Below are 114351 nucleotides of genomic sequence, written 5' to 3' on the forward strand. Positions count from 1 at the left end.
TGGCCACCACCACGTTGAACTTGTTGCTGTCCAGCAGCGCGGCCGCGTCCGCGATAGTGCGGTGCGTGACAGAGCGCAGGGCCCGGTCTCCCTGGGCGGCGTCCGCTCCGGGCGCACTGGTGACGTCCTGCGCCAGCCGCCAGGCACGGGCCAGGAATTTCGCGGAGCCCGACGGCGAAACATCCGCCCAGTCGACGTCGTCCTCCGGCGGGGAAGCGAAGATCATGGTCAGGCGCACGGCATCAACACCGAACTTGTCCAGCTGTTCGCCGAGGTCAACACCGTTGCCCAGCGACTTGCTCATGGCCTTGCCGCCGTTGAGGACCTGGCCCTGGTTGAGCAGGGCGCTGAACGGCTCGTCGGCGTCTATCATGCCGAGGTCGTGGATGACTTTGGTGAAGAACCGCGCGTACAGCAGGTGCAGGATGGCGTGCTCCACGCCGCCCACGTACTGCCCCACAGGCATCCAGTCGTTGATCTTCTCCGGGTCGAACGGGCCGCCGGTGTACTGCGGCGAGACGAAGCGCAGGAAATACCAGGACGAGTCAACGAAGGTGTCCATGGTATCGGTGTCGCGCTTGGCCGGGCCGTGGCAGTTGGGGCACTCGACATTGACCCACGCCTCCGCGGCGGCCAGCGGCGAGGTGCCCTTCGGGGACAGGTCTTCGCCGCGCAGGTCAGCCGGCAGGGTGACTGGCAGCTGCTCGTCCGGGACAGGAACCTCACCGCAGGCAGGGCAGTGGATGATGGGGATCGGGGTGCCCCAGAACCGCTGGCGGCTGAGCAACCAGTCGCGGAGCCGGAAGTTGACGAACTTTTCGCCCGTGCCCTGCTTCTCCAGCATGTCGATCGCGGCCGGGATGGCTTCAGCCTTGGGCAGCCCGTCGAGCACACCCGAATTGATCAGGGTGCCCTCTCCGGCCGTGGCCGTGCCGGTGACAGCGGGGTCCTCTTCTCCGGTGTCCAGCACTGCGCGGACGGGCAGGTCGAAGGTCTTGGCGAAGTCGAGGTCGCGCTGGTCGTGGGCCGGGACGGCCATGATGGCGCCCGTGCCGTAGTCCGCCAGCACGTAATCCGCGGCCCAGACCGGCAGCTTCTCGCCGTTGAGGGGGTTGACGGCGTACCGGCCGGTGAAGACGCCGGTCTTTTCACGCTCAGTGGACTGGCGTTCGATTTCCGTGAGGGCCTTGACCTGCTCGCGGTAGGCGTCCAGGGCCTGGGCGTGCTCGTCCGTGACCAGTTCGACGGCGAGCGGAGCGTCTGCGGCGACGACGAAGAACGTCGCGCCGTAGAGGGTGTCCGGGCGGGTGGTGAAGACAGTGACGTCCTTGGCGGGCTTGCCGGCGTCGGCCTCGATCACGAAGTTGACGTGGGCGCCTTCGGACCGGCCGATCCAGTTCTTCTGCATGGCCAGGACGCGCTCGGGCCAGTGCCCGCGCAGTTCGTCCATGTCATCGAGCAGCCGGTCAGCGTATTCGGTGATCTTGAAGTACCACTGGTTCAGCGACTTCTTGGTGACGGCGGTACCGCAGCGTTCACAGGCGCCGTTGACCACCTGTTCGTTGGCCAGCACCGTCTGGTCCTTGGGGCACCAGTTGACCGGGGAATCCTTGCGGTACGCGAGGCCGCGCTCGTAGAAGCGCTTGAACAGCCACTGGGTCCAGCGGTAGTACTCCGGGTCCGAGGTGTGCAGGCGCCGTGACCAGTCCGCCGAGATGGCGTAGCGCTTGAAGGACGCGGCCTGCGTGTCGATGTTGGCGTAGGTCCACTCGCTGGGGTGCGCATTGCGCTTGATCGCGGCGTTCTCCGCAGGCAGGCCAAAGGAGTCCCAGCCGATCGGGTGCAGGACGTCGTAACCCTTCTGGCGCAGGTAACGCGCCACGACGTCACCCATGGCGAACGCTTCGGCGTGGCCCATGTGCAGGTCGCCGGAGGGGTAGGGGAACATGTCGAGGACGTAGCGGCGCTCGCGCGAGCCGTCATCGACAGGGGTAAACACCTTGAGGTCTTCCCACACCTGCGGCCATTTGGCCTCCATCGCGGCGAAGCTGTAGGTGCCCTCCTCAGGGCCGTCCGTCGCGACTCTTGCTGTTCCGGTCTCTGTCTCCGGCTGAACGCTCACTGCTGCCCTCTTCTGTTCTGTACCGCTTTTCGTACGGCCCCGGCGTCCTGCCCGCCCCGGCCTCCTGATCCCCTGCTTGCGGCCGGGGAAGAACCCCAGACACACAAAAGCCCCTCGACATGGAGGGGCGGCCGCTCGGCAATCCGTATTTGGTCGGGATACCGGGCGGCTAGCTAAGCAGAAGGATCGCACGCATAGAACTACTTTAGCGCACCTCCACCTCACGCTAAACGCAAGTCGCTACGAGCGGCTGAATTCGACCGGCTCGGAAATGCCGAGCTGTTAAGGGGGCCCGGGAGCGGCATCGGGCGTCCGCGATGGGCCCACTGCTGCGAGGGCCCCGACGCGAGCTTGCGAGCGTCGGGAGCAGCAGGGGACGGGCGGGGCCCCCTTAACAGCGAAGGCATAGGCTCGCCGGGTCTACTTCACGTCCTCGTCGACCCAGTCCATGGACTTCGTGACTGCCTTCCGCCAGAGACGCATCTGGCGGTCCTGCTCCGCCTGGTCCAGCTTGGGCTCCCAGCGCTTGTCCTCGGACCAGTTGGCCGAGCACTCCCCCAGGTCCTTCCAGAACCCGACGGCCAGGCCTGCGGCGTAGGCGGCACCGAGGGCGGTTGTCTCCACCACCTTGGGCCGGATCACCGGGACGCCCAGGATGTCCGCCTGGAACTGCATCAGCGCATCGTTGGCAACCATGCCGCCGTCGACCTTCAACTCCGTGAGCGGAACACCGGAGTCCGCGTTGACGGCGTCCAGCACCTCACGGGTCTGGAACGCGGTGGCCTCCAGCGCCGCGCGGGCGATGTGGTTCTTGTTCACGAACCGGGTCAGGCCCACGATGGCGCCGCGGGCGTCGGAACGCCAATACGGTGCGAACAGTCCGGAGAACGCCGGCACGATGTAGACGCCGCCGTTGTCCTTGACCGAGGCGGCGAGCGTCTCCACCTCCGGGGCACTGCTGATCATGCCGAGGTTGTCGCGCAGCCACTGGATGAGGGATCCCGTCACGGCGATGGAGCCCTCCAGCGCATAGTGCGGCGCGGCATCCCCCAGCTTGTAGCCCACCGTGGTGAGGAGCCCGTTCTTGGAGTGGACAATTTCCTCCCCGGTGTTGAAGATCAGGAAGCAGCCCGTTCCGTACGTGTTCTTTGCCTCGCCGGCCTCAAACGCGGCCTGGCCGAACGTTGCCGCCTGCTGATCGCCGAGGATGCCGGATACCGGCACTTCGCGCAGCAGCTGGGAGGTGTGGACGTTGCCGTAGACCTCGGAGGAGGACTTGATGGCGGGCATCATGGAAGCCGGAACGCCGAAGGCGTCGAGAATCTCCTGGTCCCACGAGAGCGTTTCGAGGTCCATGAACATGGTCCGTGAGGCGTTGGTGACATCGGTGACGTGCACGCCGCCGTCGACGCCGCCGGTGAGGTTCCACAGCACCCAGCAGTCAGTGTTGCCGAACACCAGGTCGCCCGCCTCGGCCTTCTCCCGGGCGCCTTCCACGTTGTCCAGGATCCACTTGATCTTGGTGCCGGAGAAGTACGTGGCCAGCGGCAGGCCCACCTTCTGCTTGAAACGCTCCGGCCCGCCGTCCCTGGCCAGTTCATCGACGATGCCCTGGGTGCGGGTGTCCTGCCAGACGATGGCGTTGTAGATGGCCTTGCCTGTGGTCTTGTCCCACACCACGGCTGTTTCGCGCTGGTTGGTGATGCCGACGGCGGCGATGTCGTGCCGGGTCAGGTTCGCCTTGGACAGGGCCGACCCGATGACCTCGCGGGTGTTGTCCCAGATTTCGGCGGGGTCATGCTCCACCCAGCCGGCCTGCGGGAAGATCTGCTCGTGTTCCATCTGGCCGGAAGAGACAATGCTGCCGCTGTGGTCGAAGACGATGGCGCGCGTGCTGGTGGTGCCCTGGTCGATGGCGATTACGTACTGGTTCATGTTGACGTCCTTGTCTGTTGTCTGAAGGGCTTGGTCTGTGTGTGGTGGTCTGCAGGGGTGATCAGGCGGCGGCCGTGACGATGATGGGGACTATTGCCGCGACGACGCCGGCGAGGGTACCGCCGACGAGAGGTCCGACAACCGGGATCCAGGAGTAGCTCCAGTCGCTGGAACCCTTGCCCTTGATGGGGAGCAGTGCGTGCGCAACGCGGGGGCCAAGGTCACGGGCGGGGTTGATGGCGTAGCCGGTGGGCCCGCCAAGGGAGACGCCGATGCCAACAACCAGCAGGGCCACTGCGAGCGGGCCGAGGCCGGAAGGCGTCCCGCCGAACGTCAGGATGACGAAGACGAGTACGAACGTGCCGATGATCTCGGTGACCAGGTTCCAGGGGGTGGAACGGATGGCCGGCCCGGTGGAGAAGACGGCGAGCTTGCTGGCGGGTTCCGGTTCGGCGTCAAAGTGCTGCTTGTGGGCGAGCCACATGACGACTGCACCCAGGAACGCGCCCAGGAATTCACCGCCGAAGTAGGTCAGCGTGGAAGCGAAGTCGACACTGACGCCGGGAGCATACTCCGCTTTTCCGTTGATCAGCAGGCCCAGGGTAACGGCAGGGTTCAGGTGCGCGCCGGACCGTGCGGCGACATAGACGCCGGCGAAGACTGCGATGCCCCACCCCCATGTGACCATTAGGAATCCGCCGTTGTTGCCCTTGGTGCCTTTGAGCGCGACGTTTGCCACAACCCCGCAACCCAGCAGGGTCAGCATTGCGGTTCCGAATACTTCGGAAAGGAAAACAATTCCAAGAGACATCTTTGACTCCTCTATTTTCTGTTGTCAGCCCTTCGCGAGTTTGAAGGGCTGTTGGGCCGGCAATGTTGTTGCGATGCCGGCCGGCTGCTGCGCCGGCTGCTGCTCCAGCGGAACCGCGCAGCCCTTGCGCCCGGGCATTCCTGCCCGGGCACGCAAGCCTGTTAGGCGACCAGGCTGTGGACCTGGACGCGGTGGAAGCGTTCAAGCACCTCCTGGGCGTGGTCGATTTCGGCGGCCCGGGTTGCGGCGTCCCATCCCAGCGGAACCGCGAGGACCTCGGCCGCCTCGTTGAGGAGTTCGCCCGTCACCAGGCCGCGGAAGGCCAGGGAAGTGCGCCGGATCAGGACGTCCACGAGGTGTCCCACCTGTTCGTTGCGGGCCATGAATTCCAGTTCGCGGACGCTGAGTTCCCGGGTGGAGTGCAGGAGCCGGTCCGGACCGGCATCGAGGAAGTCCATGACTTCCTCGGCGCGGGTTCCGTAGCGGGTCAGCAGCCCGGAAACCCGGTCGGCGTCGCGGTCCGCGGACATGTGGGCCTTGATCCAGCGCTGGACTCCGGCCTGGCTATCCGGGAACCCGGCGCCGCCGCCGATGGCGAGTTTCGCCGTCGAAATTTTCCGTTCCAGGCCCAGTTCCCGGAGGACGTCATTCGTCAGGTGTTCGGCCAGCGCCCGGAACGTGGTCCATTTGCCGCCCACAAGGCTGAGGACGACGGCGCCGCTGCCGCCGGCGTCCGCTCCCTGCCCGCCGCCGGCTTCCGACCGGCCGGTCCGGGAGGGGCGGCGTTCGATCCGGTAGTCCCTGCTGACAAAGCCCGGCTGCGTGGCATCATGCTTGGGCAGCGGGCGGACACCGGAAAAGGTGTAGACAATCTGGTCCCTGCTGACGGCGATATCCGGGAACACATGGCCGATCAGGTCGAAGAAGTAGTCGATCTCGGCGTCGGTGCACACGGCGTCCTCGGCCATGTCGGCATCGACGTCCGTTGTTCCCACCAGGACGCGGTCGCCCATCGGGTAGATGAGGACGATCCGCCCGTCGGTGTGTTCGAAGAAGATCTCGCGGCCGTTGCAGGCTTCGAGGAGGCCGGGGTGGTCCAGCACGACGTGCGAGCCCTTGGTGCCGCCCATGAACATGGACGCGGCACCCATGGCCTCGTTGGTCAGGTCCACCCAAGCGCCCGTGGTGTTGACGATGACGTCAGCGGTGAAGTCGAAAACCTCGCCGGTGAGTTCATCACGCAGCTGGACCGTGCTGCCGCCGGTGGAGCCGGTCCGCGTCCCGGCGGCTCCGCCCATGGAGACAAGCGAAAGGTAGTTGCTGGCGCGCGCATCGCTGGGGCCGGCCGTGCCCGCCTTCTCGCCGTCCTGGAGCACATCCAGGGTGAGCCGCTCCGGGTTGTGGACCGAGGCGTCGAAGTAGGTGGCAGTGTATTTGATGCCGGGATGCAGCCGCGGCAGCTCCGCCAGGGCGCGCTTCCTGCCGCGGAACTGGTGGCGGGGAACGGTGCCGCCGTCGCGGGAGAAGAAGTCGTACATGCTCAGGCCGAGCTTGATAAGGAACGCCCCGCGTTCCTTCGGCTTGCCCTGCTGCTTGTGGGTCAGGAACCGCAGCGGCGCCGACAACACGCCGGAGAAGGTGCTGAAGATCGGGATGGTGGTCTGGAGTGGCTTGACGTAGTGGGGAGCGATGCGAAGGAGCCTGTTGCGTTCGACCACGGACTCCTGGACCAGCCGGAACTCACCGTTTTCCAAATACCGGATTCCGCCGTGGATCATGTGCGACGATGCACCGCTGGCACCCTGGCAGTAGTCGCCCCGTTCGACGAGCGCAACGTCCACTCCCTGCAGGGCCAGATCGCGGAAGGTACCTACTCCGTTGATCCCGCCGCCGATGATCAGGACTTGGGCCCGGGGGCGCCGGCGCAGGCTTTGCACCGATGCGCGCTGGCGGCTGAAGGCCGAATGGCCGGATGAATCCTTGGTTCCCAAAACTGCTCCTTTGGGGTTTGGTCCTGTGCGGCGCGCTTCAGTGCGCGGCGCCGTTCTCCACTATTGTTTGGAGTAATGGAAAATGGAGTCAAGGACTATGCACAAACGTGCAGAACGGAACCGGGATGCCGCGCTCACGCCACTCAGAAGCCCTCAGAGCTGCACAACTGTATTACCTCCAGGACCTCACGATGGACGCCATAGCCAGGGAGCTGAGGACCTCCAGATCCACGGTTTCACGGCTACTTTCCGCTGCCCGGGAGACCGGACTTGTCCAGATCCAGATCCGCAATCCGCTCGACACCGGCCCCGAACTGGAGCACATGATCCGTGCCCAATACGGGGTGGATGTCCACGTCGTTCCGGTCGTGGAGACCTTGAATGAGGCGGAGACCCTTGACAGAGTGGCCATGCAGGCTGCAAGGACCATCGGCCCGCTGGTCGACTCCAACGCCATCATTGGCGTCGCCTGGGGATCCACGCTCAGCGCCGTCAGCCGGCACCTTACGCGCAAGATCACCCATGACAGTGTGATTGTCCAGCTCAACGGTGCCGGCAACATGCAAACCACCGGCATCACGTATGCGAGTGACATCATGCGCAGGTTCGGCAGCGCGTACGGTGCGCGGGTGGAGCAGTTTCCGGTTCCGGCTTTTTTCGACCACGCCGCCACCAAGACAGCCATGTGGAATGAGCGCAGCGTCCAGCGCATCCTTGAACTCCAGTCGCGCATGAGCATCGCCATCTTCGGCGTGGGCTCCGTGGACGCCGACTACCCCAGCCACGTCTATGCCGGCGGCTACCTCGACGAGAACGACCTGAACATCCTGGCCAACTCCGACGTGGTGGGTGACGTGGCCACCGTGTTTTTCCGGGGTGACGGGTCCTCTGACGGCATCACGCTCAACGAAAGGTCCACCGGTCCGGCCCTGACACAGTTGCGGCAGGTCCGGCGCAGGATCTGCGTCGTCTCGGGCGCCTCAAAAATCAACGGCCTGCGCGGCGCACTCGCCGCCGGGCTGGCCACGGACCTGATCCTCGATGAAGCCATGGCGCGGCGGCTCGTCAGTTTTGACGGGCCGTCCTGACGTCTCCGCTGACCGCCCGACGGCCTGTCCCCGGGAGGCCGCGGCGCCGAGTCGGTAGAGTCAGTGCTATGAAAAACTCGCCCCGACTGAGCCTTAACAACGGTGTGCTGATCGACCAACTGGGCTTCGGTCTCTACAAGGTTCCTCCGGCCGACGCGGCGGGCCTCGTGACCATGGCCCTCGAAGCCGGTTACCGGCACTTCGACACCGCGTCCATGTACGGCAATGAAACCGGGGTGGGCAAGGCCATCGGAGCGCTGTCCGGTTTCGGGGGCAGCGCAGCCGGCGGAGGCTCCGGCGAGGCGTCCCCGGCACTCTCCCGCGAGGACCTGTTCGTCACCACGAAGGTGTGGAACGACGACCATGGCTACGACGCCACGATGCGCGCCTTTGACGCGTCCATGTCGAATCTGGGCATGGAGTATGTGGACCTGTACCTCATCCACTGGCCATGTGCCCGCCGCGGGCTCTTCACCGAAAGCTACCGGGCCATGGAAACCCTGTACCGCGAGGGCAGGATCCGGGCGATCGGAGTGTCCAACTTCCAGCCCGCACATCTGGAGCACCTGCTCGAGCGCGCGGAGGTGGTTCCCGCCGTGAACCAGATCGAACTTCACCCGTGGCTCCAGCAGGACGAACTCCGCCGGCTGCACGACAGGCTGGGTATCCGCACCGTGGCGTGGAGCCCGCTGGGCCGGGGCCAGGTGCTTGCGGATCCGGTGGTCCTGGAACTCGCAGCGGCGCATCGCCGGACCGCCGCCCAGATCATCCTGAGGTGGCACCTTCAGCTGGGCAACGTGGTGATCCCGAAAGCCAGCTCCTACGCCAGGATCCGCGAGAACATGGACGTCTTCGGGTTCACCCTGGACGCCGCAGGGATGGCTGCCCTGGCCGGCCTGGAACGAGGCCACCGCACAGGCTCCCACCCGGACAACGTCAACTAGGATTCAAAACCATGGAACAAGTGGACACGGGACAGGCACAGGCCCCGCCCCTCTTCAGCGGGCAACTCGACGCCAGAACCCGGGCCGCCAACGTGGACCTGCAGGGCTGCAACATCGACTACTGGGTGTACGAGCCTGTGCGCGTGACGCCGGAAACCAGGACCATCCTGGTGATCCACGGCTTCCGCGGCGACCACCACGGCCTGCTCAGGATCGCGGACCAGCTGCCCGAAATGCGCCTCATCATGCCTGACCTTCCGGGCTTTGGCAGCTCGGATGCGTTTACCGACGGCGTGCACAGCGTCAGGCGGTACGGACAGTTCATCGGTGACTTCATGGCCGCCCTGGGCCTCGGGCCGGAAACCGTGCTCCTGGGACACTCCTTCGGATCGATCATCGCCAGCCATTTCGTGGCGGCCAATCCCCATGCTGTCTTCCCGCTGATCCTCATCAACCCGATTGCGGCACCGGCCTTGGAAGGGCCCAAGGGCGTCATGACCAAACTGGCGGTCCTCTACTACGAGGCCTCCGCCAGGCTCCCCCGCGCACTGGGGCTTTACCTGCTCCGCAGCCGGCTCATCGTCAGGGTCATGAGCGTGGCCATGGCAAAGACGCGGGACAAGCAGCTCCTGAGGTTCATCCACGGGCAGCACAACGCCTATTTCTCCGCCTTCGCCAACCGGGACAGCCTGCTGGAATCCTTCAAGGCATCCGTGGGCAGCAACGTCTCCGAAGTAGCCCGGAACCTCACCCTGCCGGTACTCCTGGTTGCGGGGGAAAAGGATGAGATAGCGATGCTCCCGGACCAGCACAAACTGGCGGCGCTCCTTCCGGACGGCGCCCTCCACGTCATTCCCGGCGTCGGGCACCTGATCCACTACGAAACCCCCGAACCGGCCGCCGGCTTCATCAGACGCTTCCTGAAGGACCATCCCGCGTGAAAATCATTATCGACGCCCGCTTCACCCGGCTGGACCACCACGACGGCATCAGCAGGTATGGCGCCAGCCTGATCGCGGCCACCGCCAAAATAGCGGACGTCTCAATGCTCATCAGCGACCCCCGGCAGCTCGCGCTGCTGCCGGACGTGCCCTACACGCTGATCAACAGCCCGCTCTCCCCTGCCGAACTCTTTGTGGCTGCCAAGGTCAACAAGCTGGGTGCCGACGTGGTGGTGTGCCCGATGCAGACGATGGGGACGTTTGGCCGGAAATACGGCCTGGTGCTGACCCTGCACGACCTGATCTACTATGAACACCCTGCCCCGCCGGGGTTCCTGCCGGCGCCCGTTCGGCTGCTCTGGCGTCTGTATCACAAGGCCTATTGGCCGCAGCGACTGCTCCTGAACCGGGCCGACGTCGTGGCAACCATCAGCCACACCACCGAGGCTTTGATCGCAAAACACAGCCTCACCAAGCGGCCGGTCCGGATTGTGGGAAACGCGCCCCAGCACGGCCACACTCCGCGCGATCCCGGTGCGGGCGCGGACAAGACGCTGCTCTACATGGGTTCCTTCATGCCGTACAAGAACGTGGAGACCATGGTCCGGGGAATGGCCGGACTGCCCGACATGACCCTTCACCTCCTGAGCCGCATTACGCCGCAGCGCAAGGCGGAACTCGAGGCCCTGGTGCCGGAGGGTGCCAATGTCGTCTTCCACAACGGCGTGACGGACGCGAAGTATGAGGCGCTGCTGGCCCGGACCACAGCCCTGATCAGCCTCTCCCGGGCAGAAGGCTACGGCCTTCCCCTGGTGGAGGCGATGTCCCACGGCACACCCGTCATCGCCAGCGACATTCCCATTTTCCGCGAAGTGGGCCATAACGCCGTCAGCTATGTCCATCCGGATTCGCCGTCGGAGTTCGCCGAGGCCGTCCGGCGGCTGGAGCAGCCGGAGGTGTGGAAGGCGCAGTCACAACGTTCCGTGGAACGTGCAGCGGAATTCAGCTGGGCGCACTCCGCCCGGCAATTGGTCCGGCTGGCCGAAGAGGCGGCCCGGATCAACAGGCGCTGAGGCACAGCCCCGCAGGGGCTGGCTGGGGCATATCGGCTGATATGAGTTGAGTTAGTCCTTCACAAACACCTCCGGAGCTGTCAGTACGGGATGTATCAGATTCGTTAGAGGATCTGGCGTTGATCCGTGGGGTCCTCCCGTCGTCTTCCGGAGGTGGAGGTTATGTCAGTTGATGATGCCGTGGTCGGGATCTTGGCTGTTGTTGCTGTCGATGTTGGCAAATTGAGGGCAGAGTTGTCGGTCACCGGCGGCGACCGTAAGCGTTTGCTTGGACCAGTGGGTTTTGAAATGACCGGACCTGGACTGGAATCGGTCCTGGCGCGGGTCTGCCGGGTGCTGCCCGGAGGCGGGGCTCTGGTGAAGGTGGGAATCGAGGCTGCCGGACATTACCACCTTCCTCTGTTGGCACCGTCCGTGTGGCCTTCCGGGTGGGAAGTCCTGGAGCTTAACCCGGCGCACGTAGCCGAGCAGCGGCGCGTCCAGGGCAGGCGCAGGGTCAAGACCGATGCGATCGATCTGGAAGCAATCACTGAGTTGGTGCTCGCCGACCGCGGGACCCCGGTGCGGGCCCGGGAGTTGGTGATCGGTGACCTGGTTGCCTGGTCGGCGCACCGGACCCGCAGGGTCCAGAGCCGGACGGCGACGAAGAATCAGCTGCTGGGCCAGCTGGACCGGTGTTTCCCGGGGCTGGGCCTGGTCCTGCCCGATGTGTTGGGCACACTGGTCGGACGGCTCCTCGCCGAGCACTTCGGCGACCCCCACAGGCTCGCGGCCCTGGGCGCTGGGCGGTTCATCCGCTTCGCGGGTGTCCGGGGGCTTCAGGTGCGCCGGCCGATGGCCGAGCGGTTGGTCACCGCGGCACGGAATGCGCTGCCCATGCCCGATGCGGCCGTCGCCAGAGACGTGTTGGCCGCAGATCTGGTCCTTCTGGCGGATCTGGACGCGCAGATCGAGGCGGCCGAGGCCGAGTTCGCACGGCTACTGCCGCTGAGCCCGTTCGCGACCCTGACCAGTACACCGGGTTGGGGTGTGGTGCGCGCAGGCAATTATGGCGCTGCCGTGGGTGACCCGCATCGGTGGCCGGGGCCGTCCCAGATATACCGGGCCTCCGGACTCTCGCCGGCGCAGTACGAATCCGCAGGCAAGCGCCGTGATGGTTCCATCAGCCGCGAAGGCAGCGTCACCCTGCGCAGGGCCCTGATCGATCTGGGCGTGGGCCTGCGGCTGAGCGACGAACCCGGCCGGGCCTACGCCGCCGCACTGAAGGAGCGAGGCAAGGACGGTGGAGTCATCGCCTGTGCGATGGCCCACCGCGCCAACCGGATAGCCTACGCCCTCGTGCGTGACCAGGCAGCCTACGATCCCGCCCGCTGGGCCTGAGCAACCAGGGCTTCCGGCTACCTGCCGCCCGCGCTGCCGGCCGGGGAGCAGTCAAAGTGGAGCGCCCGCAGCGCAGCGAGGACGAACGACCTTGACAGCGAACACGCCGCAGCGCACCATCGGGCTGGCCCGGAATCCGCCCCCAAACTCGAGGAGGTGCCCTGTTATCCTCCTTCACAACAAGGCCCGGCGGTGAGACGCTGGAACCGACGAAGGGCCGGAACAGACGCCGTCTCGGCTATGGCGGACGCTTCCGCGTTACGCCGCTTCTAGCTTGGCGCCCGGCCCTTCGCCCCGGCCGCAGCCCGAACGACGCCAGATGACCCGGCAATCTGCCCCGAGGTCGCATAAGTCAGCGTGGGCGCCCCCCGGAACCACCCCGGTGCAGCCCCCGAACCGCCAGCCGCAACACAAACGCTCGACCCACGCCGGCTCACCCCGGAACGCAATCCCGCACGGTCACGCCGGCCGTTGACAGGACCTATAGCCAGCTAGAGCACGTCAACGCCGTCGAGCCGTAGCTGCACCGGATCATCGCTGCGCCTGGCCGCCGCGGCGGCCTTGACCGCCCTCATCACCCGGGTGGCCTCGGCCGCGCGGGAATAAGGGATGAACAGCAGGGTGCGCACATCCTCCCCGGCTTCCCGCTGGCCGGCGCGGGCGTCGGACAGCAGCAGCGGCGCCGGACCGGCCGTGCGCAGGGAAATGTCCTGCCGTGCCAGCTGCTTTTCAATTGCCTCAGTGAAGTGCCCGACGGCGGTGCGACCGCCGGTTACGGAGGCAATCCGGACTGCCGGAGGCAAGTGGAGCTCCTGACGCAGTGCGAGTTCGCGCCGGGCATATCCCCCGGCGTCCCAGCGCAGCAGCGCACCTACCCCGGCCGTGTCATCGGCGGTAATGACAACTAGGCCGCCCTCGCGGGCGGGCTTTACCAGCGCTGCGGCGTTGAACCAGCGCCGGACGGCGTCCTCCCCCGCGCGGAGGTTCTCGCGGCGCAGCAACGAATCCCCGTCCAGCAGCAGTGCGGCCGCATAACCGCCGGCTGCCACAGGTTCGGCCCCCACGGTGGCCACGACCAAGGCTTTTGTGTCCGGGACAGCGGGCTTGACGTGGTCCCCGGACGAGGTGATGACAGGCTTGCCGGGGAAGGCACGGCCCAGTTCCTCTGCGGTCCGCAGGACGCCCGTGGCGGAGCGGCGCAGCCTCGAGCTGGTGCAGTGGCTGCAGCGCCAGGCCGGCGCGGGAGCGGAACACCAGCGGCATTGGGGCACGGCTGAACTGCCGGCGGCGCCGGCCACTGCAAGCGGTCCGCTGCAGGCCGTGCAGCGCGCGGGTTCCCGACAGGAGTCGCAGACCAGCGACGGGGCGTAACCGGAACGGGCCACCTGGACCAGGACAGGGCCGCGCTCCAGCCCTTCCTTGGCCGCGCGCCAGGCCGCGCCGGGCAGCCGGGCGATCCGGGCAAGGGGGTCGCGTTCCTGTTCAAAGCTGTCCGCCGTGTTCAGGACACGGGGCACCGTCCGGCGGACCTCCGGCCGGTCGGCCTCAACGGCCCTGGCCCAGCCGGCGTCCACCAGCCTTTGGAGTTCAGTGCTGCGCGTATGTGCTGCCATGAGGCAGGCAGCACCCTCCTGCTCCGCCCGAAGGAGGAGGACTTCCCGGCTGTGTGCGTAGGGGGACCGCTGCTCGATGTGGAGGTCGTCGCCGTCGTCCCAGCACACCACGAGGCCCAGATTGTGCACGGGGGCATACGCTGCCGAGCGGGTGCCCACGGCAACCCCGGCGTTGCCGGCGAGGATCCGAAGGTAGCTGCGGTAGCGGGGGGTCGGGCCGTCGTCGGCGGTGAGCCGGGCAATGTCCTCGCGGGGCAGGAGGGCGGCCAGGGCCTCCTCGACCCGGTCCAGGTCGCGGTAGTCCGGCACCACCACCACAGCGCCGCGGCCCGAGGCGCGGACGGCCGCCACGGCTTCGGCAATGAGTGCTGGCCAGCCGGCCGGGCCGAAGCCCTGGAGTGCGCTGAGGACCGCACGCGGCGACTCCCCAGCCCTCAGGTGCTGAAGGAAGGCAGCACCGTTGAGGTAACGCGACCACGGCTCCGCTGTGGCGGAAACGCGGACGTCAGCCGGTTCCCGTGCCTCAGCTGCAACTTCCCCAGCGGGGCCTGCTTCGGCGACGGGCGGGCCGGCGGAGAGTGTGCCTTCCGCGGCCAGTTCCTTCTCCAGTCTGGCCACCCGCGGCGGAATGGCCACCCGCAGCACGTCGCTCAGGGTGCCGGCATAGCGGGCGGCGACTTTGCCTGCGAGTTCGGCAAGCTCAGGCGTGAGCACCTGAACGGTCGACACCACCTTGTGGAGCGGTACGAGAGTGTGCCCGGCGTCGGATTCAGCGAGCCGGTCCAGGATGAAGCCGCTGAGTTCCTGTCCGTTGAACTTGACCTTGACGCGGACGCCAGGCTGCGCGGCGCCGTCCAGCGACGCCGGCACGCTGTAATCGAACGGCCTGTCCAGGTGGGGCAGCGAGGACTCGATGAGCACCCGGGCAACGGGCAGCCGGGTTGCGAGGGCGGGTCCGCCGGGAGACTGCGGACGGCCCGCCGGGAACCCCTGGAGCAGTGACAGCTGGAGCGGTTCCTCGGCGGCGGATCCGTCGCCCGAAAAGGAAGCCACGGGACCAACCTCCATTCAGCATGCTGCCAGCACTGGGGCCGGCGGTTAGGGGCAGCAGACCTCAGCGCCGTCAGCGGGAAAGCACTGTAGCAGGGCCGCCCGGACGGGGGCCCTGCTACAGCCAAACACACGGCACCGACAATTATTCCGGGGCGTGTGCTTACGCCGCGGCTCATCACAGTTCAGTTGGTGCGCGGGCGGTGGTTCCTAGGCGTTGAAGAACGCCTTGAGCTCGTCCACCCGGTCCAGCCGCTCCCAGGTGAAGTCGGGATCATCGCGGCCGAAGTGCCCGTGAGCCGCGGTCTTGGCGTAGATAGGTCGTTTGAGGTCCAGCGCGTCGATGATGGCACGGGGACGGAGATCGAAGATCTCTGCAATCGCCTGGCTGATGCGCTCCGGATCCACGGTTTCCGTGCCGAAGGTCTCAACGTAGGTGCCCACGGGCCGTGCCTGGCCGATGGCGTAGGCGATCTGGATCTCGGCCCGCTTGGCGAGTCCCGCGGCAACCACGTTCTTCGCTACCCACCGCATCGCGTAAGCCGCTGAGCGGTCAACCTTGGACGGGTCCTTGCCGGAGAACGCACCGCCGCCGTGGCGGGCCATGCCGCCGTAGGTGTCCACGATGATCTTGCGGCCGGTCAGTCCGGCGTCGCCAACAGGGCCGCCGATCACGAATGCACCGGCAGGGTTGAGGATGTTGCGGGTCCGGGAGATGTCCAGGTTGGCTGCCGCCAGCACGGGATCGATCACGTGCGCGGCGAGGTCAGCGCGCAGCTGCTCGAGGCTGGCGCCTTCCGCGTGCTGGCTGGAGATCACGACGGTTTCAACGGAAACAGGGCGGTCGCGGTCGTAGCCGATGGTGGCCTGGGTCTTGCCGTCCGGGCGGAGGTACGGAAGCTCGCCGTTCTTGCGCACCTCGGTGAGCCGCTCCGAGAGGCGGTGCGCAATCCAGATCGGGACGGGCATGTAGGACGGCGTCTCGTCGCTGGCATAGCCGAACATGAGGCCCTGGTCGCCGGCTCCCTGGAGGTCGTAGTCGTCTTCCTGGCGGCCTTCGCGGGCCTCCAGGGAATTGAATACGCCGCCGGCGATGTCGTTGGACTGCTGGCCGATGGACACGGAAACACCGCAGCGGGCACCGTCGAAACCGTTGGCCGAGGAGTCGTAGCCGATTCCAAGGATGGTCTCGCGAACGATCTGCGGGATCTCTACGTAGGCGTCTGTAGTGACTTCGCCCGCAACGTGCACCAGCCCGGTGGTGGCCAGGGTTTCGACCGCCACGCGGGACTCGGGGTCCTTCGCCAGCAGGGCATCCAGGATCGCATCACTGATCTGGTCGCAGATCTTGTCCGGATGTCCTTCCGTCACTGACTCTGACGTGAAGAGACGCAGGGATGGCGGCGTTGCGCCGTGGGATGCGGGAATGTGCAGCGGTAAAGTCACTCAACTACCTTACTGGTTAGGATTCGGTCAGGCCTCGGCATGTGTCCCCCTGCTAAGGAGGCCTTGCACACGCCGGGCTCTCAGGCTCTTGGGATACCGCATCGCGAAAATCAGGATCGTGGAAAAACGCGGCTCAGCTCAGAACTGATGCGGTCAATCACGGCGGCCGCAACGTCATCCTTTGAACCGGCCGCCGCTTGTGGTTCGGAGCCGGAGCGGGAAAGGATGACCACGGAGTTATGGTCCTGTCCGAACACCAGGCCCTCCCCCACGTGGTTCACCACCAGCAGGTCGCAGCCCTTCCGCCGCAGCTTGGCCTCGGCATACGCGAGCACATCCCCGTGGGCGTCGCCGGTTTCGGCTGCGAAGCCCACAATCAGCTGGCCCGGCTTGTTTGCTGCCCGGACCTCCACGAGCTCCTGCAGGATATCCGGGTTGCGGAGCAGGCTGATGACCGGATCGGCGGTGTCGTCCCGCTTCTTGATCTTGGTGTCCGAAACCTCAGCGGGCCGGAAGTCCGCCACGGCGGCGGCCATCACCACGACGTCGGAGTCGGCTGCTGCGCGCAGCGCCGCCTCCCGAAGCTGCACCGCTGTCTCCACCCGCACCACCTCGACGCCGGCGGGCACCGCGACTTCCATGTGGGCGGCGATCAGCCGGACGTTGGCTCCGGCGTTGCGGGCGGCCACCGCCAGGGCAACGCCCTGTTTCCCGGAGGAGCGGTTGCCGAGGAACCGGACCGGGTCCAGCGGTTCACGCGTGCCGCCTGCGCTGATGGTGACGGTCCGGCCTGCCAGCGGCAGTTGCGCGGGAACCCCGCCGTCCTGCATCAGGGCGAGGGCGGCCTCGAAAATGGCCTCCGGCTCGGGCAGCCGGCCGGGACCTGAATCCGAACCGGTGAGCCGCCCGCTGGCGGGTTCGAGGACCGTCACGCCACGCTGCCGCAGCGTCTCCACATTGGCCTGCGTCGCAGCGTGCAGCCACATTTCGGTGTGCATGGCCGGGGCCATCAGCACGGGACCGCTAGCCATCAGGAGCGTATTCGTCAGGAGGTCGTCGGCGTGGCCGCCGGCGGCACGGGCCAGGAGATCCGCGGTGGCCGGAGCCACGACGATGAGGTCCGCCTCATGTCCCAGGCGTACATGGTTGACCGAGGGGACGTCGTCGAAGACGCTGTTGCTGACGGGGTTGCCGGACAGGGCTTCCCAGGTGGCAACCCCAACGAAGCGGTTAGCCGCCTCTGTTGGGATCACCGTGACGTTATGGCCGGCTTCAGTAAAAAGCCGGAGGAGCGATGCCACCTTGTAGGCGGCAATCCCTCCCCCGACTCCGAGGACTATGCGCACGTGACCTCCGTCAACAGGCAGTCTGTAGTCTGATGAGATCTGGGCTGAAGAGTTCTACTCTGCAGGTTCGATCGGCGTGGAAACGAGCTTGCCTTCGTTGATCTCGCGCAGGGCGATGGAAAGCGACTTCTCGTTCAGCTTGGTGTCGACCAGCGGACCCACGTATTCGAACAGGCCCTCGTGCAGCTGGGCGTAGTATGCGTTGATCTGACGTGCACGCTTGGCACCGAAGATCACCAGGCCGTACTTGGAATCAGCTGCCTTCAGCAGTTCGTCGATCGGCGGGTTGATGATGCCTTCAAGGTTCGTGGACACGAATTCTCCAAATTCTAGCGGGCCGATCCGACCCAGCTGCTAGTGCGGGTGCGGGGTCAGCCCCATGAGTGAAACAAGCTCGTCCGCTGCGCGTCGAACGTCGTCATTGATGACGGTGTGATCGAACTCCGGCTCAGCGGCAAGTTCTAGTTTAGCGGTTTCCAGTCTTTGCTGCTGTTCCTCGGCAGTTTCAGTGCCGCGGCCCACCAGGCGGCGGACCATTTCCTCCCAGCTGGGCGGGGCGAGGAAGACGAACTGCGCCTCCGGGACGGCCTGCTTGACCTGGCGTGCGCCCTGCAGATCAATCTCCAGCAGCACTGAACGGCCATCGGCAATGGCGGCATCCACGGTGCTGCGGAGCGTGCCGTAGCGGTTGCGGCCGTGGACCACCGCCCATTCCAGCAGCTCTCCGCCGGCTACGAGGGAGTCGAACTCCTCGGCTGATTTGAAGAAGTAATGAACACCGTCCTGCTCCCCCGGGCGCGGGGCACGCGTGGTGGCTGAGACGGAAAGCCAGACTTCGGGGTAGTTGTCCCGGATGTAGGTGGACACGGTGCCTTTGCCAACAGCCGTCGGGCCGGCGAGGACTGTCAGTCCCGGTTTCTTGCTCACATATTCCTTTGGGCGTTATTCGGATGGACCTGTTTCTCGTTCATAAAATCTACCAGCGCCCGGCGCTGGTGAATGCCGAGCCCCCGCAGCCTGCGGGAGGCGGCAATGCCCAGCTCATCCATAATGGCCGCCGCCCTGACACGGCCAATGCCGGGCAGGGCCTCAAGCATCTCCGAAACCTTCATCCGCGCCAGGGCGGAATCGCCGTCCTGCGAACTGATGAGATCAGCCACGGAGAGCGTTCCCGACTTCAGCTGTTCCTTGGCTTCAGCCCGGGCTGCCCGTGCCGCTGCCGCCTTGCCCAAGGCTTCCGCGCGTTCCTGCTCCGTCAAGGGCCGTAGGCTCACTTCCGTCACCCCCGAATCGTCAGTCGGATCCAAGGCGTCAGCCGTTGGAGTCCTCCTGAACCTACCCTTTGCCCGGCGCAGAAATCAATGGACGCCGACATCAGCGGATCAGCTGGTCAGCAGCGGTTCCAAGGTACGCTGCGCGGCCTCGCGGAGCGCGCCGACAGCTGGCCCCGCGGAGAGGATGTCCCTGCTGGACGTACCAAGAACCTGCGAATAGGCAGCACCGAACGTTGCCCGCAGATCCGCGGCCGTGGCGCCCTGCGCACCCAGCCCGGGTGCCAGGATGATCCCGCGCACAGCTTCCAGGTCCAACTGCAGGTCCTGCAGGGCTCCACCCACAGTGGCGCCAACCACCAGGCCGACAGAGCCGAAGGTTCCTGCGTACCGGCGGTTCTCAGCTGCCGCCGCCTCGGTAATCCGGCGTGCCACTGAATCCGAACCGCCCACGTGCTGGACGGAGGCGCCTTCCGGGTTGGACGTCAGGGCCAGGACAAAGACGCCGCGGCCGTATTCCGCCGAGAGGTCCAGTGCCGGGCGCAGGGACTCGAAGCCCAGGAACGGGCTTAAGGTCACCGAATCCGCGGCAAGGGATGAGCCGTCCCGGAGCCAGGCGTCGGCGTAGGCGGCCATGGTGGAGCCGATGTCCCCGCGCTTGGCGTCCGCGATGGTCAGCACACCGGCATCGGCCGCCGCAGCGAGGGTGCGTTCCAGCACCGCCATTCCCGCAGAGCCGTGCCGTTCGTACAGGGCCACCTGCGGCTTCACGGCGGCAGCGAGCGAACCCACTGCCTCCACAACGGTGAGCGAGAAGCGCTCGAGGCCCTCGGCGTCGTCGTTCAGTCCCCAGGCCTTCAGGAGCGCAGGGTGCGGATCGATCCCGACGCACAGCGGACCGCGGTCCGCCATGGCCTGCCCGAGCCGGGAGCCGAAGGACTCCCGGCCGGACGTAGCTGCTGCCGACTCAGGCATTCTGTGCTGCCGGGGTGTGGACTGCCGCTTCCTGGGATGCCCTGTCCTGCGAGGCCGCCAGGGCAGCGGAGTGCTCCTGCAGGCTGGTCACCGACCATTCGTACGTTCGCAAGGCCTCGATGGCCTGGACCGCGGCGTTGAACTCGGCCACGGTGGTGATGCACGGGATGCCGATGGAGGTTGCCGCGGCACGCAGTTCGTAGCCGTCGATCCGGGCTTCTCCGCCGGAGGGCGTGTTGAAGACCATGTCGATCTCGCCGGCGATGATGAGGTCGGCGATGGTTCCTTCGCCTTCGGCGCTGCTGCCCTCGGCGACCTTCCGGACCGGGGTGGCCTGGATGCCGTTGCGGCGCAGGACGTCGGCGGTGCCGCCGGTGGAGACGATCTCGAAGCCGAGGTCGGAGAGCCGCTTCACGCCCATGATCACCGAGCGCTTGTCCCGGTTGGCCACGGAGACGAAGATCTTCCCTTCGGTGGGCAGCGCGTTGTTGGCGGCCGCCTGGCTCTTGGCGAAGGCCGTGTCGAAGTGCTTGTCGATGCCCATGACCTCGCCGGTGGAGCGCATTTCCGGGCCGAGGAGGGAGTCCACAACCTTGCCCTCCGGTGTGCGGAAGCGGCTGAACGGCAGCACGGCTTCCTTGACCGAGACGGGTGCATCGAACGGCAGGGTGGAGCCGTCACCGGTTTCCGGCAGCATCTTGTAGGCGCTGCGGAGCTGGTTGATGGTCACGCCGGTGCCGATGAGGGCAGCAGCCTTGGCCATCTGGACACCCGTGGCCTTGGAAACGAAGGGCACGGTACGGGAGGCCCGCGGGTTGGCTTCGAGGACGTAGAGGACGTCGGAGGCCAGGGCGAACTGGATGTTGATGAGGCCCCGGACGCCCACGCCCTCGGCGATGGCCAGGGTGGCGGTCCGTACGCGCTCGATCACGTTGTTGCCCAAGGTGATCGGAGGCAGCACGCAGGCGGAGTCGCCGGAGTGGATGCCGGCCTCTTCGATGTGCTCCATGATGCCCCCGAGGTACATTTCGGTTCCGTCGTAGAGGGCGTCGACGTCGATTTCGACGGCGTCCTCCAGGAACCGGTCGATCAGCACCGGGTGTTCAGTGGTGATTTCCGTGGCGTTGGCGATGTAGCGGGAGAGGTTGGGCTCGTCGTAGACGATCTCCATGCCGCGTCCGCCCAGCACGTAGGACGGCCGGACCAGCACCGGGTAGCCGATTTCGTCGGCGATCTTCTTGGCGTCCTCGAAGGAGACGGCGGTGCCGTTCTTGGGCGAGATCAGCCCCGCCTCGTCCAGCACGCGGGAAAACGCGCCGCGGTGCTCGGCGAGGTCGATCGCTTCAGGTGACGTGCCCAGGATCGGCACGCCGGCGTCCGCCAGCTGCTGCGCGAGCTTGAGCGGGGTCTGGCCGCCGAGCTGGACGAACACGCCCATGACGCCGCCGGTGCGTTCCTCCGCCGCGATGACCTCAAGGACGTCCTCGAGGGTCAGCGGCTCGAAGTAGAGGCGCGTGGAAACGTCGTAGTCGGTGGAGACGGTTTCCGGGTTGCAGTTGACCATGACGGTCTCGTAGCCGGCCTTGCGGAGGGCCATCGAGGCGTGGACACAGGAGTAGTCGAACTCGATGCCCTGGCCGATGCGGTTCGGGCCGGAACCCAGGATGATGATGGACGGCTTGGCGTGCAGCGCCACCTCGTCCTCCTCGTCATAGGACGAGTAGTGGTACGGGGTGTAGGCGGCGAACTCGGCCGCGCAGGTGTCCACGGTCTTGTAGACCGGGCGGATGCCGAGGGCCTGCCGGACGCCGCGGACCACGGCTTCCTGGTTGTTGGTGAGCGCGCCGATCTGCTCGTCGGAGAAGCCGTGGCGCTTGGCGCGCTGCAGCATTTCCTGGGTCAGTGCGGTGGACTTGCGGATCTCCCGGGAGATCTCGTTGAGCAGCTGGAGCTGGTCCAGGTACCAAGGGTCGATCTTGGTGGCCTCGAAGAGCTGCTCCACCGTGGCGCCGCCGAGCAGCGCGCGCTGCACCTGGTGCAGGCGTTCGGTGGTGGGCCGCTTGGCTTTTTCGATCAGCTCGGCCACTTCGTATTCCGGGACGTGGCTGAAGTCCAGCTGCGAGCCCTTCTGCTCGAGGGAGCGCAAAGCCTTCTGCAGTGCCTCGGTGAAGTTGCGGCCCATGGCCATGGCCTCGCCCACCGACTTCATAGTGGTGGTCAGGGTGGGGTCCGCCGCGGGGAACTTCTCGAAGGCAAAGCGCGGAACCTTGACCACGACGTAGTCGAGCGTGGGCTCGAAGGACGCCGGGGTCTTCTGGGTGATGTCGTTGGGGATCTCGTCCAGGGTGTAGCCCAGCGAAAGCTTGGTGGCGATCTTGGCGATGGCGAAGCCGGTGGCCTTGGAGGCCAGCGCCGAGGACCGGGAGACGCGCGGGTTCATTTCGATGACGACGACGCGTCCGGTGTCCGGCTCGACGGCGAACTGGATGTTGCAGCCGCCGGTGTCCACGCCCACTTCGCGGATGACCGCGATGGAGATGTCGCGCAGGCGCTGGTATTCGCGGTCCGTCAGGGTCAGTGCGGGAGCCACCGTGATGGAGTCACCGGTGTGCACGCCTACAGGATCGAAGTTCTCGATGGAACAGACAACAACCACGTTGTCGTTCTTGTCCCGCATCATCTCGAGCTCGTACTCCTTCCAGCCGAGGATGCTCTCTTCGAGCAGCACCTCGCTGGTGGGGCTGTACTGCAGGCCCTGGCCCACGATCCGGCGCAGGTCGTCTTCCGTGTAGGCGAGGCCCGACCCGAGGCCGCCCATGGTGAAGGACGGCCGGACCACCATGGGGTAGCCGAGGTCTTCGGCGGCCTTGATGGCTTCGTCCATGCTGTGGATGATGTGGCTGCGGGCGGACTCAGCGCCGCAGCGCTCCACGACACCCTTGAACTTCTCGCGGTCTTCGCCGAGTTCGATCGCCGCGATGTTCGCGCCGATCAGTTCCACGTTGTACTTTTCCAGCACGCCGTTCTTGTCCAGCGCGATGGCGGTGTTGAGCGCGGTCTGGCCGCCCAGGGTGGGCAGGATCGCGTCGGGACGTTCCTTGGCAATGATCTTCTCCACCACCTCGGGGGTGATGGGCTCCACGTACGTGGCATCGGCGAACTCGGGGTCCGTCATGATGGTGGCCGGGTTGGAGTTGACCAGGATAACGCGCAGGCCTTCCTCCTTGAGGACGCGGAGAGCCTGGGTGCCGGAGTAATCGAACTCGGCAGCCTGGCCGATCACGATGGGGCCGGAACCGATGACCAGGACGCTCTTAAGGTCAGTTCTCTTGGGCATTACTTCTTGTCCTCAGTCTTGGAATCGGTGGAAGGCTTGTCAGCCGTAGGAGTAGCAGTGGCCTTGGAGGAACCCGCGGCTGCCTTCTTCGTGTCCGCCATCAGCTCAATGAAGCGGTCAAAAAGGTAGGCGGCGTCATGGGGTCCGGAGGCGGCTTCCGGGTGGTACTGCACCGAGAAGGCCGGGATGTCGAGGCAGGAGAGGCCTTCCACGACGTCGTCGTTCAGGCTGACGTGACTGACTTCGACGCGGCCGTAGCGCTCCTCGGGAGCTTGGGTGGCGCCGTCGAGCGGTGCGTCCACGGCGAAGCCGTGGTTCTGCGAGGTGATCTCCACCTTGCCCGTGCGGCGGTCCATCACGGGCTGGTTGATGCCGCGGTGACCGTAGCGGAGCTTGTAGGTGCCGAAGCCCAGGGCGCGGCCCAGGATCTGGTTACCGAAGCAGATGCCGAAGTACGGCAGCTTCTCGTCCAGCACGGAGCGGAGCAGCTTGACCTGGTTGTCGGCGGTGGCGGGGTCGCCCGGGCCGTTGGACATGAAGAAGCCGTCCGGATTGACTGCCTGGACGTCAGCCAGCGTAGCCGTGGCGGGCAGGACGTGGACGCGGATGCCCCGTTCGGCGAAGCGGATGGGCGTCATCCGTTTGATGCCCAGGTCGATCGCGGCGATGCTGAACAGCGGTTCGCCGTCCCAGCCCCAGTCCTTGGGCTCTACGATGTAGGACTCGTCCACGCTGACTTCCTCGGCCAGGCGGGCGCCTTCCATCGGGGCGCTGGCCAGGACCGTGTCCACCAGCTCCTTGTCGGTGGCACGGGCAGCCTCGCCCGAGAAGATACCGGCGCGCATGGTCTTGTGTTCGCGCAGGTGGCGGGTGATGGCCCGGGTGTCCACGCCCTGGATGCCGACGATGCCCTGTTCCACGAGTTCGGAGTCCAGGGACCGTTCAGAACGCCAGTTGGAAGGCCGGCGTGCCGCGTCGCGGACAATGTAGCCGGCCACCCAGATGCGGCGGGACTCGGCGTCGTCGGCGTTCACTCCGGTGTTGCCGATGTGCGGTGCCGTCTGGACCACCAGCTGCCGCGCGTAGGAGGGGTCGGTGATGGTCTCCTGGTAGCCGGTCATGCCGGTGGCGAAGACTGCCTCGCCCAGGGCTGTCCCGGTGGCGCCGTAGCTGCGGCCGCGGAAGATACGGCCGTCCTCGAGCACCAGCACTGCGGGCGAGGAGCTTTCCGTTTCAGGTGCGGTACCTGCGTTTGCTGTCACTTCTGTCTCTGTCACGTTGTTACTTTCCACTATCGGCATCTGCCTGAGGGGCTGCGGAGATCAATTCTTGAAAGGCTTCGAGGAGGACCGGCTTGTCGTCGGCGCGCCGGGACCGGAAGCCGGTGTCCAGCTCACGGCTTCCCAGCGTCCACCTGACCACCAGGAGTCCGTCCTTTTCGACGAATTTCCCGGCCATGCCGCTCTCCTGGCGGACTCCGGTGAGCCTCGCTGCCGGGATGAAAACGGGCGCTGCTCCGGAACGTTCGAACAGCACACCTTCCGGGTGGACGGTGAGCTCGGCGTTGGTGCGAATTCCAAGGCCATGGACGGCAATGCGGTCCAGCCAGTCACCGGCCGTAGTGGTGGCAACATACTGGCCCACCGCCGTGGCCAGCGGCAGGCTCAGTTCCGCGGGAACGGCCGGCAGCTGTTCGACGTCGGACTGGCGCCGCAGCCGGTTCCGCCAGCCGACGCCGATCAGGACCAGCGCGAGGGCGATAAGCGGCAGCGTGGTCACCAGCGAGAGGAGCTTGGTGTCCATCAGTACCCGCCGGCCGGGGCGGTGGCGGGCGCATCGGCCGGATACCGGTACGGGGTGTTGAGGTGTCCGTCCAGGACGGTGGGATGGCCCTTGAAGAACGTCGCCACGACCTTGCCGGGAAGTTCCCTGCCGGCGAACGGAGAGTTACGGCCCATGGTTGCCATCTTAGAAGGGTCCACGGTCCAGCGCGCAGCCGGATCCACCAGTGTGACGTTGGCGGGTTCGCCGGCCTCCAGGGGACGCCCCTGGTCCGCCACCCGGCCGATTGCGGCGGGAACAGTGGACGTGACGCGGGCGAAGTCCGCCCAGCCCATCAGTCCGGTTTCGATCATGGTGTCCTGGACGACGGACAGGGCTGTTTCGAGCCCGGTCATGCCCATGGCCGCCTGCGCCCATTCGCATTCCTTGTGTTCGCTGGGGTGCGGGGCATGGTCCGTGCCGACGACGTCGATGGTGCCGTCGGCCAGGGCGGCGCGCAGCGCCTGGACGTCGGAGTCGGTGCGCAGGGGCGGGTTGACCTTGTAGACGGGGTCGTAGCTGCGGACCAGTTCGTCGGTGAGCAGCAGGTGGTGCGGCGTCACTTCGGCGGTGACGTTGATCCCCCGGGCTTTGGCCCAGCGGATGATTTCCACTGATCCGGCCGTGGAGACGTGGCAAACGTGGAGCCTGGAGCCGACGTGCTGGGCGAGGAGGACGTCGCGGGCAATGATGCTTTCCTCTGCCACGGCGGGCCAGCCTGTCAGGCCCAGCACAGCCGAAACGTCGCCTTCGTTCATCTGGGCGCCGGCCGTGAGCCGGGGTTCCTGCGCGTGCTGGGCAACGACGCCGTCGAACGCCTTGACGTATTCGAGGGCGCGGCGCATGAGCACGGGATCGTGGACGCAGATGCCGTCATCTGAGAAGACCCGCACCTGTGCGCGTGAGTCGGCCATGGCGCCGAGCTCGGCCAGCTGCTCGCCCGCGAGGCCCACGGTCACGGCGCCGACAGGGCGGACGTCCACCCAGCCCGCGGTGCGGCCCAGGCTGTGGACCTGTTCCACGACGCCCGCGGTGTCGGCAACAGGGTTGCTGTTGGCCATGGCGTGCACGGCGGTGTAGCCGCCGAGGGCAGCGGCGCGGGTGCCGGTCTCCACCGTTTCGGCGTCTTCCCGTCCGGGTTCGCGGAGGTGCGTGTGGATGTCCACCATGCCGGGAAGCGCCACCAGGCCGGCTGCTTCAATGACGGTGGCGCCGTCCGCTGCGAGGTCCCGCCCCCGTTCGGCGATGATGCCGTCGCGGATCAGGAGGTCTTCGGCCGCGCCGCCGAGGATCGCCGCACCGCGGATAAGGTAGGCGCCGGTGTTGGCTGCATCCTGCTGTTCGTGTGCCATCAGTGGCTCTCCTTGGTGGAATAGGCAGCCATGGAATAGGCGGCGTTGGGGGTGGCGGCCGGTTCGCGGGTGTCACCGGAAAGCAGCAGGTACAGGGCGGCCATCCGGACGGACACGCCGTTCCGGACCTGTGCCAGGACTGTGGACCGGGGTGAGTCCGCGGCCGCGGCGGAAATTTCAAGTCCGCGGTTCATGGGACCGGGATGCATGATGATGGTGTCCTTCAGGCCCAGCTTGTCCAGGGCCCGGAGGCGGTTGTCGTCAAAGCCCCAGCGGCGGGAGTATTCGCGCGTCGTGGGGAAGAAGGATGCATTCATCCGTTCACCCTGGACGCGCAGCATCATCACCGCGTCGACGCCCTTCGCCAGGGTTTCGTCCATGTTGTAGCTGACGCTGCAGGGCCACTGTCCGACGCCGATGGGCAGCAGCGTGGGCGGCGCCACCAGGGTGACCTCCGCACCGAGGGTGCGGAGCAGCCAGACGTTCGAGCGGGCCACGCGGGAGTGCAGCACATCGCCGGCGATGGCGACGCGCATGCCTTTCAGGTCCGCACCGGCGGACGGCGTCCCGTTGAGCCGGGCCCAGTGGCGGCGCATGGTGAAGGCGTCCAGCAACGCCTGGGTGGGGTGTTCGTGGGTGCCGTCCCCGGCGTTGATGACGGCGGCGTCGATCCAGTCCGTGGCGGCCAGCCGGTGCGGCGCACCGGAGGCCCAGTGGCGGATGACGACGGCGTCTGCCCCCATGGCGGCCAGCGTCTGGGCCGTGTCCTTGAGGGATTCACCCTTGGAGACGGAGGATCCCTTGGCGGCGAAGTTGATGACATCAGCGGACAGCCGCTTCGCTGCCGCTTCAAAGGAGATGCGGGTGCGGGTGGAATCCTCAAAGAATAGGTTCACTACCGTGCGTCCGCGCAGCGCGGGCAGCTTTTTGACTTCCCGATCCCCCACTGCCGCCATTTCCTCGGCGGTGTCGAGGATGCGGATGGCGTTGCCCAGGCTGAGGTCTTCGGTGGAAAGCAGGTGCTTCATGCGCCTGCCTCAATGACCACTTCGTTGACCGGGGTGCCGTCAACGGAATCGGTCTCTTCCAGCCGGACCCGGACCTTTTCGGAGGAGGAGGTGGGGAGGTTCTTGCCGACGTGGTCGGCGCGGATGGGCAGCTCACGGTGGCCGCGGTCGATCATGACGGCGAGCCGGACGATGCGCGGACGGCCGAGGTCAACGATGGCATCAAGTGCCGCGCGGATGGTCCGGCCGGAGTAGAGGACGTCATCGATCAGGACCACCACCTTATTGTCGATGCCGGTGCGCGGCAGCTGCGTGGGATACGGGGGCCGCGTGGGCTGGTGGGACAGATCGTCCCGGAACATGGTGACGTCCAGCTGGCCGACAATGGCGGCGGCGTCGACGGTGGGATCGGCAGCTGCAATTTTCCTGGCCAGTCGGACGGCCAGCGGGTAGCCGCGGCGCGGAATGCCGAGCAGCACCAGGTCCTGGGAACCCTTATTGGCCTCGAGGATCTCATGGGCGATACGAGTGAGTGCACGGTCAATGTCCGCAGAGTTGAGCACAACCCTGGCCGGAACCGGTGCTTCTGTGACTGAAGTCAACGCTCGTCTCCCCTTTCCCCGCCTCACGGGACGGAATTAAAAAAGGAACATTTGCTCTTCAAAATTACCATACGGCCCCTCGCTGACCGGCCGCCCGGCGGCAGTGGGGCAGGCGTTTAACATCACACCCGGGGGCCCGGTGAGGGCCGCCGTTCCGGGAGGACGCCCACCTTGGAGACGACAGCACAGGGGACATAGGCTCAGTTCCATGACATCGAATGAGCACTGGCCGCAGCACAATCCTCCCGGCGGTCAACGCTACGGGCAGCAGCCCCCATGGCCCGGACAGCCCCTGTCCCGGCAGGCCAACCCAACCTGGATGGGCCATGTCCCGCCCGATCAGTACCGCGCGGCTCCTGCCAACACCTTTGCCCCTGCCGCCCACATGGTGATGCCGCCTGCCTTTGCAGGCAACCGCACCAGCATGGGGGTCATGGGGCTCGTGGGCGGCGGAGGCTTCCTCGCCTTCGCCAGCCTTTTCCTGGTCCTCCCCTACCTTGTGGGCAACACGGGCATTACCGGATTCGTGATCGGGTTCATCGCGTCCCTGATTCCACTCAGCGCCGTGCTGCTGGCCGTCTACGTGATCGACCGCTGGGAGCCGGAGCCCAAGCGCCTGCTCCTGTTTGCATTCCTCTGGGGCGCCGCCGTGTCAATCTCGGTCACGCTGCTGATCCAGCCGTTCTTCGCACTGGCGGCGGCACCGCCGGTGGGCATGGACTATGGGACCTTTGCCGTGACAGTGCAGGCTCCGGTGGTAGAGGAATTTGCCAAGTCGCTGGGCCTGCTGCTGCTCCTGGTTTTCGCGCGGAAGCACTTCGACGGCCCCGTGGACGGCGTGGTGTTTGCCTTCACCATTGCCGGCGGGTTCGCGTTCACGGAAAACATCCTCTATTTCGGACGGGCCATCGCCGAGTCCAGCACACCGGGCGCCGACCTCGCGGTGGTTTTCTTCCTGCGGGGGGTCATGTCCCCGTTCGCGCACGCCATTTTCACCGGAGCCACAGGGCTTATCCTGGGTCTTGCGGCGCGCCGCTGGCACACGGGAATGTCGGTGCTGGCGTTCTTCGTGGGCCTGGTTCCGGCGATGTTCCTGCACAGCATGTGGAACAGCATGGGCCAGGACTTCCTGGTCACGTACATCGTGGTTCAGGTGCCCATCTTCGTGCTGGCCGTCATCGTGATTGTGCTTTTGCGGGTGGCGGAGTCGCGGCTGACGCGGCAGCGGCTCCTGGAATATGCCGCAGCGGGGTGGTTCACGCAGCCGGAGGTGGAGATGCTGTCAACGGCCGGCGGCCGCCGGTCCGCCGTTCGCTGGGCAAAGCAACTCGGCCGGGGACCGCAGATGAAGGCTTTCCTCCGCTCGGCCACCCGGCTTGCCTTCACGAGGCAACGGATCCTCAGCGGCCGGGACGTACCCGCCCATCAGCTCGACGAGCACCGCCAGCTTGCCGAAATTGTTGCCCGGCGGGATGCCGTACTGCGCTGAGGCACGGCGCTGGTACGGCCGGTCGCCAAGCGGCGTGCCGGCATACGCCGGGCCGGCAGAAACGGGAAAGGGCTAGCGGCCGCCGTGAGGCGGGCGCCAGCCCTTTTCCGTGGTGCTGAAACTGCAGCGGCTATGCCAGCAGCGACGGCTTCAGCTGCTGGAGCCGGCCCAGCAGGCCGTTGATGAACGACGGCGACTCGTCCGTGGACAGCGTCTTGGCCAGCGCGACGGCCTCACTGACGGCTACGCCGTCGGGAACGTCGTCGTTGTAGAGCAGTTCCCACGTACCGATGCGCAGGATGATGCGGTCCACCGAAGGCATGCGTTCCAGTGTCCATCCCTGCGAGTAGGTCTCCAGGAATTCGTCGATGGCAACCTGGTGGGACACCACGCCTTCGACGATCTCGAGGGTGTAGGGGTTGACGATCTGGTCGGTTTTTTCGCGGCGGGCCCGCAGCACATCAAAGGCCGAAAGGGAGCGCTGCTCCGCCTCGAAGAGAACATCCAGGGCCCGGTTACGGGCCTTACCGCGTGCGCTCACTACTCGCTGACCCGGCCGAGGTAGCTGCCGTCGCGGGTGTCGACCTTGACCTTGGTGTTGTTCTCAACAAACAGCGGCACCTGGATTTCGTAGCCGGTTTCCAGGGTTGCCGGCTTGGTGCCGGCCGAGGAGCGGTCGCCCTGCAGGCCCGGCTCGGTGTAGGTGATTTCGAGTACAACGCTCGGGGGAAGTTCGATGTACAGCGGGGTGCCTTCGTGGATGGCAATGTTGACCATCTGGTTTTCCAGCATGAAGTTGGTGGCGTCGCCTACCGTGGCGCCGGAAACGGTGATCTGGTCGAAGTCCTGGGTATCCATGAACACGAAGTCCGCGCCGTCCTGGTACAGGTACTGGTAGTCGCGGCGGTCAACCGTGGCGGTCTCGATCTTGAGGCCGGCGTTGAAGGTCTTGTCGACCACCTTGCCGGACATGACGTTGCGCATCTTGGTGCGGACGAAAGCGCCGCCCTTGCCCGGCTTGACGTGCTGGAACTCGATGATGTTCCAGAGCTGGCCCTCAAGCTTCAGCACGGTTCCGTTCTTGATGTCGTTTGTGGTTGCCACTGATATCCTCTGGTTTCTATCTGACCGCTTCTAGCCGCCAGCCGGTTATGTCAGGCAGGCACACCAAAAGGCCGCCAGCGAGTATTTGTCAAAAATCCAAGAACTATTCTACCGGTAATGCCGGCAGGCTCGTGCGACGGCCGCTAGGACGCCATGTCGAGGACGTTCCGGGCCCGCTGCAGCGCAACGGTGGAAGAGTAGATCAGCGCGGCGTCCGCGGCCCCGGCGACCCTCAGGTCCAGGGCTTTTGCGAACTCGTCAACAGCGGCCGCGGTGTTGCCGCCGGCGTAGTATGCGCGTCCCAGGTGCTGGTGCGCCAGCGCCTCGAGCTCGGTTCCCTGGACCTCGCCCAGCAGCTGACGGAAAAGATCCACGGCACGGTCAAAGCGCTTGGAAACCCGCAGGACCTCGGCTTCGAAGGCGCGGAGCCGGAACGATTCGGGGTCGTTATAGCGCGCTTCGGCCAGGAGCTCCGCGGCGTCGGCGGCGTGGCCTTCCACCAGCAGGACCATGATGCGGTCCGCCGGATCCGAGGACGCCTCAAGGGCGGAGCTGCAGGCTTCTTCGTTAACGATTCCAGGCATCAGGGTGTCCGGGTTGATCTTGATGCCCGGGAAACCGGCATCCGGCCACTCACTCGTGCCGCCCATGGAGTCGATCATCACGTCGCTCATCATCAAGAGGCAATCTCCTGGTAGGCGGCAAACAGCAGGGACGTGTCGGGTACGTCCAGGATCCCCGGCCGGGCAATGCCGTCGAGCACTACGAAACGGAGCAGGTCGCCGCGGGACTTCTTGTCCCGGCGCATGCCGTCGAGGAGGCCCTGCCAGCGGTCCCGCCGGTAGGTGATCGGAAGTCCGAGGGTTTCGAGGATGGCGCGGTGGCGGTCGGCGTCGGCGTCGCTGAGGCGGCCCACGCTGCGGGCGAGCTCCGCGGCGAACATCATTCCCACCGACACGGCAGCGCCGTGGCGCCAGGAGTAGCGTTCCACCAGCTCGATCGCGTGCCCCAGCGTATGCCCGTAGTTGAGGATTTCGCGCCGGCCGGTTTCCTTGAGGTCCTCGGACACCACCTCCGCTTTGACCGCGATGGCGCGTTCGATCAGTTCACGCAGGGCCGCGGACTGAGGATCGGTGACTGCCGAAGGGTCCTTCTCGATGAGGTCCAGGATGGCAGGGTCGGCGATGAACCCGCATTTGATAACCTCTGCCATCCCCGAGATGAGCTCGTTCTTCGGCAGTGTGCCCAGCGTGTCCAGGTCAGCGAGCACCGCTGCCGGCGGGTGGAAAGCGCCCACGAGGTTCTTGCCTTCGGCGGTGTTGATGCCGGTCTTGCCGCCGACGGATGCGTCCACCATGCCAAGCAGGCTGGTGGGCATATGGATGACCTTGACGCCGCGGAGCCACGTCGCGGCCACGAACCCCGCGAGGTCCGTGACAGCGCCGCCGCCGACGGCCACAACGGCGTCGGACCGGGTGAAGTCGTTTTGGCCCAGGACCTGCCAGCAAAATGCTGCAACCTGGATGTGTTTGCCTTCTTCCGCGTCCGGGATTTCGGCTGTCAGCGCCGTGAACCCGGCGGAGGCCAGTTCATCGCGTACGGTGTCGCCGGTGAGCCGCAGGGCACGCGGGTGGATGACCAGGACGCGTTTGACACGCTCCCCCAGCAGCTCCGGAAGGCGTTCGAGCAGGCCGCGGCCCACAACGACGTCGTAGTTGTCAGCGGCAGACTTGCCGGTGACCTTGATGACGGTTGATTCGCTACTCACTTTTCAACTTCCTTTGTTGCGGCCACTGGCTCCGCCGCTGCGGTCTGCGCCGCCGCGTACTCACGCAGCGCCTCTTCCAGGCGATGTCCGAGATCCGCAACGGATCCGCTGCGGACATCGAAAACGAGATCTGCCAGCCGTTCGTACACGGGTTGACGGGTGGCGAACAGTGCGCGCCAGCGGCCCATGGCATCCCCGGCAAGGAGTGGACGGCCGGAATTTCGGGCGATGCGTTCGGACACCGTCTCGGCGTCGCACTCCAGGTAGACCACCGTGCAGCGGCCCAGCAGCTGCTGGGTGCCGGAGTCCAGCACCGCCCCGCCGCCCAGCGAGATGACGGTGCTGGCGTGCTGGGCGTCTTCGATCACCCGTGCCACGGTCCGGGCTTCGATCTCCCGGAACGCACTCTCGCCGCGGGCGGCGAAGATGTCCGCAATGGTGCCGTGGTTTTCCACGATCACGATGTCGGTGTCTACAAAGGCCGCGCCCAGCTGCTGGGCGAGCTGGTGTCCGATTGCCGACTTGCCCACGGCCATGGGCCCGATCAGCGCGATGGGCCGCCGCGGCGCTGCGCCGTTCCTGCTGCTGACCGGCACTACTGGCCGATCGAGTCCAGGGACGCCGGAATGTTGTCCAGGTAACCCTTGATGTTGCGTGCCGTCTCCGCGACGGAATCACCGCCGAACTTCTCTGCCACAGCCTCCGCGAGCACCAGCGCCACCATGGCCTCGGCCACCACGCCGGCCGCGGGGACGGCACAGACATCGGAGCGCTGGTGGTGGGCCTTGGCGGCTTCCCCGGTGCTCACATCGATGGTCTTCAGGGCGCGGGGAACGGTGGCAATGGGCTTCATCGCCGCACGGACGCGCAGGACATCGCCGATGCTCATGCCGCCTTCGATTCCGCCGGCCCGGTTGCTGGTGCGGATGATCCGGCCGTCAGTGTCTTTAACGATTTCGTCGTGGGCTGCTGAGCCCCGGCGGGAGGCGGTGAGGAAACCGTCGCCGACCTCCACGCCTTTGATGGCCTGGATGCCCATCAGGGCTGCGGCAAGCCGGGAGTCCAGGCGGCGGTCCCAGTGCACGTAGCTGCCGAGTCCGGGCGGAAGGCCGTAGGCCAGGACCTCCACCACGCCGCCAAGGGTTTCGCCTTCCTTGTGGGCGGCGTCAACCTCGGCCACCATGGCGTCCGAGGTTTCACGGTCGAAGCAGCGGAGGGGGTCTGCGTCAAGGGCTATCACGTTGGACGGCACCGGCAGCGGCCGCCCTTCGGGCACTGTGACGCTGGCGATGGAAACTGTGTGGCTGACAAGTTCGATGCCCAGCTGCCTGAGGTACTGCGCGGCCACGGTGCCCAGGGCGACGCGGGTGGCAGTTTCGCGGGCGCTGGCCCGCTCCAGGACCGGGCGGGCTTCGTCAAAGCCGTATTTCTGCATGCCGGTGAAGTCTGCATGGCCGGGACGGGGCCGGGTCAGCGGCGCGTTGCGCGCCTGGTCGGCGAGGATGTCGGGGTCCACGGGGTCCGCGGCCATGATCTGCTCCCACTTGGGCCACTCGGTGTTGCCCACCTGGATGGCCACCGGCCCGCCCTGGGTGATGCCGTGTCGCACGCCGCCGAGGACGGTCACAACGTCCTGCTCAAACTTCATCCGGGCACCGCGGCCGTAACCGAGGCGCCGACGGGCGAGGGCATCGGCGATCTGGCCGCTGGTGAGTTCAACACCGGCAGGCACGCCTTCAATAATTCCGACCAGTGCCGGACCATGGGATTCACCGGCAGTCAACCAACGCAACATACAATCCATCCTGCCACGTAGGGCGGCTAGTACACTCGTCGGGGTGCCCCGACTGAGTCACACATCACATCTATGACATCGGCGTTGACTTCCTCGCCAAGGCCGCTGAAAAACCGTACTTGCTCCACTGCCTGGTAAAGCAGCATCTCCAGGCCGGGGACCACGGTCCCTCCGCCGCGCTGCCACACGGCGGCAATCCGGCTGGGCCAGGGATCGTAGGCCACGTCCAGCAGGACCCCGCGGGTTGCGGCCTGCAGGCCGTCGAGCTGACCCGCCAAGGGATCGGCACCGCGGGGCGGGAGGGTGGAAATTACGACGTCGGCAGCCGCAATTGCCGCGGCCGCGCCGGTCAGCGGGAGGACCCGGATCGGCAGTCCGACGCCGTCGGACGCGGCGCGGGCTTCGGCAGCACGTCCCACGTCGCGGACGAAGACGTCAGCCGACGGCGCCCCCAGGTCCTTGAGCGCCGCGATGGCCGCGGCGGAGGTTCCGCCGCCGCCGAGGATGACGGCGGACGGGGCGGACACCACGCCGGCATGCCGCACCGCGTTGACGATGCCCGCGACGTCGGTGTTGTAGCCGATCCGGCGGACGGATGGCCCGTCGGCTTCGAACACCACCGTGTTCACGACTCCGAGGATGCCCGCAACTCCGCGCACCTCGTCAACCTCCGACACCATGGCGGTCTTGAGCGGCATGGTGACTGAAAGTCCCCGCCAGCCCGGCTCGCCGCGCACCGTCTCCATGAACGCCGGCAGGTCGGGAACGGTCACATCGATGGCGGTGTATTCCACGTCCACACCCAGGCGGGCATAGGCGGCCCGGTGGAGGGCCGGGGACTTCGAATGGCTGATCGGATGCCCCAGAACGGCGGCCTTGAAGGTCACGTGCAACGTCCGGCGTTCGCGGCGCACCAGGCGTTGTACTGCTCCACGTATACGTTGTGCTCAGCCAGCGTCTTCGAGAACTTAGTTTCCTTGGTGTCCAAGTTGATGGTCACCCAGTACATGTACTCGTTGGCCTTCGGCTTGGCAGCCGCATCGATCGCGTTCTTGCCGGGCGATCCGATGGGTCCCACCGGAAGCCCCTGGTTGGCGTACGTGTTGTACGGGTTCGACTTGTCGGCCTTCTGGTCCTCGTCGATGTGGAAGCTCTTGATTCCCAGCCCGTAGGTCACCGTGGCATCGGACTGGATCAGGCCGGCCGTCTCGGTGTTGTTCGGTTTGAGCCGGTTGTAGATTGCGCCGGCGACGTCGCCGTACTCGGCCTGCCCACCTTCGGCCTGGACGATGCTGGCGACCGTGACGACGTCGTACTGTTTCGCCGGATCGGTGACGCCCTGCGCCTTGAGCTCGTCAACGGTGGCGGTGACCAGGGTCTGGAGGATCTCCTTGGCCGGCGTTCCGAGCGGAAAGCGGTGCTCGCCGGGCGCCAGGTAGCCTTCAAGGTTCTTGGCCTTCTCCGGGAGCCCGAACTGTGCCGGGGCGTCGCTGAGCGCTTTGAGCTGGGTAACCGGTATGCCGGATCCCTCGGATATGGACTGCAGCGACTCGCCGATGCGCAGCCCGGCGCTGAGGGCAAAGTACATCACTTTGCCTTCACCCTTGCCCAGCAGGATGGCAACGGCGTCGGAATTCTTCATCTCCTGCCGGAACTGGAACTCCCCCGGCGCAACGGTTCCGCCGGATGCGGTGAGCTCGCGCAGGAACGTGTCCGGGTTGGCAATGACTTTCTGGTCAGCGAGCTTGGTGGCCACAGACCTGGTGCCTTCGCCGGGCTCCACGGAAACGTTCACTTCCCCGGTTCCGGGGCCGGGGTAATCGGCAATGGTGTCTCCACCCAGCAGCGGCTTCAGGAACTGGGCCCCCACTACCAGCGCCGTGACGAACACTGCGAGGGTCAGCAGCAGGGCCAGCCAGCGGCGGCGCCGCCGGACCTTCTTGGACTTTGCCGGAACCACTGCCACCGAGGAGGCTGTGCCCATCAGCGGGTGCCCCGGCTCGAAGTGCTGGTCGGGATGGTCGTGATGGTCCGCCGCAACGAAGACGTCGGCATCATCGTAGACATGGTGTGCCTCGTCCTCGTGGGGGTCCGCATAGTGGTGGTGCCCGGGTTCCGCGTGCAGGTCACCCGGTGCTTCGTAGGAGTGCGGGTCGTAGGCTTCGGGCGCTTCGGGGTGCGGGAGCCCGTGGTGGACGGGCACTTCGTGCTGCACCGCGTCCTCGTGGTGGACGGGCACATCGTGCTGCACCCCGTCCTCTTGGCGCACCGGCACTTCGTGCTGCACCGCATCCTCGTGGTGCACCGGCACTTCGTGGTGCTGGACAGTGGGCGGCATCTCGGGCATCTGGGCCACTGCCTCATGCACGGACGGGGGTGCGGGCGGCACGCGGGGTGCTTCCACGGGCACATCGGCGCCCTGCTGTCCGGTTGTGTCCTCATAACCGGCAGTTCCGGCCGTACCGCCGGGGAACTGCGGCGACTGGCCGGTTTCGAACGCCTGCGGTGGGACGACGTCATTGCCTTCGGTAACCAGGGACTTCTCCCTTGCCCGAATTTCCTTGCGCGTCAGCTGACGTCCGGAGTCACTGAATTCGTCACCTGAGGACTCGCCGCTGTTGACCGGGCTCACTGTAGCCTTCCATCGTCTGAAGATTGCACGTTGGTTCCGGAGACTGCCTGCTCAGCGTCTGCCGCTGCGGTGTCTCCGGAAAGCCCCGGCTGCGAAACCGCGAACACGCGGCTTCCAACATCCGTTCCCCTGGCTTTTTGCATATCGATTGCGTGCTGCAAGATTCCCGCAGCGGCAACCTGATCCACTACCTTACGGTGATTCCGGCTGCTCATGCCAGCTTCGTGCAGGTTGCGGTGGGCTGTCACGGTGCTCAGCCGTTCGTCAATCAGCTGCACCGGTATTGCCGAGCCGCGACTCTCCAGGGCCGCCGCCAGCAGGTGCGCATAGTCCGTCGCCATCCGTGCCGAGGCATGCTCTTCGCCTTTGAGCGTGCGTGGCAGTCCAACGAAGATCTGGACCGCGCCAAGCTCAGCGGCCAGGGCGGCCAGCACACGGACATCCGTGTTTTTCCTGGCATTCCGTTCCAGCGTTTTCAGGGGTGTGGCCAGGATGCCGTCGCGGTCACAGACAGCGACGCCCACGCGGACAGTGCCCACGTCCACCCCCAGTTTGATGCCCTGGGGGTAGACGTCGGGTGCAGCAGATTGATTCACAGTCCGGTTATCGCCTCGTGATGGCGTCCACGACGGCGGTAAGCGCCGCCGGTACCTTCGCGGCATCGGTGCCGCCGCCCTGGGCGACGTCGTCCTTGCCGCCGCCGCCTCCGCCGAGGATCCCGGCGGCAAGCCGGACGAGCGCACCGGCCTTGACGCCCGCTGTGCGGGCAGCCTCGTTGGTGGCGACCAGGATCACGGGACGGTCGTTGCTCACGCCGGCGACCGCAACGGCGGCAGCCTCCGAGCCGAGCCGGCTGCGCAGATCGAGGGCGAGCCCGCGGAGGTCGTCAGCGCCGCTGACCTGACCGGCGTCGTGCGCAATGACCTTGACTCCGGCAGCATCCTTGGCAGTACCGACCAGCTGCGCAGCGGCTGCGGTCAGCTGTTCCTTGCGCAGGCGCTCCAGTTCCTTTTCGACTGTCTTGAGCTTGGTGAGGGTGGTCGCGATGCGGTCTGCCAGCAGGCCGGACGGCACCTTCAGCATTTCGGTGAGCTCCGTGACCAGGGCACGCTCGGCGGCGAGGTGCCGGAAAGCCTCCATGCCGACGAAGGCCTCCACGCGGCGGTTGCCGGAACCTACGGACTGGTCACCCAGCAGGGAGAGACTGCCGATGAGCGAGGTGTTGGCCACGTGAGTGCCGCCGCAAAGCTCGCGGGACCATGCGCCGTCGATCTCCACGACCCGGACTTCATTGCCGTAGTTCTCGCCGAACAGCGCCATGGCGCCCAGTGCCTTGGCCTCGGCAAGTGCCATGACCTTGGTCTCCACCTGGAAGTTGTTCCGGATGGCGAGGTTGGAAACTTCCTCAATCTCCGAGCGCGTGGCGGCACTGAGGCCCTCGCCCCAGGCGAAGTCGAAGCGCAGGTAGCCCGCCTTGTTGTACGAGCCGCGCTGCAGGGCCTCCGGGCCGAGGATCTGGTGGAGGGCTGCGTGCACAATGTGCGTTCCGGTGTGGGCCTGTTCTGCCGAGTGGCGCCGCTCGCGGTCCACAGCGGCCTGCACGAGGGAGTCTGCACCGATTTCGCCCTCGCGGACGATTGCCTTGTGCACGCTCAGGCCCTTGACGGGCCGCTGGACGTCCAGGACCTCGACGACGAATCCGTCGCCTGTGATCAGTCCTGTGTCGGCCGCCTGGCCGCCGGCCTCGGCATAGAACGGAGTCTCCGCCAGCACGAGCTCGATCTCCTCGCCCGTGGAGGCCTGGGAGACCTTGCGGCCCCCTGCAAGGATGCCGCGGACCTTGGATTCGCCGGCAAGCTCCGTGTAGCCGGTGAAGACAGTCTCGCCTTCGGACAGCAGCTCCTGGAAGGCGCTGAGGTCCGCGTGCGAGCCCTTCTTGCCCTTGGCGTCGGCCTGGGCACGCTGGCGCTGCTCCAGCATGAGCTTGCGGAATTCGGGCTCGTCAACCCTGAGGCCGGCTTCTTCCGCCATTTCCAGCGTCAGGTCGATCGGGAACCCGTAGGTGTCGTGGAGCGCAAAAGCGTCGGCGCCGGACAACGGCCGGCCGGCGGCCTTGGAATCCTTGACGGCGTCTTCAAGACGGGCCGTGCCGGACGCGATGGTCCGCAGGAAGGCCTTCTCCTCGGCGTAGGCGATCCGGCTGATGCGGTCGAAGTCGGTCTCGACCACCGGGTAGACGCCCTTCATCGCGTCGCGGGATGCCGGCAGGAGATCGGGCAGGCAGGCCTTTTCGACGCCGAGGAGGCGCATGGAGCGCACGGCGCGGCGAATCAGGCGGCGCAGTACGTAGCCGCGGCCTTCGTTGGAGGGGGTCACGCCGTCTGCGATCAGCATCAGGGCGGACCGGATATGATCGGCCACGACTCGCATCCGGACGTCGTCCGTGTGGTGCGGATCGTCGGCGGACTCCGCGGAGGTGTACTCCCGGCCGGACAGTTCCGCGGCCTTGTCGATCACAGGGCGGACCTGGTCGGTCTCATACATGTTCTCGACGTCCTGCAGGATCATTGCGAGGCGTTCCATGCCGAGGCCGGTGTCGATGTTCTTCTTGGGCAGTTCGCCGGTGATGTCGAAGTCCACCTTGGAGCGGACGTTGTCGATCTGGTACTGCATGAACACGAGGTTCCAGATTTCAACGTAGCGGTTCTCGTCGGCGATGGGGCCGCCCTCGACGCCGTAGGACGGGCCGCGGTCGTAGTAGATCTCGGAGCAGGGGCCGGCCGGGCCGGGCTGGCCGGTGGACCAGTAGTTGTCCGCCTTGCCCATCCGCTGGATCCGTTCGGCGGGCATGCCCGTGTTCTTGAGCCAGAGCTGCTCGGCCTCGTCGTCCTCTTCATAGACGGTGACCCAAAGCTTCTCGGGCGGCAGGCCGTAGCCGCCGTCGTCAACGCCCGTGGTGAGCAGTTCCCAGGCGAACTTGATGGCGTCTTCCTTGAAGTAGTCGCCGAAGGAGAAGTTGCCGCACATCTGGAAGAAGGTGCCGTGGCGTGCTGTCTTGCCGACTTCCTCGATGTCGCCGGTGCGGATGCACTTCTGCACGCTCGTGGCGCGGTTGTAGGGCGCCTCTTCGCGGGCTGTCAGGTACGGAATGAACGGCACCATGCCGGCCACCGTGAACAGCAGGGAGGGGTCGCTGGAGACCAGGGAGGCGGAGGGCACCGCCGTGTGTCCCTTGCTGACAAAAAAGTCGATCCAGCGCTTGGTGATCTCCTGCGACTTCATAACCTGGTTACTTACCCTTCTTGGTGTACTGCATGTAGTTCTGCTGCGTATTGGTCAGATGCGTGAGTTCACGCAATTCGACGCGTGGCTGGCCTGGGCATTTTGCCGTGGCATCTGCCGGGGCCGCCTGTTTAATTCTCCCCCACGCCGGGCGGTGTAATTTCCGCACGACACCGGACCGCCGGGCGGGCCGTCCTGGCGGCAGGCGCTAGCGCCGCGCCACGTCCTGGCTGTCGATGCCCAGCGCTGTCCGCAGCTCGGTTTCCCGTTCCTGCATCCCGTCCCGAATGGCGTCCGCGAAGTCGTAGATCCCGTCAGCCAGGCGGCCGACCGCCCGGTTGAGGCCTTCGGGTCCAAGGGTGGACTGGGCCTCGCTGATTTTGCGGAACGCGATGACGCCGATTGCGACACCGATTCCCATCCAGAGAATTCTTTTCATTGGGTGCTCTCCGTCTGGATTAGCGGCTGCGGCGGCCGGTGGCGGGTTTTTTGCGGGCTGACAGGGCCGAGCGGACGCCGTAGCTGAAGGCTGCCACCTTGATCAGCGGTGATCCCACCGTTGCGGCCACGAGGGACGAGAGCGCGGAGATGTTGGCTGAAGCATCCGAAACGTTGGACGAGATGCCGTCAACTTTTTTCAGCTGCTGGTTGGTGGTGGAAACCGTGGCCGTGACTTCGTCCATGAGCGGGGTGGCGCCGTCGCTGATCGCACGGATGGACGACCGGACTTCGTCAAAAACCCGTCCGAGCTTCAGGATGGGCACGGCGAGAAGCAGCACGAGGAGCGCAAACACCCCTGCCGCGATCAGGCCGGCAATATCGCCACCAGACATAGACGTTCATCTCCTTGTGATTCCGTGGACTGCTGCAGGGTCCGCAGCGGCACGAATGCCGCTATTGCAGAACTCCCCCCAGTACCTTACATACAAAGAAGCCCGCGGCGCTTGCCACGGGCTTCTTTGTATACGCTGCTGGTATTTAGCGTGCGTAGAATTCGACGACGAGCTGCTCTTCGCAGGTTACGGGAACCTCGGAGCGCTTCGGGCGACGAACCAGGCGTGCCTGCAGGGCGTCAAGCTTGACGTCCAGGTAAGCCGGAACCTGGGGCAGGACGTCGCGGTGTGCGCCGGCCGCTGCAACCTGGAACGGAGGCATGGTTTCGCTGCGGCTGTGAACGTGGACCAGCTGGCCCTCGCCGACGCGGAAGGACGGGCGGTCAACGCGGATGCCGTCAACCAGGATGTGGCGGTGCACAACCAGCTGGCGGGCCTGGGCGATGGTGCGGGCGAAGCCGGCACGCAGCACGAGGGCGTCGAGACGCATTTCGAGCAGTTCGATCAGGTTTTCACCGGTCAGGCCCTTGGTGCGGCGTGCTTCTTCGAAGGCACGGGTCATCTGGGCTTCGCGGATGCCGTACTGGGCGCGCAGACGCTGCTTTTCGCGCAGACGTACGGCGTAGTCGGAGTCCTGCTTCTTGCGGGCACGGCCATGCTCACCGGGGCCGTACGGGCGGCGCTCCATGTACTTGGCGGCCTTGGGGGTCAGAGCAATGCCGAGTGCACGCGAGAGGCGTGCGGTACGGCGAGCACGAGTGTTGTTAGCCACTTGTGTCCTTCCAATATCTGCGGTGTGTCAGTGTTACTGGCCTCCACGATGGAGAGCATCGGCCAACCGCTGCCTTTTGCTACTGGGCACGAGGCATAACCACACCAACAGCGTGAGCTGCTCAAATACAGGGGGATTGTGCGTCCGCGCCTTGCCAGACAACGAACAATCCTACCACGGTGCCGGCCACGGCCCTGATCGTCCGCAGTCGGAACACGATGCTGTCAGCTGCTTCGGCGTCAGATCCGGGCGTGGACACCGTGGCTGGACTGCCGGCCGAAGGAAGCGGCGCCGAGGAACTCCACGGCAATGAATGGTTCGGCGCCCACTACCCACTCATCGTGGCCGGGGGGAAGCGTGTAGGTGTCGTTGGCCCGGATAATGGACCGCACGCCGTCGGCGGTTTCCACTTCCAGGACTCCGGAGACACAGAACCCGAGGTGGTTGTGCTGGCAGAAGTCTGTTTTCTCGAAGGGCTTGCTGCTCTCGGACCACCGCCAGCCCGGGTTGAGGATAAGACGTGCCACCGAGTAGTCGTTGACGGTGACAAGGTCGAACTCCGCCTTGTCCGGGCACCGCCTCTTGTCGGGGACGTCAAAGGACTTAACAGACACTGCTGTGACGAAATTTACGGACATGGGACACTACCTGGGAACTGGGATGAGACGCATGGTGATGGTGCCAGGCTGATGAAGTATTGGCAGCCGACCTGAAGCCTGGGTGTGCAAATTACCGGCATTTGTGCTGATGTCCCCCTCATGGCACGCGCACGTTCAACAGATCTGTGCTGACGTAATTCAACGTTAGCCCTCCGCGGCGGGAAGTCAACGGGTACTGCCCCTGGCCCGTCGTTGCAGTCCCGCAGGGGTCCCCGTCAGCCGCCGCGGATGATCTTCCGCAGCCGCTCCAGCCGGGTGGAAATATCGCGTTCGGCGCCGTTGGCGGTGGGCTCATAATAGTCCCGGCCCACGAGGTCGTCCGGCGGGTACTGCTGGGTGGCCACGCCATGCGGTGCGTCGTGCGCGTACTTGTAGCCTTGCCCGTGTCCGAGCTGTTTGGATCCCGGGTAGTGCGCGTCCCGGAGGTGGGCGGGGATCCCGTTGCCCAGGCCGGCCCGGACGTCGGCAGTGGCCTTGTTGATGCCCATGTATGCGGCGTTGGACTTCGGCGCCGTCGCCAGATGCACTACCGCTTCAGCCAGCACGATGCGTCCCTCGGGCATGCCGATCAGCTGCACGGCCTGGGCAGCGGCTACGGCGGTCTGCAGCGCCGTGGGGTCGGCCATGCCAACATCCTCAGCGGCCGAAATCACAATGCGGCGGGCGATGAACCGGGGGTCCTCCCCCGCTTCCAGCATGCGCGCCAGGTAGTGGAGTGCGGCGTCGACGTCGGAGCCGCGGATGGATTTGATGAAGGCGCTGGCCACGTCATAGTGCTGGTCCCCCGCACGGTCGTACCGGACGGCTGCAACATCCAGGGCGCGTTCGGTGTGGCGCAGCTCCACGGAGACGGGACCGTCGTCGGCGTCGTCGGCGTCACCGAAAGCCACGCCCGCCGCCGCCTCCAGGGCCGTCAACGCGCGGCGCGCGTCGCCGCCGGACAGCCTGACCAGGTGGGCCAGTGCCTCATCGCTGAGCTTCACCTTTCCGTTCAGTCCGCGGGCATCGGCCACGGCCCGCTGGACCAGGCCCTCGATGTCCGCATCCGTCAGCGGGCGGAGGGTTAGCAGCAACGAACGGGACAGCAGCGGGGAGACGACCGAAAAGGACGGATTTTCCGTGGTGGCGGCGACGAGCACCACCCACCGGTTTTCGACCCCGGGCAGCAGCGCGTCCTGCTGGGCCTTGTTGAACCTGTGGATCTCATCGAGGAAAAGGACAGTGGTGGTCTTGTACAGGTCCCTGGCGGTGAGGGCGTCGTCCATGACTCGCCGCACGTCCTTTACGCCCGCGGTGATGGCGGAGAGCTCCACGAACTTCCGGCCGGGACCCTTGGCGATCACATGGGCCAGCGTGGTCTTGCCGGTTCCCGGGGGTCCCCAGAGGATGAGCGACGTCGGCCCGGCCGGTCCGGCGGAGTCGGCACCGGCCCCGGCGGCCAGCTGCCGCAGCGGGGACCCCTGGCCCAGCAGGTGCTGCTGGCCCACCACATCGTCGAGCGTCCGCGGTCGCATCCGGACCGCAAGGGGGCTCCGGGGCTGCGTCCGGCCGGCGGCCGGCCCGGAAACCGTCGAACCGGACGGCGCCGCTGTCCCGCCGTCGTCGTCGTTATCCGGCCCCTGGCCAAAGAGATCATCCACATAGATAGGCTACTTCTAGTTCATGACAGCGAAGACAACGGAGACCCCAGCGATGCCCACCCCAGAGTCCCGAGTGGCGTTTGTCTCCGGCGCGCGGCTGCCGGGGTGGGTGGAGCGCTTCGCCGCGAGCCACGGCACGCTGACGGCGGAAGAGCCCGACGGCGGCCTGCAACTGTCCGCGGCTGACGGCGCCGTGGCCCTGCTGCAGCCGCCGTGGCCGCCCGCCGGGCGGCCCGGAACTGGACCCGATGCGGTGGCGCGGCTCGCGTCGCTGGCGGCGCAGTCCCGCACCCTCGGGCTGGTCCTTGTCCGCCGCGGCGGCTATTCCGTGGCGGTTGTCCGGGACGGCGCCGCCCTGGCTGCCAAGACGGGCACCCGCCACGTGCAGTCCAGGACCGCCGCCGGCGGCTGGTCGCAGCAGCGCTTCGCCCGGCGGCGGGCCAACCAGGCGGATGCCCTCGTGGAGGCGGTTGCCGGGCACGCCGCCAGGATCTTCGCGGACCACAGGATTGAGTACCTGGCGCCGGGCGGCGACCGCGCCCTTGCCGAGCAGGTCCTCGCCGAACCTGTGCTGAAACGCTACGCCGCGCTGACCCGGCTGCCGTTCCTGGACGTTCCGGATCCGCGCGCCGCCGTCCTGAAGCGGGCAGCCGCGGATCTGTGTTCGGTGCGCATCCTGGTGACGGATCCGCCGGCTTAGACCTCCCCCGCCGCTTCGACAAAGTGCCTCCCCACCACCGCTTCGACGGTTCCGTGCCGGTTCGACGGTGCGGAGCGTCGAGGGCGCAGGGAACCGTCGAAACGGACGCCGCTTTTCTTCGCGCAGCAGTACCTCCGGCCCTGCGCCCTAGCCGACTTCCACGGTGGCTGCGCGGTCCACACCCCTGGCAGCCGCCAGCATGGCGACGTCGCGGCCGGCCCGGTAACCGAACACGAGGGCCGGCCCGATGTGTGAGCCGTAGCCCGGGTAGCCGCCGCCAAAGACGCTGACCGCCGCTGCTCCGACCGCCAGGAGACCGGGGATTGCGGTTCCTTCCGCGGTGGTGGCTTCTGAGTTCTCGTTGACGCCGACGCCGGCGAAAGTGCCCAGGTCGCCCATCTGGATCTTCGCTGCGTAGTACGGGCCTTTGCCCACCGGGGCCAGGTTCGGGTTGGGCTTGTGGTCCATGTCCCCGCGGAAATTGTTGTAGAGGGTGGAGCCCCGGCCGAACGCCGGATCCTCGCCGCGTTCCGCTGAGGGGTTGAATTCAGCCACGGTCGCCGCGAGTCCGTCCGGATCGATCCCGAGCTTTCCGGCCAGGTCCGCCAGGGTGTTCGCCTTGACCAGGTACCCGGTCTTGTAGAAGTAGCCGCGCGGCATCGGCCAGGGCTTGGCATAGCCGATGCCATATTTGTGCATCGTCCTGGCGTCGCCAATGACATACCCGAACGTTTTGTCCTCGTTGCTGTTGTGACCGATCATCGCTCCGCCGAAGTCGTGGTAGCTCAGGGCTTCGTTTCCGAAGCGCTTGCCGTGACGGTCGACGGCGATCAGGCCGGGCAGGCCGATCGCCCGCAGGTGCGGAAAAAGCCGCTGCCGGCCGTTGAGGTACCTGAACACGGTCACCGGCGCCCAGGAACCTACGCTGGACACGGCATCGTCGATGTGCCCGCCGGCGGTCATCGCCAGGGTGGCGGCATCCCCGCCGTGGCCGACCGTCGGCGTGAAGTGGTCGTCGCCGTCGGCGTCGTGCGGGAAGTACTGCTGCCGCAGTTCCTTGTTGCCGGAAAAACCGCCGGCGGCGAGGATCACGCCGAGCCGCGCCGTCACGGTGGCGCCGTGCTCGCCGCCGATTACGGCGCCTGTGACGGTTCCGGCGTCGTCGCGCGTCAGGGAAAGGGCCGGTGAGGAGTTCCACAGGCGCACGCCCAAGTCGTCGGCGCTCTTGACCATGCGGGTCATCAGCGCGTTGCCGTTGGAACGCAGGACGGGACGCTTGTAACGGGCGGCGTCGGCCCAGGTGCGCAGCAGCTTCCGGGCCACATAAACGAAGGATTTCACCGACTGGTTTACGTGGAAGAATTCGTTGATGTCCGGTCCCACCTGCGGCATGTACCCGAAAACAGTGTAGGAACTCAGGTACGGCTGCATGAGGAGTCGCTTGTCCCCCAGCACGCGCGCGTCAACGTCCTGCGGAAGGATGGCACGGCCGGACAGTTTCGCGCCGGGCAGGTCCATCTGGTAGTCCGGCGACTTTTCCGGGTAGGTGAACTTCACCTCGGTTTCGTTCTCGAAAAAGGAGACCGCTTCAGGGACGGTGTCCAGGAAGTCCCTGACGCCTGCTTCGTTGAAGGTCTCCGGGGCCAGGTGCTTCAGGTACGTCTCGGCTTCCTCGCGGGTATCACCCTGCGCCACGCCCTGCCTGTTGCCGGGGACCCACGCCCAGCCGGCGGAAATTGCGGTGGTTCCGCCGAAGTGCTGTTCCTTTTCCGCGACAATTACGGTCAACCCCTGTGAAGCGGCTTTCAGCGCTGCGGCCATACCGGCAACACCGGAGCCGATAACGAGGACGTCGCAGACTGTGGTTGCGGCTTTGCTCTTGCTCATGGTTCCCGCCCTGTTCATTCGTAGTGTCGGTCTCAGCCGGCTGCCCGCATCTTCGAGACAGCCGGGTGGAAGGCTAAACCCCAGTAGACGCGTCAGTACCGGCACCGGGGAGGAGAATTACCATTGAGCGGGAATCCTGAGGAGGACATGTGGCCAATTCCGCATCCGGCGAATCGATCATCGTCCGCTTTGTGAAGATCGTGAGTGCGTTCGACGATCGCCACACCGCCATGAGCGTGGCCGAATTGGGGCGCCGGACCGGGCTGCCCGTCACCACCACGTACCGCCTGGTCAACGAACTGCTGCTCGAACGGCTCCTCGAACGCGAGCCTGGCGGTGACGTCCATATCGGTACCCGGATGTGGGAGCTTGTGTCCCGGGGGTCCAAGATGCTGGGGCTGCGGGAGGCAGCCCTGCCGTTCATGGAAGACGTCCAGGCGGTGGTGCAGCACTCCACCACCTTGGGCATCCTGGATTCGGACGAGGTCCTGTACATCGAGCGGCTGGGCTCGGACAAGACCATCGTGGACATCACCAAGATAGCCGGCAGGCTGCCGGTGCATGCCACGTCCTCGGGACTGGTCCTGCTTGCCCACTCACCCGCCGCGTATCAGGACAGCTTCCTGGCCCGGCCCCTGACAAAGTTCACCGAAACCACGCTGACCGATCCGGCGTTGCTTCGCCGCCACCTGGCCGAAATCAGGCAGCGCGGCTTCGCGGCCATGCCCGGTGTGATCGTGCCCGAATCCAGCGGCATCGCCGTCCCGGTTTTCGGCCCCGACAACAACGTCCGCGCCGCGCTCAGCGTGGTGGTGCCGCGCAACGAGGAGAACGCGGCCGCCCGGGTGCCCGTCCTCATGGCCGCCGCCCGTGGCATTTCCAGGGCGCTGGGCTGGCGGGGCGAGCTGAAGGGCACTCTCCGGCAAAGCCACTGAACAGAGTCACTGAGCAGAGCCACAAAATTGGGCTCTTGCCGTTCATCGGCAATCGTGTGGTTCCGGTCACAGCTCCCCTGCCACTCTGGCTAGGAGGCAGCGATGAGGCTGCAGGAGCACGAGGAGCACCCCATGAATCCCACACTGAACCGAGTGGCCGGAAAGACCGCAATCGTCACCGGAGGCCGCGGCGACCTTGGCGGCGCCACCGCCGCTCTCCTGGCTGAACACGGCGCAGTCGTTGCCAGCCTGGACGTTGCCGGCATCCCGGTTGCGGAGGCCCGGACCAACATTCGCCAGTACGACGTCGATGTCACCAGCGAGGCCAGCGTCGCCGACGCGCTCCGCCGGGTCCGCGACGAGGTGGGCACGCCGGACATCCTGGTGAACGCCGCCGGAATTATCGGCCCCGCCGGCGCCTCGCACACGGCGTCAGTCTCGGACTTTGACACCATCTTCAACGTCAACGTCAAGGGCGTCTGGCTGATGACCAAGCACGTGGTCCCCGGCATGATCGAAAAGCGCGCCGGCAGCATCATCAACTTCTCTTCGATCCACGGCCTCACCGGCGGCAGGAATGTGCCGCTCTACCACGCCACCAAGGGCGCCGTCCGGCTCCTGAGCAAGTCGGACGCGGCCGCCTACGGAAGCTACGGGATCCGCGTGAACTCCATCCACCCCGGGTCGATGGACACCCGAATGAGCCGCCGCTCGGCCGAACAGTCCGACATCGGACCCGAGGCCTACTACAGGCAGCTGGTCGGCTCCAACCCGCTGCCGCGCCAGGGCCAGCCGGACGAGATTGCCTACGGCGTGCTGTACCTGGCCTCCGACGAATCGCGGTTCACCACGGGCTCCGAGCTCGTGATCGACGGCGGCTACACCGCCGTCTGACCGGCCCACTTTCTTCCTCCTGAAAGGCAGTACCCATGAAATTCGTCAGCGGAACCGCAGCAGAGAACTACGACGTCGTCGTCGTCGGTTCCGGCGCGGGCGCCCTCACCGCGGCGGTCACCGCCGCCCACGCCGGCAAGTCCGTCGTCGTCCTCGAAAAGAGTGAACTGCTGGGCGGCACCTCCGCCGTCTCCGGCGGCATGCTCTGGGTGGCGGACAACCACCACGCCCGTAAGGCCGGAATTGCCGACTCCAAGGAAGCGGCCGCGGAGTACGTGCGCGCCGTGGCCCGCGGACGCGGCCGCGAGGAACTCCTGGACGCTGCGCTGAATTACGGCGACCGGATGCTCCGCTTCATGGAACAGGAATGCGGCGTCCGCTTCATCTTCCTCGATAACTTTCCCGACTACCGGCAGGACCTCCCGGGCGCCATGGAGGGCGGCCGCACGGTGGAACCCGAGCTGTTCAACAGCAAGGAAGCCCTGGGCGCTCTCAAGGAACATGTGCGCAGCGACGGCCGGGCGCCTTTCACCATGCAGGAATATGAAAGCTGGGGCGCCTTCACCAGGTTCCCGTGGGACGAACTGTCCGCCCGCCAGGACGACGGGCTCGTCGCCAAAGGCCAGGCCCTCGTCTCCATGCTGCTGGCCAGCCTGGTCCGCGACGGTGCTGCGCTTGTCACCAACGCCCGGGGGCACCGGCTGATTGCCGACGGCGGCCGGGTGACTGGCGTCGAACTGGAATCCGGCGAATCCTTCCGGGCCAACGACGGCGTGGTGCTGGCCACCGGAGGCTTTGAGTGGGACAAAGCGCTGGCCGACTCCATGCTCGCCTCCCGGCTGTACACTATGTGCTCGCCGCCCTCGAACACCGGCGACGGACTGCGGATGTCGCAGCGCATTGGCGGCCAGACCCGCGGCACCCGGGAAGCCTGGTGGGCCCCGATGTCCGTCACCGGCGACACCCGCGACGGGCAACCGGCAGGCACTCTGCTCCGCTTCGAACGCCAGGGTCCGGGATCGATCATGGTGAACCGCCACGGCCGCAGGTTCGCCAACGAGTCGCAGAACTACAACGACCTCGCCCGGAGCCTGCAGTCCTGGGACTCCGCGGCGAACCGGACCCTGAACACCCCGGCCCACGTCATTGTGGACCACACCTACCTGGAGCGCTACGGCATCCTGGCGCACCGCGCCGGGCAGCCGACGCCGAATTACCTGATCGAGGCGGAAACCCTCGAGGAACTGGCAGCGAAGATCAACGTACCGGCGCAGAACCTCATTGCGACGGTGACCCGGTTCAATGGATTCGCCGTCAAGGGCGAGGATCCCGACTTCGGCCGCGGCGAGAGCGCCTACGACAAGTACTGGGGCGACGACGACAACCCGTGGCCGAACCCCTCGCTGGGCCCGCTCCAGTCCGGGCCGTTCTACGCCCTGGAAGTGGTCAACGGCGCCTTTGGCACCAACGGCGGTGTGGCAACCGACGGGCTGGCACGCGTGCTCGACGTCGACAACTGCCCCATTCCCGGCCTGTTCGCCGCCGGGAACACCACCGAAAACGCCTACGCCGCAGGCTACCCCGGTGCCGGCGCCACCCTTGGCCCGATCATGACCATGGGCTACCTCGCCGGGCGCACCCTCGCCGGCCTGTCCCCCGACTATGTTTCTGCCGCGCCGTCACAGGTGGACGAGCTTGTCGGGACCGGTGCCTGAGATGATCCGCCACACCGTGCTCTTCAAATTCAAGCCGGGCTTCCCGGCCGCCGACAAGCAGGCCTGGATTGACGGCCTCAACAACATGACCGGCAAAATCCCCGGCATGCTCAGCCTCAGCCACGGAGCGGACGTGCTCCACACCGAGCGTTCCTTCGACTACGCCATTGTGGCCGATTTCGAAACGGTCGAGGACATCGCGGTGTACAACACGCATCCGCTCCACGAGCCGCTGAAGGCGTACTCGTTCCCCAACAGCCAGCAGATCCTCTCGGTGGACTTCCACCAGGGGGACACCGTGCCGGCACCCACTGAGACAACGCAGTCTTAAGGAGTTCACATGCAGTCTTCATCCCAAACGCAGCTGGCACCGCCGCCGGCCCAGCGCAAGACCCCCGCCAAGGCCGCCCTGGCATCCTTCCTCGGCAGCACCTTGGAGTATTACGACTTCTTCATCTACGGAACCGCCGCCGCCCTGGTGTTCCCGCATTTGTTCTTCCCGTCCGCCGATCCTGCCATCGGGCTGATCGGTGCCTTCGCCACTTTCGGTGTCGCCTACGTGGCCAGGCCCGTCGGCGGCCTGGTCATGGGCCACTTCGGTGACAAGCTGGGGCGCAAGAAGATCCTGCTGCTGACGCTCGGCATCATGGGCCTGGCCTCGCTCGGCATCGGCTTCCTCCCCACCTACGAACAGCTCGGCGTCTGGGCGCCCGTCCTCCTGGTTACGGGGCGGCTGGCCCAGGGATTCTCCGCGGGCGCGGAGTCTGCAGGTGCCTCCACCCTCACGCTGGAGCATTCACCCGAGGGCAAGCGGGGCTTCTTCACCAGCTTCGTGATGACGGGCTACGCCTCCGGCATGGTGCTGGCCACCCTCGTGTTCATTCCAGTCGCCGCCATGCCGCAGGAAGCGATGATGAGCTGGGGCTGGCGGATCCCCTTCTGGCTCTCCATCGTGGTTCTGGCCATCGCCTACTGGGTCAGGACGCACCTGGACGAAACGCCGGTCTTCGAGGAGGCCCAGGAAAGCCGCCAGGTGACCCCAATGCCTGTCAAAGAGGTGCTCCGCTTCCAGGCGCCGGACGTGCTGCGCGTCGTGGGCATGTCGATCATGTCGGTGATGCAGACCATTTTCACGGTCTTCGGGCTGGCGTACGCCACCTCCACCGCGGGCTTCGACCGCGCGTCCATCCTGACCGTCAACGCCGTCGCCATTGGCCTGTCCATGTTCGCCATGCCGCTGGCGGCGAAGCTTTCGGACCGGATCGGCCGCCGGCCCCTGCTGCTCACGGCCGCCTTCGGGTGCTCAGCCACCATCTTCCTGTACTTCCTTGCGCTGTCTTCCGGGAACATCGTCCTGGTCTTCCTGGCGGCCTTCCTGAACATGACAGTGCTCTATTCGGGCTTCAACGGCATCTGGCCGGCGTTCTTCGCCGAGCAGTTTGCCGCTCCGGTCCGCTACACCGGCATGGCCCTGGGCAACCAGCTGGGATTGGTCCTTGCCGGTTTCGCGCCGATGATCGCCGGCATGCTGCTGACCCCTGGTGCCACCGGCTGGGTTCCCGTGGCGGTCTTCGGCACGGCGTGCATGCTCATCGCAGCGTTCTCGGTGTTCCGCTCCCGCGAGACGTTCAGGACGCCGATCGAGGAACTGGGTGGTCCGTATCTGGAGGGAACCGCCCGGCGCCGGGCGGCGCTCGACGCGCTCGACGGCGAGGCACTCGCGGCGCAGAAGCTGGCCCCGCAGCCTAACGTGCGGACCCGGTGAGACCGAACGGCCTCTAGCTCCGCCCGGGCACCACCAATTAGACGGTTCCCCGCCGATTCGACGCTTCGCAACGTCGTGTCTGCAGGGAACCGTCTAATTGGGTTAGCTGATCCCGCGTCCTAGCAGCCCGTCAGGTGCCGCTTGGGCCGCTCCTGCCGGTAAAAATATCGGCCGGCCTCCTGGAATCCGGCACGGGCATACAGCTCCCGTGCTCCGGTGTTGGCAGCTGTGACAAGCAGCCAGTAGCTGTCCAGCCCTCGCGACGCGCCGGCAGCCAGCAATGAATCCAGCACCCTGTTCGCGTAGCCGCGGCGCCGGGCATCGGGGCGGGTGGCCATGCAGTACAGCCCGCCGCGGTTGCCTTCCCCGATAAGGGGCAGGGCAAGGCGCCCGACGGCGGCAGGCACGCCGTCGTCGTCCCTCGCCAGGGCGTACAGCGACGGGCAGCCTTCAAGGATTCCGCGGGCGGTGGCGAGGGAGTCCTCGTCACCGCGGCCGTCAACGCTCCACCAAAGCCGCAGCCATTCAGCCGGAGGCTGGGCTGAGAGTTCGACGCCGGCGTCAGGCGCCGGAGGATCCCCGCCGGTCCCGCGTACCAGGATCAGCGTTTCGGACTGCCGGGTAAAGCCTTCCTCATCGAGGACGGCATTCAGCGCGGCACTGCCGGCATGGTCGAACACCTGGAAGATCACGGGAAGTCGGCGGCTGCGGTACCAGGCCCGGGCATCCCTGAGTAACGCCAGCCGGTGGTGCGGAGTTCCGTTCGGCTCCGAGCGCGGCCAGATGGAATTGGCACGCTGGGTCACACCGGCAGCCGCCCGAAGAACCCACCCACCGGAATCTTCCCGGTCAGGAGCAGGCCAGGCGGCATCCATCAATGCCTCCAGGCCGGGCACTGTCTGCTGTTCCATCGGAGTCCTCTTTACGGGGTGGGACAGCAAAGGCTCCCCGGTTTCCCGGAGAGCCCAGCTGACGATCAGTTCACTCTACTTGGCTGCGTCCTCGGCCTTTTGGGGCACGGGCGCGTCCTTTTTGGCCTCGGGCTTGAAGTCCACGCCGGCCTCCTTGCGCTGCTGCGCGGTGATCGGCGCGGGAGCTGCCGTGAGGGGGTCGTAGCCGCCGCCGGACTTCGGGAATGCGATGACGTCGCGGATCGACTCCACGCCGGCCAGCAGTGCTACAACGCGGTCCCAGCCGAAGGCGATGCCGCCGTGCGGCGGAGCACCGAACTTGAAGCCTTCCAGGAGGAAGCCGAACTTCGTCTCAGCGTCTGCCTTGTCCAGGCCCATGAGTTCGAAAACACGCTCCTGAACGTCACGCTCGTGGATACGGATGGAGCCGCCGCCGATTTCGTTGCCGTTGCAGACAATGTCGTAGGCGTAGGACAGGGCCGATTCCGGGTCCTGGTCGAATGAGTCCATGTATTCGGGCTTGGGCGAGGTGAAGGCGTGGTGGACGGCCGTCCACTTGCCGGCACCGACGGCCACGTCGCCTGAGGCCACTGCGGCGGCGGCCGGCTCGAACATCGGCGCATCCACCACCCAGCAGAACGCCCAGTCGGCGGGGTTGATCAGGCCGGTGCGGTGCCCGATCTCGACGCGGGCGGCACCGAGGAGCGCACGGGAGGGTGTCTTTTCGCCGGCGGCGAAGAAGATGCAGTCCCCGGGCTTGGCGCCGACGGCGTCGGCGAGGCCGGCGCGCTCGGTGTCCGTGAGGTTCTTGGCCACGGGGCCGGCCAGTTCGCCGTCTTCCTTGTACAGCACGTAGGCAAGGCCCTTGGCGCCGCGCTGCTTGGCCCATTCCTGCCAGGCATCCAGCGCACGGCGTGCCTGCGAAGCGCCGCCCGGCATGACCACGGCACCGACGTACGGCGCCTTGAACACGCCGAAGTTGGTGTCCTTGAAGAATTCCGTGAGTTCAGTCAGTTCCTGGCCGAACCGGAGGTCCGGCTTGTCCGAGCCGTAGCGGGCCATGGCGTCGGCGTAGGTGATGCGCTGGATGGGCGTCGGGATCTCGACGTCGATCAGCTGCCACAGGGCTTTGACGATGCTTTCGCCGAGCGAAATGATGTCGTCCTGCTCCACGAAGCTGGCTTCGATGTCCAGCTGGGTGAATTCCGGCTGGCGGTCCGCACGGAAGTCCTCATCGCGGTAGCAGCGCGCGATCTGGTAGTACTTCTCGAAGCCGCCCACCTGCAGGAGCTGCTTGAAAAGCTGCGGGGACTGCGGCAGGGCGTACCAGGAACCCGGCGCGAGGCGTGCGGGGACCACGAAGTCGCGGGCGCCTTCCGGCGTCGAACGCGTCAGCGTGGGGGTTTCGATCTCAACAAAGCCGTCCTGGTGGAGCAGCTCGCGTGCCACGCGGTTGGCTTCGGAGCGCAGGCGCAGGTTCCGGGCGGGGCCCGGGCGGCGCAGGTCCAGGTAGCGGTGCTTCAGGCGTGCTTCCTCGCCCACCTCCACGTGCTCGTCGATCTGGAAGGGCAGCGGATCGGAGGTGTTGAGGATGGTCACCTTCTCGGCAATGACCTCAATCTCGCCGGTAGCCAGTGCCGGGTTTTCGTTGCCCTCGGGGCGCTGGGAAACCGTACCGATGATCTGGAGCACGTACTCGTTGCGGAGTCCGTGGAAGACCTCTTCTTCGCGGACTACCACCTGGGCGACGCCTGAGGCATCGCGGAGGTCAACGAATGCCACACCACCGTGATCACGACGCCGGCCCACCCAGCCGGCCAGGGTTACGGTTTGTCCAATGTGCTCGGAGCGGAGGGATCCGAGGTCATGTGTGCGCAGCACAGCTTACCTTTCAGAAGGAAGACAGAGATGATGTTGAATGGGACCGTTGCGGGAACAGCCCCGTTCGAGTTTACCCGTTGGAGAGGCTTCCCTTCCGCCATGCAGACCCATCAACCTCTTCAGCGCCGGCTCGGTGTGTTTGATGCCACCGCCATAGGACTCGGCTCCATGCTCGGCGCCGGAGTGTTCGTCGTCTTCTCCCCTGCCACCGCCCTGGCCGGCTCGCTGATGATTGCCTCGGTCCTGATCGCCGGCGCCATTGCCTACTGCAACGCTGTGGCATCGGCTCAGCTGGCGGCCAAATACCCGGCCAGCGGCGGGACGTATGTGTACGGCCGCAAGCAGCTCGGCGAATGGCCGGGGTTCATTGCCGGGTGGGGATTCGTCACCGGAAAGTCGGCATCCTGCGCGGCCATGGCGCTGACCTTTGGCCATTACGTGGCGCCGGGCTTCGCCACACCGCTGGCTGTCGCCGCCGTCGTGGTCCTCACGGGGGTCAACCTGTTGGGCATCACGCGCACCGCCCTGTTGACCAGAATCCTGCTCGGCATAGTCCTTGGCACCCTGGTGTTTGTGGCGGCAGCGGGGCTTGCGGGGCCGCATCCGACGCCGTCCGGTCCCGTCACGGAACCCGGCAGTGCCTGGGGGATCCTCCCGGCTGCCGGCCTGATGTTCTTCGCCTTCGCCGGCTACGCCCGGATCGCCACGCTCGGCGAAGAAGTCAAGGATCCCGCCCGCACCATTCCGAGGGCCATCCTGGCCGCGCTGGCCGCAGCTTTCGTCATCTACCTGGGACTCGCCCTGCTGCTCCTCTGGCACCTGTCACCGGGGCGGCTGGCTGGATCGATGGCGCCGCTGCTCGACGCCGTCACGTCCTCCGGACTGGACGCGGGCGCCCCGCTGGTGCAGGCAGGGGCGGCCGCCGCCTGCCTCGGCGCCCTGCTGGCACTGATCACCGGGGTGGGCCGCACTGCGATGGCCATGGCAAGGGAGCGGGACCTGCCTTCTCCCCTGGCCAGGGTGGGCGGACCGCACACGGTGCCGTTCCTCGCAGAGCTGTCGGTGGCCGCCGCCGTAATTGTGCTGCTCCTGACGACGGACGTGCTGACCGTGGTGGGCTTCTCGAGCTTCGGCGTGCTGGTCTACTACGCCGTCACGAATGCCGCCGCGTTCACCCTGGCCGAGCGGCCCGGCAGTGCGCCGAGATGGCTGAACGCGGCGGGCTTCGTTGGCTGCCTGGTTCTTGCCGTGACGCTGCCGTTTGCCTCGGTGGCGGGCATGGCTGCCGTGCTGGCGGCCGGAGTTGCCGGCCGGTTCCTCATGCTGCGGCTTCGGAAGCCCGCCGCCTAGGACTTGAGGACCCTGACGTACAGGTCCTCGTCCGACGGCGTCCAGCTGGCGGGATCAGCGTCTGACTGCTGGCCCGAGCGGATGTCCTTGACCTGGTGCTTGCCGTCGTCGTCCGTGAACCAGACAAACGGGATGCCCCGGCGGTCGGCGAACTTGATCTGCTTGCCGAATTTTTCCGCTTTGGCGGCGACCTCAGTGGAGATCCCCCGGCTGCGCAGCTGTGCCGCGACGTCCTGGGCCGCGTCCCAGCTGCCGTCGTTGTTCAACGCAACGAGCACTGCCGTGGGCACCGAACGCGTGGCCTGGGCCAGCTCCTGGCTCAGGATCCTGGAGACGAGGCGGGTGACGCCGATGGACAGGCCGACGCCCGGGAACTTGCGGTTGCCCTTGCTCGCCAGCGCATCGTAGCGGCCGCCGGAGCAAATGGAGCCAAGCTGTTCGTGGCCCACCAGGACGGTTTCCACCACGGTTCCGGTGTAGTAGTCCAGGCCGCGGGCGATGCTGAGGTCCGCCACCACCTTGCCCGGGGCACGCTGCACGGCGGCCGCAATAACCTGTTCGAGCTCGTTCAGGCCTTCCTCGAGCAGCTCGTCCTTGACTCCCAGGGCCCGGACCTTTTCCACGAAGGACGTGTCCTCGGTGCGGATGCCGGCCAGGCCCAGGGCGGCCTGGGCCTGTTCCTCGGTGGCGCCCAGTTCGGTCTTCAGCAGCTCTGCCACCTTCACCGGGCCGATCTTCTCGAGCTTGTCGATGCTGCGCAGCACTCCGGCGGTGTCGGTTAGGCCGATGCCGCGGTAGAAGCCCTCGGCAAGTTTGCGGTTGTTGATGCGCAGGCGGAAGTCGGGAATCGGCAGGGCGCTTAGTGCCTCGGCGATCACCAGCGCGATTTCGACGTCGTAGCGGAACGGCAGGTCACCGTCACCCACGATGTCGATGTCCGCCTGGGTGAATTCGCGGGCGCGGCCTTCCTGCGGACGCTCACCGCGCCACACCTTCTGGATCTGGTAACGGCGGAACGGAAACGCGAGGTAGCCGGCGTTCTCCACCACGTAGCGCGCGAACGGCACCGTCAGGTCGAAGTGCAGGGCCAGGGAGTGGTGGTCGCCCTTGGCCGCCCTGGAATCCTCTTCGTCCTCCTGCAGGCGGCTGAGCCCGTACACCTCTTTGTCAATTTCACCCTTGCGGAGCAGCTGGCCCACGGTTTCCACTGCACGGGTTTCGATCGAGGAGAAGCCGTGCAGCTCGAAGACGCGCCGCAGGGTGTCCAGCACATGCAGCTCCACCAGCCGCTCCTCGGGAAGCCACTCGGGGAATCCGGACAGGGAGGCGGTGCGTGCCATGGTGGATTTTCTCCTCAGGTAACAGAAGGCTGGAGTCCGCTGTGCAATCATCCGATTCCGCCATGCGATCAAAAAGCGGCGGTAAGGGCGGGAGTCCAGCCAGTCATGCATAAACTATGTGCGGCAGTCAGTTTATGCTTTCGGCGCCAGCAACTCTAATGGAGCACAGCTCCCGCGGGGCAGGCGCCGGCATCGCCTGCCGCTTGCTGCCGGACACCGGACGTCGCCCTTGGCCCGTTCGGCGGCCGGCCCGACAACCAGGAGGACTTTTGGCGGCCAGTTCACGGAGCGCCCGCGAAGCAAAGCGGCGCATCCTGCAAATGGAAGCGAAACGCGAGCTGCGGCGGCAGCAGGAGAAACGCCGTAAGCGCGACAATCTCCTCGCTGCGGGCGCTGGTGCCGCGGCACTGGTGCTCGCCGTCGTCCTCCAACTCACCGTCTTCGCCAGCAACCCGACCGAAGAGGAGTATGCCGCGGCGCAGGCTGGGCTGACTACCCCGTCGGCATCGCCGACAACGCCGGCCACCAACGCCGCGAATATCCCGAAACCGGAGACCGCGGCAGGCAAGGTTTTCACCGGTGAGCTCAAACTGAACAGCGGTGCGCTGGGCGTCGAGCTGGACGGAACCAAGGCTCCGCAGGCCGCTGCGGTCTTCAAATCGCTTGCAGACGAGAATTACTACAACGGAATCAGCTGCCACCGGCTGACCACGGGCGAGAGCTTCGGAGTCCTCCAGTGCGGTTCCAAGACCGGCGACGGCCAGGGCGACCCTTCCTACACCTGGGGGCCGCTGGAAAACACGCCGGCGGACAATAAGTACCCGGCCGGATCCATTGCTGTGGCGCGCACCAGCGGCAATGCCTACGGGAACGGCACGCAGTTCTTCATCGTCTACAAAGACACTGTCATTCCGGCTGACGAGGCCGGCGGCTACACGATCGTGGGCAAGGTGACATCCGGGCTGGACGTCGTGACCAACATCGCCGCCGGTGGTATTAAGACGGGCGGAAGCGCAACAGACGGCGCTCCTGTGGAACCAGTCACGATAGACTCGTTCTCTCTGAAGTAACCAGCCCCGGCCTCCACGCTGCGGGTGCAGGTATTTCCCTCCAAGCGAAAGACTTTTAGCGGTGACAGACAGTCAGAAATCCGACGAAACAGTAACAGCAGCTGCCGGCGAGGCCGAAACCGAGGCTCAGGTGGTTGACGACGCGCAGGCGGCTGGCAACGATGCAGCAGCCGAGGCCACGTCCAACGCACAGCCAGCCACCCAGGAAACCTCCGAACCGGAGGCTGCCCCGGCTGAGGACGCACCCGAAGAGGCACCTGCGGCCGAAGAGGCTCCTGCGTCCGAGGAGGCCCCGGCAGCTGAAGCAGCCGCTGAGGAGGCACCTGACGCCGAGGCGCCGGAAGCCGACGATGCTTCGGCGGCCGAAGCAGCTGCCAACGCAGGCGCCGACGAGGCAGCTGCAGCGGAAGAGGCCCCTGCGGCTGCCGCAGCGCCGCGTCCTGCGCCCCGCCCGGCCCCGTCGCCAGCCGCGTTTGCTGCGCGGCCCAAGGCGGCTGCCTCCCCTGTGGCCCCGGTCCCTGCCCCTGTTTCCTCGGCTGCATCCCTGGCTGAAGCTGCCCGCTGGGGCCGGGTTGAAGGGGACGGACACGTCTTCCTGACCATCGACGGCGCCGAGGTTCCCGTTGGCCAGTACCCGGACGTCAGCGACGACGAAGCACTGGGCTACTTTGCCCGGAAGTACGACGACGTGGTGGCCCAGATTGTTCTCTTGGAACAGCGCGTGAGCTCCAAGGCCCCCACGACGGACATGCAGAAGACCGTCACGCACCTGCGCGAGCAGTTGGCCGAGCGGAACATGGTGGGCGACCTCCGCGCCGCCGAGGCCCGCCTCGACACACTGTCCACGCAGATCACTGAACTCGAAAAAGCGGAAAAGGCCGAACACGACGCCGTACGTGCCGCCGAACTGGCTGCCCGCGAAGCAATCGTTGCGGAAGCGGAAGAAATTTCCGGCCACGATCCTGCGCAGATCCAGTGGAAGACCTCCAGCGCCCGCATGAACGAGCTCTTCGAAAGCTGGAAGGCAGCGCAGAAGAACGGCGTCCGCCTGGGCCGCAGCAACGAGGATGCCCTCTGGAAGAGGTTCCGGGCAGCACGGACGGTCTTCGACCGCCACCGCCGGGCGTACTTCTCCCAGCTGGACAGCAACAATTCCGCTGCGAAGGCCGCCAAGGAAAAACTGATCGCCGAAGCCGAGGCACTGTCCACGTCCACAGACTGGGGCTTCGCTGCCGGCGAATACCGCCGCCTGATGGACGAGTGGAAGGCCTCACCGCGCGCCAGCCGCAAGGACGACGACGCACTGTGGGCCCGCTTCCGCGCCGCGCAGGATGTCTTCTTCACCTCGCGGCAGGCAGCCAACGACGAGATCGACCAGGAGTACGGCGCCAACCTGACCGTGAAGGAGGCCCTTCTGGTCGAGGCCAACGCCCTGCTGCCCATCAAGGACCTGGCCGCCGCCAAGAAGGCGCTCCAGTCCATCCGAGACCGCTGGGAAGAAGCCGGCAAGGTTCCCCGTGCGGACATGGGCCGGATCGAAGCCGGCCTCCGGAAGGTGGAGGACGCCGTCCGTCACGCCGAGGACGAAAACTGGAAGCGGTCCAACCCGGAGACCAAGGCACGGACCAACAGCGCCCTTTCGCAGCTGGAGGCCGCCATTGCGGGGCTGAAGGAAGACCTCGAGAAGGCTGAAAAGGCCGGCGACCAGCGCAAGATCAAAGCCGCCCAGGAGGCCCTCGAGGCCCGCCAGGCGTGGCTGGACCAGATCTCGCGCTCGGCCAGCGAACTCTCGTAGGCGCCTGGCCAACCAGTATCGCCTACAGGCCCCGTCCCGGTTATCCACATAACCGGAACGGGGCCTGTACGCGTTGGGGGCCGCAGGAAAAGATGGCTGAATGGCTACCGCGTCCCCCGACCCCGTAAATATCAGAAGCGCAAATATCAGAAGCACAGACACCGGGTCTGTTGAGCTCTATTCGCCCGGCGCCGTATTCTCGTGGCCGGAGCTGCAGGCCATGGCCGCCGACGGTGTCCTGAGCCAGCTCTACCAGCGCGGATACATGCTGCCCGGCACGGCAACCACGCCGCAGCTGCGGGCACGCGCGGCCTCGTTCGCTGTCCCGACGGGAATCCGTCAGCGCGTCGTGGCAGGCCGGATGACGGCGGCCTGGATCTACGGGTGCGCCGCGGAACCGGACCGGCTGGCGTTGCTGGTGGATGCCACCCGGCGCGTCTCCAGCCTGAGGTCCACCCGGGGCTGCACCCTGCACGAGGTCAGGCTCGGCCCGTTCGACGTCGTCAGCCTGGGCGGGCTGATGGTTTCCAGCCCGCTCCGCACGGCGCTGGACATCGCCCTCCACGTGGACGCGGAACGGGCGGTGCCGGCCCTACGGAAGATGCTGGCCAGCCCGGAGCTGGACGTCAGGCTGCGGCTGCTGACCCTCGCCGTCGAATCCACGCCCCGGGTTCCGTACAAGAAGGCCGCCCTGGAAGTCCTGGCGGCCCTCCAGACCCAGCCCGGCTAGGGCCCGGCAGCTAGCCGCGCCGCCGGTTCCCCGTGGTGCGGTACACGTCAAACACGCCATCGATGCGCCGCACGGCACTGAGCACATGGCTCAGATACTTGGGATCACCCATCTCGAACGCGAACTTCGAGATGGCCACGCGGTCCGTCGAGGTGTGAACACTGGCGGCCAGGATGTTGACGTGGTTTTCGGACAGGATCCGGGTGACGTCGGACAGCAGGGACTTGCGGTCCAGTGCCTCCACCTGGATCTCCACGAGGAACACGCTGGACTGGGTGGGCGCCCAGTCCACCTCCACGATGCGGTCCGGCTGGTCTTTCAGGTCCGAGACGTTCGTACAGTCCGTACGGTGCACCGACACACCGGAGCCCCGCGTGACGAAACCCAGGATGGGATCCGGGGGAACCGGGGTGCAGCAGCGCGCAAGCTTGACCCACACGTCCCCCACACCGCGGACTATCACGCCGGAGTCGGAGTACTTCGTCTTGCTGACCCGGGTGGGGATGCTGACCTCAGTGAGGTCGTCCTCCGGGGCATCGCTGCCGCCGAGGGTCTCCACAAGCCGTTCCATGACCGACTGTGCCGAGGTGTGGCCGTCACCCACGCCGGCGTACAGGCCGGAGATGTCAACGTACTTAAAATGCTCGGCCACCTCGGCGAGGGCGTCATGGGTCATGAGGCGCTGCAGGGGAAGGTTCTGCTTGCGCATCGCCTTGGTCAGGAGTTCCTTGCCGCGGTCGATGGCCTCCTCGCGGCGCTCCTTGCTGAACCACTGCCTGATCTTGTTGCGGGCGCGGGCGCTCTTGACGAAGTGCTGCCAGTCCTGGCTGGGGCCTGCTCCCTCCGCCTTGGAGGTGAAGATCTCCACCCAGTCGCCGTGGTTCAGTTCGCTGTTGAGCGGTACGAGCTTGCCGTTGACCCTGGCGCCGATGGTCCGGTGGCCCACTTCGGTGTGGACCGCGTACGCGAAGTCCACAGGGGTGGAGCCGGCCGGCAGTGCCATGACCTCGCCCTTCGGCGTGAACACGAAAACTTCCCGGGCGTTGATTTCGAACCGCAATGAGTCCAGGAACTCACCGGGGTCGGACGTTTCCTGCTGCCAGTCAACGAGGGACCTGAGCCAGCCCATGTCCCCGTCACGGGGGCTCCCGGGCCCTGCTGCCGTCCTGTTCGGCTGGTCCTTGTACTTCCAGTGCGCCGCGACACCGTACTCCGCGCGGCGGTGCATCTCGTGGGTACGGATCTGGATCTCAACGGGCTTGCCGCCGGGCCCGATGACCGTGGTGTGCAGGGACTGGTACATGTTGAACTTGGGCATCGCGATGTAGTCCTTGAAACGCCCCGGAAGCGGGTTCCAGCGCGAATGCAGCGTGCCCAGCGCCGCGTAGCAGTCACGAACGGAGTCCACCAGGACCCGGACGCCCATGAGGTCGTTGATGTCGTCGAAGTCCTTGTCGCGGACGATCATCTTCTGGTAGATCGAGTAGTAATGCTTGGGGCGGCCCGTGATGGTGGCCTTGATCTTGGCCGTCCGGAGATCATCGGTGATCTGGTTCCGGATGACGCTGAGGCTCTTTTCACGCTCCGGGGTCCGGTCCCCCACCATGCGGACGATTTCCTCGTACACCTTCGGGTACAGCGCAGCGAAGGACAGGTCCTCGAGTTCCCACTTGATGGTGTTCATGCCGAGCCGATGTGCCAGCGGCGCGAAGATCTCCAGCGTCTCCCGGGCTTTGCGTGCCGAGGACTCCGCCGAGACGAAGCGCCACGTGCGGGCATTGTGCAGCCTGTCCGCCAGCTTGATCATCAGCACGCGGATGTCCTTGGCCATCGCAACGACCATTTTGCGGACCGTTTCGGACTGTGCCGCTTCGCCGAAGCTCACCTTGTCCAGCTTGGTCACGCCATCGACCAGCATGGCCACCTCGGGACCGAAATCCCGCTTGAGGTCAGCCAGCGTGTAGGGCGTATCCTCCACGGTGTCGTGCAGCAGCGCGGCCGCAAGCGTGGTGCCGCTCAGGCCCAGTTCGGCAAGAATGGTGGCGACAGCGACAGGGTGCGTGATGTAGGGATCGCCGCTCTTGCGCTTCTGGCCCCGGTGGCTCTGTTCGGCCACGACGAAGGCACGCTGGATGAGGTCGAAATCCTCTTTCGGGTTGTTGGCCCGGACAGTGCGCAACAGCGGTTCGAGGATGGGTGAATACGTTGCCGTTCCCCGGCCTGTCAGCCGGGCGAGCCTGGACCTGGTGCGTTCGCGGCGTCCGGGAAAGGTGGGGCGGAAACCGGAACTGTCAACAGGCACGCCTGCATCCGGGCGCCCGGACGCAACCAAACCGGCCTGCGGACCCTGGCCCGGACCTTCACCACCGTCGGCCGTTGGCGCCGACGTCGAACGTTCTTCCAATGAAGCACCCCTCACGACCCGTTTAATTATCCCAGTCTATTCCCGTGGCAGGAGACTTCTGTAACCGGACCGGATATGAGAAGGGCCGGACGCCGTCACGAATGACGGCGTCCGGTCCTTCAGCGTCCGGCTCTTTAGGGAAACACAGCTCAGGCTGGTGCAGACTCCGGCGCAGCCGCAGCCTTGGCAGCTGCCTCACTCCGGCGGCGTTCAACCCGCTCGGCCTGCTTGACCAGCGGGGTTTCGCCCTGCCGCAGCCAGGCATAGAGCGGGGCCGCGATGAAGATGGTTGCCGCGGTACCGATCAGGATGCCCACGAACAGGGCCAGCGAAAGGTCCCGCAGGGTACCGGCGCCCAGGAGCCCGGCTCCGATGAACAGGATGGCGCCGACGGGGAGGATGGCCACCATCATGGTGTTGATGGAACGGACCAGCGTCTGGTTGACAGCCAGGTTGACCTCCTCCGCGAAAGTGCGGCGGGTGGAGGCATCAAGGTCTGCCGTATTTTCGCGGATCTTGTCAAAGACCACCACGGTGTCGTACAGCGAGTAGCTAAGCACCGTGAGGAAGCCAATGATGGCCGACGGCGTGACTTCGAAGTCGCTGAGGGCGTAGACGCCGGCAGTGACGAACATGGTGACCAGCATGCCCACGAGTGCCGAAAGCGACATCTTCCAGGTCCGGAAGTACAAGGCCATCAAAACTGCCGCGATGACGACGAAGATCACCAGGCCCAGCAGTGCCTGCTTGGTGACATCCGCACCCCAGGTGGGTCCGACGAACGTGGACGTCACCTCGTTGTCCGTGACTCCGTAGGCCGAGGTGAGGCCTTCCTTGATCCGGAGGGTCTCGTCGTCCGTGAGCTTGTCGGTCTGGATGCGCATCGTGGTGCCGGCGACGTTGGCTACGCGCGGAATGCTGCCCGCCACGACGTCCTGGACAGCCTTCTCGCCGAGTGCTGCGTCGGTGGTCTTCACGTTGGAAACCGTGAACTCCGACCCGCCCCGGAACTCGATGCCAAGGTTGAACCCGCCCTTCGCCACCGGCAGGAGGATGGACAGCGCCACGGCGATAGCCGCGATCACGAACCAGATCTTCTTGGAGGCGACGAAGTTGTACGAGCGCTTGCCCGTGTAAAGCTCATTGCCGAACGTGGCAAAATTCGTAGTCATTTACTTGCCCTCCTTGGACGTGCTCTTGGAGGAACCGGCAAGCTGCTCCTGCTTTTCCGCCAGTCGGCGTTCCGCAATGGTCATCCGGCGCTCAGCTTCGGCAGCTGCGCCGCTGTTCTTGGCACGCACCACGGCCGGCTTTTCCTCCGGCGTGCGGAGCCTGCCGGCGCCGCGGTACAGCGGCACCGCGCCGAGGCGCTTCGGGTCGAGGCCGGAGAACCTGTGGCCCTCGCCGAAGAACTTCGTGCGGGCCAGGAGCTGCAGCGTCGGGTGGGTGAACATGAACACCACGATGAGGTCGGCGATTGCCGTCAGGCCAAGGGTGAACGCGAAGCCCCGGACGTTACCCACGGCGACGAAGTAGAGCACCAGGGCGGCCAGCAGGTTCACTGCCTTGGAGGCCAGGACGGTGCGCTTGGCACGCTTCCAGCCGTTCTCCACCGCGGAGACGAGCCCGCGGCCTTCCCGGAGTTCATCGCGGATTCGTTCGAAGTAGACGATGAACGAGTCGGCGGTCTGGCCGATGGCGACGATAAGGCCGGCTACACCGGCGAGTGACAGGCGATAGTTTTCGGTCCAGCCCAGGATGGCAATGGCGAGGTACGTCAGCGCACCGGCCACCACGAGGGAGAAAATCGTGACAAATCCCAGCGCCCGGTATTGGAAGAGGGAGTAGACCACCACCAGGAGCAGGCCGATAACGCCCGCGAGCAGGCCCATCTTGAGCTGCTCGCCGCCCAGCGTTGCGGAAATCTGCTGTTCGCTCTGGATGTCGAAGCTGATGGGAAGGGCACCGAACCGCAGCTGGTCGGACAGGGCCTTGGCGGACGCCTCGGTGAACCCACCCGTGATCTGCGGACGGCCGTCCGTGATCACCGCGAGCGACCTCGGTGCTGAGATGACCTGGTCATCGAGGACAATGGCGAACTGTGCCTTCGGATCAGAGCCCTGCTCACCGCCGGCGGCAACGAAGAACTGGTACAGCCGCTCAGTGACTTCCTTGAACTTCGCGGTTCCCTGCTCATCGAACTGGATGTTTACTGCCCACTCGTTGGTGACAGCACCCTGTGCGCCCTGCTGCAGCTGGAACGAGGAGGACTTGATGTTCGAGCCCTTGACCTCAACCGGGCCCAGGATGTACTTGATGGCCGGGGACGTGTCCGTTGCCGGCTCACACGTCACCAGCGGCTTGGCGGGGTCGGAGCGCTCCTGCTTGTCCTGCGAGGGATTGTCGCAGTCCAGGGTCTCGAACTTCTTGTAGACCTCCGGAGTGACCCAGTTGATATCGCTGCTGTTGGCCGGCTCTGCGGTCGGCTTGGGCAGCTGGTCGTCCGGCGTGAGCGACTCGGTGGGAACCGCCGCGCCTGCCCCGGCCTGAAGCACCGGCCGGAAGTTCATGTCGGCCGAGGCCTGGATGAGGGCGCGGGTTTCCTTGGAGGGCGTACCCGGAAGGCTTACCACCACGTTGCGGCCGGACTGCGTGCTGATTTCGGCTTCCGCGACGCCTGAGCCGTCCACGCGCTGGCGAATGATCGCAACGGCCTGGTTGAGCTGGTCCTCGTTGATGTCCGAGCCGCCCTCGACCTTGGGCGCCAGGATCATCTGGGTTCCGCCTTCCAGGTCAAGCGCGAGCTTGGGTGCCCAGCTGGCCTGGCCGGCGACGGTGCCGCCCGCGAGGACGGCAGTCATGACGGCGAGGATTACGCCGAGCCAGACCAGCACCCTGAGTGCTGAGTTTTTGGGGCCAGTACGTGCCATTGTGATCTTTCTATTGATTACGGAGGAGCCGCCGGGGTGAGCTGGGCTCACACACCGGCGGCAGCCCGCGGCCGTCTTTAAATTCTACTTAGCGGGACTCGGCGGGAACGCCAGACTAGCTGTCTTTCTTGCCTTCGTCGTTCAGACGCTTCAGCGATTCTTCCGGCGTCTCGTTGACGGTTTCGGTGCGGTTAACTGCGTCGGCCGGGGTCTCGTCCTGCCCGGTCAGGGAAGAGGCGTCGTCGGGAACAACGGTGGGCTCTTCGGCGGCAACGGCCGGCTCGACGATCTTGGTGACGGCCTGGCGGTGCACTGTGGCAAGGTTGCCGGGGGAAAGTTCGAGGAGAACCTTGTTCTCGTCCTCATCGATGGAGACGATGCGGCCGTAGAGTCCGAAGCTCGTCATGACCTCCACGCCCGGTGCGAACTGGGACTGCAGCGTGGCCTGCTGCTGCTGGGTCTTCTTGTTGCGGCGGAACATCATGAAGATGAAGAGTCCGAGCATCACGAAGAGCAGGATGGTCATGATGTCGATGCCGCCGCCGGCCTGCGGCTGGGCCTGGGCAGTAATGTGTCCGAACACAGGAAGTTTCCGTTCTGTACTTACATAGCTGATTTACAGCAACGTCCGCTTCGTTTCGGCCCATCTGGCAGAAAACCCCCAGCCGACGGCGGCCGGAGCCGCCCACAGAAACAAAGACCCGAACGTGCCGAGCGTTCATCCCAGTCTAAAGGGAAAGTCAGCCGGACGCTGCTATTGGCTGTTCGGAAGCCACTCCGCCACGGGCTCGCCGCCGAGGTCTTCCGGTTCGAACAGCGCCAGCGTCTCCTGGCCGAATACGCCGTCCGGAACCGCATAACCCAGGTGTGTCCAGGCCGGAGCCATCGCGATCCGGCCCCGGGGTGTCCGCCCCAGCAGCCCCTCGCGGACAAGGTAGGGCTCGGCTACGGTCTCCACGGTTTCGGGTTCCTCGCCCACGGCAATCGCCAGTGTGGAGAGTCCCACCGGGCCACCCCCGAATTTGGTGATCAGGGCTTCGAGGACGGATCGGTCCAGCCGATCAAGGCCCCTCTTGTCCACCTCGTACATGTCCAGTGCCGCCGAAGCCGCGCGGGCATCGATCTGGTCGATGCCATGGACCAGGGCCCAGTCGCGGACACGGCGGAGCAGCCGGTTGGCAATTCGGGGCGTGCCCCTGGACCGGCCGGCGATTTCGCTGAATCCCGCCGAGTTGACTTTGAGGTCCAGAAGGCCGGCCGACCGCCTCAGGACGAGTTCCAGTTCCTCGACGGAGTAGAACTCCAGGTGGCCGGTGAAGCCGAACCTGTCCCGCAGCGGACCGGGAAGAAGCCCGGCGCGGGTGGTGGCGCCCACGAGCGTGAACGGAGGCAGTTCGAGGGGAATCGCGGTGGCACCGGCGCCTTTCCCCACGACGATGTCGACGCGGAAGTCCTCCATGGCCATGTACAGCATTTCCTCGGCAGGCCGGGACATGCGGTGGATCTCGTCCAGGAACAGGACCTCCCCTTCCGACAGGGAGGAAAGGATGGCGGCAAGGTCCCCGGCGTGCTGGATGGCCGGCCCGCTGCTGATCCGCAGCGGAGCATTCATCTCCGCCGCGATGATCATGGACAACGTGGTTTTACCGAGGCCGGGCGGGCCTGAGAGCAGGACGTGGTCAGCGCTGCGCCCGCGCATCCGCGAGGCCTCGAGCACCAGCGACAGTTGTTTGCGGACGCGATGCTGACCCACGAAGTCGTGCAGGTTTTTGGGACGGAGGGCCGCCTCGATGACGCGTTCCTCCGGCTCCTCTCCCCCGCCGACCAGGGTGGATTCAGCCACGGCTGCCTACCCTGTTGCCGGCACGGGCGCCGTCCTGGCCGAGCCAGCGCAGTGTGGCCCGGAGGATTTCGGCCACTTGGCCGTCAGCTTCCAGCTCCGGGGAATCCGAGAGGGCCTTGTCGATGCTGGACGAGGCGTCCTTTTCGGACCAGCCGAGACTGGTCATGGCCGCCACCACTTGCGGCTTCCACGGGGCCGGAGCCGAGGCTGCCGGGGCCGCCGCTGCACCGGCCCCGTGCGGCACCAGTTTCCCGGCAAGCTCCAGGACAATCCGGCCGGCCACTTTGGGACCAATGCCGGGGACCTTGGTGAAGGCCTTGCCATCGCCGGTGTGCGCGGCAACCCGGATCGCCTCGGGATCATGGACTGCCAGCACGGCCAGTGCGAGCCGCGGCCCGACGCCGCTCACGCTGAGCAGGATGTCGAAAACCTCACGTTCGTCGTCGCTGGTGAATCCGAAGAGTGTCAGCGAATCTTCCCGCACTATCAGGGAGGTGAAGAGCTTGCCCTCCTCGCCCACGCGCAGCCCGCTGAGGGTCTGGGGGGTGGCGTTCACGCTCATGCCGGCACCGTTGAGGTCGATCACGGCGGAGGACAACCCGACGTGCGCTACGGTTCCGCGGAGAAAACTGATCAAGGCCGGGCTCCTGGGTATAAAGCGAAAATACAGCTAGCGAAATACAGCCGGGACGAAACCGGCTATCCGAACATATCTACGAATACCCTAGCAAGGAGCCCGGACATTCACCGTGCACGGCGCGCCTTGGCCTCCGCTTCAGCCCAGGCCCGCTGCGCCGGCGTGAGGGAAAGGCTGCCGGGGCCCGTAGTGGCAATAGCCGCTCCGCTGCCGGCCCGCCAGGCATGAGTGATTGCCAGCGCGAGGGCGTCGGCCGCGTCCGCCGGACGCGGCGGGGCGTCGAGGCGAAGGATCTTGGTGACAAGCTTTGTGACGGCTTCCTTGTTGGAAGTTCCGCTGCCCGTGACGGCGGCCTTGACTTCCGACGGCGTGTGGAGTGCCACCGGTATCCCGCGGCGCGCGGCGGCGGCAATCACCACGCCGGACGCCTGCGCGACGCCCATCACGGTGCTGACATTCAGCTGCGAAAACACCCGCTCCACAGCAAGGACATGGGGTTCATACCGGTCCAGCCAGTCATCGATGGACGTGGCGATAAGGAGCAGGCGCTGGTCCAGGCTCTCATTCGGCGACGTGCCTACGACTCCGACGGCCACCATGGTGGCGCGCCGGTTCTTTTCCACGTCCACGACGCCGATGCCGCAACGGGTGAGGCCCGGGTCGACTCCCAATACTCGGAGGGTCAAGGCCGGGCCTCAAAATCACTGCAGGGTGGCGGGATCACTCGGCTTCCAGCGCGGCCTGCACTTCGTCGCTGAGGTCCGCGTTGCTGTAAACGTTCTGGACGTCGTCGAGGTCTTCCAGGGCGTCCACCAGCTTCATGAACTTCTTGGCAGCGTCCAGGTCGAGCGGGACTTCCATGGAGGGGACGAACTCGGCTTCGTCGGTGTCATATTCGATCCCGGCTTCCTTGAGCGCATCACGGATGGCCTGGAGATCCTTCGGATCCGAGTGGATTTCGAAGGTGTCGCCGTTGTCCTTGACTTCCTCCGCACCGGCGTCGAGCACTGCCATGAGTACGTCGTCCTCGCTCAGCCCGTTCTTGGGGAGCGTGACAACGCCCTTGCGGGAAAAGAGGTAGCTGACCGAACCGGGGTCGGCGATGGTGCCGCCGTTGCGGGAGATCGCGAGCCGGACCTCGGAAGCGGCACGGTTCTTGTTGTCCGTGAGGCACTCGATCAGCAGCGCCGAACCCTGCGGGCCACGGCATTCGTACATGATCTCCGTGTAGTCCACGACTTCACCGGTCAGGCCGGCGCCGCGCTTGATGGCACGGTCAATATTGTCGGCGGGGACCGAGGTCTTCTTCGCCTTGGTGACTGCGAGTTCCAGGCTGGGGTTGCCGGCCAGGTCCGGGCCGCCCATCCGGGCCGCGACTTCGATGTTCTTGATCAGTTTGGCGAACGACTTTGCCCGGCGGCTATCAAGGATGGCCTTCTTGTGCTTGGTCGTCGCCCATTTGGAGTGGCCTGACATGCTTTACGCTTCTCCTCTGATCATTCGAATAAACAGTTCATGCACGCGCTTCTCCCCCGTCACTTCCGGGTGGAAGGAGGTGGCCAGCAGATGGCCTGAACGCACTGCAACAATTCTAGCCGTCCCCTGCAGCACGGCGGCATGCGAGGCATGCTCCGGGTCCGCGGGTTCCGCCTGGGCCAGGACCTCCACACCCGGGCCCACACGCTCCACCCAGGGGCCGCGGATGAAGACCGCATGGACCGGGGCCACACCGGAGCCGGTGTCGCTGAAATCCAGTCCCTTGAATTCCAGATCAGTCTCGAAGGATTCCCGCTGGCGGCCGAAGGCGTTACGGCGGACGGTGATGTCCAGTCCGCCGAACGTCTGCTGCGGGTTGCCTGCAAGGTCCGTGGCCGGGTCCGCGATGTCATCGGCGAGCAGGATCATGCCTGCGCAGGAGCCGTACACCGGCAGGCCATCGGCGATGAGCTTACGCAGCGGATCCGCCACTTCGAACGCCCGGGCAAGCTTGTCGATGGTGGTGGATTCGCCGCCGGGAATGATCAGTCCGTCGATGCCGTCAAGTTCGGACGGGCGCCGGATGCCGATGCCTGTGGCGCCCATTGCTTCAGCGGCGCGCAGGTGCTCCCGGAAGTCACCCTGGAGCGCCAGGACGCCGATTCGCAGGCCCGAACCCGCGCGGGAAAAGTCCGTGGAAGGGGGGTTGGTCATCCAAACAGCATAGTGCTCCCCGCAGGCGAAGGAGTGCCGGAATGGCCCCGCCGGCCCGGTTCCATGCCTCAGCTGGGATATATTCAGAGCATGCTTTACTTCAGCGTTCCGCTCGGCAAGCTCGTCCGCCGAGTTTCCCGGCTAAGGGGCGGAGGCTCTGCCTTCCCCGGTCTTGTGGTCGAGAAAATCGACCCCGGATTCATGCAGCGGACCCTGTCCACGCTTCCCCTGGGGGTCGCCGTCGTCAGCGGGACGAACGGCAAAACCACCACAACCAAGATGGTTGTTGAACTGCTGGAGAGCCAGGGACTGAAGGTGTTCACAAACCGCACCGGCAGCAACTTCACCCGCGGCGTCGCCGCTGCGCTGCTGGGCGACGTGGACTGGCGGGGCCGCCTGGACGCGGACATTGCCGTGCTGGAACTTGATGAGGCGCACGCCGTGCACTTCGTCAACCGGGTTCCGCCGCGCTACAGCCTGCTGCTCAACGTCCTCCGTGACCAGCTGGACCGCTTCGGCGAAATCGACAAGACTGCTCAGCTGCTGCAGCACATCGCCTCCAAGACCACCGGCACCGTTGTCCTGAACCGGGAGGATCCGCGTGTTGCCCGGATCGCCGACACCCTGGACGGACCCGAGGTCCGCTACTTCGGCCTCGACGACTCGCTGCTGAGCACGTTCCCGAACGATGACGACCTCCGCGCAGGTCCCGGCAGCCCCGTGCCGGCATTGCCCGAGAAGCCGCACGCCGACGTCGTGCTGCGCCGGGTGGGGACGGACGACGCAGACTTTGAGTACGACGGCGCCACGGTCACCACCGGGATGAAGCTCCGTGGCGTCTACAACATCTTCAACGCCGCGGCTGCCCTTGTCCTGGCCCGCTGCATTGCCGGGACCGGCACGGCGCCCACTGACCACGACGGCCTCCTCAAAGCACTGTCAGAGGTGGCTCCGGCCTTCGGCCGCGGTGAAAGCCTCGTGGTTGACGGGCTGCCGCTGGACCTTGTGCTGGTCAAGAACCCCAGCGGTTTCCGGCTGGGCCTGAAATCATTTTCCGCCGGCGGCTACGCCACGATGGTCGCAATCAATGACAACTACGCCGACGGCCGGGACATGTCGTGGCTCTGGGACGTCGAGTTCGATTCGCTGCGCGAAGGCGGGGTGGACCAGCTCACCGGCTCGCGGGCTTACGACATGGCGCTGCGGCTGCAATACGACGACGTCGCCATCGGCGCCGTGAACCCGGACATCACGCCGGCCCTGGCCGCGTTCATCCAAGGCGCCAAGGGCAAGCCCAAACGCGTGTTCTGCACATACACGGCAATGCTTGCCATCCGCCGCGAACTGTCCAAAATCACCACTGTGGAGGTGGTCTCATGAGCAAGGGCAATGTCAGGGTCCTGCAGCTGTACCCCCGCGACATGAACATCTACGGGGACTGGGGCAACGCCCTGGTGCTCCAGCAGCGGCTCCGCTGGCACGGCTATGCGCCCGAGCTCCTCGAGTACAACGTGGGCGATGATTTCCCGGCCGATGTTGACCTCATCGTGGGCGGCGGCGGACAGGACAGCGGGCAGCTTGTCATCCAGGACGACCTGCTGTCCCGGGAGTCGACGTTGAAGGAGCTGGCCGAAGACGGAACTCCCATGCTGCTGATCTGCGGGATGTACCAGCTCTTCGGCCGGTTCTTCAAGACCCGGACTGGCTCCGTGATACCGGGCATCGGTGTGCTGGATGTCGAAACGCATGGAACCGACGAGCGCCTGATCGGCAATGTGACGGTGTCCTCGACCGAATTCGGGGACATCCTTGGCTACGAAAACCACAGCGGGCAGACAACGCTCGGACCCGGCGTCAGGCCGCTCGGCACCACCCCCAAAGGCATGGGCAACAACAGCAGCGACGGCAAGGAGGGGGCCCGCTATCGGAACATCGTGGCAAGCTACCTCCACGGTTCCCTGCTGCCGAAGAACCCTGCCATTGCCGACTTCCTGATCCGCACCGCCGTCGAACGCAAGTACGGCAGCTTCAGCCCCGGTGATCCGGATGACCGCTTCGCGGTGCTGGCACGCGAACACGCCGCGCGGCGACCTCGATAGCTCCCACCCGCGATAGCTCCCACCCGGGCACGCCGCGGGGACCTGGACAGGGATTTCCTGTGACAGATTGCGACGGGCCCGGAGATAGGCCGTGGCAGACTATTTCCATGGACACCGCAGCCTCCAGCCTCCCGGAATACCTCCGCCGCCCGTCAGGCCCACGCAACCCGGGAGACGCCTGGGTGGAAGGGGAGCTCGGCAAGTTCTGGGGCCGGTTCGGATCCGCGGGACTCCTGGTGCAGGACCCAGGCAAGGGCATCCTGCTGCAGCACCGTGCCGTGTGGAGTCATCACGGCGGAACCTGGGGCCTTCCGGGCGGGGCCCTTCATGAAGGAGAGGACGCCATTACGGGCGCCCTGCGCGAGGCCCATGAGGAAGCCGCCGTCCCGTCGGAGAGCGTCCGGGTCCTCTTCACATCCGTATTCGACGTCGGGTACTGGTCGTACACCACAGTGGCGGTTCGCGTGGTTGAATCCTTCGAGCCTGTCATCAACGACCCCGAGAGCATCGCACTGACATGGGTACCGGCGGACGCCGTGGAGGGCATCAACCTGCACCCGTCCTTCGCCACGGCGTGGCCCGGGCTTCGGAGCCGTCTCCTGCACCACTCCTGATTTCACTGACGGCGTAGCCCCGGCAGGACTAGCGCCGGAAGCGCTGTCGTTGACATTGGTAAGCACCATTCCAGGAGGCTCACCATGGTCAAGCTCAACGGCGGAGTCAACGAAACCAACGCGGCCGAAGATCCGCTGGATTCCTACTCGGCAACCGTCATCCGGGTGGCTGAAACCGTCACCCCGCACGTGGCCGCCATTGAAATGACCGGCAACGGACGCAACGGCAGGTTCCGCGTGGGCGCCGGGTCAGCTGTCCTGTTCACGTCGGACGGGTATCTGGTAACCAACGCCCACGTCGTGGGCGCGGCCGGAAAGGGCCATGCAGTCTTCGCCGACGGTTCGCGGACCGCAGTGGAAGTGGTGGGAGCAGACCGCCTGTCCGACCTTGCCATCGTCCATGGCAAGGCACCCACCGCCCCACCGGCCGAATTCGGTGATGCCGAACTCCTCAAAGTCGGACAACTCGTTATCGCCGTCGGCAATCCACTGGGGCTCTCTGGTTCCGTGACTGCCGGTGTGGTCAGCGGACTGGGCCGTTCCATCCCCGTCTGGGCCGGCCGCAACCGCCGCGTCATTGAGGACGTCATCCAGACCGACGCGGCGTTGAACGCCGGCAGCTCCGGAGGGGCACTTGCGGACGCCCGCGGCCGGATCGTGGGCATCAACACAGCGGTCGCCGGTGCGGGGCTGGGCCTGGCGGTTCCGATCAACTCGACCTCACGGCGGATCATCGCCTCGCTCCTCTCCGACGGGCGCGTCAGGCGCGCTTACCTTGGACTGGTCAACACTCCCATTCAGCTCCCGGTCAGTTCGGTGGTCCGCACCGGCCACCGGGACGGACTCCTGGTTGTCGAAGTCCTTCCGCGATCGCCGGCCGAACGGGCAGGCCTCCGGGCCGGTGACGTGCTCCTGAGCGTGGGACGGAAGTCTGTTTCGAATGCGGAGAGCCTCCAAAAACTGCTCTTCTCCGAGGCAATCGGAGCCCCGCTCGATATTTCGGCGTTGCGTGACGGCGCGGAGTTGCATGTGGTCGCGATCCCCGAAGAAATGACAGAAAACCAATAGCAGTCCGCTCCAAATCGGCAACAATGAATGTGTGGGCATTGATTCTCAATGTGGAATGAACGGCCGTAGGCTCGTCCTTCTCGCCGTTATGGCATCGTGTACGGTTTTCCTCCTTGCGGGACTCCCTGCGTGTTCAAGGCCAGGTCCCTTCGACGCTCCCCCGTGCTTCCCGCCTGCCTCCACGGTGACACCCGAACGTGCCCAAGTGGGCCAAAACGTGAGTGTCACGGCGCCGGACGCCGGCTGCAACCCGCGCTACGGCCAGCACGCCCGCATTCACGTGACCGTGACGGACGCGGCGGGTGTGAAGGTCGTGGACGCAACGTCCCCGATGAACGACGCCGGCGGATTCACATATTCGTTCAGTGTCCCTGCGGACTCGGCGGCCGGAGCGGCGACCGTGACCGCGATGCCCTACAACATTGACTGGTGCGACGACACTGGTAGGAACAATAGGGCCTACGGCTCCGCCGGAGCCGGGCATTTGACCCGCGCGTCCTGCGCTCAGCCGGTTCGGATCCTCACCATTGCGCCGTAACATAAGCGGCGGCTTCGGTGCCCGTGCCGCCGGAACGCGCACTCCGAGGGCGAAATTGGCACACAACCCAACGAGGCATGTCGGTGGCACGTCCCGGCAGGAGGATATCGCATTTTCCGGTGAAATAGACCGCTACTCCTTTTCTCACTGAAGTCATCGGGCTATCGTTGATAATGAACACTCCCCTTTGATCACATTGATGTGGCGGACCGGTGTGTTCCAGCACTACAGTCTGGCGGCCGGACCAATGTTCCGGGGCTTGGACTTGTGGGTATTGGGGTAGGCACGGGGGTGCCCTCATATCGTTATCCGTGTGCTCGAACGAAAGTCACGCAAAAAGGGTGCACGGAGGTTCCCAAATGCGGCAGGACTCTGCGTTGCCGCTTTGAATAAGGCCACTGCAAAAATGGGGCATTGCGCCTATTCATGGAACGTATCGCCGGACAAAATTTGGGGCCACCAACCGCAGACGAATATCCAACAGGGATCTTGATCCTGGTGCAGCCCGACGCGGGCACACCGGAAGCCACAGTGATTCACCGTGCCAGATTCCGCCTGCCCGGATTAGCCTGCGACAACCACCTGGGAATGAACAAAAGATGGGAAATGATCTCATGAAGAGGTCAATGGGTTTGCTCGCATCCACCCTGCTTGCCGCAGGACTCGGCGTCGGAGGGGCGGCCGTCGCGGCCGGACCAGCTGCAGCGGACACGGGTCTGAAGAGTGTCACGATTTCGGCCCCGAGCTACCAGAGCTACACCAATCACGATAGGGACCGTGACCGCGACCGCGACCGCCACCATAACTGGAAGAATCACAAGAAGTGGTGTGAAACCCACGGCTACTGGAAGAAAGAACGCCATGGGAACCACTACCACTGGAAGTGGGTCAGCTACTGCGACGACGACCACAGGCGGGGCCGTCACTAGGCAGCCGGTGGCAGCCTGACGGTTGCTCCGTAAGGCAACAAGGAGGGGCTCGCTTCGGGCGATGCCCCTCCTTGGGCGAACGGCGCCCTTCCCCTAATAGCGATCCGATGCCAGAGTTCACTCCATGGCTACATGGGAACCAGCGGCTGCCGGTGTCGTTCGATTTCCCTCCGGTCGCCTTATCCGCGGCCGCGCACTGCGCCGGCCCCTCCCAGCCGGTCCCAGCCCCGAATTTGCCGTCTACCTGCTCGGCACGGCTCCGCCCCGTTTTGAATGGGAGCAACGATGGGTGCGCTGGCCGGACTTCTGGCTGCCAGTCAACGAGGACGAGGCCGTGGCCGCCCTGCAGGAGGCATGGCTGCGGGCCGAACACCAGCGCGTTGAAATCGCCTGCTGGGGCGGCCGCGGCAGGACCGGCACAGCCCTTGCCTGCATTGCCGTTCTGGACGGAGTTCCGGCGCGGAAGGCGGTGCCCTTCGTTCGGGAGCAATATCACCCCCGGGCCGTCGAGACGCCGTGGCAGCGGAAGTACGTGATGCGCAAGCGCTGATAAAGGACCGCGTGAGACGGCACCGCTTCCTTGAGTATCGCAGGGATTCGCTGAGTAACGCAGGGATAGGCCGTGCAGGCTAGCGGCGTTCCTCCGCGATTTCCTTGAGCTTGGCGAGGGCAACCGGCCAGGCCTCATCAAACATGGCAGCAAAATCGTCCTCGCTGTCGAGGACAACCTCTACGGTTGTTACCCTTGCGTTTTCGCTGAATGAGTAGTTCTCGTGTGTCCCGATAAACTCTTTCGCTTCCTCGCTGGTCGTGTCATCCGCTCCGTCGACAACCTGGCCCACATAGCGAAGGGAAATGAACTCCCCGGGCCTGTTCTCCTCCACGACCGCAATCATCCCGCCTAGCGAACCCTTGTCGTCCGGGCCGAGGAAGCGGATCTCGCTGCCCTTTGTCCAGTCGCCCTCGAAATAGGAGCCCTGGTTGAAAGCACTCGTCCACTTTCGGTACGTGGAATCGGACAGCATCGTCGTCCACACATCGCCGACCGGAGCGTTGATCTTCGCTGAGTACCGTAATTTTTTCATGCCCGATCTTACTGCCGGCCACCGGGCCCGGGACAGGCGTGACGACTTTGCGTCGGGGAAGGGCCTTCTTTGTCGGCCCTGCGGAGTAGGGTACCTCCATGGACATCATCCTGGTTCCCGGATTCTGGTTGGACGCCTCATCATGGTCCGACGTCACGCCCCCGCTGGTGGCCGCTGGTCATCGCGCTGTTCCGCTCACGATGCCAGGCCTCGAAGCCCGGGACGCGCCGCGGGCCGGCATTGGCCTGCGTGACCACATCAACGCCGTCGTCGCGGCAGTCGATGGCGCCGACCAGCCGGTGGTCCTCGTGGGGCATTCGGGCGGCGGCGCCATCATCCACGGGGCCGTTGATGCGCGGCCGGACCGCGTTGCACGCGCCATCTACGTGGACAGCGGCCCGTTGGGCGAGGGCGGCGTCATCAACGATGAACTTCCGGCGGACGGCGACGACGTGCCGCTTCCGCCCTGGGAGGGCTTTGACGACGCCGATCTGACCGACCTGGATGACGGCTTGCGCGCCATGTTCAGGGCGCGCGCCGTCCCGGAACCAAAAGGCGTCGCTTACGACCCCCAGCACCTTCACGATGAGCGCCGCTACGGCGTTCCCGCCACTGTGATCGCCTGCGAGTTCCCCTCGGCAGTGGTGAAGGAATGGATCGACGCCGGGCACCCTTATGTGGCGGAGCTCGCGCGCATCCGCGACGTGGAATACGTTGACCTGCCCACGGGACACTGGCCCCAGTTCACGAGGCCGGCCGATCTCGGCGCGGCGATCCTCGCCGCCGTCGACCGTCAGTGAACGCCGGCCGTCAAAGGCCGGCCATCAAGGGGGTGCTACGCGAGCGGCGTGAGGACGGCGATCTGGTATCCGCCGGCCCTTTCGGCGAGCTGGTAGCAAAAACGCTCCCGTGGTTCGCCGCCGGCATAGCTCCAGGTGACATCTGCCCAGACAAATCCCGGCGCTTCAGCCATGATGTCGACTCTCTTCTCCACTGAGTCGATACCCTCATATTGTCCCCACGACGAAGCAAAGAACGCCTCGGTCTGGCTGGCGTCCGTGACGGGAACGGACTGGCCCGGGAACAGAATGAGGGAGGGAACGGCATACATTCCCGCGATTGCCTTCGCGTCCCGTGCCAGCAGCGCGGCGGCGTAGCGGTCGAAAAAACGGTCAACGTTCTCCGTGGCTTCTGTCATGCCTGAATTATAGGAGCCCCGGGCAACGGAGCTCAGGGCAGTCATTTCATACCCCGCCCTACCCGGCACGGTTCCCCGGACATCGCTTGACCGCAGTGCTTCGCTGACCGCCGCCTGGCCCGCTGTGACGGTCATCGTTGCGCCAATGCCCGCAAACACCTCCACACCGGACGGCACGGCGCAGCTGACGGTTCCTGTAGGCGTGCCGCCCTGCCCGGCGGCCCCGCCTCCGCCGGGGATGGCCGAGGCGAAGGGCACGGACATGCCGACGCCTCCGGATACCCCGCTGCCGCCGCCCATGTTTCCGGTAGCGTCGCCGGCAATGCTTTTGAGCACCACCGCAGGGCAGGTAAACGGAGCCGGTCCGCCCACGACGGAGATCTCTGCGGATGCCGGTTTGGACAACAGCCGATACTGTTGGGCGGCGTCGACAGAGCCGCTGATCGTGTATGTTCCCGGATTCGCGGTTCCGGTCCCCTCCCCCACTCCCACCTGCTGGTTCAACAGCACGGTGAGGGTCTCCAACACACCCGAGGCAGGGGCGAGCACGTCCGTATACGTATTAGTCATCAGGCACCTCCAGGAGGGAGGTGGGGGCGGCACGTTTGTACCGCCCCCGGCCCGCGTCAGCGTTCGTCGGAGATGAGGAGTTCCCGGGCACCGGCCTCGGCCGCGCCCATGGATTCCACGACTGTCCTGGTCCGCAGCCGCGTAGCAGCGTCGGCTTCCGCCCCGGCGCACGGACCCTGCGGCGCGTCTGCCGCCACCGAACACCAGCGGTACGGACCTCGGACGATCACTGACGGCACCCACGCCAGGTCCGAGGCGGTCCATTTGCCGGCCGTATCCTGGCTGAACTGCGCCCGTACCAGCAGTCCCTCGTTATTCACCACATACCAGGGGGACAGTTCCGTGACACCGTTGCCCAGCCCGTACACAATCCACGTCCCTTTGTAATTTTCGATGGGCAGCACGGAGTGGGTGTGATGGCCGTAGATCATGGTGAACTGGCCGCTGTCCACCAGGGCGTGGGCCGTATCCTGCTGCTGGGCGTTGGGAGCGCTGGCATACTCGTCGCCGGCGTGCATCACGCCGAGCACAATGTCCGCGCCGAGGGCCCTTGCCTTCTTCGCCTTGGCGATCATGGTCGGCGCGTCCAGCATGTCCACCTGCCAGGCGTAGTCAGGGTACTGGCCGTTCAGGCCGTAGGCAGCCTCAATCACGGCAATCCTGGCGGCCTTTGTCTGCAGGATCAGGATGCCCTGCGAGTCCGCCTCGGTCCGGTAGGACCCGGTGTGCTTCAGGCCCGCGGCGTCCAGGGCATCGAGTGTCCGGACCAGGCCATCGGTTCCGCGGTCGATGGTGTGGTTGCTGGCCGTGGTGCAGGCCTGGTAGCCAACGTTCCGGGACGCCGCAATGATCTGCGGCGGCACATTAAATGACGGGTACGCCGAGAAGGGGCCCTCCGGGCGCGCGACCGGAGTTTCCTGGTGGCAGATGGCCAGATCGCTGTTGTCGATGTACGCCCGCTGGCCCTCGAGCAGCGGGGTGAAGTCCAGCCCTGGCTTTCCGAGTGCCGCTGCGTCGGCCCGGGCCTGGTCCCACAGCTGGGCATGCACCAGCATGTCCCCGGTGACCAGGACGGAAGTGCACCGGACGGCAGCGCAGGCCGGGCCTTTGCCCGGCGTCGGTTCCGGTGAGGGGGCCGGCACCTGGGTTGCAGTGGCCGACGCCGGCGCGGAGCCCGCCGTCGTGGGCGTTGACCCGCTTGCCCGCCCATCGGTGCCCTGTTGGGCTATCACGCCACACGACGAAACAGCGACCAGCACGAAGGCCGCGGCGAATGCCACCAGGCGCCGCCTGGCGGGCGGTTTTTGTTGTCCCAAGCGTAGGTCGCCCATGCCGCCATCCTACGGCGGCCGGTCTCCGAACCCCGCGAAAATCACCATTGAGAACCGCCCGATTACATGAAAGGGTTGCTTCATGACCAACCCTCTAATGACTCCCAGCCCTTTGCCGTTCGGGCTCCCCCCGTTTGCTGACATTGACGAGGCCCACTACGCCGAAGCAGTCCGTACCGGCCTGGCGGAGCACCTTGCCGAAATCCAGGCGATCGTGGACAACTCCGAACCCGCCGGCTTCGAAAACACAGTTCTGGCCATGGAACGCGCCGGGCAGCTCCTCCAGCGCGCCGCCGCGTCGTTTTTCACCCTGGTCTCCGCCGATGCCTCGGATGGCATCCGCGCCCTCGAGACGGAGCTGTCCCCGCAGTTCTCCGCCCACCAGGATGCCATCTACATGAACCGCCGGCTGTTCGACCGGTTCGCTGCCGTGGACACCGCAAGTCTCGACGATGAATCGGCCAGGCTCGTGGAGGAGTACCTCAAGGAGTTCCGCCAGTCCGGCATCCAGCTGGACGACGCCGGACAGGAACGGCTCAGGGCAGTCAACGCGGAGCTGTCCCGGCTGGGCACGGAATTCGGCCAGCGCACCAAGGAGGCCATGAAGACCAATGCCCTGCTTCTCGACGACGCCGCCGAGCTGTCCGGGCTGCCGGCGGACGACGTCGCCAGCGCCGCCGAGGCAGCGCGCGCCGCGGGGCACGACGGAAAATACCTGCTCACGCTGATCCAGCCGAGCAATCAGCCGGCAATGGCCTCCCTGGAAAACCGCGACGTCCGCCGCCGCCTCTACCAGGCCTCCATCAGCCGAGGCAGCAGCGGCGGCACCCTCGATGTCCTGGACCTGGTGAAGTCCATGGTCGCGCTCCGGGCGGAGAAGGCCCGGCTCCTGGGCTTCGCCAACTATGCCGAGCTGACGGTGGACCGTCAGACCGCACCCGATTTCGGGGCAGTGCAAACCATGATGAACCGGCTGGCGCCTGCCGCCGTCCGCAATGCCGACGCTGAGGCTGCCGCCCTTGCTGAAGTGGCAGGCCATCCCCTCGAGGCCTGGGACTGGGCGTACTATTCCGCGAAAGTGCGGCGCGAGCGGTACAGCGTGGACGAGCAGGCATTGCGGCCCTACTTCGAACTGGACAGGGTGCTGCGCGACGGCGTCTTCTTCGCCGCCACCGCCCTGTACGGTGTCACCTTCCACGAGCGGCCCGAGCTCAAGGGCTACCACCCCGATGTTCGGGTCTGGGAGGTCCGCAACGAGGACGGTTCCGGACTGGGCCTGTTCCTTGGCGACTACTATGCCCGGGAGTCCAAACGCGGCGGGGCCTGGATGAACTCGCTGGTGGACCAGTCCGCGCTCCTGGGGACGCGGCCCGTGGTCATCAACAACCTCAACATCTCCAAGCCGCCGGCCGGCGAGCCCACGCTCCTGACCCTGGACGAGCTTCGGACGGCATTCCACGAGTTCGGGCACGCCCTCCACGGCCTCTTTTCCAACGTGACCTTCCCCAGGTTCTCCGGCACGGCCGTCCCGCGGGACTTCGTGGAATATCCCTCACAGGTCAACGAAATGTGGATCATGTGGCCGGAGGTGCTGGCCAACTACGCCTGCCACCATGTCACCGGAGAGCCACTGTCCCAAGACATCGTGGACAGGCTCAACGAGTCACAGCTGTGGGGCGAGGGCTTCGGCACCGCTGAATACCTGGGCGCCGCACTCCTGGACCTTGCCTGGCATGTCCTGGACGAATCAGGAGTACCGGAGGACGTCCTGGAGTTCGAAGCCAAGGCCCTGGCCGCCGCCGGGGTCGCCCACAATCTGATTCCGCCGCGCTACCGCACCGGATATTTCCAGCACATCTTCGCCGGCGACGGGTACGCCGCAGGTTATTACTCCTACATCTGGAGCGAGGTCCTCGACGCGGACACCGTCGAGTGGTTCAAGGAGAACGGCGGACTCAGCAGGGCCAACGGAGACTTCTTCCGGACCGAACTGCTCTCCCGCGGCAACAGCCGCGAACCGCTCGAATCGTTCCGCGCCTTCCGGGGCCGCGACGCGGAGCTGGAGCCGCTGCTGAAGCGCCGCGGCCTCGAGTAACCTTCCATCGATTGCTCCGTAGACGCCCTTTAGGAGCCTGAAAAGGGCAGTTACGGAGCAATCGACGAAGAAACGACGACGGCGGCCGGCCACCTAATAAGGTGACCGGCCGCCGTCGTCGTTCAATCACGAGCGCAAGGCGAGGGGCGGAGTTATCCGGCAGCGCGCGTAAAAGGGGTCCCGGGCCGTAAGCAGCTACCTCAGTTGCCCACAACGCGCGGGAATAGCGCGCCGAGGATGACGCCGCCTCTCGCCCCCAGAAAGCGAGTTACCAGCCGCGCTCGGCGAGGCGGTGGGGCTGCGGGATTTCGTCGACGTTGATGCCCACCATGGCTTCGCCGAGGCCGCGGGAGGCCTTGGCGATCACGTCGGGGTCATCGAAGAAGGTGGTGGCCTTCACGACGGCGGCAGCACGCTGTGCCGGGTTGCCGGACTTGAAGATACCCGAGCCGACGAACACGCCGTCGGCACCGAGCTGCATCATCATCGCGGCGTCGGCCGGGGTGGCGATGCCGCCGGCGGTGAACAGCACCACGGGGAGCTTGCCGGCGGCAGCGACTTCCTTGACCAGTTCGTACGGGGCCTGCAGTTCCTTGGCCGCGACGTAGAGCTCGTCCTCGGGCAGCGCGGCAAGCTTGGCAATCTCGGAACGGATCTGGCGCATGTGCCCGGTGGCGTTGGAAACGTCCCCGGTGCCGGCCTCGCCCTTGGACCGGATCATCGCCGCGCCCTCGTTGATGCGGCGCAGGGCCTCACCGAGGTTGGTGGCGCCACAGACGAAGGGAACCTTGAAGTTCCACTTGTCGATGTGGTTGACGTAGTCGGCCGGGGTCAGGACCTCGGACTCGTCGATGTAGTCCACGCCCAGGGACTGCAGGACCTGGGCCTCGACAAAGTGGCCGATGCGGGCCTTGGCCATGACCGGCACGGACACAGCCTCGATGATCTTGTCGATCATGTCCGGATCGGACATGCGCGACACGCCGCCCTGGGCCCGGATATCGGCCGGAACGCGTTCCAGCGCCATCACGGCAACAGCACCGGCATCTTCGGCGATGCGGGCCTGTTCGACGTTGACGACGTCCATGATGACGCCGCCCTTGAGCATCTCTGCCATGCCGCGCTTGACGCGGTTGCTGCCCGTGACGCTGTTGGCGGACGAGCCGGCTTCGCTGCTTACATCAGGTGTAGACACAAAAACCCCTATGGGTAGCTAGATGTTACGTAGATCCGGTCTCTCGGTCCCGGCGCAGGCGGCACCACAGACGGGAAAGCCACGCCGCGCGCACACCGGAGTACCGGATCCAATGACCAGGTACTGCTAATACTAGTCCCACGCCCCGATGCTGCTTAATTCGGGTTACCCCGGCTCGTCAGGCGGGCTGCTCCGAGGCGGTGCCGTTCGGCTCTTCCATTGATTGCCGGTACACGGTGGCGATCCGCTGGACAACGGTGACCAGGCTGGCGGCGGCGAGCAGGATCAGCGTCACGAGCAGAACCACGCTGGGGAGCCCGATCCCGGTGAATCCCGTTACCACCAGCACCGACACCAGCCGCTCCGCGCGCTCGGCGATGCCCACGTTGGCCTGGAACCCGAGGGCCTCGGCCTTGGCCCGCGCGTAGGAGACCACCATGCCGAGCACCAGGCACACGACGGCGGCGACGGCGATGGCGCGGTCCGCGCCTCCGGTGAAGTACCAGATGGCGAGGCCGGCAAACAGGGCGCCGTCGGCAACCCTGTCCAGGGTGGAGTCCAGGAAGTTGCCCCAGCGGCCGCCGCGTTCCTGCATGCGCGCCATGATGCCGTCCAGGACATCCGAGAAAATAAACGCCGTTATGAAAAGCGTTCCCCACCAGAGCTGGCCCAGCGGATAGAAGACCAGCGCGCCGACCACCACACCGGCCGTGCCCACGATCGTGATGGCATCCGGTGAAACTCCTATATTCAGGAGCCAGCGAGCAAGCGGCGAGAACAGCCCGGTAAAGAAGCCCCGGGCGTAACGGTTAAGCATGTTCGTCCTCTGGCCAGGCCTCGGCGACCTGCTGGCGGACCTCACCCAGAGTCTGCGTGATGGCTTTCGTCTGAGCGATGATGGGGAAAAAGTTTCCGTCCCCGCCCCAGCGCGGAACCACATGCTGGTGGAGGTGGCCGGCAATTCCGGCGCCGCCCACAACGCCCTGATTCATTCCGAGGTTGAAGCCGCCGGGATTGGCCACTTTCCGCAGGACCCGCATGGAGGTCTGCGTCAGCGCCGCAAACTCCGCTGTTTCCTCCACGGTCAGGTCCGTGTAGTCCGGCACGTGGCGGTAGGGGCAGATCAGCAGGTGGCCCGGGTTGTAGGGGAAGAGGTTCAGCACCACGTAGGCGGTTTGGCCGCGGTACACGATCAGGGAGTCGTCGTCGCTGCGTGCAGGTGCCACGCAGAAAGGACAGTCGTCCTGGTTCTTGAACTGGTGCTGGCCGCCCTTGATATAGGCCATGCGGTGAGGAGTCCACAGGCGCTGGAAGGCGTCCGGAACTCCGGCCAGACCGAAATCATCGGTCGCCTCGCCGTCGCCCGGATATGCTCCGCCAGCGCCTGTGGTCTCCTGCACGTGTTAGCCCTTCCGCTTCCGCTAGCTGGTCCGGTTGCGGACGGCTTCGACGATCCGCTGGACGGCTTCGGCCACCGGCACGCCGTTGTCCTGGCTGCCGTCGCGGAACCGGAAGGACACGGCACCGGCCTCGGCGTCCTCGCCTCCGGCGATCAGGACGAAGGGAATCTTGTCCTTGCTGGCGGTGCGGATCTTCTTCGGGAAGCGGTCCGAGGAGATGTCCACCTCGGCCCGGATGCCGGCGGCCTTGAGCTGGCCGACGACGTCGAACATGTAGTCGTTGAAAGCTTCGGCAACCGGAATGCCCACTACCTGCACGGGTGCCAGCCACGCCGGGAAGGCGCCGGCGTAGTGTTCGGTCAGCACACCCATGAACCGCTCGACGGAACCGAACAGGGCGCGGTGGATCATCACCGGGCGCTGGCGCGTGCCGTCGGCAGCCTGGAACTCGAGTTCGAAGCGCTCAGGCAGGTTGAAGTCCAGCTGGATGGTGGACATCTGCCAGGTCCGGCCGAGGGCGTCCTTTGCCTGGACCGAGATCTTGGGGCCGTAGAACGCTGCTCCGCCCGGATCCGGGATGAGCTCCAGGCCGGAAGCTTCGGCCACTTCAGCCAGGGTCCTGGTGGCTTCCTCCCAGGTGGCGTCGTCGCCCACGAACTTGTCTTCGTTCTTGGTGGAGAGCTCCAGGTAGAAGTCGTCCAGGCCGTAGTCCTTGAGGAGGCCCAGCACGAAGTTCAGCGTGGTGGTGAGTTCGTCCTTCATCTGCTCGCGGGTGCAGTAGATGTGGGCGTCGTCCTGTGTCATGCCTCGCACGCGGGTCAGTCCGTGCACCACGCCGGATTTTTCGTAGCGGTACACCGAACCGAATTCGAACAGCCGCAGGGGCAGTTCGCGGTAAGAACGTCCGCGCGAGCGGAAGATCAGGTTGTGCATCGGGCAGTTCATCGGCTTCAGGTAGTAGTCCTGGCCGGGCTTGCGCACGGTGCCGTCCTCGTTCAGTTCCGCGTCGATGTGCATCGCCGGGAACATGCCCTCCTTGTACCAGTCCAGGTGGCCCGACACCTCGTACAGGTGGCCCTTGGTGATGTGCGGGGTGTAGACGAACTCGTAGCCGGCATCCACGTGGCGCTGGCGGGAGTAGTCCTCCATGGCCTTGCGGATGATGCCGCCCTTGGGGTGGAACACCGGCAGGCCGGAACCCAGCTCGTCCGGGAAGGAGAAGAGATCCAGTTCAGCGCCGAGCTTGCGGTGGTCGCGGCGCTCGGCCTCGGCGATGCGCTCCTGGTAGGCCTTCAGGGCGTCCTTGGTGGGCCAGGCCGTGCCGTAGATGCGCTGCAGCTGCTGGTTATTCTGGTTGCCCAGCCAGTAGGCGGCCGAGGACCGGGTCAGGGCGAAGGCGTTGGAGATGAGCTTGGTGTTGGGCAGGTGCGGGCCGCGGCACAGGTCGCACCAGACGGTGTCGCCGCTCTTGCGGTCCACATTGTCGTAGATGGTGATGTCGCCGGCACCGACCTCGACGTTGACCCCTTCACCGGCGTCGGCGGCGTCGTTCTTCTTGCCCAGCAGTTCGAGCTTGTAGGGCTCGGCCTTCATGGCTTCGCGTGCCTCGTCCTCGGACACCACACGGCGGACGAACTTCTGGTTCTGGTTGATGATCTTGAGCATCATCTTTTCCAGGGTCTTCAGGTCTTCCGGGGTGAACGGCTCGGCGACGTCGAAGTCGAAGTAGAAGCCGTCAGTGATGTAGGGGCCGATGCCGAGCTTGGCGTCGGGGCGGAGCTGCTGCACTGCCTGGGCCATGACGTGGGCAGTCGAGTGCCGGAGGACATTAAGGCCGTCCGGGGAATCGATGGTGACACCTTCGATGTCCGCGCCTTCGGGGAGCGGCTGGTCCAGGTCTTTGAGTTCGCCGTTGATACGGGCTACAACGACGTCGCGGCGCTCAAAGAAGAGTTCCGCGCCGGTGGTCCCGGTAGTCACCTTGGTCTCTTCGCCGTCAACGATGAGGGTGATCTTCTGGGCATCTGACACGGGTGTCTCCTATTCAAAGTTAAGGCTTCGTAGCTTGTGGCATACGGGGACCACAGCCAGCCTCGTCCATGCTATCGGTTGGGAGATGGGCCGACCAAAGCGGCGCGTCGGGCTCGGGGCTCCGCGGTGCAGGTCAGCTGCCCAGCCCCGTGATGGCCAGGTTGCGGCTGATTCCGTCCAGCGGCCCCGCCAAGTGCGCGCCCGGATCCCAGTGGCCGGGGTTTCCGTGGCCGGCATCGCCCTGGCCGGCGGATTGCTGTTCCGGGAACGGCAGGGTCTCGGTACGGCTGAGATCCCACGCCATGGTGGCGCTGATGCTGATCCCGCGGGGTCCGGTCCGGCGGGTGTTGCCACGGATGAGGAGCAGCCGGGTGCCGAACAGCAACGGTCCGGCCAGCTCTTGGGCTTCATGGAAGAACACGGAGTCCACGCAGCCGGTGCCGTCATCGATGCTGATGAACACCACCCGCCGGCCGCCCCGCATAGGCGGAGTCTGGGTAGCGATCCGCACCCCGGCAACCAGGACTTCGGTGCCGTTTCGGAGCCCCAGGAGCTTATCCGCGGTGGTGACGCCAAGCCGGTCCAGCAGGGGCCGGTGGCTGGACATCAGGTGTTCACTGACATCGATGGCCATCAGGTCAAGCTCTGCCCTGACGTTCTCCACCATGGTGGGGGCTGGAAGTTCCGCTTTCAGGTTCCTGAGTTCAACATCACCCAGCGGCAGGGAAAGCTGGCCTTCGATGACCTCGACGCCTTTTTTGGAAGGACGGCTCTGGAGGGCCTGGAGGTGCTGGACGAGGTCAGCCCTGTTGGCCGCTCCCCCGGACTCCCGATGCAGTGTGTCGAACGCTCCCAACTGGGCTAGCCGCTTGATGCTGGGTTTGCTCAGCCGGGAGCGCACCCGAAGGTCTGCCAGCGAATCATAGGGCTGACCGGCCACAATCCTTTTCAGTTCAGCGCCGGAGAGCCCGTAAATGCCGTTCAGGCTCAGCCGGATGCCGAGCTTCCCGCGGTCCGGTCCGGAGCCGACCCGCTCCACCCGGTACTCCGCCTGGCTCCTGTTGATGTCGAGGGGAAGGATGGGGATGCCCAACCGACGCGCTTCGGCCACCAGGAGCCGCTTGGGGTACATACCCGGATCGTGTTCCCACAGCCCGGCCAGGAAAGCCTCCGGGTGGTGCGCCTTCAGCCAGGCCGACTGATAGGTGGGCACGGCAAAGGCTGCCCCGTGCGCCTTGCAGAAGCCAAAGCTGGCGAATGATTTCAAGGTCCCCCAGACCTTGTCCACGACGTCCGGTGAATATCCCCGTGCTTTTGCCTCACGTCGGAAAAACTCCTCAACCTGGATTTCCATGACCTCGTTGCTCAGCGCCCTGCGGAATTCATCGGCTTTCGCCAGCCCACAGCCAGTCATCACGTCGAAGGTCCGCAGGATCTGTTCGTGGAAGACCGTCACGCCGTGGGTTTCCTGGAGCACCGGCTTCAGGTCAGGGTGCGGATAGGTCTCCGGAGCGAAGCCATGCCTGTGCTCAAGGAACGGCCGCACCATGTCCGATTTCATGGGCCCGGGCCGGAACAGCGAAATGTCGATGATGAGGTCGTTGAATTCCCGCGGCGCCATCTTGCCGATCAGTTCCCGCTGCCCGGGTGATTCGATCTGGAAACAGCCCAGTGTGTGGGTGCTTCGGATCAGTTCATAGGTTGGTTCGTCATCCAGGGGTACGGCGTTGAGGTCGATATGCCCGTCAGCGGCGATGTAGTCCGGTCCGGTGCCTTCGGGCCCTACCGGATGGGCACCGGCAGCCACCACCTCGGCCTTCGAGGGGTGCAGTCGGATGACCTCTCGGACTGCGAAGGCCATGGCGCTCTGCATCCTGACCCCGAGGACGTCCAGCTTGAGCATGCCCATCGGATCCATGTCGTGTTTGTCGAACTGGCTCATGGGCAGCCCCAGTCCGCTGGGCTGGACGGGTGTCCGGTCCAGCAGGGTTGCGTCGCCAAGGATCACGCCACAGGGGTGCATGGAGATGTGTCTAGGCAGGCGGTCGAGCCTCTCGGTCAGGTCTACAAGCAAGTCCAGCTGCTGGTTCTCCGCGAAACCGCGCTGTTCCACCCGCCCCGCGAATTCCTTCAGCTCCGGTTTCTCCACCAGCGCTTCACGAAACTTTCGGGCCGAGAAACGCCACAGCTGCTTGGCGATTTCGCCGATGTCGCCATCGTCCATGCCCAACGCCAGCCCGGCGTCGCGGACGGCACCGCGAGCGCGGTAGCCGTTCTGCATGCTCATGAGCGTGACCCGTTCGGATCCGAAGCGGTCAAAGATGCGCCGGTACACGTTGTGCCGCTCGGCACTTTCGACGTCGATGTCGATGTCCGGGAGGGTTGCCCTGTCCCGGGAGAGGAACCGTTCGAAAATAAGATCGTGCTGCAGCGGGTTCACCTGGCTGACATCGATCAGGTAGTTGACCAGGCTGGAGGCACCCGAACCTCTTGCCGCTGCCCTGACCCCCATGTCCAGGATCATCCGGGAAACCTCAGCCACGGTGAGGAAGTAGGAGGCAAAGCCAAGGTTGGCGATAATCCGCAGTTCGTGGCTCAGCCGTTCGCGCATTTGCGCTTCAGCCTGACCGGATATTCCGGGGAACCGCCGGCCGATTCCCGCCTCGCAGCGCTGGGTCAGCTCAACCAGGGGGTCGCCGTCTATGCCGATGACGGCTGCCTCCGGGACAACAGGCTGCTTCCATCCCATGTCAGTGACGGGATCCATCCGGCAGCGGTCAGCGAGCGCCTCGGTTTGGCCGAGAAGCCGGGTGAGGTCAGTGGCACCGTAGCCTGCGGCATGGATGATCTCCTTGCCGAGCTGGAGCATTTGGTCCGCCGATTTCAGCCATCCCTGGCCGTTCGGCTGCAGCAGCGGTTCCGCGGTCAGTTCAGGTAGCGACTTCAGGGTTCGGGCTGAATCCAGGACATCCGCCGTCGCGGCCCCGTCCTCCGCGCAATACCGCACGGCGTTGCTGAGTATGGCAGGCACTCCGTGCTCGGCAGAGAGCTTGAGCATACGTACCGCGTGGGCGGTGCTCAGCGGCTCCCCCGGGGCGCTGAGGTGTGACACCACTTCTGCCGCCACTGTCCCCTTGGGCATACGGTCCAGCCACTGCTTGAACAGAGTGCGGGGACGAAGGTACCGGCGGCCGCCCATTGCCCTCCCGACGTCCGAATCCGGACCGATCAGGACGGTCAGCACCGGTTCCAGGGTTTCCGGGTGCAAAGTGCGGGAGGCCAGCTCGGCACGGGATATCGCCACCGGCACTGCTCCCCCGGCCTTGCCCGTGGTGCGGGCATGGGCATCTGAAATCAGCCGGCAAAGCGCGCGGTATCCGGCACCGTTGTTGTGTCCATGGGCCAGCACGACGACGCGGCCCGCGAGCTGGGTGCGGAGGTCGCCGTCGTCGTCGAAGACCGCAAGGTCAACCCCGACGACGGGATCCAGTCCCGACGCCATGCAGGCCTTGAGGTGCTTAACGGTGCCGTAGAGGCCGTCGCGGTCCGTGCAGGCGAGCGCCGTGGCGCCGTCTGCTGCCGCCGCCTGGATGAGCTCATCCGGCCAGGAAACACCATAGTGGGCGCTGAAGGCAGTAGAGACGTGAAGGTGGGTGAAGCTCATGCTGATCTTGGCCGGAGGGCATCGTGGATCCGCAGCAGCCTCCAGCGTCCGCTGCCGATACTCCTTGTCAGGTCAAGGGTGAGGCTGCCTTCCGGCCCCGGCACATCCTTGGCGTCGGATAGGCGGACCTGGACGCGCCAGATCTCGTGGTCCACCAGCCCCGGCCCTGTACCCAGGGGCGCGCGTGTTTCCTCCGCCCACCACTGGCGCCGTTCATACCAGCGCACCGGTTCGGCGCAGACCGTGTATTGCCGGCCTGCCCAGGCGAGTTTCACCGGCTGGCCGGCGGGGGTGCAGACAACATCGACACCCTCGCTGAACATGCCCATGGGCGCCTCCCGGAACAGCACTCCCGGCCCCGCAACGGGGGGCCGCAGCGTGTGACAGGAAGAAACTTGAAATGGTTCGTTCGAATATATCTTCGAATAAAACCAGTCTACGCCGGGGTGGTGACAAAACCTAGATCAGGGGTGGACGGACGGGAGCGCAGGGAGCAGGATGGAGCCATGAGCTCCCATAACGCACTCCTGAAGCACGTATCCATCGCCGCCAAGGACTCCACCTTGGTGGCGACATTTGCTATAGACGGCAATATTCCCGGGTCGGGCGCCTACGTGGTGGGCCTTGTGGCGGCCACACCGGATCATTCCCATCAACGAAGAATGGGAATCGAGTTCATGAACGGCGAGGCCGTGTCCTTCTACTGCTTCAGCCATGACGGCACTGAGGAGAATTTTGACCTCAGTGGCGTGGAACATTCAGGCAGCACCATTACCGGGAATTTTCCCATGAGTACCGTCCTGGGGCTGGAAAAGGGTCACCTCATGACCGCTTTCAGCGACGCCGACGGCAGGGACTACCAGGCCAACGTGCCCGTGGAGGAATCCCTCTAAAAATCGCCCCCGGGCGAACGCTGCCCGGGCGAACGCTGCAAACTGCCGGCGGCACTAGCTGTTGGCGTTGTGCACTTTCATCTCAAGCTCAGTGAACGCCGTGATCATGGCCCGGTAGGTCTTCTCCACGATGTCCGGGTCAATGTCCTTTTTCTCCGCGGCGGCACGGACATGCTCTATGACCTTCTCCACCCGGCCGGGCGCGCGGACCTCAGCATCATCGCCCTTGAGGGTGCCGGAAATCCGGATCAGGCGTTCACGGCGCGCGATCAGGGTAACGATCTGCTCATCTACTTCATCGACGGCCACGCGGACAGCTGCAAGCTGCTCCCTGTCGGCCTGGGCGTCTTTGTCGTGTCCGTGATTTGTGGGCATGTGCATGACAGTATCTAAGAATGCAGCCTCGAGTCGACTTCATTTCACTTGGCGTCCGCAGTGTTGACGCCTCACGCAGGTTCTACGTCACCGGCCTCGGCTGGCCGGTCCATCGGGAAGCCCCCGGTGAAGTGGTGTTCATCCAGGCAAACCACGGCCTCATCCTTTCCCTCTGGGATGCCGGCCAGATGCAGGCCGAGGCCTCGGTGGACAACCCGGCGGGCATTCCCTGCATCACCCTGAGCCACAACGTTGGCAGCGCCGCGGATGTTGACCGGGTCCTGGCCGAAGCAGAGGCCGCGGGAGCAGCGATAGTGGGGCCGCCGAAAACCCAGCCGTGGGGCGGCTACACCGGATACTTCGCGGATCCGGACGGCTTCCGCTGGGAGGTTGCCTTTAATCCCACGTGGACCGTTGATGCAGGCGGCAAGGTCACGGTCTGACGACCGCCCGGACCAGAAGCCCTTAGAACAGGCTTCCTACCGGCTGGATGAGTTCCGCCGAGTCGTTCCTGACGTTCCCCACGGCTGTGCCGACGGCATCGATCGTCCAGCCTTCGGCGACGTCATGGGCCCCGGCACGGACCAGGTCCACCAGGCCGGCGGCGTCGTCCGCCTGCGGGTCCAGCCATGCCTGCATGGTGGCGCGGTCCATGGGCAGCGGCACCCTGTCGTGCAGGGCGGTGAGTTCGGCCAGGATCCCGCCGGCATAGCCCGCGGGCGGCGAGTCGGTGGTCATGATGGAGGTGGACAGCATCCAGCGCTGCGGATCGCCCTCGGGCCTGGACGGATCCTTCCACCACTCGTACAAGCCGGCAAAAACGAGCGGCCGGCCGTCCTTGGGGCGGACGTAGTACGGCTGCTTGCTGCGCCCCTCCCCCTTCCATTCGTAGTAGCCATCCGCCGGCACGGCACAGCGCCTGGACCTCGCGGCCTTGCGGAAGGACGGCTTCTCCAGGACGCTCTCGCTCCGGGCGTTGATCATTTTCGAGCCGATGGACGGATTCTTGGCCCAGGAAGGGACGAGCCCCCAGCGGGCTACATGCAGTTGCCTGACCGGGCTGCCGTCCACCAGCCGCTCCAGCAGGATGGGCACGTCAGCGGTAGGGGCCACATTCCACGACGGCGGAACCACCAACTCCTCGTCCAGTTCAGCGTCAAACTCAGCCAGCAGGTCCCCGACGGCCCTGGCCATCACGTAACGTCCACACATGGCACCAGCTTGCCACCGCCCTGCAGGCAGTGTCACCCGGCGTCACCTGCCGTCACCATCGGCGGTCCGTGCAGGCCTTCCACCGCGGGAATACCGGCCGCCGGGTTACGGTTGTGGGAAAGGACATCTGCTTTGATTACGACGAGCAGCAACGAGCTTGAGGAGAACTCCGTGGATTTCACTCCCGAATCCGGCACCATCACCATGTTTTCGACCACCTGGTGCGGTTACTGCAACCGGCTGAAGAAGCAGCTGGACGCCCAGGGCATCGGTTACACCGAGATCAACATCGAAGAAGTCGAGGGCACCGCCGATCTCGTAGAGCAGCTCAACGGAGGCAACCGCACCGTCCCCACCGTTCTTTTCCCGGACGGCACCGCCGCCACCAACCCGTCAGCGGCTGAGGTGAAGAGCCGGCTCGCGGCCTAGGCTCCCGCTGGAAACGAGGACCAATCGGCGTACAGCCGATCGACGTGCAAAAGGCCGGGCACCTGGTGCCCGGCCTTTTGCATCTCCGCCAGCGCGGTGGCGATCAGCCGCGCAGGCTGGCGAAGCCCGCATAGTCCAGCTTCGCGTACCCGGCATAGGTGTCAATGACCGCCGCTTCGATGGCGGCAACGTCGAGTCCGGGGACGAGATCGTCGACGGCGCCTGCAGTGGCCGGGTCCCAGTCCAGCCCCAGGGCGGCATAGCTGGCTTCGAGCACACGGCGGATGGGCGCGGAGTTTTCCACCACAATTACGGAGCTGAACAGCCACCCGCCTGACACTACGCGCTGCGCAGTGCCGATCAGTTTGACCTTGTGCCCAGGATCCGCCGGGTCCTGGCCGTGGACGCTGAACTCCCCCGGGCAATACTCGCCCGGGATTTCGCCGACGGCGGCATGGACTCCCGCGCTGCGGAGGGCACCTGCCAGCATCTCCCCGAAGAAGGCGAAACGCCCTTTCGCACCTGCGATGGCGTCGGCATGCGGTTCCACGTGATCGACGATCAGGGTTCCCTCGTGGTACGCCGCGGCCCGGCCGCCGGCCTTCCGCACCAGCGGTTCAAACCCGAGCTCCCGGCATGCCGCAGCTGCAGCCTCAAAACCGGGAAGGTGTGCGTCGCGCTGGCCAAAGGCCACTGTGGGCGCCGGCCTGTACAGCCGGAGCGTGGGGCCGATGCTGCCGGTCTTGGCGAGGCCCAGCAGTTCAATGCCGAATTCCAGGTCCCGCGCCGCCCCCAGCGACTCCTCCTGCCGGACGATGGTCAGCGTGGCTGGTGCGCCGGCGGCGTGCTGCATCTTGCTAAGCTCCCTTATGGTCATTCTGCAATTCCTGGTCGTCGCCGCCGCGTTCGCCGTCATCGATGCCATCTGGCTCAAGACGATGAACCCGTTTTACCGCGGACAGATTGGTGAACTGCTGGCCGACCGGCCCAATCTAGGGTACGCGGTGGTGTTCTACGTGATCTACATTGCCGGCATCGTGTTCTTCGCCCTGCGCCCCGCGCTCGACGGCGGCAGCTGGCTCAGCGCGGTGGGCTACGGCGCGGCCCTGGGCGCGTTCGCCTACGCCACGTACGACCTCACCAATGCCGCGACGCTGAAGACCTGGCCGCTGCAGCTCATTGTGGTGGACATCCTCTGGGGCGCAGCATTGACTGCCCTGGCCACGCTGGCCGGCTGGCTGGTCTTCCACAGGAACTGAGCCCGCAGCACCGCCCTCCGTGGAATGCTATGTCCTGCGGATGGTCAGGATCTGCTCGGCACGGCCAAAGGGCCCGCTGAGGTCGTGGAGCACCGTTGACGTCAGGCCGATGCCGTCCGCGCCGAAGGAGACCGCGTTATCCAGGCCAAGCCAGTCGCCAGCCGGCTGCCGGTACATGTGGATCTGCAGGTCAAGGTTGGGGAAGGCATAGCTGTCCCGGCCCGGAGGGACGCGGGCCGCTATGCCGTTGGCCGTGTCCACCAGCCCCATCAGCCGGGCCATGTCCCCGCTGTCCGCCGTGTCCGTCAGCGGGTGCCCGGTTCGCAGCCAGACTTTCCCGGCGCCCGGGCGGTGCCCGTCGGCTACGCGCATCTCCAGGGAACGGATGTACCCACCCGGCCAGACGCTGGCGCCGTCGTACGGTGAACACTCGTTCGGCCCCGGAATCACGGTGTCTTCGACTGCCGCGACGGCGGCTGTGTCCGAGGTAATCATCCGCCACGCCGTGGCCCGGATCGCCACGCGTCCGCCCGCAACGAGTTCGGCCTGGAGCAGTTCGATGGTCCGTCCGGGCCGGAGCGTGGTGGTGACCACGTCGAATTCGCCGCCCGGGATCAGACCCAGGATCTCGAAGCTCAGGCGCGCCATCCGGACATCGCCCCGCGGGTCGTGCCGCTCCAGGCAATCCGCCATGATGCCGGAGGCCGGCGCCATGTGCTGTTCATGCTCGTTCCAGGCACCCTGGGCATGAAGGGTTGAACGGAAACGCCCGCCTCCCAGTGACTCGTAGTAGAAGTCGCCCTCGGCAAGTTCCGGAAGTGCTGCAGTCAACGTCGACCCTTTCGCATGGCTGGTGATGATCCCAGAACACACTATCGCCTGCTGCCACTCCGCGGGCTTCGGCCGACAGCACCGTAGTGCTGTCTTCCTGTGCTGTGCACCCTGCACTGGGTAGACTCAGGAACTGGTTCTCCTTACTACGCTCGGAAGAGGTAATCCCCTGATACGAGTCATCAGCTACAACCTTCGCAAGCACGCGGCGCGTGGCGAACTGCTCGACCTGGCCCGCGACTTCGGGGTAGATGCCTTGTGCCTGCAGGAGTGCGACACCACTGATTTGCCGGACACGCTGGGGCCCCTGCACCTGGCCGATTCGACCAAGGGCAACAGGTTGGGACTGGCCATCTACTACCGGATGGACCGCTTCACGGCCTTCGAAACCAACACCTTCGCCTTGAAAAAGTCACTTCACGACCGTGTCCTGGCGCCGGCGCATGAGCGGCTGATCGGCACCCGCGTCGTAGACAACGAAACGGACCATGAGCTGGTGATCGCCTCCTTCCACGCAGCGCCCCTTACGGCTTCGAATTCGCTGCGCCGGAAACAGATCAAGGCCGCACACGCGGAACTCCTCGGCATGGGCAGCGGACTCATGACGCTCATGGTCGGCGACTTCAACTACCCGTTCTTCACCAAGAACCTCACCGAGCATATGAAGAATTCGGGCTACGAACTCTCACTCAGTGACCGGCGGACCTATACGAGGTACAAGGTGTTCAAGGGGCATTTCGACTTTGCCACCTCGCTCGGGCTGGACATCGAAAGCGTTGAGACCCTGCCGCGCGGTGCGTCGGACCACCTTCCCATCCTCGTATCCGCCGAATACGGCCAGGATTCCGGCCCCATCCAGGGAACGCCTCAGCCCTGACGCCGACTACCAGCCCGGGAGGCCCCAGTGCGCCGCGATTGGATCCTGAAAGCCATTCCGGGCATCCAGCTGGCCCGGAGCTATCAAAGGTCCTGGCTCAAGTCTGACCTGGCAGCGGGTGCTGCATTGAGCGCCCTGCTGATTCCTGCCGGTATGGCCTACGCGGAGGCATCCGGCCTACCGGCGGTCAACGGTCTCTATGCATCCGTGGTGCCCATGCTGTTTTACGCCGTTTTCGGGCCGTCGCGCGTACTCATTGTGGGGCCGGACTCCGCCCTGGTCCCCATGATTGCGGCCGCCGTCCTACCCTTGGCGGGCCGCGAACCTTCCCGTGCGGTTGCCCTGGCCGGGGTCCTGGCCATCCTGATCGGGGTTTTCCTCATAGCGGGACGGATCTTCAGGCTGGGCTTTGTCACCGGGTTGTTGTCCAAGCCGATCCGGGTGGGATACCTCAACGGGATAGCCCTCGCCGTCATCGTCAGCCAGCTACCCAAGCTGCTCGGAATCTCGGTTCAGGGCGGTTCACTGCAGGCAAACGCCATTGCGACGGCGGAGGCGGTGTCACAGGGTGCCACGAATCCGGTGGCGCTCGTGTTCGGTGTGGCCACGGTGGCCATCATCGTTGCGGGCCGCTTCCTCCCCTGGAAAGTTCCCGGCGTGCTTCTGGCCGTGGCGGCCTCCATCGCGGCGGCCGCCGCCCTCGGCCTCAAGGATGCCATGCCGATGGTCGGAGCCCTCCCGCAGGGGCTGCCGGCGCCCGCTCTGGGTGGGGTCACCACGGATGACGTTGTGGGACTCCTCGGTCCGGCGGCAGGCATCGCGCTCATCGCCTTCGCCGATACCTCCACGCTGTCCAAGAGCCTCGCCGGCCGCGGCGGCGTGCACACGAGCGGCAACCAGGAAATGGCTGGCCTGGGGATCGCCAACGTGGCCAGCGGGCTGCTCGGCGGGTTCCCGGTGTGTGGCAGTTCGTCACGAACGCCGACCGCGCTCCAAGCCGGGGCGCGAACTCCTTTCAGCGGCATCGTCGCGGCCGCACTGGTGGTCGTCTTCATGGTGGCCGCGCCGGGGGTCACCGCCTTCCTGCCCACCGCCACGCTGGCCGCCGTCGTGATCGTGGCGGCCGCCTCCCTGGTGGACGTGAAAACCCTCCTTCGGCTGATCAGGATGAGCCGGATGGAAACGGCGCTCCTCGTGACCACGTTCCTCGGCGTCGCCTTCGTGGGCGTGCTACAGGGCATCGTCATAGCCATCGCGCTGTCCCTGATCGCGTTCATCCGGAGAGCCTGGGATCCCTACCGAACCGAACTGGCAAGCCTTGAGGACGTCCCGGGCTACCACGACATCAGCAGGCATCCGGAGGGCCTGCGCGTCCCTGGACTGGTGATCGCCCGCTTTGACGCTCCACTGTTTTTTGCCAACGGTGAGGTTTTTGCCGAGCACATCCGCGACCTCGTGGCCGACGCCCCTGGGCCGGTGAAATGCGTCATTGTGGCGTCCGAGGCCATCACGGACCTGGACACCACCGCATTGGACGACCTCGTGGAGCTCGACGACGAACTGGCAAGCCAGGGCATCAGCCTGGTCTTTGCGGAATTGAAGGGTCCGGTCAAGGACCGCCTGATCAGGTTCGGAGTGAGCAGCCGGTTCGGTCCGGACCATTTCTTCCCCACGATCAACAATGCGGTGAAAAGCTACAAGCGGACGTTCGGGCTCTAACTATGCCGAAGCCAGCGGGATCACCTCGACGCGCGATCCGGGACCCATGACCACCAGGACCCGGTCCGCGGAGACGCCATCCAGTGCGCGGGCCAGCAGATCGGCCAGCTCATCCGCTGCTCCATCCGCTGGAGCTGCTCCCTCCGTTTCATCGGGGGCACCGCCGTCGGCCTTCCTCCAGACGGTGACGCTCGCGCCCGTGGCTTCGGCCGCGGCGCGGGCCATCGCGTCCGGGTCCCCCGCGGTCACCAGGATCACTTTCCCCACAGTCCGCTTCCGTGCGGGCGCTGCGGCAGCCGTGAGGACACGGTCGTGCCGCCACACTGCGAAGTGGTAGCCGGCGGCAAGTCCGGTTGCCACGAGCAGGCCGAGGGGCGCGCGGGTCCGGTCCACCAGGCTTTCGCGTGAGGCGTCGTCGAGCATGAATTCAAAGACGCGGTATCCGATAACCAGGAGGGTGATGACGGCCACCACGGCGCTCAGGCCAAACACCGCGATGAGGTACACCCGCCGCCCCCGGCGCCCCAGCTCTGTCGGTTCAGGCGGGACCCCGGGCTTCCAGGCGAGCCACCACAGCGGACCGCCCACCGCCAAGGCGCTGATGCCGCCCAGCAGCAGCGTGCGTGTGCCGTCGCCGGCCAGCGGTGTGGCCGCGATGCTCAAGGCGGAATTGACCACAATGCCGATTCCGGTGGCAGCGGCAGCAAGGCCAACCCCGGAGGTCACCAGCTTCGCTGCCTGCCGGGTGGCTTCGGCCCGTTCCGACGGGATGGTTCGGTGGTAGGCCCAGACAAGGGAGCCCACGGCGCCCGCAGCGATGGCCGCGCCCAGCGGTTCCAGGATTTCGCTAACGGGGTCTGTGCGGTCAAAGGCAAGCCGGAGAAGGACGAACAGGACCGTGCCCGCACCGCCAAGGGCCAGGATGATCGCTCCCAGGATACCGACCACCACCAGCCCGACATCGGCAAAACCCGTTTTCAGCCGGCGTCCGCCTTCGAGGCTCCAGTGCCACCACCAGACGGCCCCGCCTCCGACGGCCCAGACCAGCGACTGCAGCACGGACCGCCACCAGGGATCCCCGACTGAGGCGGACGCGGTGAAGCCGCGGATCGCGGTGTCCAGGAGCGTTGCCATCGCCGTGACGGTGCCACCCACACCGATAATGAGCCCGAAGGCAGCCCCCACCACGGCGGGCACGTCGGACATCACCCATGGACTCCTTCGCGGATGGCGCCACATCCAGCGGTGCCACGCCAACACGCCTGCCCAGACCAGCCCGTTGGAAAGTGAAAGCTGCCAGCCCTGCCATTCGCCTCCCGTGACGGCGGCCAGGGCACCGAGCAACCATGATGCAGCCGTGATGAGTGAGACCGCGTACATGAGCGTCAGATAAAGCCCCCAGCCCACGGAGCGCCGTTCCGTGGCGTCGTCCAGACGGCGCCAGACGTACCACCAGAGGGCGGCCGCCATGGGGCCGCCGATCAGCGCGAATGCGAGGGAACGGGCCTGGCCCGCGACGTCACCCGCCACAAGCACGGTACCCGCGCCCAGCAGCCGTCCCAACAGACCGCTTAGGCCTGTTGCAGCCACCACCACCAGGGCGAACAGCAGGGTGTAGACGATGAGGCGGCGGACAGTGGGCTGGGCGGACCCGGCCGCCGGTGCCGGTACTGTCCGGGCGGCGCTCACGGTTTCGCCGCCCGGTTGGCGCAGACCCTCAGCTGCCAGGGTGAGGAGTCGATCAGCCACTTGCCGTTGGCTTTGACGAGGTCGAACACGTCCTCGGTCTGGTACTCCGAGTTGCCGAACGGGCCGCTGCCGTTCGACACCACAATCAGCACCCGCACGTCTGCGGACGTGGCCCGCTCCGTGGTGGAAACCAGCGTGACCCGCAGGTTGTCCGTGGAGGCTCTCTCAAAATCGACGCATTGGGTCCGGGCGGTCTCGGTGAGGTAGGCCATGGCAGCTGCCTCATCCCCTCCGATGACGGCTGCAGAGTAACGCTGGACCACACCCTGCGGCGTAGACTCGTCCAGCAGCCCAGGTTCGCCCCGCGAGAAAACCACTGCAAGGGATGCCACAACCAGGACTGCGATTGTTGCCACGACAATTACAAGGATCCTGTTAGGTCTACCCGCCGCTGCGTCCATGTGGTCAGTATGGCCCACTCCCCACAACGTAGCTACGGACGCATGGACGGTCCGATTGCATCAGGTTCGTTGTGAAGACCGATTCATGTCAGACCGTGCCCATCAGGCCGCGACTCACCAGGGCTGCCCGTCCGATACGGGCGGCCCTGTGCTTGGTCAACCGGGTCAGTGCGGTGGCTGGATCCTGTCGACTATGAAATCCCCGCCGGGAATGACGGTGGTTTCATGGCCGTCGTCGAAACGCACCACGTACGGCGGCGCTCCGTCAGCGCCGTGGACCTCAATGATCTGGCCGTGTCGGTCCGACGATTCGACAGTCTTGCCCCGGATCGTGATCCGGTCTCCCTGGGTTGCCTTCATGGCAATCACCTCCAAGAACCAGAGTACGAGTGTCGGGGCTCCTGCAACAGGTCCCGCATCTGGCGCATGCGGCCGCTTGGCAGGAGTATGGGGATATCACTGATCTTGACCTTGGCACGGGACCGAGGGGGAACCGTTATGGCGGACGAAAAACCCACCAGCTGGTGGGCAACTCTGCCCGGTCTGCTGACCGCCGCCGCTGCTGTGATCACCGCGGTGACCGGGCTGCTGCTGGGACTGGGGCAACTCGGGGTGTTCGACGGCGGCGGCCGTCCCGCCGCCACGCCAGGCGGCGCACCCGCTGCCGGCACTTCGCAGCCCGCCGAACCGGCAAGGCCGGGCGGAACCGCAACCGGCGCCGCTGAGAGTGCGGGATGGACCGTGGACCTGCCGGCCGGACGGACGTACCGGGCGGCCGACCTCGAATATGAGATTCTCGATGCGCGGGTACGCCCCGACGTGGCGGGGAAGGTGGCGCTGACGATTTCGGTTCGCTGCACGAACCATGGCAGGTATGACGTGAACTTCTGGGACTCGACGTTCAGGCTGAACGCCGGCGGCGTCAACCATTCCCCGGATTCCGGCCTGAATGAACTCGTAGCCGGCGATTCGAGCAAAGCGGGAGACGTCCGCTTCACCGTTCCGGCGGATACCCGCGGCGCCCTCCTGCGCATCAAGTTCACGGAGGGCGAGAGCACGGCCCAGTTCTCCATCTCGCCACCCTGAAACTGCTCGCCGCCCTGAAACGGCCCGGCCGCAAGTCTGTCGCTCATCGGAGCCACGGTTCACCAGCCGGCGCTGTCTGCGTTCCTGCTGGGCGCCGGTGCGGGGGCCGTGGCCCAGGTGGCCGTCAAGCTGCTGCCCATGCTCAAGGACCGCACGGGGAAGACATTCACTGCACTCACCAGCAGCGGTGTCATCCTGGGGATGGCGGTGATGTATGCCACCGGACTTCTCGTCCAGGCTTGAGCCGGGGCGGCAGGAAGGGCAGGCTTGACGGTGCACCTGAGGCAGGCGGGAAGCCTAGGCTCCCGCGCGGACGAAGGTCACGCCACCCGTGGCCGTCAGCCAGGACAGCGGGTGCGTGACGGTGGCGTTGGCACCGTTCATGCCGCCGCTGATCACTTGGCCGTCGCCGATGTAGATGCCCACGTGGCCGGACTGCACCACCATGTCACCGGGCTGGGGCTCCCCCACCACCTTGCCGTAATCCATGAACTGCGCCGGACCGAGGTCGCCCACTGGAATACCCGCCGAGCCAAGGGCCTTTTCCACCATGGCGGTGCAGTCCTGGGTGATGCCAAGCTGCGCGTAGGCAGCGGAAACCATGGCGGCATTGACGCCGCCGGCCGCCGGAGCAGGCGCCGGGGCGGGTGCGGCCGCCTGCACCTGGACAGAAACGGCGGGAGCAGCAGGCTGGGCAGCCTGAGCCGGAGCAGCCGACGCAGGAGCGGCGGCCTCCTCCGGTGCGGGCTCGGCCACCGGGGCGGGCGTGGAGCTCACCTCCGGGCGCTCGAAACTGATCCTGACATTGGAATCCGCGCTGAACGGTGCGCCCGCCTGGGTCTGGACGTCAAGGGCCGCTGCCGGAGCTGAATCGCGTTCCGCGGGGGCTTCGGCGGCCTGGGCGGCCATGCCGCTGGACAGGACAAGACCGGAAGCTGCGGCGATCACCGCGGCCTGGCGCCCCACCCTGCCTCTGCCTGCGTTGGACGCGGGCCTGGAACGCCCAGCGGGGGCGGTCGATCGATGATGAGCGTGGAGTTTGCGTGAAGACATGAAGCAGCCTCTCCCGATGCCTGCGAGGTTAGCTGTCGGATTCGGATGGGAGGCACCCGGCCGCACATGGCTTCCGCGTGCGGAAGGTGTGTGCGGCTTCACCCCGAGACCTGCGCCAAGAGGCAGGTCAAATGTGGTTTCCCCGTCCCTGCCGGATGGTTTTAGGTTGGATCCCGAGCCGCGGCAGGGTTAGGCAACCCACCCGGGAGTGCCCGCATGTGAGACAACAGGCACTCTTCCACCGTACGTGCGTGGCCACTGGGTGTCACATTCCGGGAGCAGCGCGGCGAGCGCCTTGGCACCTCAAATGCGAGTAGTGGGCTTACATATACTTGGATTCACCGTTTGTCAAATGGAGTGTTTTGCCTTCACGCCGTGAGGCGTAGTCTACGTGCATGTTCTTGCGGGGGGACTCACACGCTTGGAGGAATCATGCGCTGGATGACCCACCCTGCCCGCCGTCAAGGACGGCATTTGGCGGACCCCCCGGAGGCCACTTCCGCCAGGGATCGGCACGGACGCCGATGGACTGCGATCGTAGGGGTTTTGCTGCTCACAGTCAGCACTGTGGTTGGCATAGCCAGCTCTTCAAAGGCAGCGGAGCCCACAATTATCAGCCTCACTTTTGACGACGGCAACGGCAGCCAGCTCGCGGCCGCCCAGGTGCTGAAGGCGCACGGGTTGGTGGGTACCTTCTACATCACCACCTCCTTTATTGACTCAGCCGGTTTTCTCACCCGGGCAAACCTGCAGAGCATTGCCGCCGACGGAAACGAGATCGGCGGCCACAGCGTCACACATCCGGACCTGACCACCCTCAGCGCCGCAGCCGCCCGCGCGGAGGTCTGCAACAGCAAGACGACGCTTGAAAGCTGGGGGTTCACCGTCAGGAACTTCGCGTATCCCTTCGCCGCAGAGAATGCGACGGCCCAGTCGGCAGTCCGCGATTGCGGCTATGCCACTTCACGGGGCCTGGGGGACCTGCGTTCCCCGGCCAGCTGCGCCGGGTGCCCGGTCGCGGAGTCTCTGCCTCCGGGCAACCCCATGGTCACCAAGGCCCCGGACCAGGTGGCCAGCTCGTGGACCCTCGCGGATCTGCAGGCCCGCGTGACCGACGCAGAGACCACCGGCGGGTGGGTGCAACTGACCTTCCACGAGATCGCTGTGGGCACGGACCCGTCCCTGTCCATCACTCCCGCTCTGTTTGAATCCTTCGTCACCTGGCTGGCTGCGCGGACGGCAAACGGGACGACGTCGGTGCGGACAGTCGCGCAGGCATTGGGCCAGTCCTCCGCTCCCCCGACATCGCCTTCCCCATCGCCATCGCCGTCGCCGTCTCCCTCCCCCTCGCCGTCGCCGTCGCCGTCGCCGTCGCCGTCAATCTCCTTCGTTGACGTCCCGCCGGGCTCGGCGCTGTACACAGAGGTCAGCTGGATGGCGAACCAGGGAATAGCAGGCGGTTGGCATGAAACCGACGGGACCCGGACGTTCCGTCCCGGCGTTGCCGCCAGCAGGGACATGATGGCGGCCTTCTTCTACCGGCTGGCCGGGAGCCCGGCCTACACGCCGGCAGGTTCCCCGTTTGCGGATGTCACACCGGACACCCCTTTCTATAAGGAGATCCTGTGGCTCGCGTCCCAGGGAATCACCAACGGCTGGGCTGAAGCCGACGGCACCAGGACCTTCCGACCAACCGTGGCCGTCAACAGGGACCAGGTCGCCGCGTTTGTGTACCGCTTCGCCGGCAGTCCCGCTTACACACCCACGGCACCGCCCTTTGTCGATATCTCCCAGCAGAACGCCTTCTATGCAGAGATCGCGTGGATGGCGTCAAACGGAATCTCCAAGGGCTGGGCCGAAGCAAACGGCACCAGGACCTTCCGGCCGGGACTGCCCGTCAACCGGGACCAGGTGGCTGCCTTCCTCTACCGCTACAACACAGCCTTCCCGGGGTAGCAGCCGTCATGGGGCAGAATCCGTAGATGGAAAACTATTGCGTAGCCATCTGCCAGCTGAGCACTCAGCCGCAGGAGGACTTCGACGTCAACACGGAGCTCCTGATCCTTGAGGGCAAGGAACTCCATGTTGCGACGTGGGACGCCGAGCCGCGGGACGGCGGCTTTGACATCCTGGTCCTCAACGACCGCGTCAGTGCCCTCGGATTCATGGTGGTCACTGACTGGGAGTTCCTGGAAGGAAAGGCCTACGCGGTAGTGGAGCGGCGGGCCGGCGGCTGAGCGCCGTCCGCCCGTGACAGCCCGGCTGCGCGCCGCAGCCACGGATCGGAATCACCTGCCCACCGGTCCAGCACGACGTTCGCCCGCACTCTCGCCTGCCCTTCCAGTCCAGCTATCAGGGGACGGACGACGTCGGCGGCCAGCGGGTCCACCAGCTCACCCAGCTGCGCCTCCCGCACAAAGCCCTCGATCCGTGTGAGGTCTGAGTTGTTGAGCAGGGTGACGCGGGACTGCAGCAGAACCACCGCCGCCAGGCGGCGCTCGAAGACCGGGACCGACCAGAGCTCACTACTGAGGGCAGTGATGTCATCGTGCACAAGGTCACGGTGGCGGCGGAGCATGTCACGGATGGTTCCCCGCACCGCACCGACGGAGGCGCCGTAGTACTCAAGTCCGTCGCCCAGCCGGGCCTGGGCCTCTTCCGCCCGGAGCCAGGAGCTTTCCCGCTGCAGCGAGGCATCCACAAAGTCACACGCTTCGGTCACCCGACTATTCTGTCGCACGCTCTGCGAGCGCAGTGCGCGGCTCCGTGAGACACTCAGTCCCATGCGTGAACTGGTAGTCCTCGGCACCGCCTCGCAGGTTCCCACGCGGACCCGCAATCACAACGGATACCTGCTTCGCTGGGACGGCGAGGGCCTGCTTTTTGATCCCGGTGAAGGCACCCAGCGGCAGATGATCCACGCCGGTGTCTCAGCCAGCCAGGTTACGCGAATCTGCCTCACGCACGTTCACGGGGACCACTGCTACGGGCTTCCCGGTGTGCTGTCGCGCATGGTCCTCGACGGAGTGCAGCACCCGGTGCACCTGCATTTCCCGGCCGCCGGCGCGGAGGTGGTCGGCGCCCTCGTGTCCTTGGCCTCCCCCGGCCTGGACCTGCGGCTCCACCCACACTCCGGCCCGGGGCAGGTCGGACCGGGCCTGGAGGTGCGGCCGCTGCGGCATCGCATCGACACTTTCGGCTATCGGCTGGCCGAGCCGGACGGGCGCACCATCCTCCCTGATCGGCTCGCAAGGTCAGGGATCACCGGGCCGGATATCGCACGGCTGCAGCTCGAGGGAAAGATGGGCGGCGTCCGGCTGGAGGACGTCAGCGTTCCGCGGCCCGGCCAGAGCTTCGCCTTCGTCATGGATACAGCGGAGTGCGACGGCGCCGAAGAGCTGGCCGACGCGGCAGACCTCCTGGTGGCCGAGTCCACGTTCAGCAACGACGACGCCGGGCTGGCCGCGCAGTACCTGCACCTCACGGCCGGGCAGGCCGGCGCGCTGGCGTCCGGCGCCGGAGCCGGGACGCTTGTCCTCACGCATTTTTCGTCGCGTTACAGCGATGTAAACCTCCTGGCTGAGCAGGCCGGTGCCCGCGCCGGCCGGGCCGCCGTCGTGGCTGCGACGGACCTGGACAGGATCCCGATGCCCCGGCGGCAGCGCGACGCCCTGCTGGCAGGCGCCGTCCCGCCGTCGTCAATAGATGAAGATGTCGATCCAGTCGCGGTTGTGGGCGTGAAGCAGGACCAGGAACAGGACGAAGTCGAAGAGCAGGTGGACGGCCACGATGTAGGACAGTGACTTCGTCCGCGTGAAAATGAACGCCTGGAGCAGGGCGAAGGGGAAGATGAACACCGGCGCCCAGGCGTGGAACCCCAGTTCCCACAGGAACGAGGTGAACAGGACGGCCTGCAGCACGTTTGCCTGTGCCAGGGGCAGGTGCCGCCGCAGGAGCACAAAGACCGTGCAGATGAAGAACAGCTCGTCCCAGATGCCCAGCACGTTCGTGCCCAGGAAGAGGCGGAAGATCCCTTCGGGATCAGAAACCGCGGGCCAGTTCCCGTAGACCCCGGTGTTGACCATGTATGCCGGAAGCAGCGCGTAGCCCATGACGACGACGGCGGCCAGGTACCATTTTTCCGTGCGTGTCCAGGGGTGACCGGTCATCACGGGGAACCTGACCGCGTGATCCTTGAACACGAACCGCGAAACGAAATAGGGAATTCCCACCGCGAGGATCATCGCCGTCCCCATGACGGCCATGTGCTCGGTGCTGATGTCAGTGGTGATCGGAACAAGGCTGATTGCCACGAGGCCGGCAGTGATCAGGGCCAGGTCGCGCAGGAGTGCCCTGTCGATGAATCCAGCCAGTACAAGCGCCAAGGCCAGAAGGCCATACCCGGCGATCCTTTGCTCCAGGACGAAAAGGACGAAGCCGGAGGCCGACACCAGCGTCGAGGGAAGCAGCCGCAGGGAGATGCCGTTGCGGGTGCCGATTCCGGCTGCGAGCGCACCATTAGACATAGTTACCGAACCAGGCCAGGGTATCGTTCCAGGCAGCGGTGGCCTGCGTCTCGTTGTACCGGTCGCCAGTGTCGTTGTGGAAGGCATGGTTGACGCCGGGATACACCTTGAGCTCGTGGCGGACGTCAGTGCCTGCCAGGGCGTCCCGGAAAGCGGGCAACGCGCCGGTGATCCGCTCGTCGAGTTCAGCGTAAACTCCCAGGACCGCGGGCTTGATCGCGGAAAGTTTGTCCAGATCCGGGGAAGGTCCGTAAAACGCCGACGTTGCCTTCAGCCCGGTCAGCTGCGTTGCCGCCTGCCAGGTGATGCCTCCGCCGAAGCAGTAGCCCGTCATGGCAATTCGCCCGGAATCGACGAAGGACTGCGAGTTCAGGTAATCGAAGGCTGCCGAGAAGTCAGCGACGTGCCGCGATGTGCCGGCCTGCGTCAGCGCTCCGGGGACGGCGTCCCGGTCCAGGCTTTCCGTTCCTCCCTCCCTGCTCAACAGGTCGACTGCCAGGGCCGCGTAGCCGGCCTTGGCGAAGCGGCGCGCCACGTCCTGGATATGCGGAGTCAACCCGCGGTTCTCGTGGCAGATCAGCACGGCTGGACCCGCTTCGTCCCCGTCCGGCCGGGCAAGGTAGGCAGTGACGTCGGTACCGCCCGATCGGAACCGCACCGTCTCAGTCACCAGGCCGGCCGCGCCCTCGGGAACTGAAAGCGGGCTCTTGGCACCAGGCAGTGCGCCGGCGGATGCGGTGCCGGTGCCCGGCGAAGGCGACGTGGGCGTCGGCATCGGGTCGGTGCTGCGCGGCAGTTCCTGGGGCGTGCAGCCAACCAGTGCCATCGCGGCCGCGGCGGTGGCCATGCTGCCGGTAATGAACGCCACCCGGCGCGTGAACGTGTGTTGGCTCATGGCACCGGCACGGTAGTCGTCGAAGAATTCCTCGATCAGGTACTTCTCAAACTTGCCAAGCTGGGTCATGGAGGGCCTCCTACCGTTTACCAACATCCTCCCCTGCCCGTCCGGCACGCGGCAAGGGGTCCGGCGCCGGCTACTAGAACGGGTTCAGCAGCCGGTCCACGAACTGCCGCGTGCGCTCCTCCCGCGGGTCACGCAGGACGGTATCCGGATGTCCGCGTTCCACCACGACGCCGCCGTCCATGAAGATGACCTCGTCTGCGACCTGGCGGGCGAAGGCAAGCTCATGGGTGACCACCACCATGGTCCAGCCTTCGTCGGCCAGCTCCTTGATGACGGTGAGGACGTCTCCCACCAGTTCAGGGTCCAGTGCCGAGGTGGGCTCGTCAAAGAGCAGGAGCTGCGGGCGCAATGCCAGAGCGCGAACGATGCCCACGCGCTGCTGCTGCCCGCCGGAGAGCTCGAACGGGTAGCTCTTCTCCTTGGCAGCCAGCCCGACCCGGGCCAGAAGCTCCCTTGCCTCAGCGATGGCCTCGGCCTTGGGGCGCCTCTGCACCTGCACGGGGCCCTCGATGATGTTCTCCAGGACCGTTTTGTGCGGGAAGAGGTTGTAATGCTGGAAGACCATGGCGCTCCGGTCCCGCAAGGCAGCCAGCTGCTTCTTGGACACCGCGGCGGAAAAGTCGACGGCGAGCTGCCCGACAAAGTCCACAACGCCGTCGTCGGGTATTTCGAGTCCGTTGAGGCACCGCAGGACCGTCGTTTTTCCCGACCCCGACGGCCCGATCAGGGCGACGACTTCGCCGCGGCGGACGTCGATGTCGACGGATTTCAGCACTTCATGATGACCGAAGGCCTTGCGCAGCCCCCTGACGGCCAGGAGTGCGGAGCCCTGGGTCACCGACGCAATGTGTGCGGATTCAGTGGGCGACATAGCGGTCCAATCTCTTCTCGAGGGCGGATTGACCGCCGGCAAGGACCAGGCAGACCACCCAGTAGATGACGGCTGCCTCCAGGTACAGCAGCATGAACTCCTGGCTGAAGGCGGCAACCTGCTGCGCCTGGCGGAACAGCTCGGTGACCAGGATCAGCGATGCCAGCGACGTGTCTTTGACCAGGCTGATGAAGGTGTTGGAAAGGGGCGGGACCGAGACGCGGGCCGCCTGCGGCAGGATGATCCGCACCAGCGACTGGCGGCGGGACATGCCGATGGTGTGTCCGGCCTCCCACTGTCCCTTGGGAACGGACAGGATGGCCGCCCTGATGACCTCGGCCGCGTATCCGCCCACGTTGAGGGAGAAGGCGATGATCGCGCTGGGCCAGGGGCTGATGGTGACGCCGATCGATGGAAGCCCATAGAAAATAACGAACAGCTGGACAAGCAGCGGTGTGCCGCGGATGACCGAGATGTACATCCGCGCAATGGCGGAAAAAACCGGATTCCGGCTCAGCCGCATGAGCGCAATCAGCAGGGCCAGCAGCAGTCCCAGGCCGAACGACGCGAGGGCCAGCGGAATCGTGCCCGTGACAGCACCCATCAGGATGGGGCCAAGTGAGCTCCAGACGAGGTCCCAGTTGATGGTCATGCTCTGACGCTGCGTTCTCCGCGGGCCTCCATACCGCTACTTCGAAACGTCGGCGTCGAAGTATTTCTGCGAAATCTTTGTCAGTGTGCCGTCGGCCTGCAGCTCGCCGAGGGCAGTGTTCACAGCCTCTGTCAGGCTGGTTGAACCCTTGCGGAACGCGAACGCGCTGAGCGACTTGTCAGTGGTCTCGGCCGCTATTTTGATTTCGTCGTCCTTCGCGGTCTTTTGGTAGTCCAGGTAGGTCAGTTTGTCGTTGATCGTGGCGTCGACGCGGCCCTGCTTCAGCAGTGTCACGGCCTGCGCCCATCCCTCCACCGCCTCCACATTGGCGCCGCTTTCCTGGGCCAGCTTGTACCAGTTGCTCGTCAGGGATTGCGCGGTGGTCTTGCCTTTGAGGCTATCGAAGGAGCTGACGCTGCTGTCATCGGCCTTGGTGACGATGACGCCGGTGCTCACCGTGTACGGCTCCGAGAATTCGTACTTCGCCTTGCGTTCGTCCGTGATCGAGACCTGATTGGCTACGACGTCGAACCTTTTGGCCTCAAGGCCGGCAAAGATGGCGTCGAACTGTGTCTCTTGGAAGGACGGTTTTACGCCGAGCTTCTCAGCGACGGCCGTGATGATCTCGACGTCGTAGCCGGTCAGGTCGCCGCTGCCGTCGGCATGGAACGAGAAGGGCTTGTAGGTGCCTTCCGTGCCGATCTTGAGCTCGCCCGCGCTCTTGACGTCGCTCAGCGACGTGTCCGCGCCGCCCGCCGGCGAGGTGCCGGACGGGGTGGTGGAGCCGGAGCCGCAGCCGGCGAGGGCGAGTGCAGCTGCGGCAAGGAGGCCGATTGCGGAAAGACGTGTGCGCTTCATCATGAACCTTCGTCCTGTAGCCGGAAGAGGCTTGCCAGCCGTACCGCAGGCCGGCAGTCCACTACCGACGATAGCAAGATCTTCCTGCGGGGAATACAGGATGCCGGCCGCCGCGCCGGCTCGCTAGGATGCGATCATGGGAAAGCACGGAAAGCGGGCCAGCGCCTTCAAGGCCTCGTTGGCAGCGGCCGGATACGACGTTCTGGAAACGCCACGCGAGCATGGGGTGACGGCGGCCACCACGAAGCAGCTCTCCGATGAAGTCCGTGCCTCCCTCGTGGACGTCTACCGCGCACTGGGTGGTGTCAGGGACGATGCTGAGTTCACGGCCGGGGTGTGGGACTTTGCGTGTCGGGACGGGTTATTCATCGAGTTTGACGAGGCGCTTCACTTCAACCGCTACCGGCCAGTGACGCTTCAAACGGCGTGGTCATCAGAACTTCCCTGGGCGCAGGACTACGACAGCTACAGCGGGTTCATGGAAGTGATGTGTCTCAAGGACGGGAAGTCCGGCGGAAGGTGGGCAGGCCCGTCGTCGGACTCCATGTTTGGCGGCTCGGACGCTCCGGGAGTGTTCGGCGACAAGGGCTCATCGCGGTGGAAGCAGCGCGCGCTCTATGATGCCGTGCGCGATGCGTACGCCTGCTCCACCCCGGGAGTAAGCCTTGCCCGCGTCGCGATCCACGACGAGATTGGCGGCCTTAGCGTCGATTGGGCCACCAGCCACGGGCTCCCGCTGGACCCTGTGGCACTGCGGGAATTCATCGAATCGCGCACCGCCTAAGGCTCCCCTCGCGCCAGTTGCCGAATTGATCAATTCCTCAACTTACTCCCCGGTAAGGGTTATGCCTGCCGACGTCAGCGGCTAGCCTGTCATAGAGGCCGGGGGGAGGTCCCCGGCCTGACGCTACAGAGGACCAGCGCAAATGCCAAGCACAGTGACCTTTTCGGTGACAACCATGCCCAGGAGCGGCTCAGAAGGCAGCTTCCGGGAAATCGTCCGCAATCTGCGGACGGACGAACTCGAGGACTGCTTCCTGACGGTCTTCCACGTCGGGGACTCCTACGCCCTGCTCAGCGGTGAAGCCATCCACAGCGCGCACACCGCCACCAATGATGCGCTCCGCGCCTACCTCCTCCGCCGCCTCGCGGGCAACGGCCTCGGCCTCGACTTTGACGTGCGCATCGACCGGGATTCGGAAGCCGCCCGTTCCCGCTCATAACCCCGCCCGGTAGATGAGCCAGGCCGCGCGTTAAGCTCGTCGTATGTCCCCCGAACGCATGGCTCCCGAACGCTACCTCGCCGCGCTGGCCGGCTCACTCGACAGCCTCAGCGCGCTCGCCCGCCAGTCCGACGACGTGCTGTCCCGTTCGGTTCCGGCCTGCCCCGGTTGGACACTCGAGCAACTGTTCGGGCATGTCGGTTCAATTGAACGCTGGGCAGCCGCAGTGGTTCTGGGCGGGAAATACGTCGAGGAGCCGGCACCTCCCACCTCGGGTGCCGCGGAGTGGTTTCTCGAGGGCACGGCTCCCTTCTTCGAAATAATGGCGGCTCTCGATCCCGATGGGCCCTGCTGGAACTTTGGACCGCCGCCACGCACAGCCGGTTTCTGGCTTCGGCGCCAGGCACACGAACATGCCATCCACCTCGTCGACGCCAGCCAGGCGTCCGGTCAGGCGGCCCCGGACCTGGGAGCGGACTTCATGCTCGACGGCGTCGATGAGGTCCTGGCCATGTTTACTCCGCGCCAGCTGCGGCTGGAGCGGATGCAGCCGCCGGAGAAGGCCGTCTCATTCCACGTGCCCGGGGCCGGCAACTTGTCCGCCGGCAACTGGACGGTGGGCCCGGGAGATGCCGCGGCATCGGTCACCGCGACGGTGACCGACATGTACCTTGGCCTGTGGGGGCGGTCGAACCTCGAAGGCACGGCCGACATCGATGGTGACGCCGCCTTGGCCCTTCGCGTTCTCCGCGGGCCGATGACGCCGTGAGCCGGCGCGCTAGGCGAGGCTGGGGGCGGGGGGCCTGCCGAGCCAATGAAGCTTGTTCCGTGTGTCCCCTTATTGTCAGGGGTCACTGAAAGACTTTGTCTATGGACGGCAACCAGGAAGCACCGGCACGGATGGCTTTGCCAAGACGCGCAGCTGACGCGGCTGCTGGAATCCGGGATCTTATCGCCGCCCTTGAATCAATGGTTCCGGATGCCACCAGTGCCGGGATGATCGAACAGCTTCGCGGACTGGAGAACCTGAAGTCTGCCTCAGCCGGCTTTCAGGCCCGGGTTGCTGTGGCTTTTGATGGCCAAGAGCGTCGTACCCAAGCAGAGCATGGAGTGTCCGTGTCCGAGCTAGGCCAGGGCATCGCTGCTCAAATTGCCCTGGCCCGGCGTGAGTCCCCCGCCCGCGGCAGCCGGCTCCTTGGCCTGGCGAAGGCCCTGGTGACGGAGATGCCGCACACAATGGCCGCGCTCGAAACGGGACAGCTAAGCGAGTGGCGCACAACGTTGTTAGTCAAGGAAACGGCGTGCCTGAGTGCCGCGGACCGCTGCGCCGTCGACGAAGAGCTCGCCGCAGATGCCGGCACATTCACCGGCGCCGGAGACCGGAGCGTCGTCGCTGCTGCCCGGGCCGCTTGCTACCGCAGGGATCCCCGGTCCGTGACCCAGCGGGCCAGCAAAGCCGCAACCGAGCGGCACGTCAGTCTCCGCCCTGCCCCGGACACGATGGCTTATCTGACAGCCCTCCTCCCGGTAGCCGAAGGCGTGGCCGTGCACGCAGCGCTGAGTCGGCATGCCGACACAGTTCGCTCTGACGGTGACCCGCGTTCCCGCGGGCAGATCATGGCCGATGCCCTCGTTGAACGGACCACAGGTACCGCCGGCGGCGTTTCCGGTGTTGAGATCCAGCTCATCATGACCGACCGAACACTCTTTCAGGGTGACAGTGAACCGGCCCGTCTGCCCGGTTACGGCGTCGTGCCTGGCGGTTGGGCCCGGGGTATCGTCAGTCGGGTACAAGACCGCCACCCAATCGGTCGAGTTGACGTCGCCACCGAATCCGGCAGGGATCCCCGCGATATCTGGCTTCGTCGGCTGTATACGGCGCCCGGAACCGGCGACCTGGTGGCCATGGACTCGCGGGCACGGCTTTTCCCAGTAAAGCACCGCAGATTTATCCAAATCCGCGACGAAACTTGCCGTACGCCGTACTGCGACGCCCCCATCCGCCATCATGACCACATCGTCGCTTGGCATAACGGTGGAAACACGAACCTGGGGAACTCCGCCGGACTCTGCGAAGCATGCAATCAGACGAAGGAAATTTCCGGCTGGAACGCAATGCCGCGGCCGGGTCCCCGGCATCCCATAGAGTTCAGCACGCCCACCGGCCACAGCTACTACTCAACGGCTCCCCCGTTGCCAGGAACAGCGCCGCGGTCTCAAGGCCCCGGGTCCCGGCGCGCAGCATAGGTAGGTCCGCCGCAAACCCCTGTGCGCCGCAGCCCGTGCGGGACTACGATTTTGCCTGCTAACCACGCACAGTGGCCAGCACAGACGGTGCAGACGCAGAGTGAGGACAGGGCTGTGACTCAAGGGACGAGGATGAGCGGACCGCACTGGCGGCGAGTGGTGGCAGCCCTTGCCAACAACGACGCGCGGACCGCCTACGCGCAGATAGTGCTCGGCGCAAAGCTTCCCGACGTGGTTGCTGATCTGAATGACC

The 114351-nt window shown here is 65.8% G+C and carries 109 protein-coding genes and 1 riboswitch (2 of these 110 cut by a window edge); of the genes, 41 read left to right on the top strand and 68 right to left on the bottom strand.

What is annotated here, in order from left to right; all coding sequences use genetic code 11:
• The 4 genes from leuS to J2805_RS07540 form a co-directional block, all read right to left on the bottom strand.
• Positions 1–2122: the 5' portion of a leucine--tRNA ligase gene (leuS, locus tag J2805_RS07525; protein WP_309974504.1), read on the bottom strand. 410 nt of this gene lie to the left of the window's left edge; only the first 2122 of its 2532 coding nucleotides appear in the window; its start codon is at positions 2120–2122; the stop codon falls past the left edge of the window.
• Positions 2123–2542: 420 nt separating this feature from the next.
• On the bottom strand, positions 2543–4057 hold the full coding sequence (gene glpK, locus J2805_RS07530) for a glycerol kinase GlpK (protein ID WP_309974507.1): 1515 nt from the start codon (positions 4055–4057) through the stop codon (positions 2543–2545).
• Positions 4058–4118: 61 nt separating this feature from the next.
• Entirely contained in the window at positions 4119–4868 is a 750-nt protein-coding gene (locus J2805_RS07535) for an MIP/aquaporin family protein (RefSeq protein WP_309974510.1), read from the bottom strand.
• Positions 4869–5029: 161 nt separating this feature from the next.
• Positions 5030–6859 carry a glycerol-3-phosphate dehydrogenase/oxidase gene (locus tag J2805_RS07540; protein WP_309974513.1) on the bottom strand — a complete coding sequence of 610 codons (1830 nt, stop codon included), beginning with the start codon at positions 6857–6859 and terminating at the stop codon, positions 5030–5032.
• 125 nt (positions 6860–6984) lie between these two features.
• Between J2805_RS07540 and J2805_RS07545 the strand changes: the two genes are divergently transcribed.
• The 5 genes from J2805_RS07545 (at position 6985) to J2805_RS07565 (ending at position 12285) form a co-directional block, all read left to right on the top strand.
• On the top strand, positions 6985–7947 hold the full coding sequence (locus tag J2805_RS07545; RefSeq protein ID WP_309974881.1) for a sugar-binding transcriptional regulator: 963 nt from the start codon (positions 6985–6987) through the stop codon (positions 7945–7947).
• 68 nt (positions 7948–8015) lie between these two features.
• On the top strand, positions 8016–8891 hold the full coding sequence (locus J2805_RS07550) for an aldo/keto reductase (RefSeq protein WP_309974517.1): 876 nt from the start codon (positions 8016–8018) through the stop codon (positions 8889–8891).
• A gap of 11 nt (positions 8892–8902) precedes the next feature.
• A complete protein-coding gene (locus J2805_RS07555) occupies positions 8903–9832 on the top strand; it encodes an alpha/beta fold hydrolase (RefSeq protein WP_309974519.1) in 930 nt (309 codons plus the stop codon).
• Complete coding sequence (locus J2805_RS07560; protein WP_309974523.1) at positions 9829–10905, top strand: glycosyltransferase family 4 protein; 1077 nt, start codon at positions 9829–9831, stop codon at positions 10903–10905. The genes J2805_RS07555 and J2805_RS07560 overlap by 4 nt, the downstream gene beginning before the upstream one ends.
• A gap of 162 nt (positions 10906–11067) precedes the next feature.
• Positions 11068–12285: an IS110 family RNA-guided transposase gene (locus J2805_RS07565; RefSeq protein WP_309974525.1), complete on the top strand. Its 1218-nt coding sequence runs from the start codon at positions 11068–11070 to the stop codon at positions 12283–12285.
• A gap of 491 nt (positions 12286–12776) precedes the next feature.
• Here the strand turns inward: J2805_RS07565 and J2805_RS07570 are convergent, their stop codons facing one another.
• From J2805_RS07570 to pyrR, 13 genes are all read right to left on the bottom strand, one after another.
• The gene (locus tag J2805_RS07570; protein WP_309974527.1) at positions 12777–14951 is read right to left on the bottom strand and encodes a primosomal protein N'; all 2175 of its coding nucleotides are present in this window, start codon (positions 14949–14951) and stop codon (positions 12777–12779) included.
• Positions 14952–15158: 207 nt separating this feature from the next.
• The gene (gene metK / locus J2805_RS07575; RefSeq protein ID WP_309974530.1) at positions 15159–16394 is read right to left on the bottom strand and encodes a methionine adenosyltransferase; all 1236 of its coding nucleotides are present in this window, start codon (positions 16392–16394) and stop codon (positions 15159–15161) included.
• Between the two features lie 110 nt (positions 16395–16504).
• Positions 16505–17740 carry a bifunctional phosphopantothenoylcysteine decarboxylase/phosphopantothenate--cysteine ligase CoaBC gene (gene coaBC, locus J2805_RS07580; RefSeq protein WP_309974532.1) on the bottom strand — a complete coding sequence of 412 codons (1236 nt, stop codon included), beginning with the start codon at positions 17738–17740 and terminating at the stop codon, positions 16505–16507.
• 54 nt (positions 17741–17794) lie between these two features.
• The gene (gene rpoZ / locus J2805_RS07585; RefSeq protein ID WP_011692102.1) at positions 17795–18055 is read right to left on the bottom strand and encodes a DNA-directed RNA polymerase subunit omega; all 261 of its coding nucleotides are present in this window, start codon (positions 18053–18055) and stop codon (positions 17795–17797) included.
• Positions 18056–18094: 39 nt separating this feature from the next.
• Positions 18095–18667, bottom strand: coding sequence for a guanylate kinase (gmk, locus tag J2805_RS07590; protein WP_309974542.1), 573 nt, complete (start codon positions 18665–18667; stop codon positions 18095–18097).
• Complete coding sequence (mihF, locus tag J2805_RS07595) at positions 18664–19014, bottom strand: integration host factor, actinobacterial type (RefSeq protein ID WP_309974884.1); 351 nt, start codon at positions 19012–19014, stop codon at positions 18664–18666. Before mihF ends, gmk begins: the two co-directional genes overlap by 4 nt.
• Before the next feature lie 108 nt (positions 19015–19122).
• Complete coding sequence (pyrF, locus tag J2805_RS07600) at positions 19123–19986, bottom strand: orotidine-5'-phosphate decarboxylase (RefSeq protein ID WP_309974545.1); 864 nt, start codon at positions 19984–19986, stop codon at positions 19123–19125.
• Positions 19979–23323, bottom strand: coding sequence for a carbamoyl-phosphate synthase large subunit (gene carB, locus J2805_RS07605; protein WP_309974547.1), 3345 nt, complete (start codon positions 23321–23323; stop codon positions 19979–19981). The genes pyrF and carB overlap by 8 nt, the downstream gene beginning before the upstream one ends.
• Complete coding sequence (gene carA / locus J2805_RS07610; protein WP_309974550.1) at positions 23323–24624, bottom strand: glutamine-hydrolyzing carbamoyl-phosphate synthase small subunit; 1302 nt, start codon at positions 24622–24624, stop codon at positions 23323–23325. Before carA ends, carB begins: the two co-directional genes overlap by 1 nt.
• Entirely contained in the window at positions 24605–25126 is a 522-nt protein-coding gene (locus J2805_RS07615; RefSeq protein WP_309974553.1) for a PH-like domain-containing protein, read from the bottom strand. The genes carA and J2805_RS07615 overlap by 20 nt, the downstream gene beginning before the upstream one ends.
• Positions 25126–26496: a dihydroorotase gene (locus tag J2805_RS07620; protein WP_309974556.1), complete on the bottom strand. Its 1371-nt coding sequence runs from the start codon at positions 26494–26496 to the stop codon at positions 25126–25128. Before J2805_RS07620 ends, J2805_RS07615 begins: the two co-directional genes overlap by 1 nt.
• A complete protein-coding gene (locus J2805_RS07625; protein WP_309974558.1) occupies positions 26496–27524 on the bottom strand; it encodes an aspartate carbamoyltransferase catalytic subunit in 1029 nt (342 codons plus the stop codon). The genes J2805_RS07620 and J2805_RS07625 overlap by 1 nt, the downstream gene beginning before the upstream one ends.
• Entirely contained in the window at positions 27521–28105 is a 585-nt protein-coding gene (gene pyrR / locus J2805_RS07630; protein WP_309974561.1) for a bifunctional pyr operon transcriptional regulator/uracil phosphoribosyltransferase PyrR, read from the bottom strand. The genes J2805_RS07625 and pyrR overlap by 4 nt, the downstream gene beginning before the upstream one ends.
• Positions 28106–28313: 208 nt before the next feature.
• On the opposite strand from pyrR, the gene J2805_RS07635 reads away from it, so the two are divergent.
• Positions 28314–29594: a PrsW family intramembrane metalloprotease gene (locus J2805_RS07635; protein WP_309974564.1), complete on the top strand. Its 1281-nt coding sequence runs from the start codon at positions 28314–28316 to the stop codon at positions 29592–29594.
• A gap of 130 nt (positions 29595–29724) precedes the next feature.
• Here the strand turns inward: J2805_RS07635 and nusB are convergent, their stop codons facing one another.
• The 15 genes from nusB to J2805_RS07710 form a co-directional block, all read right to left on the bottom strand.
• A complete protein-coding gene (gene nusB, locus J2805_RS07640; RefSeq protein ID WP_309974568.1) occupies positions 29725–30135 on the bottom strand; it encodes a transcription antitermination factor NusB in 411 nt (136 codons plus the stop codon).
• The gene (efp, locus tag J2805_RS07645; protein WP_309974571.1) at positions 30135–30698 is read right to left on the bottom strand and encodes an elongation factor P; all 564 of its coding nucleotides are present in this window, start codon (positions 30696–30698) and stop codon (positions 30135–30137) included. The genes nusB and efp overlap by 1 nt, the downstream gene beginning before the upstream one ends.
• A 143-nt stretch (positions 30699–30841) precedes the next feature.
• Entirely contained in the window at positions 30842–31360 is a 519-nt protein-coding gene (locus tag J2805_RS07650; RefSeq protein WP_396134262.1) for a tol-pal system YbgF family protein, read from the bottom strand.
• 14 nt (positions 31361–31374) lie between these two features.
• Entirely contained in the window at positions 31375–32466 is a 1092-nt protein-coding gene (gene aroB / locus J2805_RS07655) for a 3-dehydroquinate synthase (RefSeq protein ID WP_309974577.1), read from the bottom strand.
• Positions 32463–33062 carry a shikimate kinase gene (locus tag J2805_RS07660; protein WP_396134250.1) on the bottom strand — a complete coding sequence of 200 codons (600 nt, stop codon included), beginning with the start codon at positions 33060–33062 and terminating at the stop codon, positions 32463–32465. The genes aroB and J2805_RS07660 overlap by 4 nt, the downstream gene beginning before the upstream one ends.
• Positions 33062–34261: a chorismate synthase gene (gene aroC / locus J2805_RS07665; protein WP_309974581.1), complete on the bottom strand. Its 1200-nt coding sequence runs from the start codon at positions 34259–34261 to the stop codon at positions 33062–33064. The genes J2805_RS07660 and aroC overlap by 1 nt, the downstream gene beginning before the upstream one ends.
• 26 nt (positions 34262–34287) lie before the next feature.
• Positions 34288–35148: a shikimate dehydrogenase gene (locus tag J2805_RS07670; protein ID WP_309974583.1), complete on the bottom strand. Its 861-nt coding sequence runs from the start codon at positions 35146–35148 to the stop codon at positions 34288–34290.
• Complete coding sequence (mltG, locus tag J2805_RS07675; protein ID WP_309974586.1) at positions 35145–36893, bottom strand: endolytic transglycosylase MltG; 1749 nt, start codon at positions 36891–36893, stop codon at positions 35145–35147. The genes J2805_RS07670 and mltG overlap by 4 nt, the downstream gene beginning before the upstream one ends.
• Positions 36890–37489 (bottom strand): Holliday junction resolvase RuvX, encoded by a 600-nt coding sequence (gene ruvX / locus J2805_RS07680; protein ID WP_309974589.1) that lies wholly within the window; start codon positions 37487–37489, stop codon positions 36890–36892. Before ruvX ends, mltG begins: the two co-directional genes overlap by 4 nt.
• Positions 37490–37496: 7 nt before the next feature.
• Positions 37497–40175 (bottom strand): alanine--tRNA ligase, encoded by a 2679-nt coding sequence (gene alaS, locus J2805_RS07685; protein ID WP_309974591.1) that lies wholly within the window; start codon positions 40173–40175, stop codon positions 37497–37499.
• 208 nt (positions 40176–40383) lie between these two features.
• Complete coding sequence (locus J2805_RS07690) at positions 40384–40614, bottom strand: DUF6167 family protein (protein WP_309974596.1); 231 nt, start codon at positions 40612–40614, stop codon at positions 40384–40386.
• Between the two features lie 19 nt (positions 40615–40633).
• Entirely contained in the window at positions 40634–41008 is a 375-nt protein-coding gene (locus tag J2805_RS07695; protein ID WP_309974599.1) for a DUF948 domain-containing protein, read from the bottom strand.
• 145 nt (positions 41009–41153) lie between these two features.
• Positions 41154–41780 carry a 30S ribosomal protein S4 gene (rpsD, locus tag J2805_RS07700; protein WP_011692125.1) on the bottom strand — a complete coding sequence of 209 codons (627 nt, stop codon included), beginning with the start codon at positions 41778–41780 and terminating at the stop codon, positions 41154–41156.
• Between the two features lie 239 nt (positions 41781–42019).
• Complete coding sequence (locus J2805_RS07705; RefSeq protein WP_309974605.1) at positions 42020–42418, bottom strand: cupin domain-containing protein; 399 nt, start codon at positions 42416–42418, stop codon at positions 42020–42022.
• Between the two features lie 236 nt (positions 42419–42654).
• On the bottom strand, positions 42655–44079 hold the full coding sequence (locus J2805_RS07710) for a replication-associated recombination protein A (protein WP_309974608.1): 1425 nt from the start codon (positions 44077–44079) through the stop codon (positions 42655–42657).
• 52 nt (positions 44080–44131) lie between these two features.
• Here J2805_RS07710 and J2805_RS07715 point away from each other — a divergent pair, with 52 nt between their 5' ends.
• Positions 44132–44779, top strand: a complete 648-nt coding sequence (locus J2805_RS07715) for an acVLRF1 family peptidyl-tRNA hydrolase (protein ID WP_309974611.1) — start codon at positions 44132–44134, stop codon at positions 44777–44779.
• 147 nt (positions 44780–44926) lie between these two features.
• On the opposite strand, the gene J2805_RS07720 is transcribed toward J2805_RS07715, so the two are convergent.
• A complete protein-coding gene (locus J2805_RS07720) occupies positions 44927–46666 on the bottom strand; it encodes an FAD-dependent oxidoreductase (protein ID WP_309974614.1) in 1740 nt (579 codons plus the stop codon).
• A 149-nt stretch (positions 46667–46815) separates the two neighbouring features.
• On the opposite strand from J2805_RS07720, the gene J2805_RS07725 reads away from it, so the two are divergent.
• The 5 genes from J2805_RS07725 to J2805_RS07745 all read left to right on the top strand — a co-directional run bounded on the left by J2805_RS07725 (position 46816) and on the right by J2805_RS07745 (position 51975).
• Positions 46816–47601, top strand: a complete 786-nt coding sequence (locus J2805_RS07725; RefSeq protein ID WP_309974617.1) for an IclR family transcriptional regulator — start codon at positions 46816–46818, stop codon at positions 47599–47601.
• A gap of 102 nt (positions 47602–47703) precedes the next feature.
• Entirely contained in the window at positions 47704–48495 is a 792-nt protein-coding gene (locus tag J2805_RS07730; RefSeq protein WP_309974620.1) for an SDR family NAD(P)-dependent oxidoreductase, read from the top strand.
• Positions 48496–48530: 35 nt separating this feature from the next.
• On the top strand, positions 48531–50210 hold the full coding sequence (locus tag J2805_RS07735) for an FAD-dependent oxidoreductase (protein ID WP_309974624.1): 1680 nt from the start codon (positions 48531–48533) through the stop codon (positions 50208–50210).
• Between the two features lies 1 nt (position 50211).
• Positions 50212–50541, top strand: a complete 330-nt coding sequence (locus J2805_RS07740; protein ID WP_309974628.1) for a Dabb family protein — start codon at positions 50212–50214, stop codon at positions 50539–50541.
• A 9-nt stretch (positions 50542–50550) separates the two neighbouring features.
• On the top strand, positions 50551–51975 hold the full coding sequence (locus tag J2805_RS07745; RefSeq protein WP_309974630.1) for an MFS transporter: 1425 nt from the start codon (positions 50551–50553) through the stop codon (positions 51973–51975).
• A gap of 119 nt (positions 51976–52094) precedes the next feature.
• On the opposite strand, the gene J2805_RS07750 is transcribed toward J2805_RS07745, so the two are convergent.
• Positions 52095–52886, bottom strand: coding sequence for a GNAT family N-acetyltransferase (locus J2805_RS07750; RefSeq protein ID WP_309974633.1), 792 nt, complete (start codon positions 52884–52886; stop codon positions 52095–52097).
• 75 nt (positions 52887–52961) lie between these two features.
• Positions 52962–54767 (bottom strand): aspartate--tRNA ligase, encoded by a 1806-nt coding sequence (gene aspS / locus J2805_RS07755; protein WP_309974636.1) that lies wholly within the window; start codon positions 54765–54767, stop codon positions 52962–52964.
• A gap of 99 nt (positions 54768–54866) precedes the next feature.
• On the opposite strand from aspS, the gene J2805_RS07760 reads away from it, so the two are divergent.
• Complete coding sequence (locus J2805_RS07760; protein WP_309974639.1) at positions 54867–56117, top strand: APC family permease; 1251 nt, start codon at positions 54867–54869, stop codon at positions 56115–56117.
• On the opposite strand, the gene hisS is transcribed toward J2805_RS07760, so the two are convergent.
• Complete coding sequence (gene hisS / locus J2805_RS07765; RefSeq protein ID WP_309974641.1) at positions 56114–57457, bottom strand: histidine--tRNA ligase; 1344 nt, start codon at positions 57455–57457, stop codon at positions 56114–56116. The genes J2805_RS07760 and hisS overlap by 4 nt on opposite strands.
• Before the next feature lie 269 nt (positions 57458–57726).
• Here hisS and J2805_RS07770 point away from each other — a divergent pair, with 269 nt between their 5' ends.
• The 3 genes from J2805_RS07770 (at position 57727) to J2805_RS07780 (ending at position 61052) form a co-directional block, all read left to right on the top strand.
• On the top strand, positions 57727–58527 hold the full coding sequence (locus J2805_RS07770; protein ID WP_309974645.1) for a peptidylprolyl isomerase: 801 nt from the start codon (positions 57727–57729) through the stop codon (positions 58525–58527).
• 61 nt (positions 58528–58588) lie between these two features.
• Positions 58589–60322: a DUF349 domain-containing protein gene (locus tag J2805_RS07775; RefSeq protein WP_309974648.1), complete on the top strand. Its 1734-nt coding sequence runs from the start codon at positions 58589–58591 to the stop codon at positions 60320–60322.
• A 100-nt stretch (positions 60323–60422) separates the two neighbouring features.
• Positions 60423–61052 carry a hypothetical protein gene (locus J2805_RS07780; RefSeq protein ID WP_309974650.1) on the top strand — a complete coding sequence of 210 codons (630 nt, stop codon included), beginning with the start codon at positions 60423–60425 and terminating at the stop codon, positions 61050–61052.
• Positions 61053–61062: 10 nt separating this feature from the next.
• On the opposite strand, the gene J2805_RS07785 is transcribed toward J2805_RS07780, so the two are convergent.
• The 9 genes from J2805_RS07785 to pdxT form a co-directional block, all read right to left on the bottom strand.
• A complete protein-coding gene (locus J2805_RS07785; RefSeq protein WP_309974651.1) occupies positions 61063–63456 on the bottom strand; it encodes a RelA/SpoT family protein in 2394 nt (797 codons plus the stop codon).
• 149 nt (positions 63457–63605) lie between these two features.
• On the bottom strand, positions 63606–64628 hold the full coding sequence (gene secF / locus J2805_RS07790; protein WP_309974653.1) for a protein translocase subunit SecF: 1023 nt from the start codon (positions 64626–64628) through the stop codon (positions 63606–63608).
• Positions 64629–66386 (bottom strand): protein translocase subunit SecD, encoded by a 1758-nt coding sequence (gene secD / locus J2805_RS07795; RefSeq protein ID WP_309974656.1) that lies wholly within the window; start codon positions 66384–66386, stop codon positions 64629–64631.
• A gap of 115 nt (positions 66387–66501) precedes the next feature.
• Entirely contained in the window at positions 66502–66912 is a 411-nt protein-coding gene (gene yajC / locus J2805_RS07800) for a preprotein translocase subunit YajC (protein ID WP_309974890.1), read from the bottom strand.
• Between the two features lie 228 nt (positions 66913–67140).
• Entirely contained in the window at positions 67141–68229 is a 1089-nt protein-coding gene (gene ruvB, locus J2805_RS07805; protein WP_309974659.1) for a Holliday junction branch migration DNA helicase RuvB, read from the bottom strand.
• Positions 68222–68866, bottom strand: a complete 645-nt coding sequence (gene ruvA, locus J2805_RS07810) for a Holliday junction branch migration protein RuvA (RefSeq protein WP_309974662.1) — start codon at positions 68864–68866, stop codon at positions 68222–68224. Before ruvA ends, ruvB begins: the two co-directional genes overlap by 8 nt.
• Before the next feature lie 107 nt (positions 68867–68973).
• Entirely contained in the window at positions 68974–69552 is a 579-nt protein-coding gene (gene ruvC, locus J2805_RS07815) for a crossover junction endodeoxyribonuclease RuvC (RefSeq protein WP_309974665.1), read from the bottom strand.
• Positions 69553–69586: 34 nt separating this feature from the next.
• Complete coding sequence (locus tag J2805_RS07820; RefSeq protein ID WP_205653957.1) at positions 69587–70342, bottom strand: YebC/PmpR family DNA-binding transcriptional regulator; 756 nt, start codon at positions 70340–70342, stop codon at positions 69587–69589.
• Between the two features lie 3 nt (positions 70343–70345).
• Positions 70346–71056, bottom strand: coding sequence for a pyridoxal 5'-phosphate synthase glutaminase subunit PdxT (gene pdxT, locus J2805_RS07825; protein ID WP_309974672.1), 711 nt, complete (start codon positions 71054–71056; stop codon positions 70346–70348).
• Between the two features lie 90 nt (positions 71057–71146).
• On the opposite strand from pdxT, the gene J2805_RS07830 reads away from it, so the two are divergent.
• From J2805_RS07830 to J2805_RS07860, 7 genes are all read left to right on the top strand, one after another.
• A complete protein-coding gene (locus tag J2805_RS07830) occupies positions 71147–72436 on the top strand; it encodes a MurT ligase domain-containing protein (protein WP_309974675.1) in 1290 nt (429 codons plus the stop codon).
• Positions 72433–73155 carry a type 1 glutamine amidotransferase gene (locus tag J2805_RS07835; RefSeq protein ID WP_309974679.1) on the top strand — a complete coding sequence of 241 codons (723 nt, stop codon included), beginning with the start codon at positions 72433–72435 and terminating at the stop codon, positions 73153–73155. The genes J2805_RS07830 and J2805_RS07835 overlap by 4 nt, the downstream gene beginning before the upstream one ends.
• Before the next feature lie 107 nt (positions 73156–73262).
• Entirely contained in the window at positions 73263–73769 is a 507-nt protein-coding gene (locus J2805_RS07840) for an NUDIX hydrolase (protein ID WP_309974684.1), read from the top strand.
• Positions 73770–73853: 84 nt separating this feature from the next.
• The gene (locus J2805_RS07845) at positions 73854–74837 is read left to right on the top strand and encodes a S1C family serine protease (protein WP_309974686.1); all 984 of its coding nucleotides are present in this window, start codon (positions 73854–73856) and stop codon (positions 74835–74837) included.
• A 205-nt stretch (positions 74838–75042) separates the two neighbouring features.
• The gene (locus J2805_RS07850) at positions 75043–75375 is read left to right on the top strand and encodes a hypothetical protein (RefSeq protein WP_309974688.1); all 333 of its coding nucleotides are present in this window, start codon (positions 75043–75045) and stop codon (positions 75373–75375) included.
• A 626-nt stretch (positions 75376–76001) separates the two neighbouring features.
• On the top strand, positions 76002–76304 hold the full coding sequence (locus J2805_RS07855; RefSeq protein WP_309974691.1) for a hypothetical protein: 303 nt from the start codon (positions 76002–76004) through the stop codon (positions 76302–76304).
• 124 nt (positions 76305–76428) lie between these two features.
• Positions 76429–76854: a protein-tyrosine phosphatase family protein gene (locus J2805_RS07860; protein ID WP_309974694.1), complete on the top strand. Its 426-nt coding sequence runs from the start codon at positions 76429–76431 to the stop codon at positions 76852–76854.
• A 79-nt stretch (positions 76855–76933) separates the two neighbouring features.
• On the opposite strand, the gene J2805_RS07865 is transcribed toward J2805_RS07860, so the two are convergent.
• The gene (locus J2805_RS07865; RefSeq protein WP_309974697.1) at positions 76934–77389 is read right to left on the bottom strand and encodes an SRPBCC domain-containing protein; all 456 of its coding nucleotides are present in this window, start codon (positions 77387–77389) and stop codon (positions 76934–76936) included.
• A gap of 98 nt (positions 77390–77487) precedes the next feature.
• Between J2805_RS07865 and J2805_RS07870 the strand changes: the two genes are divergently transcribed.
• Positions 77488–78189, top strand: a complete 702-nt coding sequence (locus tag J2805_RS07870) for an alpha/beta fold hydrolase (RefSeq protein WP_309974699.1) — start codon at positions 77488–77490, stop codon at positions 78187–78189.
• A gap of 35 nt (positions 78190–78224) precedes the next feature.
• Here J2805_RS07870 and J2805_RS07875 read toward each other — a convergent pair whose 3' ends face one another.
• Both J2805_RS07875 and J2805_RS07880 read right to left on the bottom strand, forming a co-directional pair.
• Positions 78225–79157: a Cif family virulence factor gene (locus J2805_RS07875; RefSeq protein ID WP_309974701.1), complete on the bottom strand. Its 933-nt coding sequence runs from the start codon at positions 79155–79157 to the stop codon at positions 78225–78227.
• Positions 79158–79213: 56 nt separating this feature from the next.
• Complete coding sequence (locus J2805_RS07880) at positions 79214–80488, bottom strand: CapA family protein (RefSeq protein ID WP_309974703.1); 1275 nt, start codon at positions 80486–80488, stop codon at positions 79214–79216.
• A gap of 82 nt (positions 80489–80570) precedes the next feature.
• Here J2805_RS07880 and J2805_RS07885 point away from each other — a divergent pair, with 82 nt between their 5' ends.
• Positions 80571–82583 (top strand): M3 family metallopeptidase, encoded by a 2013-nt coding sequence (locus tag J2805_RS07885; protein ID WP_309974705.1) that lies wholly within the window; start codon positions 80571–80573, stop codon positions 82581–82583.
• A gap of 268 nt (positions 82584–82851) precedes the next feature.
• Here the strand turns inward: J2805_RS07885 and pdxS are convergent, their stop codons facing one another.
• From pdxS to J2805_RS07915, 6 genes are all read right to left on the bottom strand, one after another.
• Positions 82852–83778 carry a pyridoxal 5'-phosphate synthase lyase subunit PdxS gene (gene pdxS, locus J2805_RS07890; RefSeq protein ID WP_011692158.1) on the bottom strand — a complete coding sequence of 309 codons (927 nt, stop codon included), beginning with the start codon at positions 83776–83778 and terminating at the stop codon, positions 82852–82854.
• A 178-nt stretch (positions 83779–83956) separates the two neighbouring features.
• Positions 83957–84595 (bottom strand): phosphatidylinositol phosphate synthase, encoded by a 639-nt coding sequence (gene pgsA, locus J2805_RS07895; protein WP_309974708.1) that lies wholly within the window; start codon positions 84593–84595, stop codon positions 83957–83959.
• Positions 84588–85178: an HIT family protein gene (locus J2805_RS07900; protein ID WP_309974711.1), complete on the bottom strand. Its 591-nt coding sequence runs from the start codon at positions 85176–85178 to the stop codon at positions 84588–84590. The genes pgsA and J2805_RS07900 overlap by 8 nt, the downstream gene beginning before the upstream one ends.
• A 21-nt stretch (positions 85179–85199) precedes the next feature.
• Positions 85200–87209, bottom strand: a complete 2010-nt coding sequence (gene thrS / locus J2805_RS07905; RefSeq protein ID WP_309974713.1) for a threonine--tRNA ligase — start codon at positions 87207–87209, stop codon at positions 85200–85202.
• Between the two features lie 133 nt (positions 87210–87342).
• Positions 87343–90873 carry a DNA polymerase III subunit alpha gene (locus J2805_RS07910; protein WP_309974715.1) on the bottom strand — a complete coding sequence of 1177 codons (3531 nt, stop codon included), beginning with the start codon at positions 90871–90873 and terminating at the stop codon, positions 87343–87345.
• A complete protein-coding gene (locus J2805_RS07915; protein ID WP_309974717.1) occupies positions 90870–91202 on the bottom strand; it encodes a DUF6504 family protein in 333 nt (110 codons plus the stop codon). Before J2805_RS07915 ends, J2805_RS07910 begins: the two co-directional genes overlap by 4 nt.
• Before the next feature lie 177 nt (positions 91203–91379).
• On the opposite strand from J2805_RS07915, the gene J2805_RS07920 reads away from it, so the two are divergent.
• On the top strand, positions 91380–91766 hold the full coding sequence (locus tag J2805_RS07920; RefSeq protein WP_309974720.1) for a hypothetical protein: 387 nt from the start codon (positions 91380–91382) through the stop codon (positions 91764–91766).
• A gap of 54 nt (positions 91767–91820) precedes the next feature.
• On the opposite strand, the gene J2805_RS07925 is transcribed toward J2805_RS07920, so the two are convergent.
• Complete coding sequence (locus tag J2805_RS07925) at positions 91821–92147, bottom strand: chorismate mutase (RefSeq protein ID WP_104173045.1); 327 nt, start codon at positions 92145–92147, stop codon at positions 91821–91823.
• A 14-nt stretch (positions 92148–92161) separates the two neighbouring features.
• Here J2805_RS07925 and J2805_RS07930 point away from each other — a divergent pair, with 14 nt between their 5' ends.
• Positions 92162–92584, top strand: coding sequence for a VOC family protein (locus tag J2805_RS07930; RefSeq protein ID WP_309974724.1), 423 nt, complete (start codon positions 92162–92164; stop codon positions 92582–92584).
• Between the two features lie 22 nt (positions 92585–92606).
• On the opposite strand, the gene J2805_RS07935 is transcribed toward J2805_RS07930, so the two are convergent.
• A complete protein-coding gene (locus J2805_RS07935; RefSeq protein ID WP_309974727.1) occupies positions 92607–93353 on the bottom strand; it encodes an SOS response-associated peptidase in 747 nt (248 codons plus the stop codon).
• 171 nt (positions 93354–93524) lie between these two features.
• Between J2805_RS07935 and J2805_RS07940 the strand changes: the two genes are divergently transcribed.
• The gene (locus J2805_RS07940; protein WP_011692168.1) at positions 93525–93782 is read left to right on the top strand and encodes a mycoredoxin; all 258 of its coding nucleotides are present in this window, start codon (positions 93525–93527) and stop codon (positions 93780–93782) included.
• A 103-nt stretch (positions 93783–93885) separates the two neighbouring features.
• Here the strand turns inward: J2805_RS07940 and J2805_RS07945 are convergent, their stop codons facing one another.
• Positions 93886–94635, bottom strand: coding sequence for a biotin/lipoate A/B protein ligase family protein (locus tag J2805_RS07945; RefSeq protein ID WP_396134263.1), 750 nt, complete (start codon positions 94633–94635; stop codon positions 93886–93888).
• 16 nt (positions 94636–94651) lie between these two features.
• Between J2805_RS07945 and J2805_RS07950 the strand changes: the two genes are divergently transcribed.
• Positions 94652–95041 carry a DUF2177 family protein gene (locus tag J2805_RS07950; protein ID WP_309974732.1) on the top strand — a complete coding sequence of 130 codons (390 nt, stop codon included), beginning with the start codon at positions 94652–94654 and terminating at the stop codon, positions 95039–95041.
• 27 nt (positions 95042–95068) lie between these two features.
• Here the strand turns inward: J2805_RS07950 and J2805_RS07955 are convergent, their stop codons facing one another.
• The gene (locus J2805_RS07955; RefSeq protein WP_309974735.1) at positions 95069–95872 is read right to left on the bottom strand and encodes a thioesterase family protein; all 804 of its coding nucleotides are present in this window, start codon (positions 95870–95872) and stop codon (positions 95069–95071) included.
• A 172-nt stretch (positions 95873–96044) separates the two neighbouring features.
• Here J2805_RS07955 and J2805_RS07960 point away from each other — a divergent pair, with 172 nt between their 5' ends.
• Together J2805_RS07960 and J2805_RS07965 are read left to right on the top strand one after the other, a co-directional pair.
• Positions 96045–96749, top strand: a complete 705-nt coding sequence (locus J2805_RS07960) for an endonuclease/exonuclease/phosphatase family protein (RefSeq protein ID WP_309974895.1) — start codon at positions 96045–96047, stop codon at positions 96747–96749.
• A gap of 27 nt (positions 96750–96776) precedes the next feature.
• On the top strand, positions 96777–98468 hold the full coding sequence (locus tag J2805_RS07965) for a SulP family inorganic anion transporter (protein ID WP_309974738.1): 1692 nt from the start codon (positions 96777–96779) through the stop codon (positions 98466–98468).
• On the opposite strand, the gene J2805_RS07970 is transcribed toward J2805_RS07965, so the two are convergent.
• From J2805_RS07970 to J2805_RS07980, 3 genes are all read right to left on the bottom strand, one after another.
• Positions 98469–100217, bottom strand: coding sequence for a DUF5671 domain-containing protein (locus J2805_RS07970; protein ID WP_309974740.1), 1749 nt, complete (start codon positions 100215–100217; stop codon positions 98469–98471).
• Complete coding sequence (locus J2805_RS07975) at positions 100154–100573, bottom strand: hypothetical protein (protein WP_309974743.1); 420 nt, start codon at positions 100571–100573, stop codon at positions 100154–100156. Before J2805_RS07975 ends, J2805_RS07970 begins: the two co-directional genes overlap by 64 nt.
• 210 nt (positions 100574–100783) lie before the next feature.
• Positions 100784–100978, bottom strand: a complete 195-nt coding sequence (locus J2805_RS07980; RefSeq protein WP_309974746.1) for a DUF1918 domain-containing protein — start codon at positions 100976–100978, stop codon at positions 100784–100786.
• A 138-nt stretch (positions 100979–101116) separates the two neighbouring features.
• Between J2805_RS07980 and J2805_RS07985 the strand changes: the two genes are divergently transcribed.
• Together J2805_RS07985 and J2805_RS07990 are read left to right on the top strand one after the other, a co-directional pair.
• On the top strand, positions 101117–101704 hold the full coding sequence (locus tag J2805_RS07985; RefSeq protein ID WP_309974749.1) for a hypothetical protein: 588 nt from the start codon (positions 101117–101119) through the stop codon (positions 101702–101704).
• A 108-nt stretch (positions 101705–101812) separates the two neighbouring features.
• Positions 101813–101947, top strand: coding sequence for a hypothetical protein (locus J2805_RS07990; RefSeq protein WP_309974752.1), 135 nt, complete (start codon positions 101813–101815; stop codon positions 101945–101947).
• A 54-nt stretch (positions 101948–102001) separates the two neighbouring features.
• On the opposite strand, the gene J2805_RS07995 is transcribed toward J2805_RS07990, so the two are convergent.
• The gene (locus tag J2805_RS07995; protein WP_309974754.1) at positions 102002–102757 is read right to left on the bottom strand and encodes an NlpC/P60 family protein; all 756 of its coding nucleotides are present in this window, start codon (positions 102755–102757) and stop codon (positions 102002–102004) included.
• A gap of 3 nt (positions 102758–102760) precedes the next feature.
• Positions 102761–102934, bottom strand: a riboswitch (cyclic di-AMP (ydaO/yuaA leader).
• Between the two features lie 390 nt (positions 102935–103324).
• Here J2805_RS07995 and J2805_RS08000 point away from each other — a divergent pair.
• Positions 103325–104713, top strand: coding sequence for a polysaccharide deacetylase family protein (locus J2805_RS08000; protein WP_309974757.1), 1389 nt, complete (start codon positions 103325–103327; stop codon positions 104711–104713).
• Between the two features lie 26 nt (positions 104714–104739).
• A complete protein-coding gene (locus J2805_RS08005; protein WP_309974760.1) occupies positions 104740–104994 on the top strand; it encodes a hypothetical protein in 255 nt (84 codons plus the stop codon).
• Here the strand turns inward: J2805_RS08005 and J2805_RS08010 are convergent.
• On the bottom strand, positions 104961–105479 hold the full coding sequence (locus J2805_RS08010) for a DNA alkylation repair protein (protein ID WP_309974762.1): 519 nt from the start codon (positions 105477–105479) through the stop codon (positions 104961–104963). The two genes, J2805_RS08005 and J2805_RS08010, sit on opposite strands and share 34 nt — an antisense overlap.
• A gap of 61 nt (positions 105480–105540) precedes the next feature.
• Here J2805_RS08010 and J2805_RS08015 point away from each other — a divergent pair, with 61 nt between their 5' ends.
• On the top strand, positions 105541–106560 hold the full coding sequence (locus J2805_RS08015) for a ribonuclease Z (RefSeq protein ID WP_309974765.1): 1020 nt from the start codon (positions 105541–105543) through the stop codon (positions 106558–106560).
• On the opposite strand, the gene J2805_RS08020 is transcribed toward J2805_RS08015, so the two are convergent.
• From J2805_RS08020 to J2805_RS08040, 5 genes are all read right to left on the bottom strand, one after another.
• The gene (locus J2805_RS08020) at positions 106456–107283 is read right to left on the bottom strand and encodes a CPBP family intramembrane glutamic endopeptidase (RefSeq protein WP_309974768.1); all 828 of its coding nucleotides are present in this window, start codon (positions 107281–107283) and stop codon (positions 106456–106458) included. The two genes, J2805_RS08015 and J2805_RS08020, sit on opposite strands and share 105 nt — an antisense overlap.
• Positions 107276–108247: a dienelactone hydrolase family protein gene (locus J2805_RS08025; RefSeq protein ID WP_309974771.1), complete on the bottom strand. Its 972-nt coding sequence runs from the start codon at positions 108245–108247 to the stop codon at positions 107276–107278. Before J2805_RS08025 ends, J2805_RS08020 begins: the two co-directional genes overlap by 8 nt.
• Positions 108248–108320: 73 nt before the next feature.
• A complete protein-coding gene (locus J2805_RS08030) occupies positions 108321–109118 on the bottom strand; it encodes an amino acid ABC transporter ATP-binding protein (protein ID WP_309974774.1) in 798 nt (265 codons plus the stop codon).
• The gene (locus J2805_RS08035; RefSeq protein WP_309974777.1) at positions 109105–109770 is read right to left on the bottom strand and encodes an amino acid ABC transporter permease; all 666 of its coding nucleotides are present in this window, start codon (positions 109768–109770) and stop codon (positions 109105–109107) included. Before J2805_RS08035 ends, J2805_RS08030 begins: the two co-directional genes overlap by 14 nt.
• 36 nt (positions 109771–109806) lie before the next feature.
• Positions 109807–110628: an amino acid ABC transporter substrate-binding protein gene (locus tag J2805_RS08040; RefSeq protein ID WP_309974898.1), complete on the bottom strand. Its 822-nt coding sequence runs from the start codon at positions 110626–110628 to the stop codon at positions 109807–109809.
• 136 nt (positions 110629–110764) lie between these two features.
• On the opposite strand from J2805_RS08040, the gene J2805_RS08045 reads away from it, so the two are divergent.
• The 5 genes from J2805_RS08045 to J2805_RS08065 form a co-directional block, all read left to right on the top strand.
• Positions 110765–111412 (top strand): DUF7255 family protein, encoded by a 648-nt coding sequence (locus tag J2805_RS08045; RefSeq protein ID WP_309974779.1) that lies wholly within the window; start codon positions 110765–110767, stop codon positions 111410–111412.
• Between the two features lie 142 nt (positions 111413–111554).
• On the top strand, positions 111555–111851 hold the full coding sequence (locus J2805_RS08050) for a hypothetical protein (protein ID WP_309974781.1): 297 nt from the start codon (positions 111555–111557) through the stop codon (positions 111849–111851).
• Between the two features lie 43 nt (positions 111852–111894).
• Positions 111895–112620: a maleylpyruvate isomerase family mycothiol-dependent enzyme gene (locus J2805_RS08055; RefSeq protein WP_309974784.1), complete on the top strand. Its 726-nt coding sequence runs from the start codon at positions 111895–111897 to the stop codon at positions 112618–112620.
• Between the two features lie 101 nt (positions 112621–112721).
• The gene (locus J2805_RS08060) at positions 112722–114098 is read left to right on the top strand and encodes an HNH endonuclease (protein WP_396134254.1); all 1377 of its coding nucleotides are present in this window, start codon (positions 112722–112724) and stop codon (positions 114096–114098) included.
• A gap of 132 nt (positions 114099–114230) precedes the next feature.
• Positions 114231–114351 carry the start of a DUF2087 domain-containing protein gene (locus J2805_RS08065; protein WP_309974787.1) on the top strand. 401 nt of this gene lie beyond the right edge of the window, so only the first 121 of its 522 coding nucleotides appear in the window; it begins with the start codon at positions 114231–114233; its stop codon lies off the right edge, out of view.

The organism is Arthrobacter oryzae (genome assembly GCF_031454875.1).
Taxonomy (GTDB): Bacteria; Actinomycetota; Actinomycetes; order Actinomycetales; family Micrococcaceae; genus Arthrobacter; species Arthrobacter oryzae_D.

Excerpts from the sequence above, each read along its gene's own strand:
- J2805_RS07740 (WP_309974628.1), top strand. The coding sequence starts at position 50,212 with ATGATCCGCCACACCGTGCTCTTCAAATTCAAGCCGGGCTTCCCGGCC.
- J2805_RS08040 (WP_309974898.1), bottom strand. The coding sequence starts at position 110,628 with ATGAAGCGCACACGTCTTTCCGCAATCGGCCTCCTTGCCGCAGCTGCA.
- J2805_RS07925 (WP_104173045.1), bottom strand. The coding sequence starts at position 92,147 with ATGCACATGCCCACAAATCACGGACACGACAAAGACGCCCAGGCCGAC.
- J2805_RS07820 (WP_205653957.1), bottom strand. The coding sequence starts at position 70,342 with ATGTCAGGCCACTCCAAATGGGCGACGACCAAGCACAAGAAGGCCATC.
- J2805_RS07885 (WP_309974705.1), top strand. The coding sequence starts at position 80,571 with ATGACCAACCCTCTAATGACTCCCAGCCCTTTGCCGTTCGGGCTCCCC.
- secF (WP_309974653.1), bottom strand. The coding sequence starts at position 64,628 with ATGACTACGAATTTTGCCACGTTCGGCAATGAGCTTTACACGGGCAAG.
- J2805_RS07855 (WP_309974691.1), top strand. The coding sequence starts at position 76,002 with ATGGGTTTGCTCGCATCCACCCTGCTTGCCGCAGGACTCGGCGTCGGA.
- J2805_RS08015 (WP_309974765.1), top strand. The coding sequence starts at position 105,541 with ATGCGTGAACTGGTAGTCCTCGGCACCGCCTCGCAGGTTCCCACGCGG.
- pgsA (WP_309974708.1), bottom strand. The coding sequence starts at position 84,595 with ATGCTTAACCGTTACGCCCGGGGCTTCTTTACCGGGCTGTTCTCGCCG.
- J2805_RS07780 (WP_309974650.1), top strand. The coding sequence starts at position 60,423 with ATGGCTACCGCGTCCCCCGACCCCGTAAATATCAGAAGCGCAAATATC.
- J2805_RS07935 (WP_309974727.1), bottom strand. The coding sequence starts at position 93,353 with ATGTGTGGACGTTACGTGATGGCCAGGGCCGTCGGGGACCTGCTGGCT.
- J2805_RS07565 (WP_309974525.1), top strand. The coding sequence starts at position 11,068 with ATGTCAGTTGATGATGCCGTGGTCGGGATCTTGGCTGTTGTTGCTGTC.
- pdxT (WP_309974672.1), bottom strand. The coding sequence starts at position 71,056 with ATGACCAACCCCCCTTCCACGGACTTTTCCCGCGCGGGTTCGGGCCTG.
- glpK (WP_309974507.1), bottom strand. The coding sequence starts at position 4,057 with ATGAACCAGTACGTAATCGCCATCGACCAGGGCACCACCAGCACGCGC.
- J2805_RS07750 (WP_309974633.1), bottom strand. The coding sequence starts at position 52,886 with ATGGAACAGCAGACAGTGCCCGGCCTGGAGGCATTGATGGATGCCGCC.
- J2805_RS07690 (WP_309974596.1), bottom strand. The coding sequence starts at position 40,614 with ATGAAAAGAATTCTCTGGATGGGAATCGGTGTCGCAATCGGCGTCATC.
- aroC (WP_309974581.1), bottom strand. The coding sequence starts at position 34,261 with ATGTTGCGTTGGTTGACTGCCGGTGAATCCCATGGTCCGGCACTGGTC.
- hisS (WP_309974641.1), bottom strand. The coding sequence starts at position 57,457 with ATGGCACGCACCGCCTCCCTGTCCGGATTCCCCGAGTGGCTTCCCGAG.
- J2805_RS07550 (WP_309974517.1), top strand. The coding sequence starts at position 8,016 with ATGAAAAACTCGCCCCGACTGAGCCTTAACAACGGTGTGCTGATCGAC.
- J2805_RS07615 (WP_309974553.1), bottom strand. The coding sequence starts at position 25,126 with ATGGACACCAAGCTCCTCTCGCTGGTGACCACGCTGCCGCTTATCGCC.
- J2805_RS07910 (WP_309974715.1), bottom strand. The coding sequence starts at position 90,873 with ATGAGCTTCACCCACCTTCACGTCTCTACTGCCTTCAGCGCCCACTAT.
- J2805_RS07760 (WP_309974639.1), top strand. The coding sequence starts at position 54,867 with ATGCAGACCCATCAACCTCTTCAGCGCCGGCTCGGTGTGTTTGATGCC.
- J2805_RS07985 (WP_309974749.1), top strand. The coding sequence starts at position 101,117 with ATGGCGGACGAAAAACCCACCAGCTGGTGGGCAACTCTGCCCGGTCTG.
- J2805_RS07860 (WP_309974694.1), top strand. The coding sequence starts at position 76,429 with ATGGCTACATGGGAACCAGCGGCTGCCGGTGTCGTTCGATTTCCCTCC.
- J2805_RS08055 (WP_309974784.1), top strand. The coding sequence starts at position 111,895 with ATGTCCCCCGAACGCATGGCTCCCGAACGCTACCTCGCCGCGCTGGCC.
- J2805_RS08005 (WP_309974760.1), top strand. The coding sequence starts at position 104,740 with ATGGAAAACTATTGCGTAGCCATCTGCCAGCTGAGCACTCAGCCGCAG.
- J2805_RS07745 (WP_309974630.1), top strand. The coding sequence starts at position 50,551 with ATGCAGTCTTCATCCCAAACGCAGCTGGCACCGCCGCCGGCCCAGCGC.
- J2805_RS08060 (WP_396134254.1), top strand. The coding sequence starts at position 112,722 with ATGGACGGCAACCAGGAAGCACCGGCACGGATGGCTTTGCCAAGACGC.
- J2805_RS07635 (WP_309974564.1), top strand. The coding sequence starts at position 28,314 with ATGACATCGAATGAGCACTGGCCGCAGCACAATCCTCCCGGCGGTCAA.
- J2805_RS07870 (WP_309974699.1), top strand. The coding sequence starts at position 77,488 with ATGGACATCATCCTGGTTCCCGGATTCTGGTTGGACGCCTCATCATGG.
- secD (WP_309974656.1), bottom strand. The coding sequence starts at position 66,386 with ATGGCACGTACTGGCCCCAAAAACTCAGCACTCAGGGTGCTGGTCTGG.
- alaS (WP_309974591.1), bottom strand. The coding sequence starts at position 40,175 with ATGAAGTCGCAGGAGATCACCAAGCGCTGGATCGACTTTTTTGTCAGC.
- yajC (WP_309974890.1), bottom strand. The coding sequence starts at position 66,912 with ATGACCATCCTGCTCTTCGTGATGCTCGGACTCTTCATCTTCATGATG.
- J2805_RS07945 (WP_396134263.1), bottom strand. The coding sequence starts at position 94,635 with ATGCAGCACGCCGCCGGCGCACCAGCCACGCTGACCATCGTCCGGCAG.
- J2805_RS07875 (WP_309974701.1), bottom strand. The coding sequence starts at position 79,157 with ATGACTAATACGTATACGGACGTGCTCGCCCCTGCCTCGGGTGTGTTG.
- J2805_RS07950 (WP_309974732.1), top strand. The coding sequence starts at position 94,652 with ATGGTCATTCTGCAATTCCTGGTCGTCGCCGCCGCGTTCGCCGTCATC.
- J2805_RS07730 (WP_309974620.1), top strand. The coding sequence starts at position 47,704 with ATGAGGCTGCAGGAGCACGAGGAGCACCCCATGAATCCCACACTGAAC.
- J2805_RS07625 (WP_309974558.1), bottom strand. The coding sequence starts at position 27,524 with ATGAAGCACCTGCTTTCCACCGAAGACCTCAGCCTGGGCAACGCCATC.
- J2805_RS07620 (WP_309974556.1), bottom strand. The coding sequence starts at position 26,496 with ATGGCACACGAACAGCAGGATGCAGCCAACACCGGCGCCTACCTTATC.
- J2805_RS08035 (WP_309974777.1), bottom strand. The coding sequence starts at position 109,770 with ATGACCATCAACTGGGACCTCGTCTGGAGCTCACTTGGCCCCATCCTG.
- J2805_RS07865 (WP_309974697.1), bottom strand. The coding sequence starts at position 77,389 with ATGAAAAAATTACGGTACTCAGCGAAGATCAACGCTCCGGTCGGCGAT.
- J2805_RS08050 (WP_309974781.1), top strand. The coding sequence starts at position 111,555 with ATGCCAAGCACAGTGACCTTTTCGGTGACAACCATGCCCAGGAGCGGC.
- J2805_RS08020 (WP_309974768.1), bottom strand. The coding sequence starts at position 107,283 with ATGTCTAATGGTGCGCTCGCAGCCGGAATCGGCACCCGCAACGGCATC.
- J2805_RS07720 (WP_309974614.1), bottom strand. The coding sequence starts at position 46,666 with ATGAGCAAGAGCAAAGCCGCAACCACAGTCTGCGACGTCCTCGTTATC.
- J2805_RS07915 (WP_309974717.1), bottom strand. The coding sequence starts at position 91,202 with ATGGGCATGTTCAGCGAGGGTGTCGATGTTGTCTGCACCCCCGCCGGC.
- J2805_RS07555 (WP_309974519.1), top strand. The coding sequence starts at position 8,903 with ATGGAACAAGTGGACACGGGACAGGCACAGGCCCCGCCCCTCTTCAGC.
- J2805_RS07920 (WP_309974720.1), top strand. The coding sequence starts at position 91,380 with ATGAGCTCCCATAACGCACTCCTGAAGCACGTATCCATCGCCGCCAAG.
- J2805_RS08025 (WP_309974771.1), bottom strand. The coding sequence starts at position 108,247 with ATGACCCAGCTTGGCAAGTTTGAGAAGTACCTGATCGAGGAATTCTTC.
- J2805_RS08030 (WP_309974774.1), bottom strand. The coding sequence starts at position 109,118 with ATGTCGCCCACTGAATCCGCACACATTGCGTCGGTGACCCAGGGCTCC.
- J2805_RS07980 (WP_309974746.1), bottom strand. The coding sequence starts at position 100,978 with ATGAAGGCAACCCAGGGAGACCGGATCACGATCCGGGGCAAGACTGTC.
- J2805_RS07830 (WP_309974675.1), top strand. The coding sequence starts at position 71,147 with ATGCTTTACTTCAGCGTTCCGCTCGGCAAGCTCGTCCGCCGAGTTTCC.
- carB (WP_309974547.1), bottom strand. The coding sequence starts at position 23,323 with ATGCCCAAGAGAACTGACCTTAAGAGCGTCCTGGTCATCGGTTCCGGC.
- J2805_RS07930 (WP_309974724.1), top strand. The coding sequence starts at position 92,162 with ATGCAGCCTCGAGTCGACTTCATTTCACTTGGCGTCCGCAGTGTTGAC.
- pyrF (WP_309974545.1), bottom strand. The coding sequence starts at position 19,986 with ATGCCTGAGTCGGCAGCAGCTACGTCCGGCCGGGAGTCCTTCGGCTCC.
- J2805_RS07650 (WP_396134262.1), bottom strand. The coding sequence starts at position 31,360 with ATGATCGACTCCATGGGCGGCACGAGTGAGTGGCCGGATGCCGGTTTC.
- J2805_RS07695 (WP_309974599.1), bottom strand. The coding sequence starts at position 41,008 with ATGTCTGGTGGCGATATTGCCGGCCTGATCGCGGCAGGGGTGTTTGCG.
- J2805_RS07735 (WP_309974624.1), top strand. The coding sequence starts at position 48,531 with ATGAAATTCGTCAGCGGAACCGCAGCAGAGAACTACGACGTCGTCGTC.
- J2805_RS08045 (WP_309974779.1), top strand. The coding sequence starts at position 110,765 with ATGGGAAAGCACGGAAAGCGGGCCAGCGCCTTCAAGGCCTCGTTGGCA.
- J2805_RS07535 (WP_309974510.1), bottom strand. The coding sequence starts at position 4,868 with ATGTCTCTTGGAATTGTTTTCCTTTCCGAAGTATTCGGAACCGCAATG.
- J2805_RS07835 (WP_309974679.1), top strand. The coding sequence starts at position 72,433 with ATGAGCAAGGGCAATGTCAGGGTCCTGCAGCTGTACCCCCGCGACATG.
- J2805_RS07715 (WP_309974611.1), top strand. The coding sequence starts at position 44,132 with ATGCCCACCCCAGAGTCCCGAGTGGCGTTTGTCTCCGGCGCGCGGCTG.
- J2805_RS07705 (WP_309974605.1), bottom strand. The coding sequence starts at position 42,418 with ATGTCCGTAAATTTCGTCACAGCAGTGTCTGTTAAGTCCTTTGACGTC.
- J2805_RS07845 (WP_309974686.1), top strand. The coding sequence starts at position 73,854 with ATGGTCAAGCTCAACGGCGGAGTCAACGAAACCAACGCGGCCGAAGAT.
- J2805_RS07880 (WP_309974703.1), bottom strand. The coding sequence starts at position 80,488 with ATGGGCGACCTACGCTTGGGACAACAAAAACCGCCCGCCAGGCGGCGC.
- J2805_RS07545 (WP_309974881.1), top strand. The coding sequence starts at position 6,985 with ATGCCGCGCTCACGCCACTCAGAAGCCCTCAGAGCTGCACAACTGTAT.
- J2805_RS07840 (WP_309974684.1), top strand. The coding sequence starts at position 73,263 with ATGGACACCGCAGCCTCCAGCCTCCCGGAATACCTCCGCCGCCCGTCA.
- carA (WP_309974550.1), bottom strand. The coding sequence starts at position 24,624 with ATGCCGATAGTGGAAAGTAACAACGTGACAGAGACAGAAGTGACAGCA.
- J2805_RS07995 (WP_309974754.1), bottom strand. The coding sequence starts at position 102,757 with ATGTCTTCACGCAAACTCCACGCTCATCATCGATCGACCGCCCCCGCT.